General features: G+C 69.6%; 88 protein-coding genes, 1 tRNA gene and 1 pseudogene (2 of these 90 cut by a window edge). 49 read left to right on the plus strand and 41 right to left on the minus strand.

Annotated features, from left to right (window positions below; all coding sequences use genetic code 11):
- Together L3i22_RS42170 and L3i22_RS42175 are read right to left on the minus strand one after the other, a co-directional pair.
- Window positions 1-607 carry the 5' portion of a nitrate- and nitrite sensing domain-containing protein gene (locus L3i22_RS42170; protein ID WP_221323034.1) on the minus strand. Its footprint begins 1,934 nt before the window's first position, so the window shows 607 of its 2,541 coding nt (coding positions 1-607); its start codon is at window positions 605-607; its stop codon lies beyond the left edge, outside the window.
- Complete coding sequence (locus tag L3i22_RS42175; protein ID WP_221323035.1) at window positions 594-1,595, minus strand: hypothetical protein; 1,002 nt, start codon at window positions 1,593-1,595, stop codon at window positions 594-596. Before L3i22_RS42175 ends, L3i22_RS42170 begins: the two co-directional genes overlap by 14 nt.
- A gap of 482 nt (window positions 1,596-2,077) precedes the next feature.
- Between L3i22_RS42175 and L3i22_RS42180 the strand changes: the two genes are divergently transcribed.
- Window positions 2,078-4,090 (plus strand): hypothetical protein, encoded by a 2,013-nt coding sequence (locus L3i22_RS42180; RefSeq protein ID WP_221323036.1) that lies wholly within the window; start codon window positions 2,078-2,080, stop codon window positions 4,088-4,090.
- Window positions 4,087-4,692, plus strand: coding sequence for a hypothetical protein (locus L3i22_RS42185; RefSeq protein ID WP_221323037.1), 606 nt, complete (start codon window positions 4,087-4,089; stop codon window positions 4,690-4,692). The genes L3i22_RS42180 and L3i22_RS42185 overlap by 4 nt, the downstream gene beginning before the upstream one ends.
- Before the next feature lie 4 nt (window positions 4,693-4,696).
- On the opposite strand, the gene L3i22_RS42190 is transcribed toward L3i22_RS42185, so the two are convergent.
- Together L3i22_RS42190 and L3i22_RS42195 are read right to left on the minus strand one after the other, a co-directional pair.
- Complete coding sequence (locus L3i22_RS42190) at window positions 4,697-5,503, minus strand: hypothetical protein (protein WP_221323038.1); 807 nt, start codon at window positions 5,501-5,503, stop codon at window positions 4,697-4,699.
- Window positions 5,504-5,647: 144 nt separating this feature from the next.
- A complete protein-coding gene (locus L3i22_RS42195) occupies window positions 5,648-6,691 on the minus strand; it encodes a helix-turn-helix transcriptional regulator (protein ID WP_221323039.1) in 1,044 nt (347 codons plus the stop codon).
- A 191-nt stretch (window positions 6,692-6,882) separates the two neighbouring features.
- On the opposite strand from L3i22_RS42195, the gene L3i22_RS42200 reads away from it, so the two are divergent.
- Entirely contained in the window at window positions 6,883-9,783 is a 2,901-nt protein-coding gene (locus L3i22_RS42200) for a M4 family metallopeptidase (RefSeq protein WP_221323040.1), read from the plus strand.
- A 37-nt stretch (window positions 9,784-9,820) separates the two neighbouring features.
- Here L3i22_RS42200 and L3i22_RS42205 read toward each other — a convergent pair whose 3' ends face one another.
- From L3i22_RS42205 to L3i22_RS42220, 4 genes are read right to left on the minus strand one after another with little or no spacing between them, the layout of a single operon-like run.
- Window positions 9,821-11,119: a TIGR02679 family protein gene (locus L3i22_RS42205; protein WP_221323041.1), complete on the minus strand. Its 1,299-nt coding sequence runs from the start codon at window positions 11,117-11,119 to the stop codon at window positions 9,821-9,823.
- The gene (locus L3i22_RS42210) at window positions 11,116-15,264 is read right to left on the minus strand and encodes a TIGR02680 family protein (RefSeq protein ID WP_221323042.1); all 4,149 of its coding nucleotides are present in this window, start codon (window positions 15,262-15,264) and stop codon (window positions 11,116-11,118) included. Before L3i22_RS42210 ends, L3i22_RS42205 begins: the two co-directional genes overlap by 4 nt.
- Window positions 15,261-16,436, minus strand: a complete 1,176-nt coding sequence (locus L3i22_RS42215; protein WP_221323043.1) for a TIGR02678 family protein — start codon at window positions 16,434-16,436, stop codon at window positions 15,261-15,263. The genes L3i22_RS42210 and L3i22_RS42215 overlap by 4 nt, the downstream gene beginning before the upstream one ends.
- Window positions 16,433-17,992 carry a DUF2397 domain-containing protein gene (locus tag L3i22_RS42220; RefSeq protein WP_221323044.1) on the minus strand — a complete coding sequence of 520 codons (1,560 nt, stop codon included), beginning with the start codon at window positions 17,990-17,992 and terminating at the stop codon, window positions 16,433-16,435. The genes L3i22_RS42215 and L3i22_RS42220 overlap by 4 nt, the downstream gene beginning before the upstream one ends.
- 212 nt (window positions 17,993-18,204) lie before the next feature.
- On the opposite strand from L3i22_RS42220, the gene L3i22_RS42225 reads away from it, so the two are divergent.
- From L3i22_RS42225 to L3i22_RS42255, 7 genes are all read left to right on the plus strand, one after another.
- Complete coding sequence (locus L3i22_RS42225) at window positions 18,205-19,839, plus strand: serine/threonine-protein kinase (protein WP_221323045.1); 1,635 nt, start codon at window positions 18,205-18,207, stop codon at window positions 19,837-19,839.
- Window positions 19,840-19,892: 53 nt separating this feature from the next.
- Window positions 19,893-20,705, plus strand: a complete 813-nt coding sequence (locus tag L3i22_RS42230; RefSeq protein WP_221323046.1) for a hypothetical protein — start codon at window positions 19,893-19,895, stop codon at window positions 20,703-20,705.
- 404 nt (window positions 20,706-21,109) lie between these two features.
- Window positions 21,110-23,218, plus strand: coding sequence for a tachylectin-related carbohydrate-binding protein (locus L3i22_RS42235; RefSeq protein WP_221323047.1), 2,109 nt, complete (start codon window positions 21,110-21,112; stop codon window positions 23,216-23,218).
- A gap of 99 nt (window positions 23,219-23,317) precedes the next feature.
- Window positions 23,318-23,851 (plus strand): hypothetical protein, encoded by a 534-nt coding sequence (locus tag L3i22_RS42240; RefSeq protein WP_255657576.1) that lies wholly within the window; start codon window positions 23,318-23,320, stop codon window positions 23,849-23,851.
- Between the two features lie 305 nt (window positions 23,852-24,156).
- Window positions 24,157-28,092 (plus strand): deaminase domain-containing protein, encoded by a 3,936-nt coding sequence (locus tag L3i22_RS42245; protein WP_221323048.1) that lies wholly within the window; start codon window positions 24,157-24,159, stop codon window positions 28,090-28,092.
- A 207-nt stretch (window positions 28,093-28,299) separates the two neighbouring features.
- Window positions 28,300-28,620, plus strand: a complete 321-nt coding sequence (locus L3i22_RS42250; RefSeq protein WP_221323049.1) for an ankyrin repeat domain-containing protein — start codon at window positions 28,300-28,302, stop codon at window positions 28,618-28,620.
- A 74-nt stretch (window positions 28,621-28,694) separates the two neighbouring features.
- Window positions 28,695-28,916, plus strand: a complete 222-nt coding sequence (locus L3i22_RS42255) for a hypothetical protein (RefSeq protein ID WP_221323050.1) — start codon at window positions 28,695-28,697, stop codon at window positions 28,914-28,916.
- Window positions 28,917-29,281: 365 nt separating this feature from the next.
- On the opposite strand, the gene L3i22_RS42260 is transcribed toward L3i22_RS42255, so the two are convergent.
- The 4 genes from L3i22_RS42260 to L3i22_RS42275 all read right to left on the minus strand — a co-directional run bounded on the left by L3i22_RS42260 (window position 29,282) and on the right by L3i22_RS42275 (window position 32,851).
- Window positions 29,282-30,469, minus strand: a complete 1,188-nt coding sequence (locus tag L3i22_RS42260; protein ID WP_221323051.1) for a cytochrome P450 — start codon at window positions 30,467-30,469, stop codon at window positions 29,282-29,284.
- An 8-nt stretch (window positions 30,470-30,477) separates the two neighbouring features.
- Entirely contained in the window at window positions 30,478-31,701 is a 1,224-nt protein-coding gene (locus L3i22_RS42265; protein ID WP_221323052.1) for an MAB_1171c family putative transporter, read from the minus strand.
- A 34-nt stretch (window positions 31,702-31,735) separates the two neighbouring features.
- Window positions 31,736-32,251: a hypothetical protein gene (locus tag L3i22_RS42270; RefSeq protein ID WP_221323053.1), complete on the minus strand. Its 516-nt coding sequence runs from the start codon at window positions 32,249-32,251 to the stop codon at window positions 31,736-31,738.
- A 105-nt stretch (window positions 32,252-32,356) separates the two neighbouring features.
- Window positions 32,357-32,851 (minus strand): helix-turn-helix domain-containing protein, encoded by a 495-nt coding sequence (locus tag L3i22_RS42275; RefSeq protein WP_221323054.1) that lies wholly within the window; start codon window positions 32,849-32,851, stop codon window positions 32,357-32,359.
- Between the two features lie 418 nt (window positions 32,852-33,269).
- On the opposite strand from L3i22_RS42275, the gene L3i22_RS42280 reads away from it, so the two are divergent.
- Window positions 33,270-33,620, plus strand: coding sequence for a winged helix-turn-helix transcriptional regulator (locus L3i22_RS42280; RefSeq protein ID WP_221323055.1), 351 nt, complete (start codon window positions 33,270-33,272; stop codon window positions 33,618-33,620).
- Window positions 33,621-33,801: 181 nt separating this feature from the next.
- On the opposite strand, the gene L3i22_RS42285 is transcribed toward L3i22_RS42280, so the two are convergent.
- Window positions 33,802-35,262, minus strand: a complete 1,461-nt coding sequence (locus tag L3i22_RS42285; RefSeq protein WP_221323056.1) for a DHA2 family efflux MFS transporter permease subunit — start codon at window positions 35,260-35,262, stop codon at window positions 33,802-33,804.
- 198 nt (window positions 35,263-35,460) lie between these two features.
- On the opposite strand from L3i22_RS42285, the gene L3i22_RS42290 reads away from it, so the two are divergent.
- The 17 genes from L3i22_RS42290 to L3i22_RS42370 all read left to right on the plus strand — a co-directional run bounded on the left by L3i22_RS42290 (window position 35,461) and on the right by L3i22_RS42370 (window position 52,443).
- Complete coding sequence (locus tag L3i22_RS42290) at window positions 35,461-36,057, plus strand: TetR/AcrR family transcriptional regulator (RefSeq protein WP_221323057.1); 597 nt, start codon at window positions 35,461-35,463, stop codon at window positions 36,055-36,057.
- 554 nt (window positions 36,058-36,611) lie between these two features.
- Window positions 36,612-37,973: a cytochrome P450 gene (locus L3i22_RS42295; RefSeq protein WP_221323058.1), complete on the plus strand. Its 1,362-nt coding sequence runs from the start codon at window positions 36,612-36,614 to the stop codon at window positions 37,971-37,973.
- A gap of 23 nt (window positions 37,974-37,996) precedes the next feature.
- Entirely contained in the window at window positions 37,997-39,751 is a 1,755-nt protein-coding gene (locus L3i22_RS42300) for a biotin carboxylase N-terminal domain-containing protein (RefSeq protein ID WP_221323059.1), read from the plus strand.
- Between the two features lie 74 nt (window positions 39,752-39,825).
- Window positions 39,826-40,470: a TcmI family type II polyketide cyclase gene (locus tag L3i22_RS54735; protein ID WP_370644291.1), complete on the plus strand. Its 645-nt coding sequence runs from the start codon at window positions 39,826-39,828 to the stop codon at window positions 40,468-40,470.
- Window positions 40,467-41,735, plus strand: a complete 1,269-nt coding sequence (locus tag L3i22_RS42310; RefSeq protein WP_221323061.1) for a beta-ketoacyl synthase — start codon at window positions 40,467-40,469, stop codon at window positions 41,733-41,735. Before L3i22_RS54735 ends, L3i22_RS42310 begins: the two co-directional genes overlap by 4 nt.
- On the plus strand, window positions 41,732-42,943 hold the full coding sequence (locus L3i22_RS42315) for a ketosynthase chain-length factor (RefSeq protein ID WP_221323062.1): 1,212 nt from the start codon (window positions 41,732-41,734) through the stop codon (window positions 42,941-42,943). The genes L3i22_RS42310 and L3i22_RS42315 overlap by 4 nt, the downstream gene beginning before the upstream one ends.
- A gap of 15 nt (window positions 42,944-42,958) precedes the next feature.
- The gene (locus tag L3i22_RS42320; protein WP_221323063.1) at window positions 42,959-43,222 is read left to right on the plus strand and encodes an acyl carrier protein; all 264 of its coding nucleotides are present in this window, start codon (window positions 42,959-42,961) and stop codon (window positions 43,220-43,222) included.
- A gap of 20 nt (window positions 43,223-43,242) precedes the next feature.
- Window positions 43,243-44,022: a 3-oxoacyl-ACP reductase FabG gene (gene fabG / locus L3i22_RS42325; protein ID WP_221323064.1), complete on the plus strand. Its 780-nt coding sequence runs from the start codon at window positions 43,243-43,245 to the stop codon at window positions 44,020-44,022.
- A gap of 26 nt (window positions 44,023-44,048) precedes the next feature.
- Window positions 44,049-44,993, plus strand: a complete 945-nt coding sequence (locus L3i22_RS42330) for an aromatase/cyclase (protein ID WP_221323065.1) — start codon at window positions 44,049-44,051, stop codon at window positions 44,991-44,993.
- Window positions 44,990-45,895: an alpha/beta hydrolase family protein gene (locus tag L3i22_RS42335; RefSeq protein WP_221323066.1), complete on the plus strand. Its 906-nt coding sequence runs from the start codon at window positions 44,990-44,992 to the stop codon at window positions 45,893-45,895. The genes L3i22_RS42330 and L3i22_RS42335 overlap by 4 nt, the downstream gene beginning before the upstream one ends.
- Window positions 45,892-47,478, plus strand: coding sequence for an acyl-CoA carboxylase subunit beta (locus L3i22_RS42340; protein ID WP_221323067.1), 1,587 nt, complete (start codon window positions 45,892-45,894; stop codon window positions 47,476-47,478). Before L3i22_RS42335 ends, L3i22_RS42340 begins: the two co-directional genes overlap by 4 nt.
- 32 nt (window positions 47,479-47,510) lie before the next feature.
- Entirely contained in the window at window positions 47,511-47,702 is a 192-nt protein-coding gene (locus L3i22_RS42345) for an acyl-CoA carboxylase epsilon subunit (protein ID WP_221323068.1), read from the plus strand.
- Window positions 47,699-48,082, plus strand: coding sequence for a lipocalin-like domain-containing protein (locus L3i22_RS42350; RefSeq protein ID WP_221323069.1), 384 nt, complete (start codon window positions 47,699-47,701; stop codon window positions 48,080-48,082). The genes L3i22_RS42345 and L3i22_RS42350 overlap by 4 nt, the downstream gene beginning before the upstream one ends.
- 29 nt (window positions 48,083-48,111) lie before the next feature.
- On the plus strand, window positions 48,112-48,699 hold the full coding sequence (locus tag L3i22_RS42355) for a biotin transporter BioY (protein WP_221323070.1): 588 nt from the start codon (window positions 48,112-48,114) through the stop codon (window positions 48,697-48,699).
- Window positions 48,700-48,805: 106 nt separating this feature from the next.
- Complete coding sequence (locus L3i22_RS42360; RefSeq protein ID WP_221323071.1) at window positions 48,806-49,549, plus strand: site-specific integrase; 744 nt, start codon at window positions 48,806-48,808, stop codon at window positions 49,547-49,549.
- A gap of 748 nt (window positions 49,550-50,297) precedes the next feature.
- Window positions 50,298-51,254 carry a hypothetical protein gene (locus L3i22_RS42365; protein WP_221323072.1) on the plus strand — a complete coding sequence of 319 codons (957 nt, stop codon included), beginning with the start codon at window positions 50,298-50,300 and terminating at the stop codon, window positions 51,252-51,254.
- A 190-nt stretch (window positions 51,255-51,444) separates the two neighbouring features.
- Window positions 51,445-52,443 (plus strand): hypothetical protein, encoded by a 999-nt coding sequence (locus L3i22_RS42370; protein WP_221323073.1) that lies wholly within the window; start codon window positions 51,445-51,447, stop codon window positions 52,441-52,443.
- A 248-nt stretch (window positions 52,444-52,691) separates the two neighbouring features.
- Here the strand turns inward: L3i22_RS42370 and L3i22_RS42375 are convergent, their stop codons facing one another.
- The 3 genes from L3i22_RS42375 to L3i22_RS42385 form a co-directional block, all read right to left on the minus strand.
- Window positions 52,692-56,384, minus strand: a complete 3,693-nt coding sequence (locus L3i22_RS42375) for a hypothetical protein (RefSeq protein ID WP_221323074.1) — start codon at window positions 56,382-56,384, stop codon at window positions 52,692-52,694.
- Between the two features lie 286 nt (window positions 56,385-56,670).
- Window positions 56,671-61,020 (minus strand): sacsin N-terminal ATP-binding-like domain-containing protein, encoded by a 4,350-nt coding sequence (locus L3i22_RS42380; RefSeq protein WP_221323075.1) that lies wholly within the window; start codon window positions 61,018-61,020, stop codon window positions 56,671-56,673.
- Window positions 61,021-62,246: 1,226 nt separating this feature from the next.
- Entirely contained in the window at window positions 62,247-63,521 is a 1,275-nt protein-coding gene (locus L3i22_RS42385; protein ID WP_221323076.1) for a restriction endonuclease, read from the minus strand.
- 9 nt (window positions 63,522-63,530) lie between these two features.
- Between L3i22_RS42385 and L3i22_RS42390 the strand changes: the two genes are divergently transcribed.
- Complete coding sequence (locus tag L3i22_RS42390; RefSeq protein ID WP_221323077.1) at window positions 63,531-65,849, plus strand: hypothetical protein; 2,319 nt, start codon at window positions 63,531-63,533, stop codon at window positions 65,847-65,849.
- A 65-nt stretch (window positions 65,850-65,914) separates the two neighbouring features.
- Here the strand turns inward: L3i22_RS42390 and L3i22_RS42395 are convergent, their stop codons facing one another.
- The 7 genes from L3i22_RS42395 to L3i22_RS42425 all read right to left on the minus strand — a co-directional run bounded on the left by L3i22_RS42395 (window position 65,915) and on the right by L3i22_RS42425 (window position 75,693).
- Window positions 65,915-67,099 carry a hypothetical protein gene (locus L3i22_RS42395; protein ID WP_221323078.1) on the minus strand — a complete coding sequence of 395 codons (1,185 nt, stop codon included), beginning with the start codon at window positions 67,097-67,099 and terminating at the stop codon, window positions 65,915-65,917.
- Between the two features lie 539 nt (window positions 67,100-67,638).
- Complete coding sequence (locus L3i22_RS42400) at window positions 67,639-68,022, minus strand: hypothetical protein (protein WP_221323079.1); 384 nt, start codon at window positions 68,020-68,022, stop codon at window positions 67,639-67,641.
- A gap of 236 nt (window positions 68,023-68,258) precedes the next feature.
- Window positions 68,259-69,593 carry a hypothetical protein gene (locus L3i22_RS42405; RefSeq protein WP_221323080.1) on the minus strand — a complete coding sequence of 445 codons (1,335 nt, stop codon included), beginning with the start codon at window positions 69,591-69,593 and terminating at the stop codon, window positions 68,259-68,261.
- An 841-nt stretch (window positions 69,594-70,434) separates the two neighbouring features.
- On the minus strand, window positions 70,435-70,746 hold the full coding sequence (locus L3i22_RS42410) for a hypothetical protein (protein ID WP_221323081.1): 312 nt from the start codon (window positions 70,744-70,746) through the stop codon (window positions 70,435-70,437).
- 89 nt (window positions 70,747-70,835) lie between these two features.
- Entirely contained in the window at window positions 70,836-72,035 is a 1,200-nt protein-coding gene (locus tag L3i22_RS42415) for a glycosyltransferase 87 family protein (protein WP_221323082.1), read from the minus strand.
- A gap of 32 nt (window positions 72,036-72,067) precedes the next feature.
- Window positions 72,068-75,343, minus strand: a complete 3,276-nt coding sequence (locus L3i22_RS42420) for a tetratricopeptide repeat protein (protein WP_221323083.1) — start codon at window positions 75,341-75,343, stop codon at window positions 72,068-72,070.
- A 32-nt stretch (window positions 75,344-75,375) separates the two neighbouring features.
- A complete protein-coding gene (locus L3i22_RS42425) occupies window positions 75,376-75,693 on the minus strand; it encodes a CU044_2847 family protein (RefSeq protein ID WP_221323084.1) in 318 nt (105 codons plus the stop codon).
- A gap of 389 nt (window positions 75,694-76,082) precedes the next feature.
- Between L3i22_RS42425 and L3i22_RS42430 the strand changes: the two genes are divergently transcribed.
- From L3i22_RS42430 to L3i22_RS42440, 3 genes and pseudogenes are all read left to right on the plus strand, one after another.
- Window positions 76,083-76,913 carry a SpvB/TcaC N-terminal domain-containing protein gene (locus tag L3i22_RS42430; RefSeq protein ID WP_221323085.1) on the plus strand — a complete coding sequence of 277 codons (831 nt, stop codon included), beginning with the start codon at window positions 76,083-76,085 and terminating at the stop codon, window positions 76,911-76,913.
- Window positions 76,914-76,980: 67 nt separating this feature from the next.
- On the plus strand, window positions 76,981-78,078 hold the full coding sequence (locus L3i22_RS42435; RefSeq protein ID WP_221323086.1) for an integrase core domain-containing protein: 1,098 nt from the start codon (window positions 76,981-76,983) through the stop codon (window positions 78,076-78,078).
- Between the two features lie 26 nt (window positions 78,079-78,104).
- Window positions 78,105-78,662, plus strand: a pseudogene (locus L3i22_RS42440) (tyrosine-type recombinase/integrase); the annotation flags it as partial.
- Window positions 78,663-78,809: 147 nt separating this feature from the next.
- Here the strand turns inward: L3i22_RS42440 and L3i22_RS42445 are convergent.
- From L3i22_RS42445 to cmk, 3 genes are all read right to left on the minus strand, one after another.
- Window positions 78,810-78,883 (minus strand) — tRNA-Pro (locus L3i22_RS42445).
- 51 nt (window positions 78,884-78,934) lie between these two features.
- On the minus strand, window positions 78,935-80,344 hold the full coding sequence (gene der, locus L3i22_RS42450) for a ribosome biogenesis GTPase Der (RefSeq protein WP_370644566.1): 1,410 nt from the start codon (window positions 80,342-80,344) through the stop codon (window positions 78,935-78,937).
- A gap of 23 nt (window positions 80,345-80,367) precedes the next feature.
- Window positions 80,368-81,048, minus strand: a complete 681-nt coding sequence (gene cmk / locus L3i22_RS42455) for a (d)CMP kinase (RefSeq protein WP_221323088.1) — start codon at window positions 81,046-81,048, stop codon at window positions 80,368-80,370.
- A 326-nt stretch (window positions 81,049-81,374) separates the two neighbouring features.
- Between cmk and L3i22_RS42460 the strand changes: the two genes are divergently transcribed.
- Entirely contained in the window at window positions 81,375-82,934 is a 1,560-nt protein-coding gene (locus L3i22_RS42460) for a hypothetical protein (protein ID WP_221323089.1), read from the plus strand.
- Here L3i22_RS42460 and L3i22_RS42465 read toward each other — a convergent pair.
- A complete protein-coding gene (locus tag L3i22_RS42465; protein WP_221323090.1) occupies window positions 82,878-83,414 on the minus strand; it encodes a GNAT family N-acetyltransferase in 537 nt (178 codons plus the stop codon). The two genes, L3i22_RS42460 and L3i22_RS42465, sit on opposite strands and share 57 nt — an antisense overlap.
- A 165-nt stretch (window positions 83,415-83,579) precedes the next feature.
- On the opposite strand from L3i22_RS42465, the gene L3i22_RS42470 reads away from it, so the two are divergent.
- Complete coding sequence (locus L3i22_RS42470) at window positions 83,580-83,897, plus strand: hypothetical protein (RefSeq protein ID WP_221323091.1); 318 nt, start codon at window positions 83,580-83,582, stop codon at window positions 83,895-83,897.
- Between the two features lie 22 nt (window positions 83,898-83,919).
- Here L3i22_RS42470 and L3i22_RS42475 read toward each other — a convergent pair whose 3' ends face one another.
- Entirely contained in the window at window positions 83,920-84,897 is a 978-nt protein-coding gene (locus L3i22_RS42475) for a glycosyl hydrolase (protein ID WP_221323092.1), read from the minus strand.
- 66 nt (window positions 84,898-84,963) lie between these two features.
- On the opposite strand from L3i22_RS42475, the gene L3i22_RS42480 reads away from it, so the two are divergent.
- Both L3i22_RS42480 and L3i22_RS42485 read left to right on the plus strand, forming a co-directional pair.
- Window positions 84,964-87,078, plus strand: coding sequence for a bifunctional polysaccharide deacetylase/glycosyltransferase family 2 protein (locus tag L3i22_RS42480; RefSeq protein ID WP_255657578.1), 2,115 nt, complete (start codon window positions 84,964-84,966; stop codon window positions 87,076-87,078).
- 54 nt (window positions 87,079-87,132) lie between these two features.
- Complete coding sequence (locus L3i22_RS42485; RefSeq protein ID WP_221323094.1) at window positions 87,133-88,026, plus strand: DMT family transporter; 894 nt, start codon at window positions 87,133-87,135, stop codon at window positions 88,024-88,026.
- 133 nt (window positions 88,027-88,159) lie between these two features.
- Here L3i22_RS42485 and L3i22_RS42490 read toward each other — a convergent pair whose 3' ends face one another.
- Window positions 88,160-88,816: a nucleotidyltransferase domain-containing protein gene (locus L3i22_RS42490; RefSeq protein WP_221323095.1), complete on the minus strand. Its 657-nt coding sequence runs from the start codon at window positions 88,814-88,816 to the stop codon at window positions 88,160-88,162.
- A 236-nt stretch (window positions 88,817-89,052) separates the two neighbouring features.
- On the opposite strand from L3i22_RS42490, the gene L3i22_RS42495 reads away from it, so the two are divergent.
- Together L3i22_RS42495 and L3i22_RS42500 are read left to right on the plus strand one after the other, a co-directional pair.
- The gene (locus L3i22_RS42495) at window positions 89,053-89,871 is read left to right on the plus strand and encodes a hypothetical protein (RefSeq protein ID WP_255657579.1); all 819 of its coding nucleotides are present in this window, start codon (window positions 89,053-89,055) and stop codon (window positions 89,869-89,871) included.
- A 95-nt stretch (window positions 89,872-89,966) separates the two neighbouring features.
- Window positions 89,967-90,392 (plus strand): RICIN domain-containing protein, encoded by a 426-nt coding sequence (locus L3i22_RS42500; RefSeq protein WP_221323097.1) that lies wholly within the window; start codon window positions 89,967-89,969, stop codon window positions 90,390-90,392.
- Between the two features lie 69 nt (window positions 90,393-90,461).
- On the opposite strand, the gene L3i22_RS42505 is transcribed toward L3i22_RS42500, so the two are convergent.
- Window positions 90,462-91,676: an MFS transporter gene (locus L3i22_RS42505; protein WP_221323098.1), complete on the minus strand. Its 1,215-nt coding sequence runs from the start codon at window positions 91,674-91,676 to the stop codon at window positions 90,462-90,464.
- A gap of 81 nt (window positions 91,677-91,757) precedes the next feature.
- On the opposite strand from L3i22_RS42505, the gene L3i22_RS42510 reads away from it, so the two are divergent.
- Window positions 91,758-92,651: a LysR family transcriptional regulator gene (locus tag L3i22_RS42510; RefSeq protein WP_221323099.1), complete on the plus strand. Its 894-nt coding sequence runs from the start codon at window positions 91,758-91,760 to the stop codon at window positions 92,649-92,651.
- 71 nt (window positions 92,652-92,722) lie between these two features.
- Window positions 92,723-93,952: a S9 family peptidase gene (locus tag L3i22_RS42515; protein WP_221323100.1), complete on the plus strand. Its 1,230-nt coding sequence runs from the start codon at window positions 92,723-92,725 to the stop codon at window positions 93,950-93,952.
- Between the two features lie 893 nt (window positions 93,953-94,845).
- On the opposite strand, the gene L3i22_RS42520 is transcribed toward L3i22_RS42515, so the two are convergent.
- From L3i22_RS42520 to L3i22_RS42530, 3 genes are all read right to left on the minus strand, one after another.
- Window positions 94,846-95,865 (minus strand): hypothetical protein, encoded by a 1,020-nt coding sequence (locus tag L3i22_RS42520; protein ID WP_221323101.1) that lies wholly within the window; start codon window positions 95,863-95,865, stop codon window positions 94,846-94,848.
- Window positions 95,866-95,964: 99 nt separating this feature from the next.
- Window positions 95,965-96,564, minus strand: coding sequence for a peptide chain release factor H (prfH, locus tag L3i22_RS42525; protein ID WP_221323102.1), 600 nt, complete (start codon window positions 96,562-96,564; stop codon window positions 95,965-95,967).
- Window positions 96,561-97,697, minus strand: a complete 1,137-nt coding sequence (locus tag L3i22_RS42530; RefSeq protein ID WP_221323103.1) for an RNA ligase RtcB family protein — start codon at window positions 97,695-97,697, stop codon at window positions 96,561-96,563. The genes prfH and L3i22_RS42530 overlap by 4 nt, the downstream gene beginning before the upstream one ends.
- A 109-nt stretch (window positions 97,698-97,806) precedes the next feature.
- Here L3i22_RS42530 and L3i22_RS42535 point away from each other — a divergent pair, with 109 nt between their 5' ends.
- The 5 genes from L3i22_RS42535 to L3i22_RS42555 all read left to right on the plus strand — a co-directional run bounded on the left by L3i22_RS42535 (window position 97,807) and on the right by L3i22_RS42555 (window position 104,333).
- Window positions 97,807-99,201, plus strand: coding sequence for an AMP-binding protein (locus L3i22_RS42535; protein WP_221323104.1), 1,395 nt, complete (start codon window positions 97,807-97,809; stop codon window positions 99,199-99,201).
- 10 nt (window positions 99,202-99,211) lie between these two features.
- The gene (locus L3i22_RS42540) at window positions 99,212-101,092 is read left to right on the plus strand and encodes a metallophosphoesterase family protein (protein WP_221323105.1); all 1,881 of its coding nucleotides are present in this window, start codon (window positions 99,212-99,214) and stop codon (window positions 101,090-101,092) included.
- A gap of 90 nt (window positions 101,093-101,182) precedes the next feature.
- Complete coding sequence (locus tag L3i22_RS42545) at window positions 101,183-101,824, plus strand: hypothetical protein (RefSeq protein ID WP_221323106.1); 642 nt, start codon at window positions 101,183-101,185, stop codon at window positions 101,822-101,824.
- Window positions 101,825-101,827: 3 nt separating this feature from the next.
- Window positions 101,828-103,474, plus strand: a complete 1,647-nt coding sequence (locus tag L3i22_RS42550; RefSeq protein WP_221323107.1) for a lipopolysaccharide assembly protein LapB — start codon at window positions 101,828-101,830, stop codon at window positions 103,472-103,474.
- Between the two features lie 64 nt (window positions 103,475-103,538).
- Window positions 103,539-104,333, plus strand: coding sequence for an alpha/beta fold hydrolase (locus tag L3i22_RS42555; RefSeq protein ID WP_221323108.1), 795 nt, complete (start codon window positions 103,539-103,541; stop codon window positions 104,331-104,333).
- Here the strand turns inward: L3i22_RS42555 and L3i22_RS42560 are convergent.
- Entirely contained in the window at window positions 104,327-105,220 is an 894-nt protein-coding gene (locus L3i22_RS42560) for an aminoglycoside phosphotransferase family protein (RefSeq protein WP_221323109.1), read from the minus strand. The two genes, L3i22_RS42555 and L3i22_RS42560, sit on opposite strands and share 7 nt — an antisense overlap.
- Window positions 105,221-105,423: 203 nt before the next feature.
- Here L3i22_RS42560 and L3i22_RS42565 point away from each other — a divergent pair, with 203 nt between their 5' ends.
- Entirely contained in the window at window positions 105,424-106,074 is a 651-nt protein-coding gene (locus L3i22_RS42565; protein ID WP_221323110.1) for a hypothetical protein, read from the plus strand.
- A 26-nt stretch (window positions 106,075-106,100) separates the two neighbouring features.
- Window positions 106,101-106,658, plus strand: coding sequence for a permease-like cell division protein FtsX (locus L3i22_RS42570; RefSeq protein WP_221323111.1), 558 nt, complete (start codon window positions 106,101-106,103; stop codon window positions 106,656-106,658).
- A gap of 42 nt (window positions 106,659-106,700) precedes the next feature.
- Here the strand turns inward: L3i22_RS42570 and L3i22_RS42575 are convergent, their stop codons facing one another.
- The 5 genes from L3i22_RS42575 to L3i22_RS42595 form a co-directional block, all read right to left on the minus strand.
- Window positions 106,701-107,468 (minus strand): pseudouridine synthase, encoded by a 768-nt coding sequence (locus L3i22_RS42575; protein ID WP_221323112.1) that lies wholly within the window; start codon window positions 107,466-107,468, stop codon window positions 106,701-106,703.
- On the minus strand, window positions 107,437-108,429 hold the full coding sequence (gene scpB / locus L3i22_RS42580) for an SMC-Scp complex subunit ScpB (protein ID WP_221323113.1): 993 nt from the start codon (window positions 108,427-108,429) through the stop codon (window positions 107,437-107,439). Before scpB ends, L3i22_RS42575 begins: the two co-directional genes overlap by 32 nt.
- Window positions 108,426-109,508, minus strand: coding sequence for a ScpA family protein (locus tag L3i22_RS42585; RefSeq protein ID WP_221323114.1), 1,083 nt, complete (start codon window positions 109,506-109,508; stop codon window positions 108,426-108,428). The genes scpB and L3i22_RS42585 overlap by 4 nt, the downstream gene beginning before the upstream one ends.
- Before the next feature lie 132 nt (window positions 109,509-109,640).
- The gene (locus L3i22_RS42590) at window positions 109,641-110,618 is read right to left on the minus strand and encodes an adhesin (protein WP_221323115.1); all 978 of its coding nucleotides are present in this window, start codon (window positions 110,616-110,618) and stop codon (window positions 109,641-109,643) included.
- Between the two features lie 32 nt (window positions 110,619-110,650).
- Window positions 110,651-111,838 (minus strand): hypothetical protein, encoded by a 1,188-nt coding sequence (locus L3i22_RS42595; protein ID WP_221323116.1) that lies wholly within the window; start codon window positions 111,836-111,838, stop codon window positions 110,651-110,653.
- A 120-nt stretch (window positions 111,839-111,958) separates the two neighbouring features.
- Between L3i22_RS42595 and L3i22_RS42600 the strand changes: the two genes are divergently transcribed.
- Window positions 111,959-112,981, plus strand: a complete 1,023-nt coding sequence (locus L3i22_RS42600) for a GlxA family transcriptional regulator (protein ID WP_221323117.1) — start codon at window positions 111,959-111,961, stop codon at window positions 112,979-112,981.
- A 26-nt stretch (window positions 112,982-113,007) separates the two neighbouring features.
- Window positions 113,008-113,709, plus strand: coding sequence for a DJ-1/PfpI family protein (locus L3i22_RS42605; protein WP_221323118.1), 702 nt, complete (start codon window positions 113,008-113,010; stop codon window positions 113,707-113,709).
- Window positions 113,710-113,856: 147 nt separating this feature from the next.
- Here the strand turns inward: L3i22_RS42605 and L3i22_RS42610 are convergent, their stop codons facing one another.
- Together L3i22_RS42610 and L3i22_RS42615 are read right to left on the minus strand one after the other, a co-directional pair.
- Complete coding sequence (locus tag L3i22_RS42610) at window positions 113,857-114,528, minus strand: hypothetical protein (RefSeq protein ID WP_221323119.1); 672 nt, start codon at window positions 114,526-114,528, stop codon at window positions 113,857-113,859.
- Between the two features lie 12 nt (window positions 114,529-114,540).
- Window positions 114,541-115,343, minus strand: the 3' portion of a protein-coding gene (locus L3i22_RS42615; RefSeq protein ID WP_221323120.1) for a ParA family protein. The gene runs 130 nt beyond the window's last position; the window shows 803 of its 933 coding nt (coding positions 131-933); its start codon lies off the right edge, out of view; its stop codon occupies window positions 114,541-114,543.

The raw sequence follows: 115,343 nt of genomic DNA on the forward strand, positions 1-115,343 counted from the left end.
CCTCGTGGTAGCGGACGAAGTGCCCGGCCACGTCCCCACCGGCCATCGCGGCCAGCAGCGCGGTGCTCTCGGTGTTCGACTCGTCCAGGCGCAACAGCGCGTCGAGCGCGATCAGCTGCCGGCCGGCCTCGGTGGCCGGGTCGGAGTTCCGCACCAGCTCGAACGACTCGATCATCGTATCGAGCAGTGGCGCGTACGCCTCGATCACCTGGTCCGCGGTCGCCTTCCGGGCCCGCACCCGGTCGCGCAGCTCGGTGAGCGAGCCCACCGCGGCGATCCGGTCCCGCACCGCGGCCGGCAGGGTGTCGCCGAGCTCGTACGGCACGTCCCGGACCCGGTCGGTGACCGCGGCGATCTGCAGCTCCACGTCGTCGCCGCTGACCACACCGAGCAGGTAGCCGACTTCGAGCAGCCGCTCGCGTTGCAGGTCGGCGAGCAGGTTGCCGACCCGCTCGGCGACGGTGGCGACCCGGTCGACCTCGCTCGCCCGGGCGGCGTCGCGCACCAGGCCGCGGACCACCGGGACGACCAGGCCGGCGACCGCCAGCAGCGGAATGATGACCAGCAGCGTGAGCTTGCCGCGGATCCGGAGCCTACCGAGAAACACGCTGCAACTCCCGGGGTGCGTACTCCGGCTCGGCGACGCGCTCGCCTGCCGGGGCAGGCCGGCGCCGGCGGGCCACCAGCGTCGCGCCGAGCGGGGCGAACGCCAGCAGGATCGTCACCACGAAGGCCGCCGCGGCCAGCAGCCGGCGATCGTCCAGCGACGAGATCCGGTCCTGCAGCCCGAGGTCGATCTGGCCGAGCAGCGCCGCGGACAGGTCCGCGGCGGCCGTCTGCGCCTCGTCACGGGCCTTGGCGACCTGCTCGGCGTCGACCTTGCCCTTGCCGGAGACGACCGGCGCCATCAGCGGCTGCAGGGTGTCGGTCGCCCGGTTGAACCGGTCCAGTTTGCTCAGCAGCGCGCCGCCGAGACCACCGCTGGCGCCGCCGCCCGCCTCCACCGCGAGGCGGACGTCGTCGGAGAGGTCCTGCGCGTTGCTGGCCAGGTCGGAGCCGGCCGAGGTGATGTCGACCAACCCACCGTTGCTGAGCAGCAGGTTCGTGTAGTGGGCGGCGGCCGCGACGCCCTCCGGGAGCTCCTGGGCGGCGCCGTCCTCCAGGTAGTAGAGGTCCGCGTCCGGGTCCCGGATCAGCTTGGAGTTGTTGCGCACCTTGTCCATCAGCGCCAGCAGCAGGTCGTGCACGGTGCTGTAGTCGGCGATCACGGTCGTCGCGCTCCCGCTCGCCGGCAGCGCCTGGATCTTGGTGCGCAGACCGTCCCACCGGTCCTGTGTGCCCAGCCGGTCGCGCAGCTGCCCGTCCACCGCGGCGACCGCCTCGACCGCCCGGGCGACCTGGTCGGTCTTCGGCTGGTCGCCGCCGACCGCGGCCGACTCGGCGCCGGCCAGCGCGATCTCCAGCGGGCCGAGGGCCTGGATGTACCGGACGCCGTCCCGCTCCAGCGAGGCGAAGTCGGACTCGTCGCCGGCCGACTGCCAGACCATGGCGAACAGCACGGTCACCGACAGGACCAGCGCGATCGGCAGCAGCACCCGCGCCACGACCCCGAAAGGCCGTCCGCGCTGACGTTGACGCGCACCAGCAGTCATCATCACTCGCTCTCCGGTGCGGCGGGAGACCGCGCGCCGTACCGCCCTCGAAAGTCGATCTGGGGAACACACAGGATGGTCGGACGAAACATACGACCAGAGAACAGCATTGAGTGACGTCGACTCGACCGATTGTCACCGCCAATCAGCCAGTAGTGAGAAGCATTCAGACGGTGGCGGGCCCGACCTCTTGTCAGGTGATCAACCGAGTCATATTCTCGCGCGCGAACTGGGCAAACGCCCGCACCGGCCAAGGTCCGGGATAGCGCGCCAAATCAGAAGTGGATCTTGGCAAAGATTACTTCTGTCCCATTCTTTGCTAATTGCTCATCGGATATCGCGGCAGGCTTCGCACAAAAGGGGCAGCCGGGTCCGGTGTCCGTGATTTGGCTGACGCGCCCGCCTCCGGGATGGACGGTAGGGGGATGTCTTTCCGGCTGGGTCGGGTTGTCGTCGCGATAGCGCTGCTCGCGACGCCGATGACGCCTGTCGCCGCGCAGGCACGCGACCCCCGCTTCACCGCGAGCCCGGACTCTGCCGCCGGCCTGCCGGGCACGGAGGTCGCCGTCACGTTCACCTACCAGCCGCCGGTCATCAACTATCGGGCGGCGGCCCCGGTCGCCGCCGTGACCAGCTGCGAGTTCTTCCTGGACGGCGATCCGAAGTCGACGGCCCGGTGCGGGGGCAAGGCCGGCGACGCGACCTGGACGATGGTCATGCCGAGATCCCTGACGGCCGGCAAGCACGAGGTCTCCTGGGCGGTCCGGCACACCCTTGAAAGGAACGCTCCCGACAAGGGTGTCTTCACCTTCGAGGCTCTCCGGCCGGCGTTCAGCACGGTCGTGGAGCCGGCAGCGGCCAACCCCGGCGAACCGGTCGACGTCAGATTCACCAGCGGAACGGCCGGCGTGTCCATCACCGGCTGCGACGTGCACGGCGTCGAGTGCGACAAGGACAGCCGCGGATGGTTCGCCCGGGTGCCCGCCCCGGACACCACCTCGGCCCTGCCCTGGAAGGTCGCCTACACCGGCGGCCCGGGAACCGACGACACCGCGCCGGGCCGGGTCGAGATCACGGTGGAACCGTGGCCCGCGCCGGAATTCCAGGTGGGGATCGCCGGCTCGGACCGGGTCGGACCGGGCACACCGGTGACGGTCAGGTTCGAGAGCCTGACCCCCGGCGTGACGGTCAAGACGTGCTCCGTGACCTATCGGGGCGAGCGCATCGACTGCACCGGCACCGACCTGGCGACGGTCACCGTTCCCGGCGACGCCGAGGCCGGACCGGCCACCTTGCCGTGGGAGCTGACCTTCGCGAGCTCCCGGCGGGGCGAGCAGGGCGACCACCGGCAGGGGTCGGTCGACTTCACCGTCGTGGTCGAGGATCCGCGCTTCTCGGTGACCGTCCAGCCCGCGTCGGCGCGGCCCGGCGACACGGTCACGCTGACGTTCACCTCGCTGGTCCAGGGAGTGGAGATCGCGGACTGCATCGCCTTCTTCCCGCACGCGGCCGGCGACACCTGCGGGCACCCGTCCCGGCGTCACGTCGTGCGCACCCGGGTGCCCGATCTGCCGTTCGGCGCGACGCTGCTGCGCTGGGGCGTGGAGTCCACCGGGCCGGGCGGCCGCAAGGGGGTGGACGACGACGTCATCCCGTACCTGATCCTGCCGCCGCTGCCGAAGACCGGGCCGACCACGACGCCGCCCACGAAGAAAACCACGCCGTCCACCGAGGCCACGACCCCGCCGACCATCGACAGCGCCGGTGCCGTGGACACGACCGACCGCACGACGAGCGCATCCGCGCAGGTGGCCCCGGCCTTCGAGGTGGTCGCCGAGCCGGCCGCCGCGACCGGCGGCCGGGAGGTGACCGTCTCGCACCGGCCCGCGGACACCGGCGTGGCCATCACCGGGTGCTGGGTCGGTTTCACCGAGAAGACCCTGACCACCTGTCAGCAGTCGGCGAACGGATGGACGGCACAGGTCGAGGTGCCGCCGGCGATGCCGGTCGGCCCGAGCCCGCTGCGCTGGACGATCGCCTACGCCCGGTCCGGCAGTCCCGGCGGCACCGCCCAGGGCCTCTCGTCGTTCCGGGTGCTGCCGCCCGACAAGGCGGATCACCACTGGTGGGACACCGCCTGGGGGCTGCTCTGGCGGACCGCGCTCGGCGCCGCCGTGCTGGCCGGCCTGATCGCCTTCCGCGCCGTCCGCAAGCCGGTCCTCGACCGGTTCCGGCCCCGCCCGGCGACCGGAACGTCCGGCGATCGCCGCCCGCGCGACGAGGCGCCGAGCGAAGAGGCGGTGTTCGTCGTCCCGGTGCCCGCCGTCGAGGAGATGTCCGTACGGGTCGATCGCCCGGACGCGCCACCGGCCCATGACATCCGGCTCGAGATCCGCCGTCCCCGCCTCACTCCCCACGTGCCGGAGGGCCTGCCATGACGACCGCCCCGATCAGCGCCGTCTTCTTCGACAACCCGGACGGCACGGCCCGCGCGCTGGCCGAGGCGCTCCGCTCGACCGACTCGGCCGGCGAGCTCCGCGACCGCCTGGGCCGCACCGCCGGCCTGACCACGGACGCCGTGGTCGACGAGATCGGCAGCGTCGCCGGCGAGCTCCTCGGGATGAGCGTCGGCACGATCTTCGAGCGGTCCTGGTCGAAATACGGGGCGCTGGTCCAGGCGGCCGAGGAGACCGCCGGCGACCCCGACGCGGTCCGGCTGATCGGGCTGGTCACGCACGAGGTCTCGGTCGGCTACGGGCCGCGGGTCGAGGTGTACCTGGGCCATACGCGGGTGGCGACCGTCAGCGTCCAGCTCGACCTGGGCCTGACCCTGCGCGGGGTCCTGGTCCACGTGCGCGACGGCTGCGTCACCGGCGTCCGGGCCGGCGACTGCGAGATCAAGGGCGCCCTGGCCATCGCCGGCCAGCCGGTGACCAGCGGGCAGAAGACCTTCGACCTGGCCCGCGACATCCCGTTCCCCGGCCCGATCCGCCTGGCCGGGGCCGGGCAGCGCCCACCGGCAACGGCAGAACCCGCCTAGTCCGTCACTCCGGGCTGCGCGGGCGATCGATGAACGCCTGAACCAGCCAGGCACCGACCAGCAGGAGGCCGAGCAGGGTCAGCGGCCGCCACAGGATGATCCACATGAACTCCCACGGCAGCGGAACCAGCCCGGTGCCGAAGGCTTCCACGACGTCCCCGACCACCGCGAGGGCGCCGGCCAGCGTGTTGGGCAGCAACATGACGAAGCCGACCGTCCCCAGCACGCCGAGACTGATCCGCACCCGGCGCGCCAGGATCCAGCCCAGCCAGGCGCCGGCAGCGCCGGACAACGCCGTGAGGAGCAGCGCCGTGATCGGCTCGGCACGTTCCACCCGGACGGTGGCCGGGCCCCAGTCGTCGTAGACCTGGACCCGCCATCCCCCGTGCGCCGCGGTCAATTCCGTGTCGCTCCAGTCCCCGACCCGCCAGCCGGCCGCCCGCAGCCGCTGCGCCACCGGCGCCATCGGGATGCCGACATTCTCGGCGAACGCCACCTCGACGTAGCCGGCGCCGTACTCGTCGGAACCGGCGACGATCGCCGAGCTGGGCTCGTCCTCGGCGTACTCGAAGCCGGAGATCTGATCGGCCCGGGTGACCTCGGCGACGGCCGCGCCCGGCGCCACCACCTCGACGAGCGACCGCATCTCGCCGGCCGTCGGCAGGTCATCCGCGAGCTGCCAGCCCAGCCATGCGCCGAGCATGGCCGCCAGCATCGCCGACGTGGCGGCGATCCACAGGCCTCGAGCCGTCCGGCCGGCCCCGCGGCGCACCGAGACGTCGCCTGGTTCCGTGCTCCCGGTCGTAGTCATCAATCCGAATGGTCCTCAATCGTCGTCCAGCCGAAGCCCTGGACCCGGCCCGGGACGCGGATTTCTCCAGCGTCGCCGCCGGGCCGTCACCGGACCGCCATGCTCGCATCCAAGATCATCTGCAGGCAAGACGAAAGCGCCTCGTCATCGAGACGGCAACGACTCCCGCTGCCGGACGCTGTCGGCCTGGTCGTTCAGCCACCCCTGCTTGGCCGCCAGCACGGCGATCTGGAAGCGGGTCCGGGCGCCGAGCACCGCCCCCGCATCGCTGATGTGCTGCTGAACGGTGCGACGGCTGATGTGCAGGATCCGGGCGATCGTCTCGTCCTTCATCCCGACCGCCATCATCCGCAGGATCTCCCGGGTCCGCAGGTCCCGTCCCGAGGCCGACAGCGCGCGATCCGCGTCCGACAGCTCGTGCCGTCTCGTCAGCGACACCGGCTCGGCCCGCTCCCACACGCTCTCGAACAGCGCCACGAGCGCCGTCACCAGCGCGGGCGAGTGCACGACCAGGGAACCCGACGACGGGCGGTCCGCCCAGATCGGCAGCAGGGCGGCCGCCCGGTCGAAGATCACCAGCTTCACCGGGATCTGCGAGGTCAGCCGCAGTTGTCCGCCCTGGCCCGTCCCGCGCCGAGCGGTCCTGACCGACACCGCGTCGGTGAAGCCGTCCGTCTCGTACACCGATCGCATCCGCACGCCGGGCGTCACCCCGACCGCCTCGGCGGACGCCGACCCGCCGGTCACATACGGCGGCTTCGCCAGATGCAGCACCTCGAAGGTGCTGCCGGTGAGCAGCTGGCGATAGCGCGCGGGCACCTCCTCCTCGCTCTTCAGCACCTCCACCAGGTCCGTGGCGCGCGGCCCGGACACCGCCTCGTGCGCTTCGGAGAGCCGCTCCACGAGGTCCTCGACGCGGGCCAGTTCGGCCCGGCGCCGGGCCAGCAGGGCGCCGAGCGACGGGCGCGGCGGCGCGGCCGCCCAGCGCGGCGCCGCACCGCCGATCCGCGTCGCCAGTGCCGAGTCCGCGAGGTTCCGCAGCGCTCGCTCCGCCTCCGCGGGTGACACCCCGGCCGCGGACGCCATCTCGTCGCGATCCGCCGATCGCACGGCCACCAGGTGCTCCAGCACGCGACCGGCCAACGGATCAAGACCAGTGGCCGACCACGGAATGTCCGATTCGTCCATACGCCCTTGCACCCTCCGACGCGAGCATGCGCCGGGTGCCCCGCGCTCCGATGAATCGGGGATTACGAATCTGTAAGAACTCTTCCGATGTGGACTGCGCACTTGTGCAAGTGCGCAGTGTCGTCCTTGTGGCCGGCGCCGACGCCGGGGTGAGCTGGGTGAACCGGTTCACCACTCGGCAGGAGCATCAATTGCCCAGACCCAAGGCGCTGTCCGCGATCGCCGTACTGGCGGCGGCTACCCTCCTCGGAACCACCGCCCAGGCCGCGAACGCGGCGCCCTCGCCATCGCCGGACGACGCCGTCCCGGTCACCGTGGCGCCCGCGACGGACACCCCGGCGCTCGTGGACGACGTCGCCGACCCGGTCGACGCCACGATCGCGCCCGACCAGGCCGCCAAGGCGCACCTCGCCGGCCACCGGGACCGCTACAAGATCAGCGATCCGGCCGGCACGCTCACCACCGAGAGCGTCGAGACCCAGGGCGAACGGGAGACGGTACGCCTGGACCAGAAGTACAAGGGCCTGCCCGTGTTCGGCGCCCAGTACGTGGTGCGCACCGAGAAGACGGCCGGCAAACGTACCGTGACCGGAACGTCGGGCAGCTACTTCACCAACCTGGACGTCGACACGACCGTCACCCCGATCCCCACCGCGCTCGCCGTCTCCCGGGCGGTCGAGGACGTCCGCAAAAGTTTGCACCCGGGCACGGCGGTCGTAGGCGGTCGGACACCCGGTGCCGCCACCTCCGACCTGACCGGCACCGACCAGGGACTCCTGATCATGCCGACCGGCACCGGCCTGCTCGCGCGGCGGGTGCTCGTCCAGGGCAAGGACGCCGTCACGGGTCAGCCTGTGCTGCGTGACGTGTACGTCGGCGCGACGAACGGCGTGCCGCTGCTGAGCGTCAGCCGGATCAAGTCCTTCGTCCCCGCCCAGCAGGCCACCGGCGGCACGCCGCAGGCCACGACGAAACCGCTCCCGGCGGGCAACGGGACGACGCAGGTCGCCGGCCAGGGCACCACCCTGCACGGCGCCACCGTGTCGCTCCCCCTCGTCCGCTCCGACACCGGCTCCTACCTGCTTAAAGATCAAACCCACAAGATCCAGGGCGGCGGTACGGTACCGATCACGACCTGGGACGCCCGGGGGCGGGACTACTACGAGCTGGGTGGCGGCCAGTGGCCGGAGGGCCTGGCCCCGTTCGCGTCGCCGTCGACCACGCTCGCCGCCGACCTGACCGAGGCCGGCGCGGTGGACGCCGCCTGGGACGCCGCGAAGGTGTTCGAGTGGTACCAGACGAAGCTCGGGCGCGACAGCCTGGACGACGCGGGCATGCCGATCGACTCGATCGTCGGGATCACGTACGGCGGCTACCCGTGGGTCAACGCGTACTGGGACGGCACCCGCATGGTGTACGGCAGCGGCGACGACGAGTACCTGCCGCTGGCCGCGGACCCGGACGTGGTGGGCCACGAGATGACGCACGGCGTGGTCGAGCACACCGCCAGCCTGGTCTACGCCGGCCAGCCGGGCGCGCTCAACGAGGCCATCGCCGACTACTTCGGCAACGCCATCGACGTCGACGCGTCCGGCACCTCGATGTCCGACCCGCAGGCGAGCCTGCTCGGCGGCGACCTCTGCCGCACGCTGGCGCCCGCCCAGTGCGCCCTGCGCGACCTCGACGACGGCGCCACCACGGCCGACTTCCAGCACCTCATCGACATTCCGTCGATGGACGACGGCGGCGTGCACCTCAACTCGACGATCGTGTCCGGCGCCCTCTGGGACCTGCGCCAGGCGCTCGGCAAGACGGTCGCCGACAAGGTCATCTATCGCGCTCTCACCGACTACCTGACGCCGATGTCCGACTTCGTCGACGCGCGCGACGCGGTGCTCGCCGCCGCCAAGTCGTTCCGTCTGAGCAAGGGCGACCTCAAGGTGGTCCAGACCGCGTTCGACTCGCGCGGGATCACCGCGAAGTGGGAGGCGAACCTCTACGGCAAGGGCACCCAGGTCCTGATCGACCGGCTCAACACCGGTATGTACGCCGACATGAAGGCCAGCACGGCCGGCGGCTGGTTCGCCGTGCCGCGATCGGACGCCAACCGCACCGAGCCGACCTCGATCTGGGTCGGCCGCACCAGCGGCAAGGGCACGCCGTACCGGATCTCCCCCGACGACGGGAGCATCAACGGCTTCCCGCACACCGACGGCAAACGCGTCGTGTGGTTGTCGATCGCCGTGGACCCCGAATCGCCGACCTGGGAGACCAACCGCATCCTGTCGGCGCCGCTGCGCGGCGGCCCGGTCAAGGAGCTCTACCGCTCCCCGGAACGCATCAACGGCCTCGGCTTCGACGGCGACCTCGTCGCCTGGAGCCAGTACGACGCGACCCAGGGATACCTCGACGTCGTGCGCTACCTGCAGGGCAGCTCGCCGACCGTGCACACCGTCGCGCATCCGGACTGGTTCGGCCCCGCGACGGCACCCAACGTCAAGAACGGAAAGATTTCCTACGTACGGTACGAGATCTACCAGCAGCCCGATGCCAACGGTCAATACTGGTCGCTGGGCGTCGAGGTCTACGACGTCGCGACCGCGCAGCGGACCTACGCCGGCGGCGACTACGGCGCCGAGCGGATGAGCTACCCCGACCTGTCGGCCACCGGCGTCGCCTGGATGACCGACCGCGACTACGGCACGATCATCGACGGCGAGTGGAGCCAGGGCGCGTACTACGACTCCGTACGCCTCTTCGACTTCGCCACGAGCACCAGCCACCTGCTGTTCGAGGAGAACTCCCCGCAGGCGATCCGCGCCGACACCGTCGCGCTGTCCGACACCACCCTCACCGTCACCGAGGAGGCCCCGGTGAAGGCCTGGATCGAGAGCGGCGGCTACCCCAGCAACGCGCTCAACCCGAAACTCAAGCAGTACACGTTCCAGGGCAGGTACCTCGGCCCGGCGTCCTGCAGCCCCGGCGCGCAGATGTACGCCAGCGCAGCCACCGGCCGCGAGGTGATCTACATGGACTCGTCGGCGTCCGGCTTCGGCCTGGCGTACGCGTCCGGGGCCAAGTCCTGCAAGTAACTGAAACAGCGGCGCGCTGAGACCCCCACCGGCGGTCTCAGCGCGCCACCGCGTCATCTGCCCAAAGGTCGGCCAGGAGATCGGCAAGCACGAACTCCTCGTGGACTGCCAGCCCGTGCTTCGACATCGCTGCCGCCAGAGGTGGATCCCACGGTGTCGGCGCCGGCCGGCCGGCGAGCGGTACCGCATGGCTGCCGTCGAGGCCGGCGACGGCCGCGAGGTAGTCGTTCGCGGCCATCCGCCAGGGCAGGGCGCCCTGCTGAAGTACCCGACCGGCAATCGCCACGCCGGGCCAGTCGAAGTCGCCGTGGTACCGGACCGGAATCCCGGCCGTGACCAGGTGTCGCAACAGCCGGGTGCCCGCACTCGCCGGGTTGCCGGAGAGGCACAGCAGCGGTGTTGCCGTGCTCGCTCGTACCGCAGCCTGCATGACCTGGGGGTTCTCGCAGACGGACACGACCTGCCCCGGCTCGGACCAGGACGCCGGAGCCGCGACGGCCAGTTCATGCAGGGTGAGGTGGGTGACCAGCCCCAGCTGGGCCCGTTCGCGAAGCATCCGGGACCACCCGTCATCGCCGAGCGGACGAAGTTGCCAGGTCAGCACCGTCCCGGACAGCATGTCGGTGTGGACGTTCAACACTCCCCACAGCTCGCGGCGGTCGGCCGCGGACTCCGGGACGGGACGGTCCACCGCGAATGCCGCCGCTCGAAGCAGCACCGACGAGGCCAGGGTGGTGTCGTCGAGGCCGTGGGCGGTGCCGGTGACCTGACTCGCGAGTGCGGCGAGTTCCCAGGCCCGGCCGGATGACGACGCCGGCACGAGCAGCAACGCGAGCCCGGCGACCGCCTGCTCCAGTGCCTGACCGGCCGCGTGCGCGCCGGCCCTGGTCAGGATTCCGGTTCGCCGCAGATCAGCGATCCACTTCGGGGCCCACGGCGCCCCGGCCAGGCCCGCGTCATACAGGGCGGCGTCCAGCCGCTGCCAGACCTCGGCCCATTCGATCTGGCTCTGGTCGCGCAGCGCGCGCCGGTCGATCACCGGCCGGCCCTGCAGGTCTTCGAGCACGCTGACGATTCCTCGTCCGGCCTTGGAAGTTCGCAGGACGGTGTCGAGGTCGGCAAGCTTGATCCGGGTCGCGCCCGCGGCGACCGGCCGGCCCAGCAGCCCGGACAGGTGATCGGCGGCAACGTCGTCGACCACCGCGGTGATCGTCCCGGTCGGTTGCCGGCCGTTGCGTTCGAGCCGGGCCCGCGCTGCCGTCCAGACCGGGTCGAGGCTCGCGATCGACAGGTACGCGCGCAGGCTCGGCGGCAGCCCCGTCGGGTTCCCGGTCATGCGGCCCGCAGGAAGTGCCGGGTGCGGCCGTCCCAGTGCACATGGGCGGTCGCCGCGGGGGTGCCTTCCTCGCGGCAGATCTCGTAGATGTCCAGGGCGGGCACCTGGGGAACACAGCCCCAGAGCGCGTGGCCGGTCATGGCGAAATCCACGTCGAGGCGGACCAGGAGACCGAGCAGTTCGGCGACCGTCGCGTCGTCGACCTTGGCGAACGCGTCGTCGAGCAGGATCAGACGCAAGGCGGTCGTGGTGTTCTCCAGGCCGGTCAGGTACGCGTCCACGGCGGCGAACAGGGTCACGTACGAAACGAACCTGGTCTCGCCCTGCGACAGCTTGGCCCGGCGGCTGATCCGCCGTTCACGACCCTCCTCCGGGCCGGTGATGATCACTTCAACGGTGTGCCAGGCCCGATAGTCCAGGGCGGAGCGCAGGTGGACGGCGTAGCCGGCGCTCGGTTCCTTGACCGCCTCGGCCGCGACCCGGGCGGTGAGCAGGTCGGTCAGTTCGTCGTCCTGGACCGCATCGCGGACCGCGGCGGCGGTACTGACCAGCGCCTTGATGCGGGCGATGTCGGCGCCGGTCTCGTCGGCCAGCTTCCAGGTCAGTCGTACCCCGATGCCGTGGCTGGTTCTGATCGACCGGAGGCTGGCGTTCATCGCCTTGATCAGCTTGTCGGCCTGGGCGAGCCGCCGCCGCAGCTCCTCGCCGACCTCGCCCAGGACGAACCGGTGGAAGACCGCGTGTTCGCGTTCGGTGAGTGCGGCCCGGCCCCGCTCGCACCGGCGGTCGATCTCGTCGGCCGCCTGGGCGAGCGGCCGGCGGCCCTCGGCGTCGACCAGCTCGAAGAGCTTGATGCCGGCGGCAACGGTCGCGGACACGTCGTAGCTGCCGGAGATCTCCCGTTCGAAGACCTGCTGAGCGCGCAGGAGGCTGTTCTCGTCGGTACGTCCGCGGCGCAGCGCGGCGAGCAGCACCCCGACCTGCCTCTCGACGGCCGCCGGGACCGGGTCGTCGAGCAGCTCGTCCGGCGCGGACGGGAAGGCCGTGGCGATGACCCCGGGCTGGTCGAACTGGTTCCGGACCGCGGTCACCCGGTCGCCGAGGTCGAGGCGGAGCCGCTCGGCGGTGCCCGCGGCGGTCTGGGCGTCGGATCTGGCCTTGCCCGCTGCCCAGTTGAGTCCGTCGATCGCCTTCCGGGTGTCCCGCAACCCGTCGACGACCTTGGCGAGAAGTCTCTCGGTGTCGGTGACCTGCCGATGGACCTCGGCAGCGGCGATGCCGACCGACTCCCGGAGGGTCCGGAGTCTGGTCAGGGCGTTCTGCCAGGTCTGGCACGCCCGCGCGGCCTCGCCTTCCGCGGTGTCGCGGCGACCGGCCACCTCGGCGATCCGGGCGGCTGTCTGCTCGTGGCGGGTGATCGCCTGCTCGACGACGCCGGCCTTCTCCACCGCCTCAGCGCAACCGCGCGCCGCGTCCTGCGCCCTCGACTGGAGCGCACGCAGGGATTCCTCGTCGGCGGGCAGGCCGAAATCGGAACACGCCCGGCGATGGTCACGGTCCTGAACGGCCCAGGCCCGGTTCAGGTCGTCGGCCAGCCTTCGCAGCTCTGCGGCCTGCGACCGCCACCGGCCCTCCTCGCGGAGCTTGTCCGTCGCAAGGGACCGCGCCTGGACAAGTTCGACGGAGGACGGAACCGCGCGACCCCAGTCGCGGATCCGGGCGCCGCTGGCGAGCAGTTCGTCGCGTTGCTGCCGGCGCCCGCGGCGAGCCTCGGCCAGCTCGGCCAGTTCGGCGTCGATGGCGGCCAGACGTACGGCGCGCGCGGCGGCCCGGGCGGCCGCACCGATGTGCCGGGCCACCGGGACGTGGTGCCGGCCGCGGAGGGCGCCGTTGGCCCAGCTGCCGTCGGCCCTGATCCACGTGGTGGCATCGTCGTCACCGAACCCGATCCGGTTCAGCACGCTCAGAACCGCTTCGGCGGGTAGCGGACTGGCCGGATCGACGGTGAGCACGGCACTCAACGGGGTACGCACGTGCGGGTCATGCGGCGTCACGAGGAGATGCCCGGCCGGCGCCGCGAGCCGGCCGGCGCCGTCGACTGTCGCGGTCAGCAGGCCGGAGGCGATGAGCGCGGCTTCGATACCGGCTCGGCTCTCGTCATCGATCGCGCCGGAAAAATCCACACACCGCCACATCGGTACGCCGTCGGACCCGGTCACCCAGGTGGGCTGCTCCGGTTCGGGATCGCGGGCGGAACGGAGCTCGGTTCGTTCGTTCTCCAGTCGGACGGCCACCTGCCGGGCGGCCCCGTCCTCGACGTCGAGGCGGCTCAGCGCGGCGGCCACGGCTGACGTGGCGACGGCGACGGTGTCGTCCGCGGCCCGATCCAACTCCCGCAGATCGAGGTCACCGCCGTCATCGCACAGCGCCGACCGGTCGGCGAGCAGGACACCGAGAATCGGATGAGCGGACCAGTCGACGGTCCCGAACAGTTCAGCGGTGGCCGGGTCGGCGATCCAGGCGCGCCAGCCGTCGGCCAGCGCGAACGCGGACCGGTCACGCTGTTCGACAGCCTGCCGGCTCGCCTCGGCGGCGTCGTCGGCCCGCTGCTCGGCGCTGGCCGCGTCGTCCGCGGCCCGGTCCACCTTCCGCCGGGCCGCGGACAGCGCCTGGGCGTCGGCAGCACGGTTCCCGGCCTGGCCCGCCCGGCTGCGCCCGGCCGCACCGGCCCGGGTCACCCGCTCGGTGAGGCCGGCCAGGTCGGCGGGGACCAGGGTCACGACGTCGGGCACCGGCTGTGTCAGGACCTCCGGCTCGCCGTCGCGATCGGTCCGGACCACTCGGCTGGAAGCGGATCCCGGGCGCCGATCGGCACGGATCTCGGCCGGCAACTGCGGATCGGTGAGCCCTACGGCGGCGAGTCGCTCCCGCACCCGCACCAGCGTCACGGAAAGGCCGGCGACCGTCTGCTCCACGTCGTCGGCCCGTACGTCGGCGTCAGTGACCTTGTCTTTCTCGGCACGCCGCAGGTCGTCCGCCGCGCGGAGAGCGGTGTCCGCCTCCCCCGCGCGGGACTCCACCACGGTGGTGAGTTGCCGCAGCTCCTGGCCACTGCGGTAGGCGTCGGAATCGCGCAGGCCGGCCAGGCGCACGCCCAGCGTCTCCTGCTCGCTCTCCAGCATCTCGAACTCGCTCTTCCGCGCGGACAGCTCCTGCTCCTTCCGCCCGGCCGCGTCGTCGAGCCCGGCTGCCTCCGCCGCGCCCGCCCTGGCCCGGACCGCGTCGGAGCGCAGGCCCTGAAGCGACGACGCGAGCACCCCGGTGACGTACTTGCGATAGGCGTCGAGGAACGTGCGGACCTGTTCGCGGGCGGCTTCCAGCCGCAACTGGTCGTCCCGGGTGCTGGTGAGACCGTCGAGCTGCTGGCCCGCGTCGGTCAGCGCGTCCTCGGAGAGCGGCGGGAGCGCGTCGGCGAGGATCGCCGGCAGCCGGCCCTCCTCGATGCGGTTCCCGACGTCGGGTGAGCGCAGGGTGTGCAGGAGTTTGGTCAGCCCGTCGAAGCGTTCCTTGCCGAGCTGACCGGTCAGTCCGAAAACCTCGGCCCGGACCCGTTCCCGATGTTTCTCCGGCACGTCGGTGATGCGTTCCTCGGTGACGAGGTCGGCGAGGTCACGCCGCGACAGCGCCTGCCGGTCGGCCCCCAGCAGCGGCAACTCCGAGCCGACCCGCAGTGGCGTACTGAAGTACCAGACCTTCGCTTCCTTGGTGCTGATCGTGAACCGCACCAGGGCACCCAGCGTCAGGTAGCGGGTCTCGGCGCCGTCGGGCCCGGGGTTCTGGCACAGTTCGAGCCACATGTATCCGAGCCGGTTGCCCTGATCGCCGGCGCCCGCGCTCATCAGGTCCTCCATCCGGACCGACGAGCCGGTGCCCATGTTGCGCCGATCCGCGTCGAGCAGGAACGGGAGCAGCATCTCCAGGGCGCGGGACTTGCCGGAGCCGTTGGTGCCGCGCAGGATCAACCGGCCACCGGAGATGTCGAAGGTGTTCTCGTAGTAGTGCCACACGTTGACGAAGCCCGCTCGCGAAAGGCGCCACCGGTGCGGGTTCTGCCGCAGTGGGGTCTGGTCGAACAGGTCGGTCACGGGATCTCCAGTTCGAGCTGGCCGGCCAGGCGGCGGGCCGCGCGGGTCGGCGGTGCGGTGCGGGGCCGCGGCCGGTAGCGGGCGGCCGCCGGATGCAGCACCAGTTCCGTCTCGGTGGTGCGGGCCAGACCGACCTCGCCGAGCAGGGCGACGACGTCGGCACGCAGGTTGGCCGGCTGTTCGTCACCCCAGATCCGGGCGTGCCTGGCGGTGAGCTCGGTCAGCACGACGTCGACCTGCTCCCAGGGGACGACGACGGGGCCGGCCGCCGCGGTCCACCGCTCGATCAACTCGCCCACCAGCAGCAGGGCCACCTGCTTCATCCGGCCGTTGCCCGGGAAGGCCACGTCCGTGACGTCACCGCCGAGGTCGTACGCGAGCGCGCCCTCGGAACGAACCTCGAGGGCGAGGCCGAAGTTCTCCGCCAGAACCCGGGTCAGTTCGCTGCGTTCTCTCGACAGCACGTCACGTTCGCCGTCGGTCAGGTCCTCACGGCGTACCAAAGGATTTTCGATCAGCTTGCGCCGCAGCGAACGGCGAGGCTGGTCAGCGAGGCCGGGGTCGGGCGCCAGCAGGTCGTCGGCGTGATCGAACCCGGACAACGACCGGGCGAGCACGTGCGGCAGGACCGCCCGGTGAATGGTCAGCAGCGCCTCGTCCCGGCGTTCACCCCAGCCGCCGGCGGTGCCGTCGGTCTCGGTCAGCACGCCCCAGGTGATCAGCTGCCCGATCGCGGTCACCAGGGCCCGCCGCTCCGGCAGGGTGTCCCCCACCGGTACGCCGATGGTGGCCGCGTCCGAACGGACCTGCTCGATCAGCGCCGAGATCAGGATCTGCTCGCCCGTCCCGGGCACGAGCAGCGCCGCGCACAGCAACGACAGCAGCGCGTAGGTGGCCGGGGTGAACGCGATGCTGTCCGGCCGGCGCGCGGGCCTCGGCGGGGCATCGGCGCTGACCGGCCCCTTGACCAGCCGCGCGAAGGTCGACTCGACGACGAGGTGATAGTCGAGCGTGGACTTGAACATCGAACGCAGCGCCGGCGCGTGCAGCCGTACCAGAGCAAGGTCTTCGCTGTGCGCCGCGGTCAGCATGGGATGCGCGAGCAGAGCCCGGGCCGCCGCACGGCGATCACGCGACGCCTGTGAATCGGTGCCGGTGGCCGACGGGATCACGCGGGCACCCGTTCGCCGGCCGGTCCGACGGCGTCCCGCAACGGCATGGCCGCGAGCAGCACGTCCTGGATGGTGACCGTTCCATCGTCACCCGTGATGATCGTCGCCGCTCCGCCGGCGGGTGTCGCCCGCAGCAGGAGATCCAGGTCGTGGTCCCGGTCCTCGGCGGCCGTGCCCGCGAGGGAAACCGCCGCGACCAGCCCGGACAACTTGTCCAGCAGCAGCTCGCGGGCGGCCCGGCTCAGGCGGCTGCGGTGCAGCGTGCCCGCCGCGATCAGCTCGGCCGCGGCGGCGCGCCTCGCTTCGCTGCGGCGGCGCGCTCGTTCCAGCAGGTGCTGGGCATCGGCGCCGGGATCCGGTACGCGGGCGTTGCGACCACGAGGCGTACGGTCCCCGCGCTCGCGCAGCGACACCGGCACGTCCACCGGGGTGCTGTCCCACCAGGACGTGTTCGGGCCGGCGGACGGATCCGCCTCCTCCGGGCCGATGAGCAGGTGACGTGCGGGATAGCTGCCGAACGCCGCGTCGTAGAGCCGATGCGCGGTGTCGCTGTCGGCGGCCCGGAACCACGAGGCCAGCTTCAGAAGATCGGCACGCCGCGACAGCCCGGTCCCGGAAGCCGTCAGCATCCTCCGCGCGTTGATGATGAGCTGACCGAGCGCCTGCCGGGCGGCCGCGCGCAGCTGATCCGGGCCCGAGGCGACCTCACCGGCGCCGTACCAGACCGCGAGCTGCTCCCACTCCACCCGGGTCCGACCCGGCAGCCGCTCCACCGCGACGAGCCCGTTCTCGAGCGCCGCCGCCGTCGGCAGGTTGTCCAGCACCGGGTCGATCAGTTCGAGCAGCAGAAGCAGCCGCCGCCGGATCTCCGGTGCGTTCCGGTTGACGTCCGCGCCGATGAGGTCGACGTAGTCGAGCAGCAGGTCCTTGAACTGGGCGTACTCCTCGCTGGCGAGGTCATAGCGGGTCAGCACGCCGGCGAGGTAGGCGTAGAAGTCGGTGACCGACTCGGTGAAGACCCGATGGTCGGTGAAAACGCTTGTCACGGCGCCGGCCAGGGCCTCGGAGTCGACGGGCCGGTGGACGTCGGCGGCCTGCCGCAGGATCTGGCCGAGGCTCTCGACGATCCGGGCCAGCAGCTCCCGGGCCACCTCCTGCACACCGTCGACCGCCCGGAGGATCTCCTCGGCCTCCCGGTGCAGTCGGCCGCCCAGCTTCGACACCTGAAAACGAGAGCGAGATCGGTGGTACGCGGCGACGGTCGGCACCCGGGTCTCCCGTACCGATCGCACCAGGTTGCCCCACGCCACGAGCTGTTTGCAGCGGTCCTCGGCCTGATCCGGATCCAGGGCGACGCCACGGTCCGCGAGCTGGGCGGCGACCTCGGCGGCCGAGAGATCGTTGAGCAGCGTGCCGCTGAACAGCCGCATGATCGCGATGTAGTCGTCCGCGGCATCGGCGGTCAGGTAGCTGAACAGCTTGCGGTGCGCCGACGTGTCCGGCGTGGCCTCGGCGAACCCCGCCGCGGGCGCGTCGTCGTCCGGCTGGCTTGTCATCGTCCTCCCCGTGGTGACACCGTGACTCCACGCTATCGGAGACTCCGCTGCCTCAGCGAGGACGGCCACGGCCCTTGACACGTCGCGGGCGGGGTCGCCCGACCGGTCGGCGGAAACAGCCGTTGCGCGGATCCTTTATGGTTTTTTCACGACCAGAATGGTCCGCGCGGCGGAGACAGACATCCGCCCCCATGGATGGTGGAGTGCCTCGAATGAGCGGCTGGCAGCTGTCCGGCTACACGCCTGTTCGTCCGCTCGGCGCCGGCGCGTCGGGCAGCGTCGTCCTCGCCACCCACGACGCGACCGGCACCCCGGTCGCGATCAAATATCTGATCCGCGATCTCGGCGACGACCCCTCGTTCCGGGCCGCTTTCCGGCGCGAGGCGCGGCTGCTCGGCGAGATCGACGATCCGTACGTGTCCCGGCTGTACGAGTACGTCGAGTCGGCCGACGGCGCGGCGATCGTGATGGAGCTGGTCAACGGGGTCTCGCTGCGGCACATGCTGCGCGAGCACGGCCCGACCACCCCCGAGGCGGCGCTCTGCGTGCTGAAGGGCTCCCTCGCCGGGCTGGCCGCGGCGCACACCCACGGCGTCGTGCACCGCGACTACAAGCCGGAGAACGTGCTGGTGACCGGGGACGGGCAGAGCAAGCTCGCCGACTTCGGCATCGCCGCGCCGGTCGGTCAGGGCGCCGACACCGTCGTCTCCGGCACACCCCGCTACATGGCCCCCGAGCAGTGGACGGGGGCGCCGGCCACGCCCGCCTGCGACATCTACGCCGCCACCGCCACCTTCTTCGAGTGCCTCACCGGCAAGCCGCCGTACGACGGGGCGAACATCTTCGCCCTGCACGACCAGCACGCCAACGCGCCCATCCCGACCGATCCGGCTCCGGCCCCGGTGCACGACCTGCTCCGGTACGGCATGGCCAAGCAGCCCACCGACCGGCCGCAGCACGCGCTCGCCTTCCTCGACATCCTGGAGCGGGTGGCCGGCACCGCGTACGGCCCGGGCTGGGAGGACCGCGGGCTGCGCGAGCTGGCGCGCCGGGCGGCCCTGCTCGCCCTGCTGTGGCCGTTCCCCGAGGGCAGCGGGGGCGCCACCAGCCTCGCCACCACCTCGCTCGGCGACACCACGCCGGGCCGTTCCGGCGGTTCGGGCGGCAGTCGCAAGAAGACCGTGCTGGCCGGCAGCGCCCTCGTCGCGGTCCTGCTGGCCGGCCTGGCGGGATACCACTACGCCGCCGCGGCCGAGACCCCGGTCCTCGCCGGTGGCCAGGCCAGTCCCGTCGCCGCCGATCCGGTGGTGGCCACAGCGCCCAGTGGGGTCCTCCCGGCCACCTCGCCGGCCGTGACCACCAGCCCGACGTCGCCGGCGGACCCGGGCAGCACGCCCAGTCCGTCCTCGTCCACCTCGCCCACGCCCACCAAGCCCACGCCCACCAAGTCCTCGCCGAGCCCGTCGACCAGCACCTCGCCGACACCCCCGCCGGACACCACCGCCCCCACCGTCGGGACGGTCAGCGCGCGCGGGACGGCCCTGGAGGCGGAGAACTGCCAGTACGGCACCCGCACCAGCACCATCTCGGTGACCGTCACCGACGATGTGAGCGGCCCGGGCGAGTTGAAGGTCAGCTTCAGCTACACCCTGGGCGGCACCACCTCGACCGTGGCGATGGACTCGGTCGGCCGGGGTGTCTTCCGGGGAACGCTCGGCCCGCTGCCGATGCCGAGGTCGGCCACCCGCGTCCCGGTCTCCGCGGTCGCCGTCGACGCGGCCGGCAACTCGGGCCGATCGGCGTCACCGGTGTACGTCACCCTCGACAACATCTGCACCCCCGGTTAGGAGCACGCCATGCTCACTGCACAGCGGCATGTGCCGGCGCGGGGACGGCAGGCATGACCCGGCCGGACGGACCCCCCGACGACAGGACGCAACCCGCCGACCCCTGGGCGACCATCAACCGCCCGATCCCCACGGTGTACCTGGGCAACCCGGACTCGACCGTCAGCCTCAGCGGATCGGACCGCACCGCCCGGTTGCCCACCCCGAACCCGGACTCGACCGTCAGCTTCAACGGCCCGGACCGCACCGCACCGAACCCGGACTCAACCGTCGTCTTCAACGGACCGGACCGCACCACCCCGACACCCGCGCCGGACCCGGGTCCGCAGGTCAGCCCGGTCGACGAAGCCCCGACCATGCGCGCCGCCGGCGAGTTGCGTTTCGGGCCGGGCGTGCCGGTCGCCCCGCAACCCACCCCAGCCTGGCCCGCCGCCACCCCGGCCGGGCGGCCGCGCCCGGTGTGGCGTCGACTGGTGTCGGTGCTCTCCAGCCTGCTGACCCTGGCGCTGGTCGTGGTGGTCGGCTTCTACCTCTGGCAGCGGCTCAGGCCCCTGGAGGTGGAGAGCGTCGCGGTGGCCGTACCCCAGCCCGCCGGAAACCGCTGCAACGTCACCGTCGATGTGGTCGCCACCGTCCACACCAACGGCAGAAGCGGCGTGCTCCGCTACCAGTGGTTCCGCTCGGACTCGGCGCCGGGCGCCGTACTCACCGAACAAATCGGCAGCGGCCAGCGAGCCGCCACCCTCACCCTCCGCTGGACCTTCAACGGCACCGGCAAAACCACCGAAACCGCCACGGTCAACATCATCGACCCGTCCCCCATCCAGGCCGGCACAAAGGTCACCTACAACTGCCGACAGGGCTGACCGCACCTTCGGCGCCTCGTGCAACCTGGATCTTCACGCCCCAGCCTGCCCCGACTGACCCGCAGTGCCCAGCTTCGCGGCACCGCGCAGTTGGGAATAGCCTCGGCTCGGCCGGCCTGACCCCGACACCTCAAACGTTCGTGGCCACGCCGCTATCGGATGCCCGCTCGGCACGACACGCCGAAACATCGACGTTGTGGGATATAGATCACCTGTAGATTCCCAAGTTGATCATCGGCTTATTAATCTCCTCACGCGCTACTCAGCGCATTTGCAGGAGATACCCAGGAGACAAGCAGATGATCAATGGGGACACTCCCCAGCCGAGCCGGTGGCAGCAGTCACGGGCGAAGCTCATAGCTGCCGGCGGAGTCGTAGCAGCTGTTTTCTGCATCGCACCGGCTGTGCCTGCCTTCGCCGTGGGCGGGGCTGAGGCCACCGGTACGACGTACGACTTCGTGGCGAAGGTGTCGGTCGGCTCTGGAGCCGGCGCACGGGGCTGCAGCGGCGCGCTGGTCGCACCGCAGTGGATCGTCACGGCAGCGGACTGTTTCGCCAGCGATGGCAAGGTCGCCGCGGGAGTCCCGGCGGTCGCCACGACCGCGACGGTGGGACGTGCTGACCTGACCGAGACCGATGGGCTCGTGGCGCCGGTGGTCTATCTGGTCCCGAACCTCGACCGTGGCGTGGTCCTGGCCAAGCTGGCGACGCCGGCGACCGGTATCACCCCTGTCGTGGTGGGCGCCTCCGCGCCGAGCACGGGTGATGAGCTGACCGTGGCCGGCTTCGGCCGGACCGCCACCGAGTGGGTGCCCAAGAAGCTGCACACCGGAACATTCGGGGTGACCGCCGCCGATGACACCGCGTTGACCATCGCGGGCAGCAGCGAGTCCTCGGTGATCTGCAAGGGCGACGCCGGCGGCCCGGCGCTGCGCTCGACCAGCTCCGGCCTGGAACTGGTGGCCCTGAACCAGCGGACGTGGCAGGGTGGCTGCCTCGGCGAGACGGAGACTCGCCGAGAGGCCGTCGAGATCCGGGTGGACAACCTGGCCGGTTGGATCAAGCAGACCACTGTCGCCGATGTGTCGATCTTCGGCACCCTCGCGGACGGTCACCTGACCTACTCGGCGATCGTATCCAGCTCGGGTGACCGCCTGACCACCGTGACCTCCACGGCGACTCTGGGATTCACGCCCAAGGCGCTCGCCACGCTCAACGCCAACACCCTGCTGGCCACCGACACCGCGGGCGTGCTGTACCGGGTCGACGTCACCGGGGTGAATCCGGCGCTGACGTTCAACGCCCCGGTCAAGGTGGGAACCGGCTGGACGCACGACTTGCTGGCCTACGACGGCGACGGGTCGCTGTTCGGCATCGCCGCGAACACGCTACGCCGCTACACCGTCACCAGCGCGAAGCCCGAGGCCTCGAACATCATCAACAACACGGTGATCGGTAGCGGCTTCGCGCTCAAGACCCTGACCGCGACCGGCCCGGACTGGATCCTCGGAACCACCGACGCCGGCGTGCTGCGGTCCTACTACATCGACCCGGTCGGCAAGTGGACCGGCTACTCGCTGGTCACCACCGGCTGGGCCGGCCCCACTCACCTGGTGTCGCCCGGCAACGGGATCTACTACGCCCGTAACGGCAGCGGCCGGCTCGACTGGTACACCGACGGGGCGCCGTTCGATGGCAAGGGCACCGACATCGCCAGCCACAGCAGTGACCCGGTCGACGCCAGCGGCTGGAACCAGACCCTGCTCTCCGCGGCCCCGCTGCGCGCCTTCCCGCAGAACGCCGCCGACGTGTCGGTCTTCGGTGTCGACGACACCAACCACCTCACCTACACCGCCACTGACGCCTTCGGCGCGCCGATCGCCGCCGTGACCTCAGCGGCAACGCTGCCGTTCGAGGCCAAGGCCATCGCCACCCTCAACTACGACACGGTGCTCGTCACCGCGACGACCGGGCGGCTGTTCCGGATCGATGTCACCACCACCCTGCCGGTCCTGACCTTCGCCGCTCCGGTGGACCTCGCCGGCGGCTGGACCCACGACATGCTGGCCTACGACGGCGCCGGTTCGCTGTTCGGCATCGCCTCCGGCACCCTGCGCCGGTACACGATCACCAGCACCAAGCCGGTCGCTGCCAACATCACCGCCAATACCTCGATCGGCACGGGCTTCACCCTCAAGGCGTTCACCACGACCGGTCGCGGCTGGATCCTGGGTAACACCAGCGATGGCCGGCTGGTCTCGTACAACATCGACGACGCCGGCAAGTGGACCGGCTACACCCTGGCCACCAGCGGCTGGGACATCTACACCCGCCTGGCCTCACCCGGCAATGGCATGTACTACGGCGTCACCGCGGAAGGCACCGTGGGCTACTTCCGCGACGCGGCCCCCTACGACGGCAAGGGCACCGACATCGAAGGCACCGCGTCGACCCCTGAGGCCCCGCGCAAGTGGAGCTCCAAGCTCGTCTCTGCTGTGCCATTCATCTCCTGACGGCTGCCCACGGCTACTGATCTCAGGCACCGCTTTGACGGGCCTCACCGGACTCTTTTGTAAAAGGACAGGGAAATGATTAGATCTCGGCGATCGAACATGCTCGCCGGCATGATGGCGGCGGCTGTTCTGGCGGTCCTCGGCGCGACGGCCATCGCCGCCAAGGCAGCGACGACGCCTGTTACTGCGGCCGCGGATGCCGATGTCCCGCCGTCGGCGGTGGAGGACTTCACCTACCCCGGTGCGGCGACGATCCTGGCCCAGAAGAACATCAAGCTCATCTCTGGCGACGGAAACATTCTACTGGTCGACTGCACGACCCCAGCCGACGGTGACATCGGCCTCCTCAAGGTCTGGACGACCGAGGAAAACATCGGGACCAGCGGCAAAGGCCTTGTCTGCTTCAAGGTCTACGCCACCACTGGGTTGCTGAACCTCGAAGTTCCCGGCGTTTTCGAGATCCGGGGCGACGGGCTCAAGGCCGGCACCGGCCATGACGTCGTCGCCAAGCTCGAGACCGATGACGGTGACAAGCTGTCCGTCGATGTCGACCCCGACGGCAGCACCCCGGTTGGCGTCGGCGTCGCCGGCGACCCGGCGACCGTGCTGCTGCAGCTGCAGGTCAACGGATAGCAAAGGTCGCGTTCGCCGCGAAGCTCATCGAACTACGAGCACGGGTGGGTCGCTTGCCGGGGCACGTCACGACGCAAGCGATCCATCCGTTCCCGCTGCGCATCGCCGTCACGGAATGGCAGATGTAACGAGACCCGGTCCGGCAGCGGCATGATCGAAATTTCGATCAAAGCGACCCAATCGGCTAGATCGACTTGCAGCCAATCGCTTTTTAGTCTACGTCCGGATGCTGCAAGTTGTTTCGATTACTTCATTCCCTCAGATAGCGTAACAGTGACCCGAGGAAAAGGTTAACAGTGTCACTCTTGTGGCAATTCATAGATCCCCGCGCCTCGCGCGGCAAGGGGAAGTCCAAATTTGATACCTCCATCTACGTGACGGCAAGAAAACCCAAATCCCTGCGCTACCGGCTAATCCCAGCCGTGGTTATGGGTGTCGTCGCCAGTCAGTTCGTCGTTCCTCAGACGGCCCAGGCAGAAGAATCCACTTCTCCCAGCCCCCGGCTCCAAGCAGCAATTGCCTGGCAATCAGGTGGCGACTCCGTGCGCGCGGCAGCCGCCGCCGCCCTCGTGGGCAGCGACGCTGATCTCGCTGAATTCCTCGACACCGGCTGGGCAGAAGGCACAGCTGCCGACCAGCGCGCAGCGGTGCTGGACATCCTGGGTTCCGGGGGCCCTGCCGTCCAGTCAGCTGCGCAGACAGCACTCGACTCCACCGACGCGAAGGCACTGACCACATTCCTGCAAACAGGATTCGCCGGCGCGCAGGACAAGGACACGCGGGTCCGCGCGAACCAGATGCTTGCGACGAGTGGCCCGCTGCTTCACGCTGCGGTCCAAAAGGCACTGGACCTAGAAGACGTCGATGCGCTCGGGGCATTCCTCGACACCGGCTGGCAGCATGCGTTTTACGCCGACCAGCGGATCCAAGTCCTTAAGATCATGCAGACGGGCGGGAAGGAGGTCCGCGCGGCCGCGCAGCGGGCCTTGGACTCCGAAAACGTCAACGTACTGACTGAGTTCATCGAATCGGGCTGGGCTGTTGCCACAGCTCGCGATGAGGAGACCTCGTCGCTGACCGACCTGGTCAATGCGACGGCCGATGCCGGCAAACGCGCCGCCGCCGCTACTCAGGAGGCGAAGGACCAAGCGGCCAAGGCCAAGACCGCCTCCGCGTCCGCCAAGAAGGCCGCTCAGACCGCGGCCAGTGAGGCTGACCAGGCGGGCGCAGATGCCCAGAGGGCCGCGCGGGCCGCACAGCAGGCCGCCCAGGCGGCGAAGAGCGCCGCCGCATCCGCCAAGATCGCGGTGAATGCAGCAGCCGCTGCAGAACGTGCTGCACACACGGCAGCATCAGCGGCCACCCGTGCGGCTGCGGCCGCAGCCGCCACCGCCCGAAAGGCAACCGACGCGCAGAAGGCAGCCGGCGACGCCGCAACTGACGCCACCAAGGCCGGCACCGCCCGGGACGCGGCTACAAAAGCGCGCGACATGGCCAAGGCTACCCAAAAAATCGCAGATGCCGCAGGGCAGGCCGGTGACGCTGCCGTCTCGGCCGGTGAAGCAGCTCTGGCGTCTGTCCAAGCGGCGGCGGACTCGGTGACTGCGGCTGCCAACGCACTGGCTGCATTGGAAAAGCTGAAGGCCACCGGCAAGGCTACGGCGGAGGCGATCAACGCCGCCAGGCGCGCCAAGGCGCAAGCAGAACGCGCCACGCAGGCCGCCAACGACGCCGCCGCCTACGCGAACAAGGCCGCGCAGGCTGCCTACCGGTCGAAGCAGGCCGCGGCAAGCGCCATCACCCATGCCCTCGCCGCAGCGACCGCGGCTGATGAAGCGGCGGACCACGCGGCCGATGCGAACACGGCAGCGACCCGGGCCACCACCGCCGCCAACGCCGCGACCGATGCCGCGAACGAAGCAGTCACGGCGGCCGAATCCGCCCAAGATGTCTACGACGCCGCACGCCTGGCCGACGAAGAGCGACTCGCGATCCTGATGGCCGAAGGCGAAGAGAACGCCCAGGATCAAAGCGCCGCGTACGACCAAGCACAGCACCAGATCGACTGGAGCGCCACCGAGGCTGACAAGCGCACAGCGGAAACGAACGCGCTGATCGCCGCGGTCAAGGACCCGCAGACGCCCTCAGCGACCGCCGTGACCGACGCCCGCAAAGTCGCGCTTAACCTCGCGCAATCCGACTCCGCGTGGACACGAACCACCGCGATCCAGGCTCTCAGCGCCGACGACGAGCAGGCACTCGACTTCGTCAACCGCGGCATCACCCTCGCCGCAGCCCAGGACGACCGAGCCACTCTGCAGGCGATGGCCGACTCCGGCAGCGAGGCGCTGGCAAAAGCCGCGAACTCCGCGCTGGACGGCTCCGACGCCGACGTCACCGTGTTCCTCAAAAATCCCACATACCCAGGCCTGACCGCTGAAGACCGCACTGCCGTCCTGAACATCCTGGCAGCCGCCAAGAATGACGGGAACGTCGTTACGGCGCAGAAGGCTCAAGCCGCGCTTGACTCGGAATCCCACGACACCATTCATGCATTCGTCACCAGCGGGCAGTTCGTGTCAGCAGCCGCCGATGACCGAGTTCGAGCGAACAACATCCTCGCTGACGCGACCAGCGGACCAGAACTGAAGGCTCAGGCCCAGATCGCCCTGGACTCACCTCCGACCATTCTCCGCAGCTTCCTGGCGACCAGCCAATACGCAGCACGCCAGAAGGACTACGAGACCGCGTCCCACAACGCGGAGGTGCTCACTCTGGTCAATCAGGCGAAATCAATAGCCTTCGATGCGGTCCGAGGTTCCCAGGAGGCGCAGCGCGCCGCCGCGCTGGCCCGCAAGGACGGCAACGCCGCCACCACATGGGCCAACGCGGCTGCGCAGTCCGCCAAGCAGGCAGCTACCTACGCCAATAACGCCATTGCCTCCGCGAACGACGCCGAGAAATCGGCTTCTCAAGCCCAGGTATCCGCCAAAACAGCGTCTGATGCTGCTACTGCGGCCCGTAAATCGTCCGCGGCAGCGTCCCGATCGGCGGTCTGGGCACAGACCTCCCTCAAAAACGCAAAGGAATCCGCCAAAAAGGCAGTCGAGGCAGCCCAGGCAGCCCATGATTCTGCTGTCGATGCCAAGAAGAGCGCAGATGAGGCCAAGCAGGCCTATACGGATGCCTACAACGAGGTCGTGAATAGAGAAAAGGCTCGAATCAAGAACGATCGAGCCATTGCTTTCGCGGTTTGCACAAATGAGAACTGGCCGCTCCCCCCGAACCCTGACTGCATTGCTCTGGAGAGCGGCGTCAGCCAGGAAATGTTCGAACAGGGTCTAGCGAACTCATCGTTCTGCGGGCGTGTCCATCCACAAGGAAGCGCGCTCTTCAACTCGTGCGTCGCGCACGCCTTCAGTCCCAACTTCAGCACGTTCGAAGCCCTGAACTTCGCTGATATGGAACTCTCGACGATGAAGCCGTTCGCCGAACTCGATTTGATGTTCGCGGGAGGGCTCTTCTGCGCAGAGATATGTACGGCACTGGGCCTGCTGGCCGCGCCCGACCTGCTGTTCGGCGCCGGCCTCTACGACATCCTGGGGGCATACGGGCTCAGCGAGGTAATCGGCGCGACTGTCGGGGCCGGCGGCGTAAACGCGCTCGAACAGAAGCTGATTGAACAGGAATTCGTGGAGGCCGGCCTCCAGAAGGGCTGGATCGAGGCCGGCTTCGAAGAAGCTGTAACCATACAAAAGGTCAAATTTGACCAGTTCCCCCTAAACATCAACCACCTGATGTCCTCGATCGGAAAAGACTGCGGCGAGACTCTCGGGCGGTGCGACGAGTTCCTTTTGAAGCTTCTGAAACAGCGCATGGAAGTCGTCTCAAAAAATAAAAACCTGGCTGGGGTCGAAACCAGGTTCGAAGGCGAGGAGCACAGCATCCTACTTGCCGACAGCGGCAAATTCGACCGCGAGGGATTCATTCCTAACGTAGGCATGCCCGAGAACCCCAAGATTCTTAATTGGACCCCCTTGCCTGGCAAGAACAATCGCGATAAGGATTCCGAATACAAGATTTTCAACTTCCTGGCCAACCAGTACAAGGGTCAAGACCTCCACGGTGATCTGATCGTATATAGCGAGCTGCCGATCTGCGTTTCCTGCGGCGGAGTCATCGACCAGTTCCATAAACTGTTCCCGCATGTAAATATTCATTACATTCCCAACTGGCTGTAGCGCATAATCTGGCCCGCCGAGATGGTTTCATCCGAATCTGCCTCGCCTCTGCTCCGGCGGATCGAACCCGCACAAATAGCCCTCGGCCGAGAGCGGCCAGTAGGGTCGCGGATATTCGACCGACGCGGCGGGTATCTTGATCGAGGCGGAATTGGCAAGCCGTCCGGCGGGCCATCCGCATCGCGCAATTGAAATATTGGAGAAGACATGGGCGACGCGTATCTCGCACACCACGCGGTAGAGATGGGCGACCTGGAAAGCCTGCGGGAGGAAATTGCAAACGGTGCTGACATCGAGGCCGTCCTCGGGAACATATCCCTACTCCAGCACGCTCTCGATGTAGAAATTTCAGGGATCCACGGAGGCCACGGCATGCACGTGGACCTAACGGCGCTAGTGCTAGCCGCCGGCGCCGACCCTTTCCGTAAGACTGGCTGGAACGAAATCAGCGCCGTCGAGATGGCAGAGGAAGGTGGCCACTGGCTCGCGGTCGCGCTCTTCCGCGCGTGGGGGCACCGCGATTCCTAACCTCATCGGAGGGCTTGGATGCTGCCGCTTTCCGCGCATCCAAGCCTGCGCGACGCCCGCCCGATCTTGGAGGTATGGCGCGCGTGGGGTATCTACGACTGCTGCGGCAGCGGCCGATCCTGGTGCTGTGGCGCTCAGCGTGCTCGGGACCGGCCCTGACCGCGCAACAGTCCGCGGACTGGCGGCGCAGCGTCCGCGGCACCCACCAGCAGTTGTGGGACGCCGTACTTCGCCAGATCCCGGCGACACCCGTTCGTGCGCTTGGCGCTCACCCCCGTACGGGTGACTCGGTGTAGCCGACGAGAACGATGCCCCCGGAGGCTGCCGTCCGCGGTCATCACATCGGTCGACCGCTCGGACGAGGTACACGGCGTAACGGAATCCGAGAAAGTCTCGAAGCATGTCATCTCGCGTCGAGTCCGTTGTCGAGCCGGGATCAATTCGCAGTCCGGGTCGCTTCAGGTGGCTTTGGTAATCACCGGCGGCCGAGGTCGCCCGAGCCCGGGCGGCCGATCCCATCGGCCGCTTCGTCGTCCTCCCACCGGGCCGCAAGGCACGTCGCCGTTGGTCTGGTGGCTGCGGTGATCCCGATCATCCGGCCCGTAGCCGGTTCGTCTGGTGCCGGCCGTCTGGGCGCAGCTGTGTCGCGGCCCAGTCCCGGCTACTGGCCCGATCGCGACGGCATCAGGACCACCGGCAGAGCGGTGAGCCCGCGGGCACGGAACGACGACCGCCATGCGAGGTCGCTGTCGGGGATGGCCAGGGCCATGGCCGGGTACCGCTCGGCGAACGCCCGGATCGTGCCGGTCAGCTGCAGGCGGGCCAGGGGCGCGCCCAGGCAGTGGTGGATGCCGTGGCCGAACGCGACGTGTGCGTTCGGGCTCCGGCCGAGGTCGGTGCGCGACGGCTGGTCGAAGGCGGCCGGATCCCGGTTGGCGCCGGCGATCAGGAGCATGACCGTGTCCCCAGCGCTGATCCTCTCGCCGCCGATGACCAGGTCGGTCGTGGCGAAGCGGCGGATGGACAGCGGGGTCGGCCCGCTCAGCCGCAGGATCTCCTCGATGGCGGCGGGGACCGCGTCCGGGTCGCGGCGCAGTTCGTCCCGGAGGCCCGGCTGCCGGAGCAGGGTCAGGATGCTGTTGCCGACGGCGTCGATCGTCGTCTCGTAGCCGGCCCAGAGGATCAGGAAGATCAGCGAGGTGAGCTCGTCCTCGGTGAGCCGGTCGTCGCCGTCTCGGGCGCCGATCAGCGCGCTGGTGAGCGTGTCGTCGGGACGGGCCCGGCGCTCCGCGATCAGCTCTCGGATGTAGTCGTCCAGCGCGGCGACGGCCTGCCGCGGCGTCCAGAGCTGGTGCGGGCCGGGGGCGAGGAGGGCATCCGTCCAGGACCGCATCTGATCAAGGCGGTCCGCGCCGAGGAACTCGCCGATCACGGCGAGCGGAAGCGGCGCGGCGAAGGCGCCGATCAGGTCGGTCACCTCGCCCGGGTCGACGGCGGCGAGCAGCCGGTCGACATGGCCCGCCACCACCGGCCGCAGGTGCTCCACGCGCCGAGCGGTGAAGGCCTGGTTGACGAGCCGCCGAAGCCGGGTGTGCTCCGGCGGGTCCAGGTTGAGCAGGTTCGCGTCGAGGGCCGGAGGCAGGGCGAACCCGCTGTACCCGGCGTTCGCGTAGGTCCGCTGCAGGGAGAGCCGAGGGTCCGCGAACGCGGCCCGGACATCGGCGTGCCGGGTCACGACCCAGACCGTGCCCCCGTCCGGGGTCCGCGCACGGTGGACCGGCGCTTCGTCACGCCACCGGTCGAAGGCGAGGTCGGCGGTGGCCCAGAAGTGTGGATCGTCGGTCAGCATGAGTCACCTCAGGAGGTAGGGACAGGATGTTTGGCACGGAACCGCGCGACGATGCCACCGACGATCGGAAGGCGCCGGGCGTGCGACACGGCGATGAGGAAACGCACCTCGGCGATCACGTCGGCGCCGCCGTGCAACTGCTCTGCGATACCGGGACCGGTCAATTCACCACGGGCGGCTTCCTCGAGGCCGTACTCGATCAGCGCCGCCTGCACGACGCCCTCCAGATCGTCGCCGTGATATCCGGCGGCCGCGGCATCGGCGCGGGCTGCCGTGGCCAGAACGGTGGCGTGGCGGGCCCGTCCTAGGGCGATCTGGGCGTCCCGGATTTCCGTCTTCATCCGGCCGAGCCACAGCCGCAGGTCCCGCGGCCGGCAAAGGAGCGGCGGGCCCGCCGGGACAATGTCGGTCAGACGCACGGCCGGGAACTGGTTGGTGAGTCGGCGCCACAGCGGATGCAGGGCGCGGAACTCGAAGTAGCGGTGGATCCATTCCGTCACCCGGGACAGCACGGGTCCCCAGGATGGCATGGTGAGGCCTGTCATTGTCAGCAGGGCGCACGCCACCGTCGACAGCCCAGCGGCGGTCTCCCATCGTGCGGGGTCGAGGCCTGCCTGCGGGGCGAGGACGTCGGCCAGCCGGGCCATCACGTAGACGACTCCGAACATAGAGCCTACGGCGGTCCAGTAAAGGCCACGGCGCAGCCAGAGGCGGCCGGCCGCGGGCCCGTAGGACACGCAGAGCCGGATCACGTCGATGCGCCCGATGAGGAAGGTCGTCAGGTAGATGACCATATAGATCCCCATGAGCGGGATGCTTGCGACATCCGCCATCCAGCCGCGGGTCTCCTCACGCCCGATGTCGGCCTGCAGGAACAGGGCGACCATGGCGGCGATCGCCACAACGGCGAGCACGAGCCGCCACCGTACCCGGCGGTGCGCCGTCTCCGGATCGAGCCAGTTGATCAGCACGAGCTGGATGCAGAAGGTGTAGACGACGACCAAACACTGTGACAGGACACCAGCCACGTTCGGGGCGCCGGCGAGGGCATCCACCCGTGCCCAGATCGCCGGGGTCGCCAGCCCGAAAGTCATGCTGAGCGCGAGGAAGGAACCGACGAATGCAAGGGATTTCACGTCGCGCCGACGTCTGATCACCATCGGAATCCGGCTGGCGGCGATGGCGATATTGAGTCCGGAACAGAATGGGTAGAGCACGTCCTGAAAGCTCATTCCGGCGGCTCCCAAAAATGATTGCTGCGGCGCACTACCACAGCCACGAAAGGTCGTGATCGATGCGTTGAAGGATTTCTGCGTCGTCGGCGGGTGCCGCGCGTTTCGGCTCGAGAGCCCATTCCGTCGCCGCGCACTCGATCATGGTCGCAAGAAGCTCGGCCTCACGCTCGGCGCCGGTGTCGAAGTTGGTTCGGGCCAGCATGCGCCCCACCAGCGCTGGGTCGAGGTCGGGGACCAGCAGACCAATATCGGCGCGATGAAGGGGAACGGCATTGTGCCCGGCGAGAATGTGACCCAGCTCGTGCAATTCGACATGGCGCTGGTGGTCGACGGAGGTACCTGCTGTGACGTATACCAGATCTTTTCCCGAGATCGATACCCAAAGCCCACACGGTCCGCCGGCCGGCGTATCCACCACGCGTACCTCGATCGGTCTCCCGGTGATCCTGCTGACCTCGGCGCGCAGGGTGGTCATGCTCAGCGGGACGGGTATGTCGATGGCCGATACAATCTCTTCGCATCGGCGTTTTATGTCATCCGGATCCATGCGCCTGCATCCCCTTTCTTCAGCGTTAAGTTCATCACCTCCGATAATCCATTCAAGGATTGCGGTCACAACTGTGGTCGCCGTTTCCCGGTTGCATCCATGTCGTTAAAAACCATCTCGGTCGGCGATCCCGGCTCGGCGCCGCTCACGCTCCACCTGCTCGGTGAGCCAGTGCAGCGCTTCGGGCCCCAGGGAGGCCGCCCGCAGCGCGAGAGCGGTCACTCCGGCCTTCTTCAGGACTGCGAGCAGGGCTAGCTGATCCTCAACCCGTTTGGCCTCGTCATCGTCGGCGATGAGGTACGTCGACGGCACCCCGAACACCTCGGCGATACCGTACAGAACATTGACAGTCGGGTTATTCCTCACTCCGGTCCGCAATTGCTGGATGTACTGCGGAGAGACCGGTAGGCCGCGGGTCGCCAGGTCCCTGGAAACCCGATCGTCGGTGAAGCCCGGCACCGTCTCGTACAGGTGCTTCAGGCGGCGCGATATGCGCAGTCCCCGCTCATTGCCCCCTACCAAGAAAACACTCCTCCCAGTTTGGATGCCACGAATGGGCTGGCGCCGGTTGGTGACGATCGACTGATCGACCGCAAGCATCGACTGAGTCTGCCGACTCCGTCAAGTCCGTCGATGCCATACCGCCATGCACGTGCATTTGCATGATCGCAGCCGTGTGGCGATAAACACTAGAATCCGATCCCGAGCAGGTGGTTGACATGCACGACCGTCACTCTATGCTAACGGTTGCATCTCTATGGGAGTTGATTAGTTTTCATAATTAACCAACTGACAGTTGTCCACCGGCGGCCGCTGCTCCGTGCGGCCAGAACGGGCAGCTGGATCGGCGCACGGGGAGGAACGACGGGGTGCGGAAGAGGACGAAAATTCGGATCAGGCCGGTCAACTCGACGGACGGCTCGGGCATGCGCCGGGCAGCAGCACAGGAAAACAACGAGAGCAATCACTGCAACGCGCCCCGCACAACAAAACAGAGGATCGGGGACGGTGGTGGCAAGTGACGCTTTCACAGGAAAAGCACAGGGACCTGATAAAAGAGATCTTTCAGCATCGCTGGTATGAACCGATCTTGCGAATCCTTAACGATGGCGAGGCGCGTTATCGGGAGATCCGGGCCGGTCTGATCACGCGGTATCCGGGTTCGCCGGGTGACGGTTACATCAGTCGCGAACTCGCCGGGCTCAGCCGGGCGGGGTTGGTGCACAAGCGTGAGACCGGCCCGAACCGATATCTGTACTCGCTGACCGACGACGGGCTCTGGGCGATCGGGGTCTTCGACGCGGCCTACCGTGCCCCGATGGGGAACGCCACCGCGGTGGCCACGGAGCAGGATGATCTGCTGGGATAGCCCCGGCGCCGGGCTGGGCAGTGCAAGGCCGTTTCCGGTCCGGTGCCATGACCGGCGGGTCGAGGGGGACGGCGCGACGAACGACCTCTCGGAATCCCTCGGGGGATGGGACACCTCGCGTCCGCCGCGCCGCCTCCGCCGACCCGGCGCCCAAGACTGCCGGCCACCGGTAGGTGTCCGGTCAGGCCCGCGGTGCCGACACGCCGCCGGCAGGCGAGCCGGCTTGCTTGCTGGCCGGAAGCAATGACGCCAGCAGGATCGGGAACACGGTGAAGCCGAGCGTCCACCAGAACGTCGTGCCGAACGCGTGGACCACCCCCTCCGACGTTCGCGCGGCGCCGGCCACCGCGCGCGCGAGCAGCACGGCAACGACCGTGGTGCCGAACGGCGAGCCGATCCGCTGAACGATGTTGAAGGCGGTCGTGCCGCGGGCGATCTCGGCCTTGGGCAGTCCCGCCACCGCCGAGGCGTTGATCGCCGAGTTGGCGGCCCCGGCCCCCATCCCGCGCACGAACAGCGCGGCGATCAGCAGCCAGGTCATCGTCCGGGCGGAGGGCAAAGCGAACGGCACGGTACCGAGGGCCATCAGGAGGAACCCCCAGCCGATCCGGGCCCGGGCGCTCACCCGCCGCAGCAGGCTCTTGCCGCCGATGATCAGCGCGGCCGCGCCGATCCCCTGCGGGACCAGGAACAGGCCGGTCTCCACGATCGACGCGCCGCGAACCTGCTGCAAGTAGAGCGGCAGTAGCAGCATCGCGCCGAACATGGTGAACCCGGACAGGATCGACAGGCCGCTAGTGACCGCGAACCCCCGGTCCGTGAACAGCCGCACGTCGATCAGCGCCTTCGCGCCGTCGCGCACGGACCAGCCGATGAATCCGAGCAGTAGCCCGAGGCCGCCGGCCATCGGCAGCCAGACGCCGGTGGACCGCAAACCGTGGTCGCCGCTGACATTGCTCAAGGCGTAGATCACCAGGGTGAGGGCCGGCGCCAGCAGGATCAGCCCGACGGCGTCCAGCGACCGGCGAGTCGCCGACGCCGATTTCGGCGGCAGCACGATCCGGGCCAGGATCAGGCCGGCCACGCAGAACGGAACGTTCACCAGGAACAGCCAGCGCCAGCTCGCCGCCTGCAGCAGTAGGCCACCGGCGACCGGGCCGAACACCGGGCCGATCTGCACCAGCAGCGAAAAGCTGCCCATCGCGGTCATCAACCGGCGTTGACCGGCGGCCTGGGTCAGCAGCGTCATCAGCGCCGGGATGATCAGCCCGGCGCCCAGACCCTGCAGAACTCGGAAACCGATGAGCGCGGGCAGGTTCCAGGCCAGCCCGCACAGCACCGACGCGACGAGGAAGACGGTGAGCGCGGTCATCCAGGTGGCACGCCCGCCGAGCCGGTCGAGCAACCAGCCGGACAGCGGCACGATCGCGGTCATCGCCAGCAGAAAACCCGTGATCACCCACTGCGTGTCGGTCAGACTCGTATGAAAGACGCCGGACAGCCGGTCCACACCGACGTTGACGATCGTGGAATCGAGGATGCTGGCGATCGCACCCACCCCGAGCGCCACGATCGTGACATTCAGCCGCCGATCGCTCACCTCACCCGGCGACGCCGACGGGACGGCAGTTTCAACAGCCAAGACTTCCTCCTGCGTACGACATGAGCCGCCCGGCCTGCCGGGCGGTTCTTTCGACGCGGGATTCCGTCTGACGACTGCGACCGACATCGGTCACTGCCCACCTCGACAGTGGAACATAGTCACTACCAAAGTGCAACGGATCCAATGAAAGAACGAGACTCAAATACGACCGACACGCCCGTCCTATACGCTCACGTCATGACGACTGTCGTGAGCCGGCGCGACCGCAAGAAGGCCGCCACCCGCCAGGCCCTGGCCGACGCCGCCCTTCGGCTGTTCACCGAGCGGGGATACGACAACGTCACCGTCAAGGAAGTGGCCGAGGCCGCCGACGTCGCGCTGAGCACCCTGTTCAAGCACTTCCCGGCCAAGGAGGCCCTGGTCTTCGAGGAGGATCAGGACGTCGAGGACGCGCTGATCCGCGCGGTGCTCGAGCGGGCGGACGACGAGTCGGTGCTGCACGCCCTGTGTGAGCACCTAGTGCTGACCAGGACAGGGCGGCACATCAGCGCACCGGATCTCGCCCTGGTGGAATCCACGCCGGCCCTGCGGGAGTACGCCCGGCGGATGTGGCTGCGCCACGAGCAGGCGCTGGCCGCCGCTCTCGCCGAAGCGACCGGACGCGCTCCGGACGATCTCGCGGTCACCAGCCTCGCTCGCCTCGCTTTGGACGCCCCTCAGCTCGTGCGTGGCAGCGGTGATCCGGCGGCCGCCATGCGTGGCCTCTTCCATCTGATCAGTGACGGCTGGGCGGCAGCTGTCACGCCCGGCGGTCAGCCAGGACAGCACCTCTGACCCTCGTAGCGACTTGCATTGCGGAGCGACTTCGATTACGGTGACGTTCCGATGGTGGCGGCATCCGGTTGCTCCTGACCCGACGCCCACATCGGCAGCACCAGAATTCCTCGGAGACCGACCCGGCTTCCCGTCGGCGAATGGCGCGCCTCCGACTCGCCCGGCATCGGGCAGGCATCGCATTCCGTATGCCCCCACACGGTTCAGCACGCCGTTTAGGCTTCCCCAGAAAATGCTGTGAAAATCCCAGCGCCGGAGCGACGGCAGCAATTATTCGCGCGCCTCAGCAGCGCAGCAGACACCCTCTGAGGCCCTCTTGCGGGCTGCAGTTTTCGCAGGTCAAAGCGCAACTTCGAGGATTACCTCGCGACGCGCCATCCGGTGCGCACAAATGATGCGCACCAAGTAGTGCGCATTCGTATCGGTGTAGCGCAATCAGCCGGTCTGGGATAGACAGGACCTCGCGACAAATTGCACGCGTCGCGGTTCATCTCGAATTAACACGCTCCCTACAACTTCCGTATTGACTCCCGCGGCGAACCCGCCGCAAACTGTTGGCCGATAGCGAATTGAGTCTCCCCGTCCGTGAGGCAATCCGCCCGCGACGGAAACCTTCGCCGATTACCGCGGCCACCGAAATCACGGCCGGCGGACGATTCTGCCTGCTTCCATTCCTGCGAGAAAGGGAGACGATGGATAGCATCTACGATTCCGACACCGAGGGAATGCTGCGCTATCCGCCCCGGCGAAAATGTCCCTTCGACGTGCCGGAGGCGTACGCCGGACGGCGGCGCGACGAGCCGGCCAGCAAGGTGGTCATGAGCGACGGCCGCCCGGTCTGGCTGCTGACCCGCTACGACGACGTACGGGCCGTCCTGGCCGATCCCCGGTTCGGCGCCGATCGCCTCGCCGACGGTTTCCCGGTGCTCGCTCCGGGCCAGACCGAAGGCCTACGGCAACAGCCGAAATTCATGATCAGCATGGACGGGGCGGAGCACTCGACCGCCAAGCGCCCGCTGATCCCGGAGTTCTCCGCACGCCGGGTGGCCGAGATGGCGCCGCAGATCCAGCAGATCGTGGACAACTCCCTGGACGCGGTGCTGGCCAAGCCGCAGCCCGCCGATCTCGTCGAGGAGTTCGCCCTGCAGGTGCCGACAATCCTGCTGGCCCAGCTCATCGGCGCCGATCACGGCGATCACGAGTTCTTCAAGGATCTGGTGTTCCGGATGATCTGGCGCAAGACCGACGGCCCGGAACGCGTCGAGATCTCCAAACGCCTGAAGACCTACTTCGAGAAGCTCATCGCCGACAAGGTGGCAGCCACCGGCGACGACGTGCTGAGCCGGTTGATCGCCCGGCAGCTCGACGAGACCGGCGAGGTGAACGTCGATGTCCTCAACAGCACCGCCCAGCTCCTGCTGATCGCCGGATACGAGTCGAGCGCCAGCATGATATCGCTCGGGATCTACACCCTGCTGACCAACCCCGGGCTGCGCGCCGAAATCGCGGCCGACCCGGAGAAAACGCCGTTTTTCGTCGACGAGATGCTGCGTTTCTACTCCATTCTTGACGTTGCGGCCGGCCGAGTGGCACTGGAGGACGTGGAGATCGCCGGCGTCACCATCCGGGCCGGCGAGGGCGTGATGGCCTCGACATTCGCCGCCAACCGGGACCCGAAGGTCTTCCCGGACCCGGACCTGATCGACATTCATCGGGCCTCCCGGCAGCACGTGGCATTCGGATACGGCCCCCATCAATGCATCGGAGCCAATCTCGCACGGCTGGAACTGCGGATCGTTTTCGACACCGTTTTGCGCCGGGTCCCGCAATTGCGGCTCGCGGTCGACGAGAACGACCTTCCCTTCAAATACGACGCACTCGCGTTCGGCCTGCACGAACTGCCGGTCGCCTGGTAATCGGAAATTGCGAGGAAAATGCCATGCGCAAGGTGATCATCGCCAATCGCGGCGAGATCGCGGTTCGCGTCGTGCGAGCGTGCCGTGATGCCGGGATAGCCAGCGTCGCTGTGTACGCCGAACCGGACTGGGACAGCCCGCACGTCCGGATGGCCGACGAGGCCTTCGCCCTGGGCGGAGACACCCCGGCCGCCAGCTATCTGGATCCGGCCCGGTTGCTGCGCGCCGCGGCAGAGTCCGGGGCCGACGCGGTCCATCCGGGCTACGGCTTCCTGTCGGAGAACGCCGGCTTCGCCCAAGCCGTCATCGACGCCGGGCTGAACTGGATCGGCCCACCGCCGCACGTCATCCGCGAACTGGGCGACAAGGTCGCGGCCCGCCGCATCGCCGCACGCGCAGGCGCACCCCTGGTGGCGGCCACGCAGGATCCGGTGCCGGACGCGGCCGCGGTCACGGACTTCTGCCGGGTCGCCGGACTGCCGGTCGCGATCAAGGCCGCGGCCGGCGGCGGAGGGCGTGGCCTACGCGTGGCACGCACCCTGCAGGAGATCCCGGAGCTCTACGAATCGGCCGTACGTGAGGCGGTCACCGCATTCGGCAACGGTGACTGCTTCGTCGAGCTGTACCTGGAGCGGGCCCGGCATGTGGAGACGCAATGCCTGGCCGACGCGTACGGAAACGTCGTCGTGATCTCCACCCGGGACTGCACGCTGCAACGCCGGCACCAGAAACTGGTCGAGGAGGCGCCCGCGCCGTTCCTCAGCGCCACCCAGACCGAACAGCTGTACGCCGCGTCCAAGGCCATCCTCGCCGAGGCCGGCTACATCGGCGCCGCCACGTGCGAATTCCTGATCGCGCCCGACGGCCGGATCAGCTTCCTGGAGGTCAACACCCGCATTCAGGTCGAGCATCCGGTCAGCGAGGAGGTCACCGGGATCGACCTGATCCGCGAGCAGTTCCGCATCGCCGACGGGCAGGCCTTGAGCGCCGGGGATCCGGTGACCCGTGGCCATTCGATCGAGTTCCGGATCAACAGCGAGGATCCCGGGCGCGGATTCCTACCGGCTCCCGGCCAGGTCACCGCCTTCGTGCCGCCTTCGGGTCCCGGCATCCGGCTCGACTCCGGAGTGGAGGCCGGAACCGTCATCGGGCCGGCCTGGGATTCGCTGCTGGCCAAACTCATCGTCACCGGCGCGGATCGCGAGCAGGCCCTGCAACGGGCCGCTAGGGCCCTGGCCGAGTTCAGGATCGAAGGACTCGCCACGACCCTGCCGTTCCACCGGGCGGTCGTGGCCGATCCGGACTTCACCGCGGAGCCGTTCCGCGTGCACACACGGTGGATCGAAACAGATTTCAACAACACCATTCACCCGTACGAAACGATCGCCACCGGCTCGGGCGGCCCGCCCGCCCACCTCCGCGATGTGATCGTCGCGGAGGTGGGCGGCCGCCGGGTCGAGGTCTCGCTGCCCGCCCAGCTGATCGCCGCGCCGGCCCGGCTGCCGGAGCAGCGGCCGCGGCGGGCGATGCTCCGGGACGGCCCGCGCAAGGCGGCCGTCTCCGCCGACGCCCTGATCTGCCCGATGCAGGGAACCGTCGTCAAGGTGCTGGCCGAGGACTCCCAGCAGGTCACCGAAGGCGAGATCGTCGCCGTCGTCGAGGCCATGAAGATGGAGCAGCCGATCCGCGCCCACAAGGCCGGAACCATCGCGGGCCTGCGCGTCACGGTCGGCCAGAGCATGGCGGGCGGAGGCACGCTCTGCGAGATCCACGGGTGAGGCGGGTCCACGACGGACCGCCCGGCACCCGTTCCCCGAGCCTCAGCAAAGACTCGAGAAAGCGAAGAACAGACATGGCAAGCACGCTGATCGTAGGAAAGATGGACCCACTCGCGGCCCCCGAGGTCGCGAAGATCCTCAGTGAGTTCGACGGCCGGGGCACGGCCGGCGGCCCGCGACGCCGGCAGGTCTACGGCTACTACGACGTCTACGTCGAGGTGCTCGACGACGACTCCCCGAGCACCTCGCAGGAGCCGCTGCGAGCGGCGCTCGCCGACTATGTCGAGGTCTACGACCCGGAAGTGGCCTCAACGCCGTTCCAGCCCACCGCGACCGGCTTCTACCACCGGCAGCTCGCCTCCCCACTCGATCTGACCGCGCTGCACAGCACGGTGATCGTCAACCGAATGGACCCGGCGGTCGTCCCGCGCGTCGCCGAGCTGTTCGGCGGGCTGGACGACACCGACTTCCCCCAGCAGATGGGCACCCGCCGGCGGCAGCTGTTCCGCTACGGCCGCGATCTCTACTTCCACGTCCAGGACTTCGATCACACGGACGGGAACCAGACGATCGACCAAGCCTGGAAGCAGGCCGACCCGCGATTCATCAAGATCTGCGCCGACCTGGACCCGCTCGTGCACAAGTACGACCCGGCCCGATGGCGCTCGACCGCCGATCAGATCGCCAAGCGGTTCTACCACTGGGAGGCTCCGGCATGAGCCGGCGAGTTGTCATCACCGGCGTCGACGTTCTCGCGCCGGGCGGCGTCGGCGTCAAGCAGTTCTGGGACCTGCTCGCCCAGGGCCGCACCGCCACCCGGGCGATCACGCTGTGCGACCCGAGCCAGTTCCGATCACGAGTGGCCGCCGAGATCGACTTCCGCCCCGAGGATCACGGACTGACCCCGCGGGAGATCGCCCGGATGGACCGGGCCGCTCAGTTCGCCGTGGTGACGGCCCACGGGGCGGTCGCGGACAGCGGCATGAGCTTCGCCGACATCGATCCGTATCGCGTCGGTGTCGCTCTCGGCACCGCCATCGGCGCCACGATGCGCCTCGACCAGGACTATCGCATCGTCAGCGACGCCGGAGCTCTCGACCTGGTCGACCACACGTACGCGCACCGGCACTTCTACAACTTCTTCGTCCCCAGCTCGTTCACCGCCGAGGTCGCCACCGCCATCGGCGCCCACGGACCCGGCACCGTCGTATCGTCGGGTTGCACGTCCGGCATCGACGCCGTCGGCTACGCGGCTGAGCTGATCCGCGACGGGTCGGCCGACATCATGATCACCGGCGCGTCCGACGCGCCGATATCACCGATCACGCTGGCCTGCTTCGACGCGATCAAGGCGACGACACCACGATGCGACGAGCCGCACCGGGCTTCGCGTCCCTTCGACCAGACCCGCAACGGCTTCGTCCTCGGCGAAGGCGCCGCGATGTTCGTCCTGGAGGAGCTGGACAGCGCCCGTCGCCGCGGCGCCCGGATCTACGCCGAGATCGCCGGATACGCCAACCGCTGCAACGCCTACCACATGACGGGACTACGGCCGGACGGCGCCGAGATGGCCGAGGCGATCCGGGCCGCGCTGGCCGAGGCCCGGATGAATGCCGAGGATATCGACTACATCAACGCCCACGGGTCCGGCACCAAACAGAACGACCGGCACGAGACGGCGGCCTTCAAGAAGAGCCTCGGCCGGCACGCCTATCGGACCCCGGTGAGCTCGATCAAGTCGATGGTCGGTCACTCGCTGGGCGCGATCGGTTCCATCGAAATCGCCGCCTCGGTGCTGGCCATGGCCAACAGCCTCATCCCGCCCACGGCGAATCTGCACAACCCCGACCCGGAGTGCGACTTGGACTACGTACCCCTCATCGCCCGTCCCCAGCAGACCGACACCGTCCTGACCGTGGGAAGCGGATTCGGCGGCTTCCAGAGCGCCATGGTCCTCTCCCGTCCGGAACGGGTGACCGCATGAGGACCGCGGTGGTGACCGGGCTCGGGGTGGCCGCGCCCAACGGCCTGGGAGCCCGCAACTTCTGGAACGCGACCCTCGCCGGCAAGAGCGGCATCGGACCGATCAGCCGCTTCGACACCTCCTCCTACCCCGCGACACTCGCCGGCGAGATCCGCGACTTCGACGAGGAGCAACTTCTGGCGGCCCGGTTGTTGCCGCAGACCGACCGCGTCACCCGGCTCTCCCTGGTGGCCGCCGACTGGGCGCTCGAGAACGCGGGGATCCGCCCCTGGGAGCGGGCCGAGTTCGGCATGGGCGTCATCACCGCCAGCTCGGCCGGCGGATTCGAGTTCGCCGAACGGGAGCTGCGCAATCTCTGGGCCAGGGGTGGCAGGTACGTGAGCGCCTACCAGTCCTTCGCCTGGTTCTACGCGGTCAACAGCGGCCAGATCTCGATCCGGCACGGCATGAAGGGTCCCAGCGGCGTGCTGGTCAGCGATCAGGCCGGTGGCCTCGACGCGGTCGCGCACGCCCGCCGCCAGATCCGCAAGGGCACCGACCTCGTGATCACCGGCGCCATCGACGCGTCGCTGTGCCCGTGGGGCTGGATCGGGCTGTACGGCACCGGGCGGGTCAGCACCGCCGTGGACCCCGACGCCGGCTATCTGCCGTTCGACGCTCGCGCGGCCGGTCACGTCCCCGGCGAGGGCGGCGCGCTGCTGGTCATGGAGTCCGCCGAGGCCGCCGAACTGCGCGGCGCCCGGATCTACGGAGAGGTCACCGGCTACGCGGCGACCTTCGAGGCCGCCGCGGACAGCGGCCGGGAGCCCGGCCTGCGCAAAGCCATCGAAGGCGCTCTGGCCGACGCCCGGCTGCGGCCGTCCGACATCGACGTGGTCTTCGCCGATGCGGCCGGGGTCCGGGCGCTCGACCGGGCCGAGGCACAGGCGATCACCGCCGTGTTCGGCGCACGACGCGTTCCGGTCACCGCGCCCAAGACCATGACCGGCAGGCTCACCTCGGGCGCCGCGCCGCTGGACCTCGCCGCCGCGTTCCTGGCGTTCGAGGACCAGGTCATCCCGCCCACCGTCAACGTCGAGCCGGACGACGAGCACGAGCTCGACCTGGTTACCGGCCAGCCTCGCGCGGCCTCACTGCGTACCGCCCTGGTGCTCGCTCGCGGCTACGGCGGCTTCAACTCGGCAATGGTCATCACCTCCCACTCCTGAACGGAAGGAAACATCATGAGCGACCGCGTCTTCGCCATCGACGACCTCAAGCGGATCCTCAGCGAGGGCTCCGGCACACCGGAAGGCGCTGACCTGGACGCCGACATCCTGGATGCCCAGCTCTCCGACCTCGGCTACGACTCGCTGGCGCTGCTGGAGACGGCGAGCCGCATCGAGCGCGAGTACACGATCGTCGTCGACGAGACCGTGCTGGACGCCACCCTCACTCCCCGCACGCTGCTCGAACTGGTCAATAGCCAGCTCAAGCAGCACATCTGAACGGAACAGGGGACAAACACATGACGCAGCAACGGGTAGCCGTCGTCACCGGCGGCACCAGCGGAATCGGCCTAGAGGTGGCTCGCCTGCTGGGCGCGAGCGGTCACCGGATCTACCTCGGCGCCCGCAACGACGAGAACGTCTCGGCGACCGTCAAGCAGCTGCGCGATCAGCGGATCGAGGCCGACGGCAGCGTCGTCGACGTGCGCTCCGACGCGTCCGCGCACGACTTCGTGCAGGCCGCGGTCGACCGGTGGGGACCGGTCGACATCCTGGTCAACAGCGCCGGCATCAGCGGCGGCGGGGTCACCGCGGACCTGCCCGACGAGGTCTGGCACAACGTCATCGACACCAACCTCAACGGCGTCTTCCGCCTCACCAGAGAGGTGCTCAACACCGGCGGCATGCGCGAGAAGAGCCGCGGCCGGATCGTCAACATCGCCTCCACCGCCGGCAAGCAGGGGGTAGTCCTCGGCGCCCCGTACTCGGCCTCGAAACACGGCGTCGTCGGCTTCACCAAGGCCCTGGGCAACGAACTGGCACCGACCGGGATCACGGTCAACGCGGTCTGCCCCGGATACGTCGAGACGCCGATGGCGCAGCAGGTCCGCCGCAACTACGCCCGGCTGTGGAACGCCAGCGAGGAGGCGGTGCTGGCCAAGTTCGAGGCGAAGATCCCGCTGGGCCGCTACTCCACCCCGCAGGAGGTGGCTGGGCTGGTCGGCTACCTGGTCACCGACGCGGCCGCCGCCATCACCGCGCAGGCGATCAACGTCTGCGGCGGGCTGGGCAACTTCTGATCCACCCGACTCGAGGAAGGCGAGAAATGCCGCTGTCCGAATACCGCACGACCGAACACGACATCGTCGTCGCGGCCCCCGCAACCAAGATCTACCAACTTCTTGCCGACATACGCAACTGGCCGCGGATCTTCCCGCCGACCATCCACGTCGAGCACTTCCCGGAAAGCGAACGGGACGAACGCATCCAGATCTGGGCCACCGCGCAGGACCAGGTCAAGAGCTGGATCTCACGGCGCCGGCTGGACCCGGACAGGCTGCGCATCCAGTTTCGCCAGGAGGTCAGCCAGACCCCGGTCGCCGAGATGGGCGGCTCCTGGATCATCGAGCCGCTGTCGGAGCGCAGCACGAAGGTCCGCCTGCTGCACGACTACCGGGCGGACAGCCCGGAGAACCTCAACTGGGTGGACGAGAGCGTCGACCGCAACTCGCGGACCGAGCTCGGCGCGCTCAAAGCCAACATCGAGGCGGACACCGGATCGGCGGACAAGACCCTGTCGTTCCAGGACACCGTACGCATCGACGGACCTGCGAGCGCGGCGTTCGCGTTCGTCAACGACGCCGACCGGTGGATCGAGCGTCTGCCACACGTGTCCGCGGTGCGCTTCGAACAGCAGCCGGCCGGGATCCAGGTCCTCGAGATGGACACCAGGTCACCGGACGGGTCGACGCACACCACCAAGTCGTACCGGGTGGCGTTCCCCTCGTACAGCATCGTCTACAAGCAGGTGACGCTGCCGGCTCTGCTGTCGCTGCACACCGGGCGCTGGAGCTTCACCGAGGTCGACGGCGTCGTCGAGGCGTCCTCCCAGCACACCATCGTGATCGACACGCAGCGGATCGGCGACGTTCTCGGCCCGGACGCCGACCTCGACGCCGCCCTGGAGTACGCGCGCAACGCGCTGAGCGCGAACAGCCAGGCCACGCTCGCCCTGGCCAAACGCCATGCGGAGACCGGGATCCGGGTATGAGCGGCGATCTGCGGCTCGCCCCCGCCGGCTTCGCGGGTTCGGTCCGCCCGGTCGTGCTGAACGCCGACGGGCAGCCGGTCTCCGGCCTGTTCATCCAACCGGAGACCGAGGTTCCCCGAAGCCTGGTGCTCGCCCTGCACGGGGCGGGCACCAGCGCGGCGTACTTCCACGGTCAGGCGCACGGCGGCCTCTCCTTCCTGGACCTGGCGGCGAGGTTCGGCCACAGCGTGCTGGCGATCGACCGGCCCGGCTACGGCCGGTCGTCCACCTGGTTGCCGCTCGGGCTCGCCGCCGGCGATCAGGCCGCGGTGATCACCTCGGTGCTCAGCGACGTGACGGCCCATTTCCCGATCGGCGCTGGCGTGTTCCTGCTCGCTCACTCCTTCGGCGGCAAGGTGGCCCTGCACCTGGCCGGGGACAAGGCGATCGACGAGTTGCTCGGCGCGGACATCTCCGGGTGCGGGCACCAGTACGCCGTCGCACCGGCGCGACCGGGCGCCGGCGGCGGGCAGTCGGCCAGGAACTGGGGCCCGTTGCGCCTGTACCCGTCCGGCACGTTCAGCGCGAACGCCAGGATGTTCTCGACGGCGCCGGCCCGGGAGGCCGCGGACGCGCTCCGCTGGCCCGAGCACTTCGCCGACCTCGCCGGCCGCATCGAGGTGCCGATCCGGTTGACCTTCGCCGAGCACGAGGCCTGGTGGCGCTGCGACGCCGCGGCCCTCGCCGACCTGCACACCCGGCTGTCCCGCGCGCCACGGGTCGTCATCGACCAGCAGCCCGCCGCCGGACACAACGTCAGTCTGGGCTGGGCAGCCCAGGCCTACCACCTGCGGGTGCTGGCCTTCCTCGAGGACTGCCTGCTCCGCCGAGAACACGAACCCGTGGGAGGACTGGTCACATGACGCTGCAGGAGATCTCTCTCGGCTCGCCGACGTCGGAAGGCCCCGACCGCATCGACGAGCTGGCGACTCTGAAACGCCTGATCGGCGAGGGCCCGGATCCGGCCGCGACCCAGCGCCAGCACGCCAAGGGGAAGCTGACCGCCCGCGAGCGGATCGACCTGTTGCTGGACGAGGGGTCCTTCAACGAGGTCGAGCCGTTTCGCCGGCACCGGGCCCAAGGTTTCGGGCTGGAGGCCAAGCGGCCCTACTCCGACGGCGTCATCGTCGGATGGGGCACCGTCTTCGGCCGTACCGTGTTCGTCTACGCCCACGACTTCCGGATCTTCGGCGGCGCGCTCGGCGAGGCACACGCGCAGAAGATCCACAAGATCATGGACATGGCGCTGGCCGCCGGCGCGCCGATCGTGTCCCTCAACGACGGCGCCGGCGCCCGCATCCAGGAAGGTGTGACCGCGCTCGCCGGCTACGGCGGTATCTTCCAGCGCAACGCCGCGGCGTCCGGGGTGATCCCGCAGATCAGCGTCATGCTCGGCCCCTGCGCGGGCGGGGCGGCCTACTCCCCCGCGCTCACCGACTTCGTCTTCATGGTCCGCGACACCTCCCAGATGTTCATCACCGGGCCGGACGTCGTGCGCGCCGTCACCGGAGAGACGGTCGACCACAACGGTCTCGGTGGCGCCGACGTGCACGCCGAGACGTCCGGGGTCGCTCACTTCGTCTACGACGACGAGCAGAGCTGCCTGTCCGAGGTCCGTTTCCTGCTGTCGCTGTTGCCGCAGAACAGCCGGGAGCTGCCCCTGGCCGCATCCGGAACGGACCCGGCCGACCGGCGCTGCGACCGGCTGCTCAGCATCGTTCCGCCCGACGGCGCGCAGCCCTACGACATGCGCGAGGTCCTCGCCGAGATCGTCGATGACGAGGAGTACCTGGAGGTCCACGAGAAGTGGGCGCCGAACGTCATCGTCGCGCTCGGCCGGCTGGACGGCCGGCTGACGGGTTTCGTCGCCAGCCAGCCCCAGCACCTGGCCGGGGTGCTCGACATCCACGCCAGCGAGAAGGCCGCCCGCTTCGTGCAGATGTGCGACGCGTTCAACATCCCGCTGGTCACGCTCCTGGACATCCCCGGCTTCCTGCCCGGGGTGGACCAAGAGCACGGTGGCATCATCCGGCACGGTGCGAAGCTCCTGTACGCCTACTGCACCGCCACCGTCCCGCGGGTCTCCCTGGTGCTGCGCAAGGCTTACGGCGGCGCGTACATCGTCCTGGACTCGCGCAGCGTCGGCGCGGACCTCGCCCTGGCCTGGCCCACCAACGAGATCGCGGTCATGGGGGCCGACGGCGCGGCCAGCGTCATCTTCCGCAAGCAGATCGCCGCGGCCGACGACCCGGAACTCGCCCGCAAACAGCTCGCACAGGACTACCGCGAACAGCTCATGCACCCCTACTACGCGGCGGAACGTGGCCTGATCGACGACGTCATCGATCCCGCCGACACCCGGACCGTCCTGATCGACGCGCTCCGGATGCTCGCCACCAAGCACGTCGACGCCCCGCACCGCAAGCACGGCAACCCTCCGCAGTAGCCACCAGCGCCTGCCGGACCGGAGGAACGACCATGGCCGATGACCGACCGCTGCTGCGCGTCGACGGGCCCCTGGACGACGAGGAGACGGCCGTCGTCGTCGCGGTGCTGCTCGCCGTCGCCCAGGCCCGCGCGCGGCGACTCGCCGCTGCCTCCCCCGAGGCGGCCCCCTGGCATCGCCGCCGTCAGGGCTGGCAGCCACCACGAAGAAGGGATCCTCGATGAATCCGGTCGGGACATGGCGTCTCGTCTCGTTCGATCAGGCTGACGCCGATGGCCGGACGCTGGCGGGCCCGCTCGGCGCCCAGCCTCGCGGCCTGCTCATCTACACCCCGGAGGGACACCTCTCAGTGAGCATGATGAGCACGACCGCGGGACAAACACCCCAGTTCATGGGCTACGCCGGCCGGTGGCGGATCGACGGCGCCCACCTGATCCACCAGATCCACGTCTCGTCCCGGCCTGACTGGATCGGCGCCGAACAGATCCGAGAACCCGAACTCGACGGCGAGCGCATGACGATCCGGACCACCCAGGTCGTCGACGGGCAGACCCGCACCCGGATCCTCTGCTGGGAACGCGCCTCCCCGCACCACTTCGCATGAATCCACGCCCCCGAGAGTGGGAGATCAGCATGTCCGTTTCCGCCGCCCTGCCACAGCCCCGGCCCCGGGTGCTGGCCGACGTAATCCCCGGCGCCATCGCCCGTGACCTCGCGCTGATCGCCGGCGGCGCCGGCTTCATCGGCGTACTCGCCCAGCTCGCCGTGCACATGCCCGGCACCCCGGTCCCCATCACCGGCCAGACGCTGGGAGTCCTGCTCGTCGGCACAGCCTACGGGGCGCGCAGGGCCGCGGCCGCCATCGCGTTGTACGCCGTCGCCGGCGTGCTGGGCGTGCCGTGGTTCGCCGGCCACAGCAGCGGCTACGTCAACGCGTCGTTCGGCTACGTCATCGGGTTTCTCGCCGCCGGCACAATGTGCGGCTTCCTGGCCGGACGCAAGGCCGACCGGTCGGTGCGCCGCTCGATCCCGGTCATGCTTGCCGGCCAGGCGCTCATCTACGGCGCCGGCATGGCCTGGCTCGCCGCGGTCGCGCACCTGACCGCAGGCCAGACGATCAGCCAGGGCCTACTCCCGTTCCTGCTCGGCGATGTGATCAAGGCGGCGCTGGCGGCCGGGCTGACGCCCATCGCGTGGGCGCTGGTCGATTGGCGTTACTGACGCCGCATCTCGAAAAAGGCCGAACGCGGCGACGGCTGCGATCGCGGACGAGCACGTCGCCCAGTTCATCTCGCGCGAGCTCGCCGCCGGCCGTGGTCCGGTCACGTTGCGCCGCTGCGTCACGGCCCTGTCGAGCGCGCTCAACGACGCCCGCCGCAACCACCGGCTGCCCCATAACGCCGCCCGATTCGCCAAGATCCCGCGCCTGCCGCGTCCTGAGCTCACCTGCTGGAGCACCAACCAGGCCAGCGCGTTCCTGCGGTACTGCCGCACCGTCGACGCCCCGATGGCGGAGCTGTTCGAGCTGATGATCTGCACCGGGATACGCAAGGGCGAGACCCTCGGCCTGCACTGGGCCGATGTGGATTTGGCGGCGCGGGCGCTGTTCGTGCGATGGACGCTGGTCAGCGTCGACAACAGCCGCAGCATGTTCAACGCGCCCAAGACCAAGGGCAGCCGAGCCTGGGTCGCAGTGTCCGACCGGGCCATCGCGGCACTGCAACGGCAACGCCGCCGGCAGCAACTGGCCACCCGCGGCTACGACGACCTCGACCTCGTGTTCGCCCGGCCCGACGGGCAACCCCTACGCCCGCAGTACGTGCTCGACCGCCTGCGCCGCCTCACCGCCGACGCCGAGCTGCCAGCCATCCGGGTGCACGATCTGCGGCACATCGCCGCCACCATCATGCTCAGCCATGGAGCGCCACTGGCAGTAGTCTCCAAGACGCTGCGGCACAAGAATGTGGCCACCACGATCGACCTCTACGGCCATCTCACCCGCGACGCCGCCGACGACGGCGTCAGCGCCACCTGCGCGGCCCTCGACGCGGCCGACGCTCTGGCAGCCTGAGCGCCATTGCAAGATTTGTGTTCGGCTGCGACAGCCACGCGACAACATGACCCCGAAATGATCTCAGGGGATATGCGGAATTCCGCATATCCCCTGGTCAGATTGGTCGGGCTGACAGGATTTGAACCTGCGACCCCTTGTGACCAACCGCGACGGTCCGAAGCTTCTCATCCGTTGCCGGAAATTGCTGTTGACCTGTACAAGGGCCGCCAGACGGCGATCAATACTTATCACTTGGTGTCACTAATCGGACGTAGTTTTCGAGGGATAAACGGGGGCGACCGCCGACCGGCCAACGGCGGGAATCTACCGGCTGCGGCCGATGCTTGTACGGCCACGGCGGGGCGCGTGCCTGCGCCGTCAGACAGCGACGATGCGCCGAATCGTGCTCGCGCCGGCCCGATGGTCCAGCTATAGAAGCTCGCCTTGGATGCTCTGCTGCCGCCATCAGGGAGTCTCCGAGCCAGGCGCCGGACCAGCTCCCGGGTCTCGTGGCTGATCGGTGGGCGACCGGCCTTGCCTGGTTAGCAGTGGAGGCGTCCGGGCCAGGGCAAGCAGAACAGCGTGCCCCGTCTGTCCAAGCAGACGCAGCAAAGTACCGTCACCCGGATGGTGTAGGACGATGACCCGGCCAGCACCGCGGTCTCACGGCTTGACCAGCACGGATGGCCTTTTCGGCACCCGCAGGACGCCCTGACACCGGGCCAGCAGCGGGCGGGCCGCCGGTTGCGGCTCTAGCATCGTGGTCATGGGTCTGCGCTCATGGGTGTCCACCGCGAAGGGCAAGGCCGTGGTGGTCGGTTCTGCGGTCGCGGGCTTGGTTGCCGGGGTGGTGGTGGCTGTCCCCGAGTGGAGGGACTCGGTCGTCGATTGGGTGACCGGAGCCGACTCGAAGCAGGCCGAGCCGGATCTTGGACTGCTCGCCGCGCCACCGTACAACGTCCCGCCGGACCGTCCCCTGACGTGTGCGGCGGGCGACGACCCGGCGGATTCATGGACGTACACGGCGACGTTCAGCGGTACCGAGGGATTGGTCGTGACGGACGTGCGGTTCGGCCCGCGGCTGGTCGCGCGCAGGATGAGCGTTCCGTATCTGATCCTCGGCGGAACCGTCGGGCATCTGTCGGCCACGCCAATCGCCTCGGATCCCGACCTGACGTCGGTGCTCGTCGGCGATGCCACCTGCAGCGCGGAGGCCGTTACGGCGACTTACCGGGTCAGCAGCCAGTCGCTGCGCCGGTCGTTCCTGGTCCGGCAGGTGTACCGGTTCGACGACTACCGTGCCGACGAACGCTGCGAGTCGAGCCTGACCGCCCAGTGCGTCCGGTTCTGGCCGTCCGTCTACTGGGCTCTGGAAGGTGCCGAGGCGAGAACCGCCGAGCTGGGCTTCGACGTCGTACAAAGGTTCGACTTCGACCCCGACCACGTCGGCACCGGCGCCGCTGACATGATCCACGACGTCGCCAGTATGAAAGGCAGCGTCCGGCACCTGGCCGAAGACGGCGCCCTGCGCTACGAGGACGCCTACCAGACGATCAAGGACGGCGGGACGAAGGAGTGGGAGAACTGGCACCAGACTGGCCGTACTTCGGTCGGGCTGCCCGGCCCTGCCGGTCAGCCTGCGGGGCTCGCCCTACGTCGGCGGCCACGCCGGCTGTTCGGAGTGCGTCCACGCTCACTGGTCCTGGTTCAGCCAACTCCCTGACCAGGCCCGCGTCGATAGCAAAGGGCGCCGCTGGAGTGACGGCCGGCCACAGATTCTCGACGGCTCCCGGCAGACCGCCTGCATCGGCTGGGTCGCGGCCTCCCGGCCCGGCACCCAGGCCGACTGGTGCGCCCGGGCCACCGCGTCGCCGGGCTGGCAGGGGGCGTCCCTGAACGGGGACCGTCCGGTGATGTACTGGCAGACCCAGTTCCGGGCTGCCACCGCTCCCTCGCCGGACAGCCCGCGCTGCACCGGCGCGGATGCCGAGGACGACGACGCGCGCTGCCGGGGTGTCGTCCTCGACGGCAAGCGGTATCCCGTCGGTGACGCCGCCTGGCCTGAGCTGCCCACCAAGAAGCACGGCGGGAACGGCTCGATGTTCATCGTTCCGGCCCGGAAACTGGCAACGGTCGCCGCTCCCGCCCGGCACGGCCAGGTGGCGATCAAGGAACTCCCGGGACGTCCCTACACGACCACCGGTGACCGCCTGCCCACCGGATGGCTGCAGCCGGTCGTGCTAACCCTTGACGACACCCACGAGCAGGGGCCGTACTACCTGCGCGTCCGGTCGACCGGCGCGGCGATCCTCAACAACGAGAGCGCCGCCGCGTCGGCCACACCGTGGGTCACCGTCTACAACGATCCCGTCCCCGGCGGGACGGACACGCCGATCACCCTCAGCCAACCCGCCCGCCCGGTCCTGACAGGCCCCGCCGGCCGTGCGCCGATGGTCGCATACGTGGTGTTCGACCGCGAGCCGCCGGCCGGGACCGTCTCGTACCAGCTGGACGCCGCTCCCGACGGCGTCGAGGACTATGCCGGCTCGACCGGCATCGGCGACACCGAACCGATATACCTAGCCGCCGCCGGCGCGGACCCGAAGCAGGCCGTGATGAGGCCGTCGGAGACGTGGCTGTCCTCGTCGTCCGAGTTTGCCTTGCAGAAGATGACCTGGTCACGGTGGGGGCCCGACCGCGCCGAGGGCACCGGCAACGCCTACGTCAACCTGTGCGACCCGACGTGCGCGGAGAGCACCGGACGAGTGACCTACCCGGTCGACGTGGTCCTGAGCGACCCCGAGACCCGATGCGGCAAGAAGTTCTTCACGACCTTCCGGATGGCGGCGAAAGGCGAACCACCACCCGGCGCGCCCGGAAACACCGACCTCGACATCGCCCCCTTCTGCTGACCGGGGCGGGCAGGCCCAGCACGGCAATGATCGGGCGAGTTTCTCGAAAGAAGGTCCGCTTCGTGGCAGGCTGCAGACCCCCGGGAGTGTGGTAGGCGCCCGACACCCAGACCCGAGGGGTCAGATCTGCTGCCGCATCTGCGGGTACCGAAAACCTCATCCGCGCTGGTCCAAGCCATCCCAACAGTCGGCGAAGGGCCTTCCCCTCGAACTTGAACACTTACGTCGGCGGCTCCAACGTCGCCTACCTAACCCCCCTCCTTCGAGGTCACCGGCTGACCAACGTCTGACGGAGAACCCGACCCGGAGACCGACACGCTCGGCCCAGGTTCGGCCGTATCCGTCGCGGTGGAGGCGCTGACCGAGGGCGGCGCGGGAGCGGGCGGGCTCGCCGGTTCGTCTTTGCCCTCACCACGCTGAACGAACCAGACGATTAGGACGCTGATCAGGGCGCTTCCCACAAAGAATGCCAGGGGACGTCCGTACCGGCTGAACGCGTTTATCGGCGGCGAGTCCGGAAGCCGGCTACTCTGAGTAATCCCAACGATCCCAATTACGCCGAACGCTGACGCAGTGATCCACGATGCCGCGACCTCGAAGCCGTCGCGTCCCCATAATCCCGCCGAGACGAGCGCGCACAGCACCAGGCCGCCGAAAATGCCCAGCGCATCCTTCCTTGTCAGTTGGAAGCCGGTTCGAGGTGGAGCCGTAGGTTCATCTTCTTCGATCGCCGCTGGAGGCTCCACCGCTGTGAGGATCTCGACGATCTCGCCAGGTTGGAGGGGATGCCAGTCGGTGCGGGCCAGGGCGGCCTTCGACAGCGCCGCGATGCGCTTGTACATAGGTTCATCCGGGAGTTCCGCCGCGATGCGTTCCAACGCCGCCACCGCCTCCGGTGTCCCACGCTCAGCGAGGCCGGGCAACATCCGGTCCCGGAAGATCCCCACGCTCTCCCGGTTATTCACCAGGTGGGCTCCCTGGACGTCGGGATCACCACCGCGGGGAAAGAGTTTGTCGGTGAGCATCCACAGCTCGACCGTCTGCCCCTCGTCCAGGGGCCGGGCGATCGCCTCGCCGTGGTCGGCGATGTTCCCGATGATCTGCCTAGCCAACTCGTCGTTTTCGACCATGAGATCGCGGACCACGGGCCATCCGGCGGGACCGCCGTGCCGAAGGACAGCAACCGCGAGACGGCGTTCGCGGTCCGGCCCGATCCTCGGCAACAGGTCGATCGCCGTCGCCGGGTCGAGGTTGACGAGCCGATCACAGGCCACCGCGATGGTCTCGTCATGGTGGACCGGATCGGTGATGATCCAGCGAAGCCAGGGCACATCCTTCTCGGTGAGCACCGGGGCCAGCCGCCGTAACGGGAACTGCGCGAAGTCCGAGTTTCTGCGCATGCTGCCGCCTGCCGCGTCAAGAAGTTCCCGCCGCGCTCGGTCGTAGATCCACTGAAGCGACAGCACCAGGGCGGGATCGTCACTAGACGGGGCGATGTCACCCATGATCATCTGGGCCAGTGATCGCCACCGAGAGTCCGGCAGAGTAGGCCGGCTGCTCTCCTCAGACAGTAGGACGAGAGCTTGAGCCGCGGAGTATGCCTGCCCGTCGCCGGAGGCAACCGCGAGATGGTCCAGGGCCGCGGCCAGCACGTCGCCGTGGTCGGTCAGAGCCCAGCCCGGTAGCGTCACGACTCGCAGGCTGCTCCTCGGATTGTCGTCAGGTGCACCCGGCGTGAATCGGGCCCAGTAGCAGAACGTGGGGAAGGCTTCGCCGGCCTCCAACCGCAGCGCCCGGGTCAGGTGCCCGCGCAGTTCGTCGTCGGAGAAAGACTCCGGTGTGTCGTCGGGCTCGTCGTCAGGTTCAGGAACCACGTCCGCAGCCGATCGTGGCACATCGTCCGGTACGAGGATGCCGGCCCGAACGAGACGAAACAGATCACGACGTTCGAGGCCTCTGTCACTGAGCGCATCGATCAGGGTTTGGCGAATTTTGTCCGGTAGAGCGGGAAGTCGGCTTCTCCGGCTCCGCGGCACTGGCCGGTGGTTGTCGAGCCGCATTACGAGCAGGTCTGCCACCGCCTCCCGGACCTGATCGTCGAGCAGATGACGAAGGCCAGCGACCAGGATGGCGTCGTGCAGATCCTCGGTGATGCCCCAGAGACCCCGGCTGTCGTCCACGGTCGGTTGCGTGGCAGCCGCCCAGACCAGCGAGTCGCGGACCTCCTCGGTGGTGAGTTCGTCGTTCGCGAACTTCTCCGGCAGGTCCTTGAGCAGGACCAGCCGGTAGGTGCCGAAGAAGTCGCGATTGTTCGGCTCCCGGAGAAGCCTCAGCACCGCCGGTACCCGAGTTCCAGCTTTCAGATGAGCACGCAGACCCACGCCGAGCAGCTGGTCGTCGGGATCGTCGAGGGCGAGAGCGGGATCCGCCAGTGTCAGCAGCGGACTGTCCGGGGCCGCCGGGACGAGGTCGAGAGCGGCTGACCCGGCTGCGGACCGGGTAGCGGCCATCCGCCGATCGTCGAGGGCCGTGGCGACCAGAACGTCGTTGAGCTCGACGCGCGAGGTGTGCCGGGCGATGTGAATCGCCAGGGCACAGGCGTCCTGCGTACTTGCCGGGTCGGTGAGAACCGTTCGCAGCCGCTGGACGAGACCGGGATGGCCGAGGGCGGCCACGTCGAGTTCGTGGATGCGGAGTAGTTCATAGGCCTGCGCAAGATCGATCAGCCGATCGACGAGGCCCTCGCGGTAGCCGGGCTCGGTGAGTTCCACGCCGCTGCGGATGAACGCTTCCGGGTCGGTGTCGAGCAGGCTGACGAACCGGTCCGGCGCCATGACGACCAGCCAGGCCGCGACCGCCTGGATCTGCGGCGCCAGCCGCCCGCCACGACCGTGCAGCATCCTCCGCAGCTGGTCCGCCGAGCGGCCGGTGCCCGCCAGGTGCTCGGCGGCCAGGAACTCCACGACGGTCTGGTGGGAGAAGGCGAGCCGGTCCTCCCCGGCGGTGTCGAACAGGGCGGTGTCCAGCACAGCGGCATAGCCTTCGACGCCGCAGTCCGCGACGGTGAGGCAATCTGCCCCGGCGACGTCGGAGAGGGTGAATAGGTGACGGCCGGAGAACAGGCTCAGCGTCGCCAAATGCCCCGCCGCGATCAGCAGGTTCTCGACATCGGCAGGACGGCGAGGGTCGTGCCGTCCGGCGGACTCGGACACCAGCCGGCGGCAGCTTCGCGCGAACAGGTCCCGCTGGTTCCCGGGCAGGGCCGGGCCGGAGTCGCCCGCGGCTCTGTACTCCTCCACCAGCAGGGAGAGCGTGTGTGGGCTGCTGGCAAGACCGGATATCCGTGACGCGCGCACCGCCGTCCGGAACGCATCGGCGTCCAATCCGGCTGCCCGGGCGTAGAGCAGCACGCCGGCGTCGGTCAGCGGCTGCAGCACGAGGACACCGATGCTGCGGTTGAAACGCCGGCGCAGGACATCCTCCACCGAGCGAAGCCAGGCCGCGCTACGGCAAACCAGGACCAGACGTGTGGTCTCGGGGAGGCGGGCGGCAACGTCGTCGATGAATTCGATCAGCTCGGCGACCCCGAGTGACGTCTCGTCGAGACTGTCCAGGGCGAGCAGCGCACCCGGAGTGTCCAGGTCGCGCAGCGCCTCGTCGATCTGGCTCAACAGCCGTTCGGGACCGCCCGCACCGCCCAGGGAGATCCGCTGAGCGTCGCCCTCCCAGCTGCCGGTGAGCACCCGGAGTTCAGAACTCTTGCCCGCGCCGGGCGGCGCCAGCAGGACGGTGCAGAGATTGCTCGTGACCCGCTGGGTGGGAATCAGTCCGGCCTGGTCGGCGAGCCCGAGTTCCAGCAGCATCGCGTTCTCGGCCGCGGTCGTATTGTCGTCACGCGCACGCCAATAACGCTGCCAGGACACCTCGGGAAGACCAGCCACCGGAGAATCGTACGAGGCGGTCCAGTGTGACTCCACGGCCGTACCGGCTGGTTGAATGGGGTGATGGGGGCATGGAACGCGTCGGCGGTCAGCCCTCGACCGCCCAGATCCAGTCCTTGGTGCTGCCGGCCGAGGTTAAGCATCGTCTGGCAGCCGTCGCGGTCGGTGCCGAACCGGCCTTGCGCGAGGATCTTCTCGCGGTCGTTGATGATCTCGATGGTCGCAGATCAGATCTCCATGAACCGACTCTCCGCAACGCGAGACGGCGCTGCATCTGGGGTAGATTTCATGGCCCGGGCAGTCCAGCCGGACCAGAACCGCGCAACGAATCGGCGGCGTCTGCACCGGTGGGCCGAGGCCGGCCTGGCTGCACAAACTCCACGAACTGACTCTGGGCGCCTACGACCGCGCCCGGACCATCTCCTTGAACGGGTCGGGTGCGGTCATGAGCCGGTCCGGCGGTGACGGCGAGGGTCATCTGGGCTTTGCTCAGCAGCAGCCTGCCGTTGCCGTCGTTGATCCGGCCGAGCGGGTCGGCGATCCGGGTGATCAGCGGTGTGGCCGTGTCGGTCCGGGTGACCCGGTAGACGATGTAGCGGTCGCGGTGGGCGGCCGCTTGAAGCAGTTCGGCGCCTGAGATGTAGAAGGGCTCGCCGGGATCGTCCGCCCGGGTTGACTTGACCTCGATGAAGATGGTCCGGCCGTCGTCGTCGACGCTGCGGAGGTCGTAGGGCGACAGTTCGTTGATCCGCGACTCCCACACGACGAGGTCGGGGTCTCGTCCGGCGGCGCGGAGCCGTTCACGCTCCACGTGGTAGGCGATCCCCTCACCGCGGTTGCCGACCCGGCGGTTCTCGGCGTCGGTCTGCACAGATGGGGCCGCGCCACCGTAGCCGCCGTGACGTGCGGTGACGGGCTTCTCCGCGAGCGCGCCGGGGGTCCCCTCGACGAGGCGCACCTGGCCGTAGTCGACCGGCGGGATCGGATCAGCGGCCGGGGCAGGCTCGGCAGAGGCGGAATAAGAGGTGGAGACGGGGGCGGGTGCGGAGGAGGCGGCGCCCGTGGCCAAGGCGGCGGCGGATTCGGGGCTGGGAGAGGAAGATGCATCGGCAGCGGCGGGCGGAGAGGAACCGGGAGCCGGGGTGGGAGAGGAACCGGGTGCGGACCAGCCGCCAGTCGGTGTCACGAGGTTGTCGAGGATGTGGCCGATCTCCTCTTCCGCGGGGAGGCCAAGCAACTCATGGGCCTCGTCGATGTCTTCCGGGCGGATCTGCCGGTCGGCCATCATGCTTTTAAGGTCGGCTTTCCGTGCGGTGAAGACCATGGTGACGGCGTCGGCGAGGCTCGGCGCGTCGAGGTGCTGGGCGAGTTGACGGCCGAACGGGAACCAGTGCGGTTCCCTCGTCTCGCGGTCGAGTTCGAGATAGACGGTGCCGACGCGGTGGGGCCGGGCGTCGTGCCGTTCAAATCTGGTGGCGATGTAGCAGACGGCGTCGTCGCGTTCGATGGCGTGGCCTTCGTACTCGTAGCGGAGTATCAGGTCGTCGCAGAGGACCAGCCGCAGGCGGCTCAGGGTGTTGCGTGCCATGGTCTCGGCTCGCGCATTCTCCGCCCGCACCAACGCCAGCAGGTAGGGCTTGGCCTGCTCGATCCGTTCGGTGACGGCTCGTTGCACAGGCTCGGTCAGATGATCGACGAAGGGTTCCGGAACAGTGGTCACCACATCGTCGAGGCGGACCAGCGACAGGTATCGGACGAGCCGCCCGAGACCGGTGTCGGCGTGCAGCATCGGCTCATGCCGCTCCCACGTCTCTTTCAGCAGCGGTTCGTCGGCGAACAGCGGCTGCGCGGCGAACATGAGCCGCCCATCGTGCCGTGCGAGTACCCGTACCGACGCTGGGTCGGCGTGCGGGGTTTCGTCGATCAGGACATCGTCGAGGGTCCGTTGCACCCACCGGGCGGCCAACTCGACGTCCCGGGTGACCCGGCCGAGGTCGTCCGCCTCCTCGGCCAGGCCGCTGAGAAGGGCCAGCAGGTCGTCGGCGCGGGGCCGGCCGGCGTCAGTGACGTGCAGGGCGCTCGCCACGGCGACCCCGCCCTTCATCTGACGCATCTCGTGGTGGATCCGCGGGATCCGTTCCCGGATGCGTCTTGGCAGGTCATGCTGGTCGATCCAGCCGTCCTGAGGTCGCACGAGCTCGGACGTGGAGCCACGGGCGACGGGCACCCAGGGCTGGGATCGGAGGGTGTAGGCGAACAAGGAGTCGCATTGCCTGTCGCGTTCTCCGGCGTGCTGGGACTGGGTGCAGTGGAACACCGCGGTCATGGCGGGTTCGTAGACGTCACCCCATCGGCTGGCGAGCTGCCGCCAGAGCGCGAGCAGCCGTAGCGGTTCCTGGCTGGCGGCCAGATCCTCGTGACGGTCGAGCCGGTAGGAGTACCGCAGCTGCTGCGAGTACGCGTGGCTCTGCGGGCAGCGCTCGGCTTTCTCGACCTCCGGCTGCACGCGCCACCGGTGGAACATCGCCCCGCGATGCGGATGGCGGTGGCTGTCCACCGGATAAGAGCCGTGCGCCTCGTCGAGGCGAGGATGGTCGCGGACACCGAGCATCTCGTAAAACTCCCGGTCGGCGTGCCGCTGGTCGGAGTCGCCCGGTGCCTCGGCGGCGAGGAACTCGGCCTCCCCGAACGGCCCGTAGATTGCCTCCAGATCCTCCGAGCCCGTCCAGTCCGCTCCGAAATACATCGTGGCACCGGCCCGCAGTTCCACCCGGTCACCGGCGGCCGTCCGGGCCGGCAGCAGGACCGTTCCCAGCGCCGGCACCAGACTTTCACTGCCCGTCCGCCGCACCTCGTGATACGCCCATAGCCCGGCCATCGCCTGCTCTCGCCGTTCCGGATCGGCCGACGGGTCGGCGAGGATCCGCAGCAGAAACGAACTGATCAGTTCCCGCCATTCGAAGGGCCGCACCCCAAGCTCTTTGAGCAGCGCCTCGACCCCCTCGACCCCCGGCACCTCGGCGATCGGCACCGGCAGGTCAACCGACACCAGCGAGTCACCTCGCGTCCGGGGGAAGAACACCGGTTCGTGCGCCGGCGCGACGACCTCACCGTGAACCGTGAGCACGCACGGCAACTCCCGCAGGTACCCGACGAACTGCCGCCCGGACGCCTGGTCCCGCCAGTCTGCAAGGAACCCGTAGTAACGGGCGGCGGTCTCCGGCGACGGCGGGCGCAGCAGGGTCATGAACTCCTTGACGGTCATCGCCTCGACCCGGGCGCTGCCGGTCAGGAACGACCGGACCGGACCGGCCGTCTCCAGGTCGGGCCGCAGGGCCCGGCTCCCGTCGAGGCCGGCAATCTGATGCGCGACGGCCGCGTCGGGAATGCTCTCCGGGAGCAGCCCAACCTCAACCGGCCGGGCCAGAGACCCGTCCGCGACCGGCAGGAAGGCGGTGCCCGCCAGAACCTCGCGCCAGCCGTCCCGCAGTTCCTCGCCTGCGCCGGGAGTAGGCGCGGAATCGGCGGGAACGACCGCGGTCACGGCGTCGTAGCCGGTCACCAGGGCGGTGCCGAGTTGCCCGGCCGACTCGGCGACCCGCGCGGTGAGCCACCGGTTGTACGGCACCGCCTCGGGTGTCGCGGCGAGCTGCCGCCGGTCCATCCCGAGCACCCATTCGGCGTGGACCATCACGTGCAGGCCAGGTTCCTCCTCGGTGGGGAAGTAGACGTGCATCGGGAACAGTTCGTCGGTACGCGGGCGACCGTCGGCGCCCAGTGGCACGGCGAGGGACCAGCGCACCACCTCGATTTCGGCCCACGCCTCTCCGAGCGGGGCCAGCAGTTCCCGCGGTGGCGCGGCCTCGTGCCGGTGGACAAGCCATTCCTCGTCGCCCAGTGACACCCGGCCGCCAGCGCTGCGGGTGACGTGAGCGGAGAAGTCGGCGCCGGCGCCGTGCAGGTCGAGCCGGTCGATGCCGGGCAGGAACAGCAGCAGCCGGGGCCGCAGGTGGGTAACCAGGTGGCTCGCGACGGTATCCCGGCCGACGCCCTCGCGCAGCGGCAGCCGGATGACGGTGCGGAACCCGTCGCCGAGCAGTTCGTCGATCACCGGGGCGTCGGGTCCGAGGTCGGCCGGGTCGACCGGGAACGGGAACGCGTAGACGGGCAGCCGCTGCCCGGCTGGCAGTGGACCGGCAAGCCGGGCGATCTCGCGGCGCAGCCAGGCGCCGTCGAACTGGAACCGGGTGGTGGTCGAGACGACCTGTGGCCGGTCGGTGATCTCGCCGACCGACTTGAAGCCGAGCCCCTTGTGACCGACCGCCGTACCAGGTCCTTTCGAGGAGCGGCCGAGCGAGCAGATCGCCTCGACCTGCACGTCCTGGAAGCCGAGGCCATCGTCGGCGACGATCAGGGCCGTGTCGGTCAGCACGAAGCTGGCGCGGCCGGCGGTCGCCGCGTCGTTGGCGTTCTGGAGCAGTTCGAAGGGATAGCGGCCGGAGTACTGCTGGCGGATCAGCTCCTGCGCACCGCCTCGCTCGTCGAGGCTCTTGAACAGGCTGCGGTGCAGGCTTTCCTTCACCTGGGCCGTGATCGCCGCGAACTCTTCCGCACGCAGCCTCGCCGCTTGATCCATCCCCGTACCCCTTCCGACGGTCCGGAAGAAATGTAGTTCAGAGCCACTGGCAGTAGGCCAGAGCCGGCTGCACTGATGCAGCAAGCCAGCCCGGGAGTCGATCTGGGGCCGGACGTGACGGTCTGGGCGCCTGGGCAGCCGCCGTGGTATTCACGGTCGGGCTACGCAGGCACAGACCGGCTGCTGATCGTTGCCGAGGTGCGACTGACCTCGACGATCGAGCGGGGCGGATACTACCTACGCCGGTGCCGGGATCCCGGCTTTCTGACTCCTCGAACTGGACAGCGTCGTGCGCCGGCACACCTTGGGCGTGGCCAGCTACGGGCTTGCCTCAGTCGTCACGCGAAGAGGTCACCTGACGGGTGAGCTCTCGGGTCATAGCACTCCCACGACCGAGTAGCGGTCAGCCGGAACCCGAACGCTCGACAGACCCCTCGATGGAACACTCCGGAAGCGAGGGAGAGGTCATGGGAGCAAACGCAGTAAAGAGGTCACGCTGTTCGGCGCTGCTGAGCTGCACAAACCTGCTCTTCGACGCTGTTGGGCGCTGTTCGTGGAGCGCTCCTGTGTGAACGTAGTCCGATCAAGCCGCTGACCAGGCAAAACGCAAATCAGGCCTGGTCAGACGCCGCTACCCAACGTTCTTGAACGCTATTCGACGCCGTTCGGCGCTGCCAGTGACCACCCCGTCTGCTCCCCGCCGATCACCCGGTTTGGGGAGCAGCGCCGCGCGACCCCCGCCAGAAACGCCGATTTCATCGCCACGGCGCTCCCCGCACCCAACAAGAACAGCCGGTGAACAGCACAAACACGCTCGCCGGGAGAACCTCCGCTGCTCCCCCCACCCAGCGGCACCTTGGCCCAGGTCCGAGGGCCGGCCAAACCCGGGAGGCCTGCTCCCCGCCAAACCTCGGCAAGACGCCCGGCGGAGCAAGCACGGGAGCACAGACCGGCCCGCCGACAGTCCAAAGAGGGGCCTTCGAGCTCGCTCAGGAGGCCAGCCGTACGAAGAAGATCTGTGAACAGATCGGGCCGAGCTGACCAGCTGTGACGGGGGCGGAAGCATTCCTAGCCGCGACCGGTACATATACACCGAACCGCGCAAGACCGGTGACAATGCGGGCCCGGCGGGTGCTCGCCGGCTGGTGACGCCAGCGGCGGTCATGAGGCGAGGCAGACCTCCTGTCGGCCGCTGGCTCGGCAGCGGAGCGAGTCACCGGTGGTACTCAGGCAGCGGCTTCCTCCTCCGCCAAGGGGTACGGGTCGGCCACGTCGTCGTCCAGCGGGTACCAGTCGTCCGCCGGGCCCCGGTACGCCCGGCCGCCGGGCCAGGACGGGGCACGCCAGCCCGGCCACAACTCCTCGATGCCGCGACGCCACCAGTGCCACCGCCACCGGTACCACCCGTACCTCAGGGGAACGAGGCAGAAGGCGGCCATTCCCACGACCATCGCCACCGCCGCGTACGACGGGTATAGCGTCTGTAACGCCTGGGAGCCGGTCAGCGCCGCGATGCTGATCACCTGTAGGACGCCCACGGCCAGGTAGGGGAACCGTGGCGGGTCGACCGGTTGCGGTTGCGGCTCCGGTTCCGGCGTGGCCTCCGGCGGGCGTAACGCGACGAGCGCTTCAGGAACGATCCGGCGTTCGGTCCAAGCGATGAAGTCCTCACGTGTCACCAGCACGATCGCCTGCTGCCCGCCGTCGTAGCTGTGCTCGGCGAACTCCCGGGCCGCATCGGTGACGTCCGCGGTGGTGATGAACGCAAGCGTCGTTGCCCGATAGTGCAGCGCCCCACCGCGGAACTCGCGCAGATCCCTCGGCCGGAACCGGTGCCTGCGGTCGTACCGTTTGCACTGCACCGCCAGCCTCACGTCCCCATCGGTGGCGACGATGTCCACCCCGTGGTCGCCCCTTCCAGGGGTCGCGGTGCCGGCGCCTACGACCTCGACCGTTGGCCACCCAGCCCGGCGCAGCAGCTCCGCAACATACTGCTCGAATTGCTCGCCGCTGTACCGGTCGACCAGGCTGATATGCCGCGTCGGCTCAGGAGCTCTGCGGATCGTGGTACCGACTGGTGGCCGCACCACTGGCGGCGGCCCGGGCGGCATCTGGCGGCGTCTGAATCGCGCCCATGCCAGCCGCCGAGCTTCGGCGCGCCGCCGGGCTGGAGTGTCGGCAAGGTATCGCAGCGAGTCGTTGATCTGGTCCAAATGGAACCTAAGTTGTCGCACTTCGTGACGCAGCTGTTCGCTGTCGTGGCTCAGCCGTCCGCCGAGGAGTTCCACGGTGGTTCCGGCGCGTTCGACGGTGCGCACCAGCGGGCCGTATGTGTCGAAGGCGTTGGCCAGCTCCATGCGTTGGAAATATGACGCGAGGCTGGCGTACGCCAGCGCGTACCCGGGATGCGGCTGTGCCGGTGCACCCGGATCAATCCCCGGCGGGGGGAGGTGGTGGCGCGCGGCGGCGGCGTACCGGGCCGCCAGCTCTTCAGGGTCCATGCTCACACGGTGATTCTGCGGTTGGGGTCTGACAAGAAGCCCGGCCACGGTTCACACCGTCGCCTTGAAACGGCCACGCCTGAAATTCGTCAGAGGGTGCCGGTAGCGTCGTCGGACGTGATCACGCAGTATTTCCCCGAGGCGGCGGCGCATCTCAGAACCGCCGGACTCGCCAAGGAACGGCTCTCCGATCTTTGGAGCGGCCTACTGAGCGACGGTCTGTTCGATACCGGCATTACCACCTTTCCGGACGGGACAGGTGTGATCGTCGCCTACGCGGACTGGCCGGCGAGCGCGCGCGAACAGCTCACTGCCGCCTTCAAGGAATGCGTCGACGAGCTGTGGGCGTGCCTAGACGCTCTGGTCACGGAGTCGGTGGCGATGTTCAGCATCCGGAACCGGCTGAACGATCCCGACGCCCCGCGCTTCTTCCCCATCGGTGATTCAGCGGAGAGCTTCGCGGCCTTGCTGGAACAGTCTTGCCTCGATGGCGTCTTGGCTTCCCAGTTCGCGCTGATTCGTGACTGCCAGCCGTATCAACACGAGCCGTCTGATGCGCGGCTGGAGAAACTTCGCACCGGTCTGCGATACCTCGTCGACTGGTCCAACGGGCTCGATGCTGGAGCGCTGTTAGCCGCTTGGGCCACCGCTGTTGACCCGGAGATCCGCACCGAACCTGCGGCGACATCAGTCCGCGTGCAGCCGCAGCCGCCGGGCGAACTGGCGGATGAAAGGGTGGTCGCGCAGTACACGGTCGAAGGTTGGTCGCCCGACATCACTGTGTCCGGGAGAGCCGGAAACTACATCGACTTCGCGTTTCCCGACGGTTTCGTACCCGCCGGACCGGACGACACCCTCGACGAACGGCTGCGCCACGCCATGCTCGTCGTCGGTATGTTCGGCGTCGCCTTCGCCAAGTTCGTCGAGCAGACGCCGGGTACCAGGCGCCTGCCGCGAACCGACGACGGAGACCCGGCAGGGGCCTGGATCGACGCACGCCGCTCAGCACGACGCTGGACCCAGTCGGAGCTGGACGAGGTGGCCGCGTCGGAACTCGGCTTGGGAGTGATCCGCGACGAGAATATCCTTACGCTGATCGTCTCCACCCCGGACGGCACCTTCCAACGCGTCGTGCCGGACGCCAGCCCGCTTCCACAGCGGGTCGCCCGGGGGACCGCAGCGGAGAATGCGATCCAAGATGCCGCCGCAACATGGGGTCTACCCGACTTCGTCCTGCGTCCGCAGCAAGAGCGCAAGGGCTCCGGCCTTCGGGAGGTCGGCGACGGACTGCTCGTCGTGGGGGAACGCGGCGTGGTAGTCCAGGCCAAGTGCCGTGACACCGAGCCGAAGGGTCCGGCTCGTGAGTCCGCCTGGCTGGACAAGAAGATCGCTGAAGCGGCCCGACAGGCCGACGGCACTGTACGACAGTTGTGCAGCCAACCCAGCAGGATGATCAACGGCCGTGGGCGCACGGTCGCCGTTGACGGCAACACAATCAGCTGGGCAGCCGTCGTGGTAATCGAACATCCCGAGCCGCCGACCGACCACCGGATACCCAAGATTGAGAGTCGGATCCCAGCGGTGGTTCTACTGCGCCGCGATTGGGAGTTCTTGTTCAACCAGCTTCGCTCGGCCCGCGCCGTCGTTGACTACCTGCACCGTGTGGGCGGCTCCACCGAGGTCCTGGGCACCGAGCCACATCGGTACTACGAGCTCGCGGCGGCCGACCGCGACGCCGCGAGCGAACCCATCGAATCGGTCTGGCCTGCGGACGCGGGTGAACGCAGGTCGGTTCCGCTGCTGCCGGCTGCACCCGCGGGTAGCGACGATGACGAAGCCCACGCGATGGTCCGGATCATGTGTGAGGACATCGCCACCAGTTTGCTCACCGAACAGTCGGAGCAGGACCTTCTCTACGTCCTGGCCGCGATCGACCGACTGCCGGTCGGATACCGTACCGATCTTGGACGACTCCTACTCGATAGTCTGCGAACAGTCCGCGATACCCCACCGGACGAGATCGCGTGGCGGTTCCGAACATTCCGTACCACCGTTCCCGGTGAGATACAGCTCGGCTTCGGCGTCTGCTCGCAGTTCTCGGAGGTCACTCGCGAGGCGTTCAGATCATGGTTCCTGCTCCGACACCACGAACGCGGAGCAATTGAACCGCTGACGAACCTGACGTCCGTCGGCGTGATGCTGACCCCGAACCGCACCGGGCACCGCGACTGGGACACGACGATGATGGCCATCACCGGCGACCCCGAGCTTGATCCGGAGGAGCTCGCCGGCAGTCAAAGACTTTGGAACAGACCCACCGGAACATAGCCTCGCCGAGAAAATCCGGTCAAGCCGACAGCACGCTCGTGCCCTGGCGAGTCAGACCTCCAGGTTCAGGTTGTTCCTTTATCGCGCATAATCGCTCGGATTATCTGGAAGATGGCACGAAATCCGGAGAAATCCACATGCGCGAAGGCGCCCTGGGCATGCAGGACGTACCCGGCGAAGTGGGCCTTGGAGATCGCGACCCGATTGCCGTCGACATCGACGACCTGGCTCGCCAGCTTGGTGACAAGCTTTCGGTCCCGAGGAACGGTCGCCGGCTGCGGCCGGACGACCAGCAAGGGCGCTCCCGACGACTGCGGAACTTCGTACACCTCGTCCTCGAAATACATGCGCTTGCCGTGGCTGGTGGTTGTGGCCAGGTCAGCGTCGCTGTATAGCAGCTCGATCGGCAACTTCTGGTCGGGCTCTCGATGTGCTGGCACGGGCAGGACGAACGAGTAGACGTTGTTGCCCCAAGACTGGAAACCGTTCAGTGGGCCGAGACGTTCGAGCTGACGCAGCCGGGCCGGGTTGTCGCGGTCGAAGACAGCGATGACCTTGTTCTTGTTGGGTGGGCCGAAGCGCGCCAATTGCTCGCATACGGTATATAAGGTTGCGTCACCGAACTTGTCTCCGGGATCGAAAAAACCGAGCGGAAGGTCAGCGGCCAGCCGCCGGTGCGCCGCCTGGATGTGCTGCACGTCGGTCTTACCCTCGGCTAAGATGTGCGGCTTCTCGTCCTCAAGCAGTTGGGCTTGGATGTTTTTGACGATGCGGGCACTGTGGAGGGCGTTTACGAGTGGCCCCAATTGTTGCCAGACTTCATCAGCGCGGGTGATCTCACGAGTGAAATTGAAGTACAGGCCAAATTTCCATCCGGACTGGATCACGCAGATGACACGATCACCGGAGCTGATTTCTACACCCGGAACCTGGTAGCTACTGATGTCTCGAACGTCTTCGACTCCAACCGGCTCCCCCGCTGCGATGTCTCGCGTTGCCGTGCCGGTGACCATCGGTTGGTACTCCGTGTAGACGTCCGCGGAACTGTCAGGGTGCAGCACTACGATGAAGTTGTAGCCGCCGCCGTGGAGTCCCGCCGGCGTCAAGAATCCTTGCTCTATCTGGTTGATGTAGAGGTAGAAGCGGGGATTGTCGGCTGTCATGCATGCCAGATTGACAATGGCAACATGCTCACCGTATTCGGCGCCGTGAACAGCAAAGCCCGCGAGGTCGCCCGCCTGGATCGTCACCTTTCGCATGCTTGCCCCGCATGTCCCAGATATCGCAATATCACCCAACCATAACGCTCGATGCAGCGGTCAACCTCATCGTGCAACGAAGCAAGGAGCGTTCAGCTCGCTCGCCGTGGGCGTCTCGCCGCGGGCGCTCGCTCGGACGGCCGAGATCCACGCGGTGCAGAGCACGAGCACCAGCACGGCGGCATGCCATGCCTGCCGTACCCGCCGCTCATCCCACACGCCCGGTCCCCTCCTCCGACCGCCCGAGCCTATCGCGCCGAGCCACACCCCCGGCGGTGTCGCTTACCTGCTTGTTCGTGCGGTCCGCCAGGAGTAGGCAGGCTACGTGGTGGTCGGCTCCGACGGGGCTTTCATCGCCGTCCTCATTCTCTGTGGACTGGTCTTCATCCCCACGACCGTTCTGTCCGTGCTCTTCCTGTCCGCCGGGCTGAGCATCCTGCGGGCCAAGGGTTACCGGCGCGCGGCGGCTTGGTGGGCGGTGGTCGCCGTGGCCGTCCCGCCGGCCCTCTGCTTCGCCGTAGTGCTCGAGGTCATCGCGGATCGGCCTTCTCCACCGACCGATGTGGCACCCCGCTCTGGATGGTGAAATCCGCGCGCGGGGCACGACCAACGTCGACGTCAACCAGCCGCTCTACACCGCCCTGACCCGGGTCGGCGGCGGCGATCCGCTGCGGCTGACGGTCGGGCCGGACGAACCGGCCGTCACCACACTGGATGGACACGTCGTCGAGAAACGCGTTCCGCTGCCCGAGCGCTGGCTGCGCGGTCTCGCCGAGGCCGGATTCCTCGCCGCCGGGTTCGACCTGCGCGCGGAGGTTCCCGGCGGGCAGGCCGCACAGCTGCTGCACCGGCTGCCCGCCAACCGCGGCGACGATCGCGGGCTGGTCCCGGCCGGGCGGCTCGGTGCGCGCCACCACCGCCGCGTCGCCGGGCGCCGTGTGCCTGGCGGGTGCGCACCGGCTCGGCCTCTTCCGGCCGCTGCTGCCGTTCACCCGCACCCTGCGGCTATACGGACCGCCCGTGGCCGCGGGCAGCGGGCCGGTCGCGAGCGGATTCGCTGGCCATCCGCGTCCAGCTTGCCCGTTTGCTCTAGCGCAGGTGCCCGGAGGCGTTAAATGGCGTTTTGAGGGGGATTCAATCGAGGTGCGGGTTAGATCCAAGTTTTTGCTTCTCGGGCGAAACAGGGCCAGGGCTGGATTCCCATTCGCAGGTCGCCGTTGAGTATCGCGGCGACCTGTTGGCTCCAGGTCCGCAGGTCGATCAACTCCAGCATCAGGCACCTGATCGCAGAGAAGTTAAGCGTGCACGACAACCTCCGGTTGCCGATACGTCTTGACACATCTAGCAGCGGCGCATCGACGTTCTCGGTACCGTCCAGCCGCTGAAGCCATTGAGCTTCGACCCCAGCCTTGGACAGCGCGTCGATGATCGTGTGCGGGTTCATGCACACGACGAAGAACATGCCGTCTGCAATGAGGCTTGCCGCGGCCCCGGCGCTGACCGGGTAGATCGCCCACGGCGGGCCTGCCCGGTGGTTACCGGCATTGTCGATGCTCGGCAAGGTCAGCGTGTGTCCCGGATCGTCGGCGCCGATACGGCCACGAACGCGGGCGAGTTCAGTGTCGAGCCGGGCCGAGAACCGCTCCGGGGTAAAGTGGTCGGCCGCTGTGTACTGGCTGACTGCCACGACCGCTCGACCGGACGAGACCCGACCGCCGACGATCCCCGTGCGGGCGTGGGCTAGGTCGAGTAGCTCTCGTAACCCGCCCAGGTCGGTTCGGTAGTCGATGCCAGTGCGTACAGGGAAGTGGCCGCTGGGTAGTGCACCGGTTTGATCGGCGAGCACGTGGGATGTAGCGGCAAGCAACTCGTCCTGGGCGGAAAGCCGGTATCGCTCGTTGGACTTGATCTCACGGAGTTCGGCGTAGCCGTCGTGGCCGAACATAGTCAGGTCTCCGACGCGAATGACGTTGGTCAGATCGTGGTGCAAAACGAACTGGCGGCGGTCGGCCCAGGCCGTCTCGATGGCCTCTAGTTCTTTTTCTAGACCGGCTTTGCCGTACATCATGCCGGGCGCCTCCGCTCGGGAGAGCGCGACAATGATGGCGCGGTCGTAGTGGAACACCTTCCAGGCGAGAGCGTCCGCGACGGTCTTGAGCTGGCGCCAGATCCGCTCGTACACGTCGCCCTCGAACGCCCAGGACGCTTCCGCGGTGCGGTCACGGTCGGTGCCGAGTTCGGGAGCGTCGGAGCTGATCGACTTGTGCCTGCGTAGTCGTTTCATCTGCTGGCTGATCGCGCTGCGGCGCCGCTCCACCTCAAGGACGCGGTCACGCAACTGCCTTTGGAAGGCGTACAGGTCCTCCGGAGTGCGGCAGGCGCGCAGGTCCTGGATAAGGGCGACCATGGCGTTGAGGGTTTGCTGGTGTGCGGGGTGGGTTAGAACGTCGTCGCTGTCCGCACGGTCCATCAATCTGGCGCGCACGGGTCCTCCTGTTGCTGACGGTTCACCGATAGGCATCATCAGGTGCTTGCGTCCTGCCGGGCAAGCGAGTTCACCCGCGAGCCAGCGACCGCTGGCCACTTGCGACGGATGTGATGGCCGAGAACCTGACGGCTCCTGCCACCGAGTGGAGGTCAGCCGGCGCCTGAACGCTCGACAGAGCACTCGACCCATGAGGAAGAGGTCATGGGAGCAGACGTAGTAAAGAGGTCACGCGGTTCGACGCTGTTGAGCTGCATAGACGTGCTCTTCGACGCTGTTGGGCGCCGTTCGATGGAGCACTCCTGTGTGAAAGTGGTTCACACAAGCCGCCGACCAGTACAAATGCAAGTATCTGCGGATGAAAGGACGCTGCTGGGCGCTGTTCGACACCGTTCACAGCCGCCCGCCGCTGTTGGTGACAACCCCATCTGCTCCCCGGCCGATTACTGGTTTGGGGAGCAACACCGGACGGATCCCGCCGCGCAACCCGAATTCACCGTCACAGCGCTCCCCGCCACCACCAGTGATAGCTGCTGAGCAGGTAAAACGCGCTCCTCAGCGAAGGTGCAGTGCTCCCCGCCTTGCAGGCCTCGAGTCACCATCGCGATGCTTGTTACGCCGGCCGCGTGCCCTCGAGATGGCGCTGCCTCGGGAGCACGACGCCGCCCACGAAGAACGAAATGGCCGCTTTACGCCAACGGTGCTCCCTGGCCGGTCAGGCGCCAACCACCGCTACTCGTCGCCCCCTCCCGCATCCAGCCTTGACCATGATCGCGTGCACGGATTTGCTTGATGAGCGGACATCAAGACGATGCCGGGCATTACCCGCCGGGTCATCGGGCTAATTCGCGAACGGGGCGGCAAGTACCCGGCTCTGTTCGACGCTGTCCTCGCCGACGCCGGGATCACGGTCGCGCTCAGCGGCATCCACATGCCTCGCATGAACGCTGACATGGAACGTTGGGTGCGGACCTGCCACGAGCTGCTCGGCCGTACCTTGATCTCGAACCAGCGGCACCTGCTGCACGCGCTGCGCGAGTTCGAAATCTGCAACGAACATCGGCCACATCAAGGCACCGCCAACGCCCGAACACTCGCACCGCTGCCAGAACTGACCAAGGTTCCGGACCTGCTTGCCCGCCTGACCATCCACCGACCCGACCGCCTCGGCATTCCTCTACGAGTACCAACACGCCGCCTGAGCTGCCCGGACGGCAATATCGTCAGGCACAGCGTTGTCGGTCAAGCATTCCCGTCTTTCCCGGCTCGCCGCGTCCCTAGAACCGCAGCCGCCACCACCACCAGCGTGCACAGGAGGTACAGATTCCCCAGCAGCGTCCCGGGAATCCCCCGGCTTAGTTCCCGGCCGTGGCCGATCGGCATCGCTAGCAGCCCCGCACCGCTGAACACTACGACCACGCCGGCGAACGTCAACGCCGACCCCCAGTGGTCACGCCCGTCCCACGGGTGGCCCGCAAGCCGGCCGAGCAGGACCAGACACACGGGCGCCACCCAGACCCAATGGTGCGGCCAGGAGATCGGGCTGATCACCAGGCCGATCATGGCAGTCGACAGGATCGCCTCCAGCGGCCGGCCGGCGCTTTCGAACCGCCGGGCCAGCAGGATCGCCACGCCGAGGGAGAGTGCGACGAGCGCCAAACTGATGACGAAGGTGTACGGCCACGCCGCGGTGAGCCGATTGAGCACCGCGTTCAGCGACTGGTTCGCGGCATACGATGTACCCCACCGTTCCGCACACATGATCGCCGAGGTCCAGTACTCCGCGGAATCCGCCGGCAGCGCCGCTGCACCAAACGCCTGCAGAAAAGCGAAGGCGGTCAGCAAGCGCACGGCGTCCGCGTGACGCCCGGTCACCACCAGGTGCACGACGAAGATGAGTGGAGTCAACTTGATCGCGGCGGCCACGCCAGTTAGCAGCCCGCAGAACCGGGATCCGCGCAGATTTAGCACGTCGACGACGACGAACGCCATGATGACAAGGTTCACCTGGCCGAAGGCAATGGTCTCCCAGACCGGCTGAAGCGCCAGGGCGAACAGCACCGAGCCGCAGACGATCCGTTTCCGGCCAGTCCACGCCGGGCGGACATGACCGATCGTCGCGCGCACCACGACGCCCAGCGCCAGCGTCGACAGTGTTCCCATCAGCCCCCACGCGAGCTGTGGAGGAATCGCCGCCAGCGGCAGGAACCCGATGGAGGCAACCGGGGGATACGTGAACGGCAGCGGCGTCGCATCAAACGAGCCGTACAGCGGATGTCCGCGGGCAACCGCCTCCGCACCGGCCCGGTAGACGGCGCTGTCGATGCCCAACGGTTGCCGCTCGATCCACCGGGCCACCGCGATGCCGACGACGACGCAGACGGAAACGACCGACACAACCGGCGGACGGAGGAGACCACGACCGTGCACCGGCTTGGTCACGAGAGCGGACGACACCCCAGTCCGTCGCCCGCTCATTCGGTGCCAGCGCCGGTCAGGTGCCGGATGGCGGTCCGCACCCGGCCGACGTCAGGAGCGTCGATGCGCTCGTAGAGCACGAGTGCCTCTCGCCACCGCAGTGTCGCCTCGTCGATAAGGTCACTCGCCTGGGCGACCTGGCCGAGTCCCCACAATGCCGTCGCGCGCCCAAGGTCATCGCCGATCTGGAGGTAGATGTCGCGGGCGCGTTCGAAACCATGCCGCGCGCCGGTGAGATCCCCGGAAACTCGATCGAGGTGGGCGATGCCCCGCATCGTGTCGGCGATGCCCCGCGGATCCCCCAGGGTGGTGTAGAGCGCCCAAGCGGCTCGGTAGTGCGTATCGGCGTCAGCGCCACGGCCGCAGGCGAACTCGGTGTCGGCAAGCCCCAGACGCGCATGGGCCTCGCCGAGCTGATTACCCAGCCGCAGGTACATGGCCAGTGCCGAGGAATAGTGCTGCTGGGCCGCGGGGAAGTCGCCCCGCATCCTCGCGACGTTGCCCATCCCGTGTGACGTGTTCGCCATCCCGAGCTGGTTGCCGATCTCGCGGTAAGCGTCGTATGCCGCCGCGTAATTTGCTGCCGCCGCCGCATGATCACCCTGAAGGTTGGCGAGATCGGCCAAGCCGCGCAAGGCACCCGCCACGCCGTCGCCGTGGCCTGTCGCCGCGTACATCTGCCGGGCCGACCGGTAGCGATCCCGGGCATCCCGGTAGCGCCCCGTCAGGCGGTCGATGTCTGCTAGGCATCGCACCGCGTCCGCGGCCCCGAGCCGATCACCGATCCGCGTCGCCTCCTGGTAGGCCCGTTGGTACAGGTCGCGGCCTTGGACGTACCGCCCGGAACGCCGCGTATGGCCGCCGGCGATGAGACACATCTCGACCGCGTCGGCGCCCGTCGCCACCGAGGCGAACGCTGCGATGTTTTCGCGCTCGGCGGCGAACCAGCGGCGGCCCTCCTTCGATGCGGAAAGCGTCACCCCATACCGCGCGGCCGCCGCCAACTCGTCCTCGCCCAGGGCGAGGCCGTTCACCTGGTCCAGCGCGACGAGGCAGGTCCGGTAGAACCGAGCCAGCCGACTCTCCGCCGCGGACAGGTCCGCCGCAGAAAACGCCTCAGCGGCACGCTCGCGGGCGAACAGGCGAAGCAAATCGTGCAGGTGGTAGCGCGATTCGGGACCGACGTCCGGATCAGCTTCGAGGAGGTGCTGGTCGGCCAGTTCGTGCAGCAGCCGACGGGCGGCACGCAGCGGTACGCCAGCCACGACCGCCATCGGGGCCGCACTCACCGACGGGCCGGGATGCCAGCCCAATAGGTCGAACATCCTCGCGCGATCGGGCGGCAGCCGCCGCACGGAGACCGCGAAGGCGGCCCGTACACCGAGGTCCTCGGGACTCAACTCGGAGAGCCGCTCCGTCGCGTCGGCGAGGTCCTGCGCGATCTCGTGCACCATGGCGGTGGGATCGTTGCGTAGCCTGCCGAACATGATCATGGCGGCGAGGGGGACGCCAGCGCAGGCCGCCACGATGGTGGCGAGGTCCTCTGTGGCTATCGCGCGATCGCCGATCGCCTCCCGGAAGAACGCGGTCATCTCGTCCTCCGGCAGGAGACCGAGTTCGAACGGAACCGCGGCCGGAACGGCGACGAGCCGCCGCCGGCTGGTAATCAGGACGACACAACCCGCAGCCGCCGGCAGCAGCGGGATCACCTGCTCGGCGTCCAGGGCGTTGTCCAGTACGAGAATCGACCGGCGCCGTGCCATCACCGACCGCCAGCGGGCCATGCGGGCCGCCTGCTCGGCCGGGATCGTCTCCGTCGGCTCACCGATGTCGCGGAGCAGCTGCTCGAGGGCCGCCTCCACGCGGATGGGTTCGACACCAGGGGTGTTGCCTTGCAGATCGAGAAAGAGCAGATGGTTGGGGTACCGGTCGGCGTGCGCCCGCGCCACCTCGATGGCGAAGGCCGTCTTGCCGATCCCCGCCATACCGTGGATAACATGCACGGAACCGACCGGGCCGGACGGGTCATGACGCAGCACACGCGCGGCCATCGCCGCGAGTGCGTCCGCTCGGCCGACAAGCGGTTGTGCCTGGGCAGGCAGGCCGCCGGACCTCTCGTGGGCCTGGGCTGGGCCGGTGCCGCGCTCGCCGGGGTCCGACACTTCGAGGTGCATGTGGGCCGCTGCCAGCAGATCAGCGTGACCCGCGACCGATGCCGGCTCCTCCGAACGCCACAACCACTGTGCCGTGGTGCCGACCGCGCCGCCCGCCACTGCATCGCTCGTCATCCGGGCGATGATCCGGCGGAAGATCGCCTGCGACAGCTGCCCGGCTTCGACGCCCGCCCGACCGAATCCCGGAGGGTCGAGTTCGGTGATCCACCGTTGCAACGCGGAGCGCATGTCCTCCGCGGTGGCGATGGGGCGAAGGTCATGGCGGGTGAAGCCGTCCACCATTGCTCTGTGCAACTGCCTGGCGACGTCGCCGTCGAACCCGGCGGCCACCTCCGCGACCGCCTCGTCGAGTGCGGCGACGATGACCCCGCGGAAATGGGCCTCGTATTCGGGGTCGAGGCGCCAGGGCAACGCTCCGCCGGAGGCACGCCCGATCACCTCGGACATGATCGCGGAGAGGAGCAGGTCGACGAGATCTATCGCGACCGCCAAGAGCTGCTCAACGTCGACGCCGAGACCGGAGAGCAGCGGCAGCAGATCCTCTAGGCGAGCCACCCACACCGTGTGTTGCATCCATTGGTTCGCGCTGTTGTATCGGGACGAGAGAATCCCCGCGACCCGGTCGTTCGTCCGCAACCTGACCGGCGCGCCGCTCATACCGGGCAGGACCATCGGCGCGGTCGCCTGACCCAGGCGTACGTCGTCGCCGCGCAGCACCACTCCTTCCCACGTCCCGGGTGAATGGACGTAGCGGTATTCATACCGGTCGTGGAGCTGCGGTACGCCGGTGATCAGAATCGGGGTCTCCGGACGAAGATCCTCGGACCTGACCAAGCCGGCGACCGATGCCGGCAGCGGATCTTGCCGGCGGAGGACCGCCACATCATGGAGGCGATCCAGGGCTTGCACCAACGCTGGGGACGGGCTGCCACCGGCCAGCGGGTCTACGGACACCTCGGCGCCGACGAAAGCCGCCTGCAGGGTCTCCAGCACATGGTGTGCGGTCACCAACAACGCGGGTACGACCTGGAAGCATGTCCCCCGCGGCTGCCCGCCTGCATCGAGCAGCCGGCCCAGAAAGCCACTCGGCTCCGACATCGATCCACCTTTCCCACCATGGCGGAGGGAACTCACCCCGCGATCTCGTAGGTCAGCGATATCGCGAGCGTGGCACCGGCCTTGCCCTTGGTCACCAGGACGGTGCCCTCCAGCGACACGCTCAGGCCGAACTCCACCTTTACCTCCTTCGGGTGCTTCCCGGCCTCGATCAGGCGGCCGATCGTGCCGCCAACCGATTCCGCTATCCCCATGACGGCCGCCTCGGCACGCTCGTACGCGTCCGTCACGCGCGACGTCGCCGACGTCGGCTCTGAGCCGACCACAGTGACCGGTGTGGCCTGCACCATCAGCTCCACACCCGCGAACGTCACCGGCACCAGAGTTGCCACAACATCACTAATGGTCAATACGTTGACACACCATGTCACGCAGTCGCATCGCCGAAACGGGCCGACAACCGCGGCTCCCGCACGCGGTGGACCTTTGGCACCCCGGCGGGCCTTGCCGCAACGCACGGCTCAACCACACATGGGACGGTGCTATGGACCTCGACGTCAGCCAGGACGGCGGCTATCTCGTCACCACCTGCGATGACGGCACCGCGGGGATTAGGGCGTGGTGTGACCACACTTGATGCGGCTTCCACACTACGTCGGCCGCTACGGAAGCTCAGAACCAATGCGAAGCACCGGCAGCCGTCAAAACGGGCAGCATTCGACTCACGCGTTGCTTACCGTGCGAGACAATGATGTGCCAACGCCCTTTGCGAGAAGTGCCGATGACGGCTCAGGATTCTGCGAGCAGCCGTGCGACGACCTCAGCAGCCAGGGAAAGCATGCCCGGCTCGATGGCGCCGCCCGCTGTCTCGCTGCCTAAGGGCGGCGGGGCGATCCGGGGAATCGGCGAGAAGTTCGGCGCCAATCCCGTCACCGGCACCGGTTCGATCGCTGTCCCCGTTGGGCTCAGTGCGGGCCGCTCCGGTTTCGGCCCCACCTTGTCCCTCGAGTACGACTCGGGCTCCGGCAACGGGATCTTCGGCCTGGGCTGGGGTCTGTCGCTGCAGTCGATCACGCGCCGTACCGACCGCGGCGTGCCGCGGTACGCGGAGGATGAACCCGACACGTTCATTCTCTCAGGCGCCGAAGACCTCGTAGAGGTGCGCGTCCCCGACGCGGACGGCTGGCGCCGGGATCCCACGCCCCGGCGGGAAGGCACGGCCTCCTATCTCGTCCGGCGATACCGTCCGCGGATCGAAGGACAGTTCGCTCGGATCGAGCAATGGACGAACGTGGCGACCGGGGAATCGCATTGGCGGTCGATCACCCGCGACGACGTCACCTCGGTCTACGGCCGGGACGGGCGCAGCAGGATCGCCGACCCGAAAGATCCACGCCGCATCTTCAGCTGGCTGATCTGCGAGAGCTTCGACGATCGCGGCAACGCGATCAGCTACGAGTACAAACCGGAGGACAGCGCCGGCGTGGATCTGGCGGCTCCGCACGAGGCCCGCCGAACGGATGCGAGCCGGGGCAGCAACCGTGCGGGTGCCGAAAACCTCGTCCACCCTGGTCACGCCCATCTCGATCGCCAACGCGCGGGCCTGAACTGAAGGGTCGGTTTCGGCGACCGGACCTCGGTGATGCTCGACGCGCACTGTTCCGCGAGGATGATTGGTTGTGTTGCTGCGACTGGCATATCTCGGTGTGACCAACGCCCTCGCTCTGCTGCGGCTGTTGCCGATGAGCGACCGCGACAGGGACGCCGAAATCCTGGTCTTGCGGCACCAGATCATGGTCCTGGAACGGCACCTCGGCGGCGACCGGGTCCGGTTCCACTCGGCGGATCGGGCGTGGCTGGCCGCTTTGCTGCATCCGCTACCCCGACCGGTGCTGCACCAGCTGCGGCTGCTGGTACACCCGGACACGGTGTTGCGCTGGCACCGTGATCTGATCGCCCGACGGCACGCCGCACGTTCCCGGCCCCGCCGGGCCGGTCGGCCACGAACGATCCGGTCGATCCGTGCGCTGGTGCTGCGTCTGGCCCGTGAGAACAGCGGCTGGGGTTACCGGCGCATCCACGGCGAACTGCTCGTCCTCGGGGTCAAGGTCGCCGCGTCCACCGTGTGGGAGATCCTCCACGACGCCGGCGTCGACCCGGCACCCGAGCGCACGAGCAGCACCTGGGCGACGTTTCTGAGTTCCCAAGCCCAGAGCCTGATCGCCGCGGACTTTTTCGAGACCGTGACGCTGACCGGCGCCCGTCTGTACGTCCTCGCGGTGATCGAACACGCCACCCGCAGGGTCCGGATCCTCGGTGCCACCGCGCATCCGCACGCCGCGTGGGTCACGCAGGCGGCCCGGAACCTGGTCATGGACCTCGAGGACGCCGGCTGCCGAGTGAGGTACCTGATCCGCGATCGAGACGGCAAATACCCAGCTCTGTTCGACGCGATCTTGGCCGACGCAGGTATCGAGGTCGTGCTCACCGGGGTAAGGATGCCTCGCATGAACTCGATCATGGAGCGGTGGATCCAGTCCGTCCGGCACGAACTGCTCGACCGGATTTTGATCTGGAATCAGGCGCATCTGCTGCACGCTCTGCGCGAGTACGAACGCCACCACAATCAGCACCGGCCACACCGGGGTATCGTGAACGCCCGGCCTCTGCGAGCACTACCCGACCCGATGACCGAGCGAGCCGACCTCGCGAGTCTGCGCGTCCACCGACATGATCGACTCGGCGGGCTCCTCCACGAATACGAACATGCTGCGTGACCAGCACGGATGACATTATCGGCACTCGCAACGTCGTCACGTTCGCCGGCTGCACCGCGGCCCGCATCGGCGAGGTGTCCGGCGTCCGCGCTGGTGACATCGATCGGAGGACGTGGACGTGGACCGTGCGGAGGCAAACCACACCCGGCCCGGGTGGCTTGATCGACAAGGGAACCAAGGGCAAACGCGCCCGCAAGGTCCCGATCATCGAAGAGGTCCGGCCGATGGTCATCGAGCGGCTGGACTCCGCGTCCAGTCCGGACACGCGGCTGTTCACCGGCCCGCGGGGCGGACGGATCAGCACCGCGGTGCTGCGGGACGCCACTCACTGGGACGAGGTGGTTACCGCGATGGGGTACGAGCACCTGCGCCGGCACGACCTGCGGCACACCGCCCTGACGTGGCTGGCCGGTGCCGGCGTCAAGGTGCACGTGCTGCGCGTGATCGCCGGGCACGGGTCGCTCAGCACCACACAGCGGTACCTGCACCCGGATCAGCGCTCGATCGATGAGGCGGGCGACGCACTCAGCGCCCACCTCAAGGCCCCGCGGTCCCCGGCCAGTCCCCGCCTCCGGGTCGTCTGATCAGGAGTCAATTGACCCCAAGATTGCCCCCGTGGTCCCCAAACGGTCCCCGAAAGCACCCAAGCTAGTAGGAATTTGAGGATCAAGCGAAACACAAAGAAGGCCGTTTACCAGGCATAATGCCAGGGTAAACGGCCTTCTTGATCGTCGGGCTGACAGGATTTGAACCTGCGACCCCTTGACCCCCAGTCAAGTGCGCTACCAAGCTGCGCTACAGCCCGATCCCGCCCCGAACCCCAGCCCGGCGCGACATCTCCTAGAGCTTACCAACCTCACCCATGCGCTTTCCCACGGCCCCCCGGCCCGGTCTTCTTACGCGGCTTCACCGACACCTCGATCGGCGTCCCCTCGAAGCCGAACTCCTCGCGGAGCTTGCGTTCGATGAAGCGCAGATACCCGGCGTCGAACGGCCCGGTGGTGAACAGCACGAACCGGGGCGGGGAGATGCCCGCCTGGGTGGCGAACAGGACGCGCGGGGCGCGGCCGCCGCGGACCGGGTGCGGGGTGGCCTGGGTCAGGGCGGTCAGCCACTGGTTCAGGGCGCCGGTCGGGATGCGCTGTTCCCAGCCGACCAGCGCGCGGCGGATGGCCGGCGCCAGCTTGTCGACGGCGCGGCCGGTCTTGGCCGAGATGTTGACCCGGACGGCCCAGGTCACCCGTTTGAGGTCGCGGTCGATCTCCTTGTCCAGGTAGAACCGGCGGTCCTCGTCGACCAGGTCCCACTTGTTGAACGCGATGACCAGGGCGCGGCCGGCTTCGATCACCTGGGTGATCACGCGCTGGTCCTGCTCGCTGATCACGTCGCCGGAGTCGAGCAGGACGACGGCGACCTCGGCCGCCTCGACCGCGCCGGCGGTACGCAGGGACGCGTAGTACTCCGTACCGGACGCCTGGTTGACTCTTTTTCGCAGGCCGGCCGTGTCGACGAGCTGCCAGATCTCGCCGTCCATCTCGACCAGGCTGTCGACCGGGTCGACGGTGGTGCCGGCGACCGAGTCGACGACCGCGCGTTCTTCCTTGGCCATGCGGTTGAGCAGGCTGGACTTGCCGACGTTGGGGCGGCCGACGAGGGCGATCCGGCGGGGGCCGCGGGGGGCGCCCTCGATGATCGGCGGGGTCGGCGGGAGCGCGGCGAGGATGTCGTCGAGCAGGTCGCCGGAGCCGCGGCCGTGCAGGGCGGAGATCGGGTGCGGTTCGCCGAGGCCGAGCGACCACAGCGACACCGCCTCGAGCTCGAGGTTCTGGTTGTCGGCCTTGTTCGCGACCAGGATCACCGGCTTGTGGCTGCGGCGCAGCATCCGCACGGCGGCCTCGTCGACATCCGTGGGGCCGACGGTGACGTCGACCACGAAGATCACCACGTCGGCGGTCTGGACGGCGATCTCGGCCTGGGCGGCGATGGCGGCTGCCCGGTCCTTGGCGTCCGGTTCCCAGCCGCCGGTGTCGACGACGGTGAATCGCCGGCCGGTCCATTGCGCGTCGTAGGGCACGCGGTCCCGAGTCACGCCGGGAACGTCCTCGACGACCGCCTGGCGGCGGCCGATGATGCGGTTGACCAGCGTCGACTTGCCGACGTTGGGGCGGCCGACGACTGCTACGACCGGCACCGGGCCGGTGAAGGAGTCGTCGTCCGGGGACGGGGAGTCCGACGAGAGATCGAACCCGCCCTCGAAATCGTTGATGTCGAGGCCGGCGGGAAATTCAGTCACTTACTTACCTTGCTGCTCAGCAGAGTCAATAGGTGCTGCACGACCTCGTCGATACCCATTCCGGTGGTGTCCACCTCGAGGGCGTCGGAGGCCTGGCGCAGCGGGTCGGTGGCGCGGCTGGAGTCCAGCTTGTCGCGGCGGGCCAGATCCGCCTGGGTGGCCGCCACGTCGGTGGCGTCCTCGGCGCTGCGCCGGGCGGCGCGCGCGGCGGCCGACGCGGTGAGGTAGACCTTGAGGTCGGCGTCCGGCGCGACGACCGAGGCGATGTCGCGGCCCTCGACGACGATCCGCGGCTGTCCCGCGATGATCGCCTGCTGCAGGGCGACGAGGTGTTTCCGCACGGCCGGCACCGCGGAGACGGCGGACACCGCGGCGGTGACCTCCGGGCCACGGATCGGCTCGTCGACGTTCGTCCCGTTCGCGGCGAAGTGCGGCGCGGTCGGGTCGGTGCCGATCGAGAGCTCGGTCTCCAGCGCGATCTTGGCGATCGCCTCCGGGTCGGCCAGGTCCGCGCCGGCTTGCAGGACTGCCCAGGTCACCGCGCGGTACATCGCGCCGGTGTCCAGGTAGACGCCGTCGACCGCGGTGGCCAAACGCCGGGATACGGTGGATTTGCCTGATCCGGACGGACCGTCGACCGCGACGACACACCGCTCAGGCCGTACCTCTAGAGCCACCGTTCCTCCTGACGTCCCCGCGGCAACAACCCTCCCATTGTGCCCGCCGCCGCGTCTCTCGACGAACCTGGGGCACGAACCCCGAGCGCCTGCGGCGCACAAACCCGCGAATTGCTTGCGGTGGGCTCCGGTCCTGGTCAATTGCGATGTACGGCCGGTGAGCGCCCGATCCCGACGGCACCGGGCCACGGATCAACGGGCCGAAGAGCGGGTCCACACCCACCCTACCCGACTCACGAGCCGTGCGTCGATCGGGTGAACACCCCCCTTGACCTGCTCAAACTTCCGCCTAGGCTGGCATTTACATCGATTCCTCAGGAGTGTGGATGCCCGCGGGTAAGGCCCGGCCACGACCCCAGCCGGAACAGCGCCGATGGCCGGAGTTTCCGCAGCCGGAGGCGCTTCTGGAGGGTCTCGCCGTCAATCCCGCGCTCCCCGACGGGCTGCTCCTGCGGCTGATCCGGGACCACGGCGGGCCGGCCGCGACCGGTCTGGCCGAGCGCCGGTCCCTGCCGGCCGCCGCGGTGACCGCGATGGCCGGGCATCCCGAGCCGTGGGTGCGGGCCGCGCTGGGCGCGAACGACGCGGTCCCGGCGGAGGTCCGCCTGCGGCTGCTCGACGACCCCGATCCGGCGGTCCGGCGGCTGATGGAGGACGTCCCCGGCCTGGCGCTACCGGACCGGGTGCTGCGCCGGGTTCCGGAGCGGTTCGCCCGCCTGCTCGCCGCCGGCCGGATCACCGAGGACGAGCTGGTCGGCGAGCTGGCCGAGCGGATGTCCGCCGAGCCGCGGCTGCGGCCGATCGTCGCCGGCCATCCGGATCCCCGGCTCCGGATGGCCTGCTGCCTGCTGGTGACGCGCCTGGAACCGGAGCTGCGGGAGGCCCTGCGGCACGACGAGTCGGCCGCGATCCGGGACCGGATGGCCCACGAGCTGGCCGAGCTGACCCGCCCGCAGACGCTGGCCGACCTGAACGGCAGCCGCGGGTACCGGCGCGCCGCGATCCTGCGCGGGCCGCTCTCCGACGAGCTGCTGGCCTGGGTGCTGGCCGAGGGCGACGAGTACGACCTGACCGATCTCGCCTTCAACCCACATCTGCCGCCGGAGGCGGTGCAGGCCCTGGTCACGCACCGCGAGCCGGCCGCCCGCCGCCGGGCCGCCCGTCGCGACGACCTGACACCGGAGCAGGCGCTGTCGCTCGGCGCGGATCCGGACGTCGAGGTGCGCACCGAGATCTCGGTGCATCCGGTGCTCTCCGAGGAGCAGCGGGCGGCGATCGACGCCGACCCGGACGCCCGCTACCCCAACGCGGACTATCCGGAGCCGGGTCCGGAACGGCTGGCCGCCTGGGCGACGTCGGTCAGCCCGCATCTGCGCCGCCGCGCCGCCCAGGATCCGCGTCTCCCCGCCGACCTGGTCAAACAACTGGCCGACGATCCGGATCACGAGGTCCGGCTGGAGTTGGGGCATCGGCATCCGGACGCGCCGCCCGAGACGCTGCTCTACGCCTATCTGCACCTGGACCGGCACGCCCGCTGCTGCCGGCCGGGGATGCCGGACCGGCCGGGCTTTCCGGCGGCCGGCCTGGCCCGGTTCGCCGGCGACCCGCGGCCGCACGCGCGCCTGCTCGCCGCCCGTGATCCGGCCGCCGGGCCGGACATCCTGGAGCGCCTGCTCGGTGATCCGGACGAGTCGGTGCGCTGGGCCGCCGCACGGTCGCCGCATCTTCCCGTACGCCTAATTGTGTTTTTGCTCGACGATTTTGAATTGCGCGGCTCGGCGGCGGCTAATCCCGCTCTGCCGGTTGCGGAAATGGCTCGGCGGATTGCGTCACCAGACGTCGCCGTCACGCCAGTCGCAGATCATCGGCGCGGTCTGGTCGAGTAGCCGGCCCGGGACCTGGCGGATCAGCGTGCTGCCGTCGTCGGCCGGGGTGCCGGTGACGCCGGCCGGGGCGAGCACCGCGGTGCCGCCGAGCCAGGGCTGCCAGCCGCGCGCCAGGTAGAGGTCGCGGGCGACGCTCGACGCGGACAGCGCGCCGAGGGCGTAACCGTGGTCGATGATCCGCTCCGCCTCGGTCATCACCGCGGAGGCGAAACCGCGCCGGCGATGGGCCCGATGAACGGCGACCGCTTCGACATATCCGCAGCGCAGTGATCGGTTCCGATGCAGGAATTGCCGTTGGACGACCGCGCCGTGGGCGATCAGGGTGGCGTCCACGCTGATCAGAATGTGCAGACCGCCGAGCGCGTGATCCCAGTCGTGATCGTCGAAACGCCCGTCGAACGCGTCGTCCAGCATGGTGCGGATCCGGGTGCGATCACTCTCGGTCAGGTCGGCGGTGTTCACCGTACGGAGAACGGTCATGCCGCATGATCGCAGAATCCCGTGCGGAATGCGGTAATCGCCACGGATACGCACGGTCACAATTTCGCACAGAACGCGCTGGGGGCGACCACAGTCCCCGCCCAGATTGCATTCCTAGGTTGCTGCCTGGAAGAAATCGCACCGTTCTCGGGAAGGACCAGCGCGATGATCTATGCCTCGACCAGGCAGAACGAATCCGGCGGCAGGAAGGTGTTCGTCGATTCCAGCGGGCGGCGGGGGCGCATTCTCGCGTTGTTCGGCGGGGTGGCCGCATTGGGGGCGCTGACCTACATCGGCGTGGTGATCGCCAGTGTCGTCCAGGCGCCGAGCGCCGAGCTGACCACGAAAGCGACGGTGTCCGCCACGGCATCGGCAACAGCGACGGCACCCACCGCGTCCACGGCCGCGAGCACCGTATCGAAATCGGCCGCGCCCGTCTTCCGAGATCCGGGCCCGATGGGCCCTCCCGGTGGCCCTCGGTGACGGGTGGCCACCGGTGAATCGGCTATCCGGTGAACAGCGTGGTGAACGCGTATTCGTCCTGCGAGATCCCACTGCACGTCCCGCTCAGCGTCCCGGCGGCGCACGCCCCGTTGTCCCGATCCACCGACCAGAACCGCAGAAATCCGAGCCCGTTCTCCCGCGCGTAAGCCACCAGGGTCCGCGCGTCGGCAATCGTCGTGACCGCCCCGGTGTCATTGACCCCGATCATCGGCGTGAGCCCGATCATCGCGGCGATCTCCGGCCCGCTCCGGTCGTTCCAGATCCCGGCCAGATCGTCCCGGACCGCCTCACTCGCGTTCACCATCGCCGTTCCCCAGTCGCCGCTCGCGTCGAAATTCATCACCATCGCGTTGACCGTGACGTCGAGTCCGGCTTTCGCGGCGGCCCGCAGCAGCGTGCCGCTTTCCGCGGTCAGCCCGTCCCCTTCGACCGGAACCGTGAACGTGATCGCGGATTCGCGCGACTTCTGCAGACTGCTCAGCGCGCTGATCACGGTCGGGACGTCGACGTCCTGTTCGAGGTCCACGTCCAGATGATTGCTGTCGACCAGATCGAGGGCTTTCCCGTACGCCGTGGCCAGCTCATCCGCGTCGCAGGCGCGCTCCAGATACGTACCGGAAGCCCCGCCCGTCGAAATGACCGCCCGGCCGCCGTTCGCCTCGATCCGCGCGATCGCCGCCCGAATGCCGCTGTCGGTAAGCGCTTTCGTCCCGCCCCAGCTCGGCACGCAGTCCCCGGACTCATCGGCGAGCAGAAAGGCGAGCGTGAAGTCGGTCAGCCCGGTCGCCGCATGAATCGCGCCGATGTCGGCCGTGCCGCCGACGACGTCCAGATAGGGCGCGACGGCGAGTTGCGCCGATGCCGACGCCGACGGCTCCGGGCTCGGCGTGACGACGACCGGCTCGGCGGAATCGCACGCGCCGGCGAGCAGCACCACGACGGCTGAGAGACAGATCAGGCAACGACGGATCGGATCCATCGCCGGATGGTGACACCGATTCCTTTGACCGACCTATGGACTTGCCTCCACACCGGAAGGACGAACGTGCCGAAGGAACCGCGAAGAATCCGGGTGCCCAAGCCGCGCTGGATCGTCTTCGCCGTGCTGATCAGCCTGTTCGCCAGCATTCTGCTGGTGAATGGCCTGGTGCAGGGCGAATTCACCCAGGACGGGGCGACCGCCTCCACCTCGGAGACCGATCAGGTCCCCAGTGCGGCGCTCAACGGCGGCCCGATCATCCAGACCGACGGCACCACCACCACGACGGTTTCCGTCCCGGACAAACAGATCGTGCTGACCTTCGACGACGGCCCGGATCCCGAGTACACCCCGGAGATCCTGCGGGTCCTGGCGAAGTACGACGTGCCGGCCACCTTCTTCATGATCGGCTCGCAGATCGCCGAGTATCCGGACGTGGTCCGGGAGGTCGCCGAGTCCGGGAACGAGATCGGTATCCACACGTTCACGCATCCGGAATTGTCGAGCAAGGGCGAGTGGCGCCGTACCGTCGAAATGGAGGAGACGCAGCTGGCTCTCGCCGGGGCCGCCGGGGTGACCAGCGTGATCTTCCGTCCGCCGTATTCGTCGACGGTCGCCGCCCTGGACAACAACAACTGGGCCGTCATGCGGGACATGGGCGAGCGCGGCTACCTGACCGTGGTGAACAACCTGGACAGCCGCGACTGGGAGGCGGACGTCACGGTCGACGACATCGTCGACGCGGTGACCCCCGACGACGACTCCGGCGCGATCCTGCTCTTCCACGACGGCGGCGGCGACCGCTCGCTGACCGCCGAGTCCCTGGCAAAGGTGATTCCCGCGCTGCAGGCGGCCGGGTACACGTTCACCACCGTCGCCGCCACGTCCGGCATGACGACGGTCAACCCGGTCGCCACCACCGACGAGCGGGTGCTCGGCCTCGGCCTGGTCGGCGCGGTGCGGATCGCCACCGACGTGTCCGTCTGGTTCTCCGCGTTGTTGCTGGTCTTCGGCGTGCTGACGATCGTGCGCCTGCTGATCATGCTGGTCCTGGGGCGGCGGCACGCCCGGCGCGGCCGGGACGGGCACGTGTGGGGTCCGGCGTATACGAAACCGGTCACGGTGGTCGTGCCGGCCTACAACGAGAAGGAGTGCATCGCCGACACCGTCCGATCGCTGGCGGCCAGCACCCACCCGATCCGGATCATCGTGGTCGACGACGGGTCGACCGACGGGACCGCGGAGATCGCCGAGTCGCTCGGGTACCGCAACGTCACGGTGATCTGGCAGCCCAACAGCGGAAAGCCGGCCGCGCTGAACACCGGCATCGCGGCCGCCGACACCGAGGTCGTGGTGATGATGGACGGTGACACGGTGTTCGAGCCGGACACCGTGCGCAACCTGGTCCAGCCGTTCGCCGACCCGCGGATCGGCGCGGTCGCCGGCAACGCGAAGATCGCGAACCGGACCGGCATGATCGCGCTCTGGCAGCACATCGAGTACGTCGTCGGGTTCAGCATCGACCGCCGCGCGCACGACGTGATGGGCTGCATGGCGACCGTCCCCGGGGCCATCGGCGCGTTCCGCACGGACGCGTTGCGGCAGGTCAACGGGCTCAGCGACGACACCCTGGCGGAGGACACCGACCTGACCATCGCGATCGTGCGGGCCGGGTGGCGGGTGGTCTACGAGGAGCAGGCGCGGGCCTGGACCGAGGCGCCGCGCACCGTCTCGCAGTTGTGGCGGCAGCGGTACCGCTGGAGCTACGGCACGATGCAGGCGATGTGGAAGCACCGGCGGGCGCTCGTCGAGAAGGGCAGTTTCGGACGCCGCGGGCTGCTGAACCTCGCGCTGTTCCAGACGCTGATGCCGCTGCTGTCGCCGCTGATCGACGTGTTCCTGGTCTACGGCCTGCTGTTCCTGAACCCGGTGGAGACCGTGATCGCCTGGCTGACCATGCTGGCCACCCAGGTGTTCAGCACGATCTACGCCTTCCGGCTGGACAAGGAGTCGCTGCGGCCGATCTGGCGGGTGCCGATCCAGCAGTTCGTCTACCGCCAGTTGATGTACCTGGTGTTGATCCAGTCGACGCTGGCGGCCCTCGGCGGCATCCGTCTCGGCTGGCAGAAGCTGCAGCGGGCGGGTGGGCTGAGCGCCCTGCTCGGCGCGAAGGTGCCGTAGTCCCGGCGGCATCGTGCGGTGACCACCGAACCGTCGCCCCTCTACGGTGAGCCCATGTCCGTCTCCGCTGTCCCCGCTGACCGCGTCCGCCCACCCGTCACCGTCCTCGCCGCCGTCGGGATCACCGTCGTCGCCTGGGCGTCGGCGTTCGTCGCGATCCGCGCCGTGCACGCGCACTTCTCGGCCGGCTCGCTCGCCCTCGGCCGCCTCGCCACCGGCGCGATCGCCCTGACCATCGCGGTGCTCGCGACCCGCACGTGGGTGCGGCCGACCGGCGGCGAGTGGGCGCGGGTGGTCGGCGTCGGGGTCGTCTGGTTCGGCCTCTACAACGTCACGCTGAACGCCGCCGAGCAACGTCTGGACGCCGGCACGTCCGCGATGCTGGTCAACGTCGGACCGATTCTGATCGCGGTTCTCGCCGGCTTCTTCCTCGGCGAGGGCTTCCCCCGCAGCCTCCTGATCGGCGCCGGGATCGCGTTCGGCGGCGTGCTGCTGATCGGCTTCGCCGGGCGGGGCGGCGAGCCGGCCGATCCGCTCGGGGTGGCGCTCTGCCTGATCTCCGCCGCGGCCTGGGCGATCGGCGTCACCCTGCAGAAGCCGACGCTGCGCCGGCTGCCCGCGCTGCAGGTCACGCAGATGGCCTGCGTCGTCGGCATGATCGTGACGCTGCCGTTCACCGGCGGGCTGATCGACGATCTGAGTTCGGCGCCGGCCGGCTCGATCGCCGGGGTGGTCTATCTCGGGCTGGTGCCGACCGCGCTGGCGTTCGGCACCTGGGCCTACGCGCTCGCCAACATGAACGCCGGCCGGCTGGGCGTCACCACCTACCTGGTGCCGCCGCTGACGATCCTGCTCGCCTGGCCGATCCTGTCCGAAACTCCCCATCCGCTGGCCATCGCCGGCGGCGCCGTCGCCCTGCTCGGCGTCGCGCTCGCCCGCCGCAGATGACACCACGCGGTGGTCCATGCCGGCATCCCGGCGCCGGCTTCAACCACAATTGCGACGGTACGACGTTGGCACCGCCCGCCCGCACCATCCGCGACCGTCGACGAAGAGCCGGGTGAAAGCGCCCGGCGCATCTCTACGCACGGTAACCGTCGAAGAGTGGACCGCCGGCTGCCTCCAGCACCTCCGTGGCCAGCTCGGCCGGATCCTCACGAGCGGCCAGCCAGCGGTCGGCGAAGTCCCGGTCGTGCTCACGCAGGTCGCGCAGGAGCCACTTGCCGCCGCTGACCCAGCGCCCGGCGAACGACAGCATCGCCTCGGCGGTGCCGGTCCACAGGCTCGCCGCGATCACCGTGCGTTCACCCGGGTCGATCGCGTGGTGGAGGTCGTCCAGGCCGTCGGTGAGCCCGTAGCGCAGCCAGTCGTGCTCCTCGCGGGAGAGCGGGCCCGGCCCGTCCGCGAGGATCCGGGCACACCACTGTGGCAGGTCGCCGGGGTCACCGAGCAGGACCACACCGTCGGCGAGCATGCGGTGCGTGCTCGGCTTGCGCCGGGCCCGCTCGCTCTCCAGGAAGCCGGTGAGCTTCGCGCGGGTGTGCACGAAGAACTCCACCGGCCAGCCCTCGTGGTGCAGGCTCTCCCGATGACCGGGATCGGTCTCGTCGAGGACGACGATGTCCAGGTCGGAGCCCGCGGTGCGGTGCGGGCCGACGACGCTGCCGGTGAGCATCGCCCAGTCGGCGGCGGGGAAACGGTCCTGCACGAGTCGACGGGCGACGTCCACCGGGTCCATGACCGCGATCATGCCGTACCGAACGAATTCGGTCTTCGGGAAAAGCGGGCCGCCCGTTCGCTCGATTCGGGCAAATTTTTCAAGGTTTTTCGAGGAGTGCTCTGACCTGCGGATTCGACCCCGGATCCGGGCGCTCCGGAGGGGGTCGCGGCGGAGGGGCGTTGAACCGGCCGGGCCGCGGGCCCCGTATGGCCCCCCAACCGGTGAACATCGACGTCCAACGACGAGGAGTGATCATGAGGTCGCGCACGTACCGACGGAACCCGGGTAATCGGCGAAAGACGATCGGCGCGGTAGTGGTCGCGGGAGTGCTGGTGGTCTCCGGCGTCGCCGGGGTTCAGTTCGCGAACGCGAGCACCCAGCCCAAGGCAGCCGATCTGCTGAGCGTCGACGGTCAGCAGTTCGACGTGTCCAAGTGTCAGGCTGTGCAGGTCAACGCGGGTGCCGTGGTCTGTGACGGCGAGGCGCTGCAGCCGGTCCAGGCGCAGGACGCGGGTCAGGCCGCGGTGGCTTCGGCGCAGGCGCTCGAGGCGGCGTGCGACCAGTTCGCGCTGGACGCCGCGGCGGCCGCCGGCGAGCAGGCCGGTGCGGCCGCGGAGCAGAGCGCGGCGGAGAACAAGGCCGACAACAAGAAGCTGACCAAGAAGTACCTCAAGTCGCTGAAGAAGGCCTCGAAGGCGGCCGAGGCAGCCGGCGCCGCGGACGAGCAGAACGCGGACGACCAGGGCGCGGCCGGTGCCGCCGGTGCGGACGACCAGGGTGCGGCCGGGGATCAGGGCGCGGCTGGCGACCAGGGTGCGGCCGGCGACCAGGGTGCGGCGGCGAACGACGCGGCGGCGACCGCGGTGACGTCGGCGCAGGCCAGCCTGCTGCAGGCGTGCCTGGCACTGGCCGACGCGAAGGCCGTCGTGGCGGCCGGCGCCGGTGCGGCGGGCGCGGGCGCCGACGACCAGGGTGCGGCCGGTGACCAGGGCGCGGCCGGTGCGGACGAGCAGGGTGCGGCGGACGACGCGGGTGCGGCGAGCTCGGCTCCGGCCACGGCCGCCAAGAAGTGACCTGCTGACAGCGCGAACTCGGAGGGGCGGGCGGCCTGCCCGCCCCTCGGTGTTTTCCTGCGGAAGCCCGGAGCGCATTCGTAGGATGATTGCTTATGCGGCGAATCACCCGTTTTCTGACCGCTCTGACGACGGGCATGCTGGCGTCCGCGCCCGTTGCGGCCCCGCCGCCGCTGCACCAGGGCTGGATTCAGACCAAGGCGGACAGCGGTCGCTGCCTGACCGGCGGGCCGATCGGAACGGTGCTGAGCACTCACCGGTGCGGCAATGACACGCCCGGCCAGGACTGGTTCCAGGCCAGCAGCGGAAAGCTCTACAACGGCGAGAACTGCATTCGAGCCGAGGGTACGGTCGTCCGGGTCGCCGAGTGCAACGGGGCCGATCCGGCGCAGGAGTGGTGGCTGACCGAGGCGATCCGCAACGGACAGTACGGGCCGTGCCTCACCGAGGAGCGCTCCGGCAAGGTCCGGCTCCGTACCTGTACGTGGCGGATCGAGCAGAAATGGATCGCCGATTCCTGATCGGCGATCCATTCGCACCGCAGGCTCAAGCTTTCCGCACTGCGGGCTCAAGCTTTTTGCTCTGCTGGCTCAAGCGGGCCGGCGGGCGGTCATCGCGGCGACCGTGCCGAGCAGGGCCAGCATCAGGGCGACGAAGCCGGTCATCGCGGCCAGCGGCGTGAAGGCCTGCGTCGCGAGTCCGAGACCGATCACCGGGACGGTGAGTCCGAGGTACGCGATCAGGAACAGGCCGGCCAGCGCCTCGCCGCGACGCGACGGGGCGGCCAGGACGGCGACCGTGCCGACCGCGGTCTTGAACAGGGTGCCCGCGCCGATCCCGGCGATCATGCCGCCGAGGACGAAGACCGGCAGGCTGGCCAGGTACATGCCGGTCAGCAGGACCAGGACGCCGGCGCCCTGGGCGGTCAGGCCGAGCGTGAGCTTCGCGGTCGCGGAGAGCCGGCCGGTCAGGGCCTGCGCGGCGGCCGCGGCGCCGAAGACGGCGAAGACCAGGCCGCCGGCCAGGACCCGCGACGAGTGGTGCAGGGTGCCGGCCACGAAACCGGGCGCGACCGAGGTGAACAGGCCGAAGACGGCGAACGCGGCGAAACCGGCGGCGAGGTAGCCCGCGACGGTGCGGTCCGCGCTGATCCGCTGCGGGCGGTAGGCCGGCTTGACCAGCCGCTCCCGCACGGTCTCCGGGGTCAGGGCGACGGCGGCGACGGCGACCAGGAGAAGAACGGCGAAGACAATGTACGGCGTACGCAAAGGGCCCTCGACGTACGTCGAAATCAGCCCGGCCAGAAGCGACCCGGCGCCGAGGCCGCCGGTGTTGACCGCCGTGGAGACCACCTCGAAGCGCTGCTTGGACGCCTCGGGCCGGTGCACCGCGTGCAGTTCGTGCAGGTAGGCGGTCGCGGTCGCGGTGATCATGCCGACGCCGAGACCGGTCAGGAAGCGAGCGCCGAGCAGCACCGGCAGCGACGTGCCGGTGAGGAACAGCACCGCGGCGACCAGCTCCAGCCCCAGCGCGGGGATCAGGATCTTCTTGCGGCCGACCCAGTCCGACACGTGGCCGGCGAGCAGCAGGCTGATCACCACGCCGACGGCGTAGACGGCGAACACGACGGTGACGGTGAACGTGGAGAAGCCGTCCCGGGCCACGTAGAGCGGGTAGAGCGGGGTCGGGACGGTGGAGAACGCCATCGCGATCAGGAACGCGGCGGCGATCATCCAGAACCCGGCGCCGTGCCGGGTCTTCACAGACGCATCGGTGAGACGCGGAGCAGGAGCCAGAACAGTCATGCCCACAGCATCCGCACCAGCAAGCATCACGTCCAACACAAGTTTTTGAAGACTACGATCAGTATCAGTGATACTTGCTGGATGGAGCTGCGTCAGCTGGAGTACTTCATCGCGGTCGCCGAGGAGCAGCACTTCTCCCGGGCCGCCGTCCGCCTGCACGTGGTCCAGTCCGCGGTCTCCGCGGCGATCAAGTCGCTGGAACGCGAGCTCGGCGCCCAGCTGCTGGACCGCAACGCCAAGCGGGTGCTGCTCACCGATGCCGGCGCCGCCCTGCTGCCCCGGGCGCGGATCGCGCTGGACGCGGCGCGCGACGCCCGGGACGCGGTCGACGAGGTGCGCGGCGGCCTGCGCGGAACGTTACGTCTCGGCGTGCTCACCTCGATCCGCATGCTGGACCTGCCCGCGCTGCTCGGTGAGTACCATCGCCGCCACCCGGACGTGCTGCTACAGACCAGCGCCGCGCCGTCCGGCTCGGCCGGCCTGGTCGAGCGGCTCACCGAGCACCGCCTCGACCTGGCGTTCGTGTCGCTGCCCGGCCCACCGCCGGCCGGCATCCGGCTGATCGACCTGGCATGCGCGCGGCTCGATCTGGTGGTCCCGGCCGAGCATCCGCTGGCCGGGCGGGCCAGCGTGCCGATCACCGAGCTGGCCGGGATGGACTTCGTCGACTCGCCGATCGGCTTCGGCAACCGGGCGGTGTCCGACCGGGCGTTCGCGGCGGCCGGGGTCCGGCGCCGGGTGACGATCGAGATCAGCGACATCGGCACCGGGGTGGGCTACGCCGAGCACGGGCTGGGGATCGCGCTGCTCCCCCGCTTCCTGCTGCGCGACGCGACCACGGTGGCGACGCTGGAGGTGACCGGCGCCGATCTGAGCTGGCCGCTGTCGCTGGCGATCCCGGCGGACCGTACGCCGGGCGCGGCCACCAAGGCGCTGATCGCCCTGGTCCGGGCGGTCTTCCGCAATCCGGAGTAGTCCTGGCACCACCCCGGAAGCTAACGCCAGCAGGATCGTGGCGGGCCTGCCGGGTGAATAGCGTCGTTCTCATGCGGACACTTCGACGATTCATCGCGGCAGTGCTGCTCACTGCCGTCGCGGGGGCGGCCATGGGCGCGCCCGCCGCGGCATCCACATCGGTGGTCACCCGGGGCTCGCTGGTCGCGGTCAACCCGATCACGACCTACGAGTCCCGGGCCCAGGTCCAGGGATTGCTCACGGCAGGCGGCTTCGATGCCGCCGATGCGAGGTACGGCGTGAGCCTCCACCAACTCATCTATCGCACCGTCGACACCCGCGGGCAGGTCACCACCGCCAGCGGACTGGTCGCGTTGCCGGTCAACGACGCCCGGCACCTGCGCACCGTGTCGTTCGCGCACGGCACCTCGGTGTATCGGGGGGACGCCCCGTCGGTCGCCGACGACCTGTTCCTCACCGGGCCGGCCATCACGTTCGCCTCCGCCGGGTTCGCCGCGGTGGCGCCCGACTATCTGGGGCTCGGCGCCGGCACCGGGCCGCACCCGTGGATGGACGTGCCGACCGAGACCAGCGCCTCGCTGGATCTGCTCCGGGCCGCGAAGACCTTCGCCGCGCGGCAGGGGATCGGGCTGGATCGGGAGGTCTACGCCTCCGGGTTCTCGCAGGGGGCGTCGGCGGCGCTGGGGCTGTCCGAGGCGCTGCAGGGCGGGGCCGATCCGTGGTTCCGGGTGGCGGCGGTCGCCCCGATCAGCGGGGCGTATGCGTTGCGCAAGGCGGAGATCCCGGCCGTCTTCACCCCCGAGGTGCAGCCCCGGCTGGCGGCGGCGTACATGGCCTATCTGCTGACGTCGTACGACCGGGTGCACGACATCTACCGGGATCCGGCGGAGGTCTTCAAGCCCGACTACGTCGCGATCGGGGATCTGCTCGACGCCAGCCACCCCGGGCCGGAGGTGCTCGAAGGGGTGCCGGCCACGGTCGACGACCTGCTCACCGACGCCGGGCGGGACCTGCTGCGCCGGCCGAACGCACGGTTCGCGGCGGCGCTGCGGGAAGCGGACAGCGTCTGCGAGTGGGCGCCGCGGGTCCCGGTGCGGCTCTACTTCAGCCCCGGCGACGAGCAGGCGGTGAACGCGAACACGGTGGCCTGCCGGTCGTCGTTCGCGGCTCGCGGGGTGCGGGTTCCGGCGGTGGACGTCGGGGTGGACACGTCCTACAGCGGCATGGTGCACGAGGGGTCGGAGCTGCTGGCGGTTCCGCAGATCGCCCGCTGGTTCAGCACGATGGCCGGCTCGCACTAGCGCCCGGCCCGGACAGGCGGCCGCCAGCCACCCGGTTGGCGTCCGCCTCAGCCGTCATCCCACCAGCCGCCACCCCTGCCCGTCGCCCGTCCCCACCAGCCCCCTCCTCACGGCGCCCTCCTGAACGGCGCCCACCCACGCTGCCCCGTCCCGAACAGCGCAGCTCCCAAGCAGTGCCCTCCCGAGCGGGACTCTCCCGAGCGGCGCCCCCAATCCGCACCCACCCGAGCAGCGCCCACCGAGCAGCGCGTTCCCGAGCAGCGCGTTCCCGAGCGACGCCATCCCGAGCGGCGCCCTTTTGGCCGATCGCGGGACGGGAATGGGTGAGGCGATGGCGGGTGGCTCTAAAGGATTAGCCGGGTTGGTGGGTTCTTGGGGTGACGAATGGTCCGCCCACGCTGTCGGGGCGCAAGCTGGGATCTTTTCCTCTAGCCGGGCAAATCGGGTGGACATAGCTTGGAGGGCGAAAGCAGAAATCACGCACAGTTGAGGAAGCCATGCATCGCCGTCACCCGTCCCACCCGGCTGCTGTCCGTCGCCGGTCGGCGCTCGTCCTCCTGCTCACCTCGGCCGCCCTGTTCGGCGGCGTGCAGCACTTCGTCGCCGCGCCGTCGCATTGCCCGGCCCACCAGGCCTGCAGATAGCGCCGAGCGCGACTTCCCCGCGCGCAGCCGACACTGCCGGGACGGGGCGCGGGGCACCGCACGGCCGAGCATGGCGCGGACATGAAGCCCGAGGCACGGCACGAGGCCCGGGCACGGCAGGCGCGAGACACGAGGTGCAACTCGGGACGGCGCGGGCGCGAGACGCGGGCGCGAGACGCGGGCGCGAGACGCGGGCGCGAGACGCGGGCGCGAGACGCGGGCGCGAGACGCGGGCGCGAGACGCGGGGGTTAGAGGTAGGAAGTGGCGGTTTGGGCGAAGCCGTAGGGGGTGGTGGTCAGGTTGGTGTAGAGGTCGGTGGGGACCGTCAGCTGGATGCTTGTCGACTGGGTGGCGGTGACCAGGCCGAACAAGCCCAGCAGGGTGGGGTGCTGTTGAGGGAGGCCGTCGGCGTACCCCAGGAGGTTCTCGTCGGTGGTGGTCGCCGCGGCCTCGACCAGGTCGTGCAGGAAGGCGGCCAGGGTGACCGGGTTGTCCTGGGGGTCGGCCAGCAGGTCGACGTAGGCGCGGGCCAGGTCCTCGTCGGCGGCCAGGAGGGCGCCGGCCGGGATGGCGGTCTGTTCCAGGACGAAGCCCGGGTCGAGTCTGGTCATGGCGTCGTCGCCGAGGACCACCGTGGTGGCCTCGTGGGCGGACGCCAGGCAGGCGGCCCGGACCGGGCGGGGCAGGGTGCGGACGGCCAGCTGGTCGGCGAGGGCCGCGCGGAGTTCCCGGACGACCGCGGCGTTGTCCTGGTCGGGGTGGGCCTGGGCGAGGATCTCCCGGATCGGGGCGGATCGGAGCGAGTCGTCCTGCGGCACCTCGGCGCGGCGGATGTGGACGTGGTCGACCTGGGTGAGCTCGCAGTCGTTGTCGACGGGCGGTGACGTGGACTTGCGGGCGTGCACCGTGTAGGGCGGGAACATCACGCCGAGGCCGTAGCTGCGGGCCTGGGCCCCGGCGTTCAGCACCACCGTGTGATATTCCGGCCGGACCGAGCCGGCGCTGGAGAAGCGGAGCTGGTAGCCGCGCAGCGGGCGGCTCTCCACGTCGAGGCCCTGCTCCTCCAGCTCGTCCTGCCGGAGCAGCCGCAGCAGGCCGAAGATCCGCAGGTCGTCCGCCACCGGGGTGGCGGACGGCGAGCGTTCCTGCTGGTGCGGGATCCGGGAGGCGGTCTCCGGGCTGCGGGCCGCGGCCGAGGACGGGTGGAAGATCAGCATCTCGATGGAGGACGGGGACGACCTCTCCTCCGGGCGCGGGACCTCGCGCATCTGACACCCCCAAGGCTCCTGAACGAACTCATCGAGCCTGACAGATCAGGAGCGGCGCGGACAGGGCCAGTCGGCGCGAGTTTGATCCACCGGGCGAGATCATGGGCGCTCCACCCGGGTCGGATCACCCCGGATCAGGTCGTCGTGGAGGCGCCAGCGGGCGGTGACCGACTCCTGACCGGCGGCGGTGTCGGACTCCGCCAGGCGCCGGCGGATCAGGTCCAGGGCGAGCCGGCGGTTGAGGCTGAGCTGGCGTTCGGTGTCGACGACCACCTCCATGCCGGTCGGGCGGTGGGTGGCCCGGACCGCGGTGCTGGCCTTGTTGCGGTGCTGGCCACCTGGGCCGCCGGTGCGGACGGCGACCACGTCCACGTCGGATTCCGCGAACGTGGTCCGCGGGGTGCCGACCTCGCACGGCTGGGCGGTGATGTACCAGTTCTTGCGGCCGGGTCCGGTCCGGTACGGACTGGGCGCCTGCCAGCACAACGTCCCGGTCCAGGACGAAGCGAACCCGGGGTCCGAGATCCGCAGCAGCACCGAACGATAGGTGCCGGGCCGCTCCCCTGTGACGGAGGAGACGCGCTCGACGGTCACGGAATGCCCGCGGGCGTCAGCTTCCAGCCGCCGCAGCAGCTGGGCCAGTGCCCACGAGCACTCCTGCGGCCCCCGCCCGGCCGACATCAGCAGATGCACGCTCACCGTCGCCCCTTCCCACGAGCAGCAGGAGCCAGATCGGCGGTCTTGTAGGTGACCAGCGGGATCGTGCTTACCACCGAGGTGGCCAGCCCGTGCGACACCAGGTCCCCGATCACCTGCTCGATGCGCTTGTAGGCGGTCGGCGCCTCCTCGAACAGCAGCTGACGATCCCCGCAGACCACGAGCGAGCCCACCGCCGTACGCCGAAGCTCCTCAATGGTGTGTTTGGCCTTTCCTCGCCGCAGCGCGTCGGCCCGGGACATCTTGCGTCCCGCGCCGTGCGCCACGGACCAGCCGGCCTCCGCGCCGGCGTGCCCGGCCACCAGGAACGACGGCGTGCCGCGGGTCCCGGCGACCAGCACGTCCCGGCCGTCGCCGTTGGCCGCGCCCTTGCGATGCAGGTAGAGCCCGTCGCGCAGCTCCACCGAGTTGTGGCACTCGTCGACGATCGGCTCGGTCACCGCCGCGCCGAGGGCGGTGGCGACCCGGGCCGCCATGATCCGCCGGTTGAGCGAGCCCCAGCGCACCGCGTCGTCGTGCGCGGCGAGGTAGGCGGCCGGGTCCTCGGCCGGGCCGGCGCCGTGCACCTCGGTGTGCGCCCGCAGGATCCGCTCGCCGAGCCCGCGCGAGCCGCTGTGCACGATCAGCACCAGGTCGCCGGCGGCGAGTCCGAGCCGGTCAGCGTGATCGGCGTCGAAAACAGTGCCGACTCGGGCCAGTTCGACGAAGTGATTGCCACGGCCGACGGTGCCGAGGCTCTCGGTGTATCCCCCGGGAACCTCGGCCACGTCGAAAAAAGCGTGGTCCGGCACGTCCAGGTCGGGGAAGCGCGCGGCGAGCTTCTCCGGCACCGGGCGCTTGAGCTTGATCGGGAAGACCGCGATGCCGCAGCCGATGTCCGATCCGACCAGGAACGGGTAGAGCACGGACGAGGTCATGGCCGCGCCGATCGGCGCGCCCTTGCCGGGGTGCAGGTCGGGCATGCCGGCGACGTGCCGCATGCCGGGCAGCGCGGCGACCTGGTGACACTGGTCGATCGCGCTGGATTCGATCCAACTGGACGGGGCAGCGAAAATGGACACGCTGGAAGACAAGACTGATGCTCCACAGGAGAACGGCAGCGCGACGGAAGGCATGCCGGAGGAGAGAACGGGACCCGGGGTGGAGGCATCAGTAATTCATGCGGCCCAGCCTTCCGGACCGCCGAATCCGGGGCAACCGATTTTCGCCTGGCATGATCCACACATGCCTCTGCTCGCCGCACTGCTGCAGAACGCCGATGTCGCCGACTTCGTGGTCACGCCGGATCGGCAGGTCACCCGCCACGAACTGCTCGGCTGGGCCGCCGGGCTGGCGGCGGAGATAGCCGGGCGGCGGATCGTCGCGGTGCACGCGGCGCCCGGCCTGCCGACGATCGTCGCGGTGACCGCCGCGCTGCTCGCCGGGGTGCCGATCGTGCCGATCCCGCCGGACGCGGGCGAGCTGGAACGGGCGCACATCCTGCGGGACTCCGGCGCGGAGCTGATCCTCTCCGACGATCCGGCGGCGGGCGGGGCCACCGCCGTACCCCTGAAGAAGATCTCCGGCGGGAAAGCCGGCAGCGTGCCGCCGGAGCCGGACCCGAGCGGACCCGGTCTTGTTCTGTACACGAGCGGCACGACCGGCGCGCCGAAGGGCGTCGTGCTGTCCCGCGCCGCGATCGCCGCGGATCTCGACGCGCTCGCGAGCGCCTGGCTGTGGACCCCGGACGACACGCTCGTGCACGGCCTCCCCCTCTACCACGTGCACGGACTCGTGCTCGGCGTCCTCGGACCGCTCCGCCTCGGCTCCAGGATCAGACACACCACAAAACCAACCCCTGAGGCGTACGCCGCCAACCCCGGCTCGATGTACTTCGGCGTCCCCACGGTCTGGTCGCGGATCGCCGCCGCCCCCGCCGCAGCGGCGGCGCTCAAGCCGGCCCGGCTGCTGGTCTCCGGCAGCGCACCGCTGCCGGTCCCGGTCTTCGACGCGATCGAGCGGCTGACCGGCCAGGCCCCGGTCGAGCGCTACGGGATGACCGAAACCCTGATCACGGTCAGCGCCCGCGCCGACGGCGAGCGCCGCGCCGGCCACGTCGGGCGGCCGCTCGACAACATCCACACCCGGCTGGTCGACGAGATCGGCAACCCGGTGCCGGACGACGGGGTGAGCATCGGCAACCTGCAGGTGTGCGGGCCGACGCTGCTCGACGGCTACCTGCGCGACGGCGGCGTGCGGCCGGCCGAGCTGATCCACGGCTGGTACCCGACCGGCGACGTGGCCACGATCGGCCCGGACGGCTGGCACCGGATCGTCGGCCGCGCCTCCACCGACCTGATCAAGAGCGGCGGCTACCGGATCGGCGCCGGTGAGGTCGAGGACGCGTTGCTGCTGCATCCGGCGGTGCGCGAGGCGGCCGTGGTCGGCACCCCGCACATGGATCTGGGTGAACAGGTGACCGCGTTCGTGGTGGCCGACCCGGTGACGCCGGAGGAGCTGATCGCGTTCGTCGCCGAGCGCCTGGCCGCCCACAAACGCCCACGAACGGTGCACCTGGTCGCCAGTTTGCCGCGCAACGCGATGGGAAAGGTCCAGAAAAAGCAGCTCATGAGCGATTAGCGTCCGGTATGTGACGTTCACGGTCGACGAGTTCAGCGAGTGGAACCAGCAGCTTCTCTCCCGTCAGGCGGTGACCCGGCGGTCCCTGCTGTTGACCGCGATGGCCGGCCTGGGCAGCCAGTTCGCGCTGGCCAGGCGGGCTTTCGCGGCGGGTGGCGGCACGGCCGGGAGCGCGGGCGTGGTGGTCTCCGGGCGGCACCTGTCGTTCGTGCCGGGGGCCGGTGACATACCCCTGGACGCGATGGCGGTGACCGCGCAGCTGTCCAGCAGCACCGGCGCGCTGCCGGCCAAGCTGCGCGCGTTCGTCGACGTCGGCGACCGGCCCGGTGTCTACGGCACCCGGGTCGAGGCCGGGATCAAGCATCTGACCGGCCAGTACGCGATCCCCGGCGGCCCGGTCGGCAGCCAGTTCTACGCCAAGGCCCGGATCACCGGACTGAAGCCGGACACCGTCTACCACTACCGGGTGCGGCTCTCCGACGGCACGGTCAGCGGCGACGCGCACTTCACCACCGCGCCGGAGTCGGCCAAGCCGTTCACCTTCACCGCGTTCGCCGACGTCGGCACGGACACCGCGCCGAAGGATCCGGCGTTCGCCTGGAAGACCGCGCCCACCCCGTGGCCGAAGGGTGTCTTCGACAACCGGGCGTACGGCGTCCTCGACCCGGTCGGCGGGCCGAAGGGCACCGACAAGCACCCCGCACTGAGCATGACCCGCCTGATGACCACCCAACGGCCGGCGTTCACGCTGCTCGCCGGGGACATCTGCTACGCCAACCCGTCCGGGACCGGGCTGCCGGCCGACGACACCACGGCGCTCACCGGCAAGGCCCCGGCCGGGCGAAACCTGTTCAACCCGTACGTCTGGGATGTGTTCCTGAATCAGATCGAACCGCAGGCGGCCTACACGCCGTGGATGTTCGCGACCGGCAACCACGACATGGAACCGGTCTACGGCAACACGTCCTACCTGGGCGGCAGCCCGACGCACGGCTACGGCGGGCACGTGCGGCGGCTGGACTTCCCGGCGAACGGGCCGAAGGGCTGCCCGTCGGTCTACCGGTTCGCGTACGGCAACGTGGGCCTGATCTCGCTGGACGCCAACGAGCTGTCCTGGGAGTTGCAGTCGAACTTCGGCTACTCCGGCGGCGCGCAGGTCGCCTGGCTGAAGGAGACGCTGAAGCGGTGGCGGACGGCCGGGTCCGGAGTGGACTTCATCGTGGTCTTCTTCCACCACTGCCTGTTCTCCACCGCGCACAACCACGCCTCGGACGGCGGGCTGCGCGCCGCGGTCGAGCCGCTGTTCACCAAGTACCAGGTGGACCTGGCCGTGCAGGGGCACAACCACCTGTTCGAGCGCACCGACCCGATCCGGCACGGCAAGCGCACCAGGGCGGCGCCGGACGGGTCCACGGTGAACCCGGCCACCGACGGGACGATCTACGTCTGCGTCGGGTCGGGCGGGCGGCCGCGGTACCCGTTCCGCCCGGCGCCGGGTGCCGAGGCGCCGGCGCCGGCCGGGGTGACGCCGAAGGGCGAGCAACTGCTCCCCGAGGGGCAGCGGTACCGCGGCCACAAACCCAGCGGGAAGGAGAACACCACCTCGACCGTGGCGAACGGCTACTTCTGGGCGAAGGAGAAGAACAAGCCGAAGAAGGGCAAAGGCGCGCCGACCGGACTGCGGGTGCCGGAGTCGGTGGACTGGTCGCAGGTCCGCTACGACGGATACGCCTTCATTGCCGTCGATGTCGTTCCACCCACCAGGGCGGGTGACAGCACCACGCTCACCGTGCGTACGCTCGCGGACGCCCTGCCCGGCACCGGAAAACCATATAGCGAGATCGATCGCATCACGCTCAAGCGGACATCTGGACTGCTCATCGCGGGGTAACCGACCGTCCACAGAAGACGGACAAGATCGCGTTCCGTTGCTATCGTGAATCCCCTTACCGACGGTCGTCGCCTGCTGACGGGGGGTGCGATGCGGAAAAGCGGAACACGCCCGGCCCTGCTCACCGGGACAGCCCTGACCCTGGTCGCGCTCGGCGCGGCCGCGATGCTGATCTGGACTCCCGGCGCCGCGTTCGCCTCGACCGGCGGCGTGCTCGGCGCCGCCCTGGTCGGCTGGCTGACCCAGGACCGGCCGCGCCGCCGCCCGGCCCCGGCCGGCCCGGTCGGCTACGCCGTGCGGATCACCGACCTGGACTACGTGGCCCTCACCGACGGGGACCGGACCGTCGACGTGCCGGCCGCCGGGCACACCGTGCAGGTCGTGGTCACCGGGCTGTCGGCGGTCCCGGTGCTGCTCACCGGGCTGCGCGCCGAGGTCCTGGAGCGCGGCGACGGCCGGGGCGACCTGTCCCGGCACGCGGCGGCGGTGCCGGTGCGCCGCTTCGAGGTGCGGCTCGACGAGCAGCCGCCCCGGGTGCTGACGGCCGGTTTTCCGTACCGGCTGGCCCACCACCGGACGGAGGTGTTCGACATGGCGGTGCACACCGACAGCGGCGACGTGCGGTGGCGGCTCTGGCTCGACTGGTCGGCCGGCGGGCAGACCGGGGCGCTGCGGATCGACCTGGCCGGGCAACCGTTCCGGACCGCCGCCCGGCACGGCATCCCAGGCTGACCGGTGGCCGGCCGCCGGGACACCGCGCTCCTCAGCTTCGGCCTGCCCGCGCTCGCCGGCGCCGCGCCACTGGTCGCGGGCGGGATCACCGCCTGGCCGGCCTGGCTGGGCGTGCTGCTGGTGGCCGGGTTCTCCGGGACCGTGGCGCTGCGCGGCGACGCGGATCCGGGGCAGCCGGTGATCGCGCCGGACGGGCAGGCGCTCTACGTCATGCAGCGTCCGCTGCGGACGGTCGCCGCCCGGGGCGTCCCGGCGGACGCCGGATACGCGGTGCGGGTCACGACGCGGACGCACGCCGCGGTCGTCCTCGCGCCGGGCGGCGCGACCGGCCCCGAGGGTCACTGGATCCCGAGCACCGGCCACAACCTCGCGCTCACCGTCTCCGCGCCGCCGGAAAACCCGGTCACGGTACGCACATTGACCGCCTCCGTGCGCTCCACCGGCCCGTTCCCGGGCTCGGCCGGGCTCAGCCTGATCTCCCGGCGGATGCCCGACCTGGTCCTCAGCCCGGACCTGCTGGAGTCCCTGCAGCGCTCGGTCGCCGCGTACCGGCCGCTGGCCGTGCCGGACGCCGCGATCCTGCTCGACGACCGGCCACCGGCGGTGTCCCCGCTCGGCACCGCCGAGCGACCACCCCTGCTCGTCCCGGCCGGCCAGGCCCGCACCCTGGTCCTCGCCCCGGTCACCGAGCACCCCGGCTGGCTGCGCTGGCGGCTCACCGCGGAGATCGAGGACGGCGGCCGCGTCGACGTCGTGCACTGGGACCTGGACGTCACCGCGGCCGGCGGGATGACCCGGGTCCTGCCGGGCGGCGCGACCGCCCGGCTGCCGGTCTGGGAGCAGTTCCCGGACCACTGGGACCCGGCCAACGGCCGGCCCGGCACCGAGCCCGCCCTCGGCACGTTCGACGTGGCCGCGCACCCCGCCGCCGACGGGACCGGCCTGCTCACCCGGCCACCCCGGCCGCGGCCCGACCCGGAGCCGGTGGTCGCCGCCGAGCTGCGCCGGCGCGCCGAGCAGGAGCACCGGGCCGGGCACGAGCACGTGGCGGCGGGGCTGTGGCGGGAGGCGGCCGATGCCGGGAGCGGGCCGGCGGCGTACGCGCTCGGGGTGGTCCTGCGGCACGCCGGCGACCTGGACCAGGCGGCCGGCTGGCTGCGCACCGCCGCCGGCCGGCGGGTCTTCCCGGCCTTCAACGACCTGGGCACGGTCGAGCTGGCCCGCGGGCACGCCGAGGAGGCCGAGGCGTGGTTCCGCCGGGCGATGGACGAGGGCGACTGGGCCGCGGTGGTCAACCTGGCCACCGTCGCCGAGCAGCGCGGCCGCGCCGACGAGGCCGAGCAGCTGCTGCGCCCGGCCTGGCGGATGCACGCGACCCGGGCCGCCGACGCGCTGATCCGGCTGCTGGCCGGGCAGGGCCGGCTCGACGAGGCGGAGGAACTATTGGTCCGGGACGCCGAGGCGGCGCCGGTGGACGGGCCGATCCCGTCCGAGCCGCGCTACGTGCGGTTGTTCCGGCTCGCCGAGTTCCTGCACAACGTGCGCCGCGACCCGCGGGCGGCCGGGGTGCTGCGAGCCGCGCTCGCCGACCCGGACATCCCGCCGGAGGCCGCCGCCCGCGCCCGGCTCGCCCTGACCCGGATGTCGTGAGGCGTATGCCACCTCGCCGATATTGGACCTTCCGCATCGGTGTCCGGATTTCTACTGTGTTGCCATGACACGCACGGCAGCCGTCAACGGCATCTCGGTCAGCTACGACGACTACGGCGACGGCCCCGCCTTCGTGCTGGTGCACGGCCACCCGTTCAACCGTTCGATGTGGTGGCCGCAGTTCTCCGCGCTGGCCGCCGAGGGCTACCGGGTGATCGCCGCCGACCTGCGCGGCTACGGCGAGAGCACGGTCGTCCCGGGGCTCACCCCGCTGGAGACCTTCGCCCGGGACACGTTCGCGCTGATCGACCACCTGGAGCTCGACGAGGTGGTGCTGGGCGGCCTGTCGATGGGCGGCCAGATCGTGATGGAGTGCTACCGGCTCTTCGCCGACCGGATCGTCGGGCTGGTGCTGGCCGACACGTTCGCCCAGGGCGAGACCCCGGAGGGGCACGCCCACCGCAACCGGGTCGCCGACGAGCTGCTCGCCGCCGGGATGACCGGGTACGCCACCGAGAACCTGCCGAAGATGATGGCCGCCTACAACGTCCCGGCGATGCCCCGGGTCGCCGAGCACGTCCACCACATGATGGTCACCACGTCCCCGGCGGGCGCCGCGGCGGCCCTGCGCGGCCGCGCCGAACGGCCCGACTACCGCAAGCTGCTCACCACGATCACCGTGCCGACCCTGGTCGTGGTCGGCCGCGACGACGAGTTCACCCCGGTCGCCGACGCCGAGCTGATGCACCACCTGATCCCGGAGTCGATGCTGAGCGTCATCGACGGCGCCGGCCACCTGCCCAACCTGGAGCAGCCGGCCGCCTTCAACGCCGCTCTGCACACGTTCCTCGATCAGTAGCGGGTCAGCAGGGCTTCGGCGATCGCGCGGTCGGGGTGGGCGGACCAGCTCGTGACGCCCTCCTCGGCCGCCCACACCAGGTTCTGCAGCACCCGGGCCAGGGTCCAGCGGGCCGCGCGCTGCCGGTCCAGACCCAGCACCTCGGTCATCAGGTCGAAGCAGGGCAGCGGATCGATCTCCGGCCAGCGGTTGTGCAGCGCCGGCAGCAGCTCGAACCCGGGATCCCCGGCCAGCGGCTTCGGATCGATCGCGACCCAGCCGCCGCCGTCCGGATCGGCCAGCACGTTCTCGTAGTGCAGATCCCAGTGCAGCAGCCGGTCACCGGGCTCGGGCAGCACCTCGCGCAGCGCCGCGACACACGTGCGGGCCAGGTCGCGGTCGGCCGGGTCGGGCAGGCCGGGGATCGCGCGCGGGGCGCGCTCCAGAAGACCGGACGCGGCGTCCGACAGGCGGCGCAGGCCCGGCGGCGCGGCGACGGCATGCAGCCGGGACAAAACCTCGCTGAGCGTACGGAGTGCCACCCGCACGTCCGGGACCGAACCGAGCGACCGCCCCGCGTCCAGCCGCTCCAGCAGCATCGACCCCGTCCCCGGGTCGTGCTCCAGCAGCCGGACCGCCCCGCGCCCGGCCCAGGCCCGCAGCGCGACCGGCTCCCCCACGGTCTCGTCGTCGACGGGCTGCAGCTTCAGCACCGCCCCGGTCCCGTCGGCCCGCCGCACCGGCACGACAAGCGCCACCGCCCCGTGCCCGGCCGGCCCGTCCACGCGCAGCCCCCACTGCTCCAGGCACCGCTCGGCCAGCGCCGGCAGCCCGGCCACCCACTCGGCCGTCGCCGCCCCGAAGTACCTCTGGTGAGAGGCCCGCAGCCCCTCCGGGATCACCAGCACCCCGCCAACCTACCGAGTAGATTCGCGCGCGTGGATCGCATCACCTTCGCCGAGCGGTTCGCGGCGGCCGCCGCCCGCGCCCGTGCGCTGGCCGGTTCAGCCTCTATCTGCGCGCCGAGTGCCAGGACGCCGACGATCTGGCCCAGCTCGTCCGGAACGCCGACCGGGTCTGGTCGCTCGACCTGCACACCCCGCTGGACGAGGTGCCCGCCCTGCCGAACGCCGAGATCCTCGAGCATCCGGCCTCGACCTGGGCGGACTACCGCCGCTTTCCCCGGCTGCGGCACCTGCGGCTGCACCTGAGCGGGGCCGGCGACTTCCGGCTGGGCGGCCCGCCGCTCACCGAGCTGCGCAGCCTGAAGATCACCGGGTTGCCCGGCCGGCCGTGGGGTCAGGCCGCGCTGCCGCCGAACGCCGAGGAGCTCGATCTCCACGGCGCCGGGGAGCTGTGGCTGGCGGACACGTGGCCGGCCGGGCTCCGGCGGCTGACCCTGTGGGGCGACGTGGTCGCCGGGCCCGCGCGCCTGCCCGCCCGCCTCGACTCGCTGGCCCTGCACGGCGGCGACCACAGCGCACTGCTGGCCGGGGTACGGGAGCTGGGCTCACTGACGATGCGCGGAACCCCGGTCACCGACGAGGTGCTGCCGGCGCTCGGCCGTTTCGCGCTGACCCATCTCGACGTGGTCGGCACCCGGATCACGCCGGCGGCCCTGGCCCGGTTCCGGGCGGCGCACCCCGCCGTCGGCGTCCTGCCCCGGGTGCCGGGGACGACGCCGGAGTTCACCGACCCGGCTTACGCGGAGGCGGCGATAGAGCTGCGGGAAAAACGCCGGGCGGAAGATACCCACGAGTAGCCACGGACCGGTAATGTTCCGCGATCGTGAGTGACAATTCCCCGGAGACGCCTGAGCCCGCCGAAACGCAGCCCGAGCCGGTCGAGAAGCCGGTCTCCTCGCGGTTCGCGGTGGAGAAGCCCGCGCCGAAGCCGAAGTCGCGGCGGCTGTCGCTGGTGGTGGCCGTCGTGGTCGCGCTGCTGGTCGGGGCCGGTGTCGCGGCCGGTGGGCTCTACCAGTCCGGCTGGCGGCGGATCCCCGAGGAGAAATACACCATGGTGGTGATCCTCAAGGACGGCACCACCCAGCCGCAGAAGGACGCGATCCAGAAGGTGCTGGAGACGCTGCCCGGCCACAGCGCGGTCCGCCTGGTCGGCAAGGCCGACGCGTTCGCCGAGGCGAAGGTCGCGTACGCGTCGAATCCGGAGGCGCTGGCCGGCCTCAAGGAGGAGAACATGCCGGAGTCGTTCCGGCTGACCGTCGTTGAGCGCAGCTTCGACTGCACGCCGCTCAAGCCGCTCGGCGGGAACCCGGTGATCTCGAAGATGTCGGTGGTCAAGCCCTACGGCAGCGCGAGCGACCCGGGCGCCGACATCCTCTGCTGACGACGACCGGCGGGCCCGGGGTGGGCCCGCCGACCAGGCACGTCAGACCTCGACCTCGTCGCCGACCGCCTTGAACAGGGCCGCGACCTCGGCGTTGGCCAGGTGCCGGAAACCGCCGGGGCGCAGGTCGCCGAGGCGGATCGGGCCCACCGACGTACGGATCAGGCGGGTCACCGGGTGGCCGACCTCGTCCATCATCCGCCGGACGATGTGCTTGCGGCCCTCGTGCAGGGTGATCTCCACCTGCGCGGTCTTGCCGATCGCGTCGACCAGGCGGAACGAGTCCACCTTCGCCGGGCCGTCGTCGAGCATGACGCCGCTCTGCAGGGCGCGGCCGACCGTGCGGGGCAGCGGCCCGACCACCTCGGCCAGGTACGTCTTGCTGACCCCGAACGACGGGTGCATCAGCTTGTGCGCGAGCGTGCCGTCGTTGGTGAGCAGCAGCAGCCCCTCCGAGTCGGCGTCGAGCCGGCCCACGTGGAACAGCCGCTGCTCGAAGTTGACCTGCAGGAAGTCGGCGAGCTCGGAGCGGCCCTTCTCGTCGTCGAGGCTGGAGACGACGCCGCGCGGCTTGTTCAGCGCGACGTAGACCAGCTTGGTGTTGGTGATCACCCGCGCCCCGTCGACGTAGATCTCCGCGGTGGCCGGGTCGACCTTGTCGCCGAGCTTGGCGACCCGGCCGTTGACCGTGACGCGCCGCTTGAAGATCAGGTCTTCACAGGCGCGCCGGGATCCAACACCGGCCGAGGCCAGGACTTTCTGAAGGCGTTCGGCGGTGTCAGCCTGAGGCATCGAGCACTTCTTCCACATCGTCGGGCAGGAATGGAGCGAGGGGCGGCAACTGATCGACCGAGTTCAGGCCGAGCTTCTCCAGGAACAGAGCGGTGGTCCGGTACAGATATGCCCCGGTTTCCGGCTCGGTGCCGACTTCTTCGATCAGGCCACGAGTGACCAGCGTACGCATGACACCGTCACAGTTCACACCGCGGATGGCCGAGATACGCGACCTGGTTACCGGCTGCTTGTAGGCGACCACGGCGAGTGTCTCCAGGGCAGCCTGGGTGAGCCGGGTGGACTGTCCGTCGAGAACGAACCGTTCGACGTACGTCGCGTACTCCGGCCGGGTGTACAACCGCCAGCCGCCGGCCGCCCGGCGCAGGTCGAAGCCGTGCCCGGCGGCGGTGTAGCGCGCCGAGATGTCGTCCAGCGCCCGGGCGACGCGCTCGACCGGCTGCTCCAGGACCTCGGCGAGCTTCAGCTCGTTGGTCGGCTCGTCGACCACGAGCAGGATCGCTTCCAGGGCGGCGGCCAACTCAGGACCATCCAGAACCTTCTCTTCGGTACGGCCGTCGTCCTCGCCACCGCGTGGGCCCGTGGCCTGGGCCGGGATCTCGGCCGCGACCGGCGTGATCTCGGCGACAGGCTCACTCGCCAGCCGCGCGGCGGTGTCGTGGAAGCCGGCCAGGTAGCCGGTGACCTCGGCCTCGGGACGCGCGGGCTCGTCCACCGGCGCGGGCTCGTCGGGCGCGTCCTCGGCGGGCGCTTCCTCGGCGGCCTCCTCGATCGAGTCGGGCAGCGGCACCTCCGGCTCCGGCTCGTCGTCCGCCGGCAACTCCTGCGGGGCGTCGACAGCCTCCGGCACGGTCTCCTCGGCCGCCGTCTCCTCGGCCTCCTCCTGGAAGTCGCGGTCCAGTTCGTCGCGGTTGCGCTCCCACGGCGGCACCCACGCGCCCATCTGCGCGGCCAGGGAATCCTGACGCTCGTCGCTCACTGCTGCTTCTCCTCCAGGGCCGCCTCGTCGCCCTCGTCAAGATCGTCATCCAGTACGGCCGAGTCAAGCTCGCCCGCAGGCGTTTCGTCCGAACCGGTACCGATATCGGGGTCGTCGTCGGATCCGGTGCCCTCCGGACGGTCCGACCTACCGGTGATCTTCTCCGGGTCGCCCTCGTAGTCGTCGACGGACAGCTCGGCCTCCTGGTCACCGCCGATCCAGCGAACGGTCAGCTCGTCCAGCGACACCGGCTGCTCGAAGTCGATCAGGTCCTGCCGGTACAGCTCGAGCAGCGCGAGGAACCGGGCCACCACCTCGAGCAGGCTGTCACAGTCGGCCACCAGCAGGCTGAACGTGGCCACCCCGATCCGCCGCAGCCGGTCCCGCAGCATCTCCGCGTGCTCGCGGACGCTGACCCGCACCTGGTGGATGTGCGCGATCGAGACCTGCGGCGGGCCGGGTTTCGGGGTGAACTGCTTGAGCGCCAGCTTGAACAGCCGGGCCGGGCCGATGCCGAGCACCAGCTCGGGCAGCGCCTCCGCGTACTGCGCCTCCAGGGTGACCATTCGCGGCCAGCGACGCGCGCCGATCCCCTCCAGCTCGGAGAGGTGCGCGGCGGCCTCCTTGTACGCCTTGTACTGCAACAGCCGGGCGAAGAGCAGGTCCCGCGCCTCCAGCAGCGCCAGGTCCTCCTCGTCCTCCACCTCGGCCGACGGCAGCAGCCGGGCCGCCTTCAGGTCCAGCAACGTGGCCGCGACCAGCAGGAACTCGCTGGTCTCGTCGAGGTCCCAGTCGTCGCCCATGGCCCGGATGTACGAGATGAACTCGTCGGTCACCACGTGCAGCGCGACCTCGGTGACGTCCAGCTTGTGCTTGCCGATCAGCTGCAGCAGCAGGTCGAACGGGCCCTCGAAGTTGTGCAGCTTGACCGTGAACTTTCCGGAATCCGCCTCCGCCACGGCGACCGCCGCCGCATCATCGGAGGCGGCGGACAGCGTGTCGGGCGCCGGATCGGGCGGCAGCTCGTCGGCAGACACCGGCTGGGCAGGCTCTTCAAGCACGTGCCGACCGTAGACCATGGCTGTGTCAACGCGCTCCGGGCTCACGCCCTACCAACGTCACAAGTGACGCACGGAAACGCTGTTCCGGCAGATGAACGGGGTAAAGCAGGCGGGCCGCCGCGCAGGTCGCGCGACGGCCCGGAGCGGTTCTCAACTGATCGGCGGGTCGGCGCCCTCGGACGGCGCCGGATGCGGCCGCGGCTTGTGCACCTCGACCGGAGCCGGCGTCGGCGTCGGCGCCGCGTAAGGATCAGGACCCGGCGCCGGCGGCGCCACATAAACGGGCGGGGCAGACGCCGGGGCCGCGGCGGGATGCGGCGGGTAGGCCGATTCGGCCCGGGCGCGCAGGTCCCGCACCGGCACCTCGGCGCCGAACGCCGGCCCGGGCGCCACCATCACCCCCTGCGCCGCCACCTCAGCCCCCTCCCGGACCGCGGCGTGCACGGCCTCCCGCAGTGCCCGGGCCCGCTCGGCCCGCAGCATCCGCTCGACCGGCCCGGTGCGCCCGGACATCCCGCCGACCAGGTCCCGCAGGAAGCGCCCGAGCAGCGCCGCCCCGCGCCGGCTCCGGGACATGGTCCAGCCCAGGTAGAGGCTGCTGCCGTACGGAAAGAGGGAAATGAAGATCTGGCAGTGGTGATCCGTGATCACCAAGCGGTTGTTGAGCACCTCCGGGGGCAGCAGGTCACTGCGCACCCGGACCGCGTCGGCCGCCACCGGGATCCCCCGCCGGCGCAGCGTCGCGTAGATCGCCGCGTACGCCGAGTCCGCGCTCTGCCACCGCTCCTCGATCAGCGTCCGCCACTCGCCGAGCGGCTCGTCGACCCGGGCCGAGAGCAGCACCAGCCAGAAGACGATGAAGCTGAGCAGCGACCCGATCGCGAGCACCTCGTCCCCGGGCGTGCTGTCGCCGAACGCGTTCGGCTCGGACACCGCGAAGACGAACAGCGCCAGGAACGCGAACGCCGCCCAGATGATCAGCGCCGGGACGGCCGCCGACAGCCAGAGCCGGAGCAGGGTTCCGGCCGGAACCGAGTCGTCCGGCCCGGTCTCTGCCCGGGTGTGCCGCAGGCCCTGCATCCGGTACGCGACATCGCCGTTGCCGGGGCCGAGAGCGGACATGGTCATGAGTCCTCACTTCCCAATCGATTCGGGGCGGGTCAGATCAGGGACACCTGAATCCCGGTCGGCGTCGCCTGCGCGGTGCCGTTGAGCCGGAACGCGGTGTCGCCGCTCTGCGCCTTCTTCGCCCCGCTGAAGTCGGTGTAGGTGGCGCTCCAATGCACCTTCCCGGTGCCGTCGTCGACCAGCTGCACCGCGGCGCCGCCGAACCACATGATGCTGTCGGTCCGGACGTCGACCTGCGGATACGTGGCGACCGACCAGGTCACGGCGACGTTCGTGCCGGGCACGCCGAGGCCGAACGGACACCCGCCCGGCTGCGCCAGCGGGCTCCGGGCGCACGTGTCCAGGGCGGTCCGCACCTGCCCCCGGATGTTCTCCCTGGCGCCGCCGGCCAGCTCCGGCACACCGAACCGCAGCGGCGCCACGTAGTCGACGACGCCGTTGGCCTGCGCGACCGCGGTCGCCCGGCTCTCCGCCAGCAGGGTGTTGCCGGCCGCGACCGCCTCGTAGGAGCCGGGGAACGCCACGGTGACCCGCTCGGCGGTGCCCAGGCCGATCCCGTTCACGGTGACCGCGCGCCCGCGCTGGCCGTCGACGCCGAGCACCACGAACGGCAGCCGCAGCCGCCACTCGCCGCTCTCCTCGACCGCCACCAGCTCCTGCGCGACGGTCTGGCCGCCGGCCCGGTAGACCACCCGGACCGAGCGGGCCGCGGTGCCGAACTGGCCGCCGGCCGCCATGTCGTCACCCACCTCGACGTCCCGCGGGCGGACCCGGTCGGCGTCCAGGGCCGCGTCGCTGAGCAGCGGATACTGCCCGGTGTCGAGCTGGCTGCCGGAGGCGACCCAGCGCAGCGCGGCCGGGGCGTCACCGTCGGCGAGCGCGTCGAAATACCGCTCGGCGGCCCCGCGCGGGCTGTCCCCCGGCCGCGCGGCCACCATCGTCACCAGGCCGCCCACCGTCAGCAGAACACCGACAAGACCAAAAACCAGAAGACCTTTGCGCCGTACGGCGGAAGCCCCCGCCCCGAGGCCCGGAACCGCCCCCGGATCCGGCGGCCCGGACGCGACCTCCACCAGCGGCGCGGACGCTGGCTCCGTCGGCGGCACAGACGTGGCCGGCACCGGCGGGCCGGCGGTGACCACCGGCGCGGCGCAGTAGCCGCACCACCGCTGGTCGCCCGGCACGTCTCCCCCACAGCGGAAGCAGAGCGTCTTCTCCATATCCGCATCTCCCGGGACGATCACCGTAAGTCACCGGAACGCTACCCGAATCCCCCGTTACCGGTCAGCCGGTTCGACATCGGTCAGCCGTGCGAGCAGCCGCTTCCTAGACTGGCCGGCATGACCGAGCGGGTGTTCGTCGTCGTCGCCTACGACGGGGCGGAGCTGCTCGACATCGCCTGCGTCACGTCGGCGCTGGACATCGCGAACCGGATCGGCGCCGACCCGCCGTACCGGACCGTCCTGGCCACGCTCGGGCGGCGGCCGATCGCCTGCGACTCCGGGCTGCGGCTGGAGGCCGGCGCCGAGCTCGAACGGGTCAACGAGCGGCTGGACACGCTGCTGGTCACCGGCGGGAACGGGCACGAGCGGGCGGCGGCCAGCCGGCACCTGATCGGGCACGTGCGGCGGCTAGCCCCGCTGGCCCGCCGGGTCGCGTCGGTCTGCACCGGCTCGACCGTGCTGGCCGAGGCCGGGCTGCTCGACGGGCGCCGCGCCACCACCCACTGGAGATACGCGGCCACGCTGGCCGGCCGCTACCCCGAGGTGCTCGTCGACGCGGAGCCGGTGTGGATCCGGGACGGTCACGTGACCACCTCCGGGGGCGTGACCAGCGCGCTCGACCTGGCGCTCGCGTTCATCGAGGAGGACAACGGGCCGGCGGTCTCCCGCGGGGTGGCCCTGGGCACGGTCGCCTACCTGCAGCGGCCCGGCGGGCAGGCGCAGATCAGCATGTTCCTGGCCCGGCGCGGGGCCGACGACTTCGTGGTGCGCCGGGCCACCGACCACATCGCCGGGCACCTCACCGACGACCTGACCACGGGTGCGCTGGCCCACCGGTTCGGGGTCAGCGAGCGGCACCTGGCCCGGCTGTTCCATACGTATGTGCAGCTCACGCCCGCTCAGTACGTGCGCCGGGCGCGCACCGAGGCGGCCGCGCACCTGCTCACCGCGACCCCGCTGCCGCTGTCCGCGGTCGCCCGGCGCTGCGGTTTCGGCTCGACGGAGTCGCTGCGGCAGGCCTTCCAGGACCGCTACGACATGCCCCCGTCGCGGTACCGGTCCGCGCGCGGCGCCGATCCCAGGGATCCGGCACGGCTGCCCACGATTCCGGACCCGTCGGCGGCCGGGAGCGGCGGCTGAGCGCCGGCCCGGCCAGCATCGGCGGTATGCAGATCGCCATCGTGCTCTATCCCGGCATGACCGCCCTGGACGCCATCGGCCCGTACGAGATCCTGCGCTTCCTGCCGGACGCCGAGCTCCGCTTCGTCGGCGCGGAGCCGGGACCGCTGATGACCGACAGCAACGTGCTGGTCCTCGGCGTCACCCACAGCTTCGACGAGACGCCGAGCCCGGATCTGGTGCTGGTCCCCGGCTCCGGGCCGAACACCGCCACCGCGATGGCCGACCGGCAGCTGATCGCCTGGCTGCAGCGGGTGCACCCGACCACCACCTGGACCACCTCGGTCTGCTCCGGCGCGCTGATCCTGGCCGCGGCCGGCCTGCTCGACGGCAAGCCGGCGACCACGCACTGGCTGGCACAGGGCGCGCTCAAGGCGTTCGGCGCCGAGGCCCGCCGCGACGAGCGGATCGTCCGGGCCGGCCGGATCGTCACGGCCGCCGGTGTCTCCGCCGGGCTGGACCTGGCGCTGTGGCTGACCGGCGAGATCGCCGGGCGCGACCACGCCGAGACCATCCAGCTCTACATCGAGTACGACCCGCGGCCGCCGTTCGACGCCGGCCACCCCACGAAGGCCCGTAGGGAGATCTTCGACCGCGCCGACAAGCTGGGCCGCGCCATCTCGATGTCCCCCGGCGAGTTCAAGGCCGTCGCCACGGTCGCCTGGCGCCGACTCCTCCAAAAGCAGTGATCTTGGAACCGCAACCACCCGCGGACGTCGCCCTTTCGGCCTGAGCGTTCAGGGCGCGCCAGCGCCCTGCTCAGGTCGGAAGGGTCCCCGCGGGAGCGACGATCAGTTATTGGCCGCAGCGTAGGCAAAAAAGATCTTGAAGTTGGGTTATCCCCAGATGCGGAGGAAGAAGTTGCCCAGGATATCCAGGATCAGCAGAATGCCCGGATAGCCGGTGGGGAACAGGCTGAAGACCAGCAGGAGCACGACGCCGATGTTCTTGTCCTCGAACCAGAGGCGCATCCACTGCATGCCCGGGCCGGGCTTGCGCAGCGCGTTGTACATGATCCCGAAGCCGTCCAGCGGCGGGATCGGCACCAGCGCGAGCAGGCCGAACGCCAGCAGGCCGACGCCGAACGGCAGCAGGATCTCGGCGATCACCGAGCCGCTGACGCCGTGCAGCACCATGCCGACGGTCAGGTACTGGAAGACGCTCGCGTCCGGCGTCGACAGCGCGAACGCCGCGACCAGCAGTTCGCCGGCGAGGATGCAGGCGACCGGGCCGGCGGCGAAGACCGCGGCGGCCCGGCCCCGGCCGCGCCAGCGCTGGACGTCGTCGACGGTGAGGGTCTTGCCCCAGCCCATCCCGCCGAGCGCGGCGCCGACCGCCCCGAACGGGTCGATGTCGTGGCGCAGGCTGGGCGCGAGGGGCTCGTTGCGTTCGGCCAGGCCGACGACGCGCGCGGTGAAACGGATGGCGACCGCGCGCAGCATCACACCGGACAGGAAGGAGACGACCAGCGCGACGAACGCGACCGGCGTCCCGAGCGCGAACAGCACCGGGGTGGCGACCTAACCTCGTTCTGCCTTGGCGGCGATGACCTCACGTGCGAGCTGACGGTAGTTCCGGGCGCCCGAGGACGCCGGGTCCAGCGTAGTGATCGGCGCGCCCGCGACGGTCGACTCCGGGAACTTCACCGTCTTCGTGATGACCGTCTGGTACACCTTGTCGCCGAACGCCTCGACGACCCGCTGCAGCACCTGGCGGCAGTGCGTGGTGCGGGAGTCGTACATCGTCGCCAGGATGCCCTCGAGCTCCAGGTCGAAGTTCAGCCGCTCGCGGACCTTGTCGATCGTGTCGAGCAGCAGGGCCACGCCGCGCAGCGAGAAGAACTCGCACTCCAGCGGGATCAGCACGGCGTTCGCGATGGTCAGCGCGTTGATCGCCAGCAGGCCCAGGGAGGGCTGGCAGTCGATCAGGATGAAGTCGTACTCCTTGCGGACCGAGCGCAGCGCGCGGGCCAGCGCCATCTCCCGCGCCACCTCGTTGACCAGCTGGATCTCGGCCGCGGAGAGGTCGATGTTGGCCGGCAGCAGGTGCAGGCCGTCGATGTCGGTCTTGATGATGACGTCCTCGGTGGAGACGTCGTCCTGCATCAGCAGGTTGTAGACGCTCAGGTCGAGGTTGTGCGGGTTCACGCCGAGGCCGACCGAGCAGGCGCCCTGCGGGTCGAAGTCGACGAGGAGCACCTTCCGCCCGTACTCCGCCAGGGCCGCGCCGAGGTTGATCGTGGTGGTCGTCTTGCCGACGCCACCCTTCTGGTTCGCGAGCGCGATGATCCGCGCCGGGCCGTGCCGATCGGTCGGCATGGGCT

It is taken from the genome of Actinoplanes sp. L3-i22, assembly GCF_019704555.1.
In the GTDB taxonomy this organism is placed as follows: Bacteria; Actinomycetota; Actinomycetes; order Mycobacteriales; family Micromonosporaceae; genus Actinoplanes.

Excerpts from the sequence above, each read along its gene's own strand:
- L3i22_RS42380 (WP_221323075.1), bottom strand. The coding sequence starts at position 61,020 with ATGGATCAAGCGGCGAGGCTGCGTGCGGAAGAGTTCGCGGCGATCACG.
- fabG (WP_221323064.1), top strand. The coding sequence starts at position 43,243 with ATGACGCAGCAACGGGTAGCCGTCGTCACCGGCGGCACCAGCGGAATC.
- L3i22_RS42510 (WP_221323099.1), top strand. The coding sequence starts at position 91,758 with ATGGAGCTGCGTCAGCTGGAGTACTTCATCGCGGTCGCCGAGGAGCAG.
- L3i22_RS42430 (WP_221323085.1), top strand. The coding sequence starts at position 76,083 with ATGACGGCTCAGGATTCTGCGAGCAGCCGTGCGACGACCTCAGCAGCC.
- L3i22_RS42500 (WP_221323097.1), top strand. The coding sequence starts at position 89,967 with ATGCGGCGAATCACCCGTTTTCTGACCGCTCTGACGACGGGCATGCTG.
- L3i22_RS42350 (WP_221323069.1), top strand. The coding sequence starts at position 47,699 with ATGAATCCGGTCGGGACATGGCGTCTCGTCTCGTTCGATCAGGCTGAC.
- L3i22_RS42555 (WP_221323108.1), top strand. The coding sequence starts at position 103,539 with ATGACACGCACGGCAGCCGTCAACGGCATCTCGGTCAGCTACGACGAC.
- L3i22_RS42330 (WP_221323065.1), top strand. The coding sequence starts at position 44,049 with ATGCCGCTGTCCGAATACCGCACGACCGAACACGACATCGTCGTCGCG.
- L3i22_RS42340 (WP_221323067.1), top strand. The coding sequence starts at position 45,892 with ATGACGCTGCAGGAGATCTCTCTCGGCTCGCCGACGTCGGAAGGCCCC.
- L3i22_RS42345 (WP_221323068.1), top strand. The coding sequence starts at position 47,511 with ATGGCCGATGACCGACCGCTGCTGCGCGTCGACGGGCCCCTGGACGAC.
- L3i22_RS42220 (WP_221323044.1), bottom strand. The coding sequence starts at position 17,992 with ATGACAAGCCAGCCGGACGACGACGCGCCCGCGGCGGGGTTCGCCGAG.
- L3i22_RS42185 (WP_221323037.1), top strand. The coding sequence starts at position 4,087 with ATGACGACCGCCCCGATCAGCGCCGTCTTCTTCGACAACCCGGACGGC.
- L3i22_RS42270 (WP_221323053.1), bottom strand. The coding sequence starts at position 32,251 with ATGGATCCGGATGACATAAAACGCCGATGCGAAGAGATTGTATCGGCC.
- L3i22_RS42225 (WP_221323045.1), top strand. The coding sequence starts at position 18,205 with ATGAGCGGCTGGCAGCTGTCCGGCTACACGCCTGTTCGTCCGCTCGGC.
- L3i22_RS42530 (WP_221323103.1), bottom strand. The coding sequence starts at position 97,697 with ATGCCTTCCGTCGCGCTGCCGTTCTCCTGTGGAGCATCAGTCTTGTCT.
- L3i22_RS42545 (WP_221323106.1), top strand. The coding sequence starts at position 101,183 with ATGCGGAAAAGCGGAACACGCCCGGCCCTGCTCACCGGGACAGCCCTG.
- L3i22_RS54735 (WP_370644291.1), top strand. The coding sequence starts at position 39,826 with ATGGCAAGCACGCTGATCGTAGGAAAGATGGACCCACTCGCGGCCCCC.
- L3i22_RS42595 (WP_221323116.1), bottom strand. The coding sequence starts at position 111,838 with ATGGAGAAGACGCTCTGCTTCCGCTGTGGGGGAGACGTGCCGGGCGAC.
- L3i22_RS42290 (WP_221323057.1), top strand. The coding sequence starts at position 35,461 with ATGACGACTGTCGTGAGCCGGCGCGACCGCAAGAAGGCCGCCACCCGC.
- L3i22_RS42485 (WP_221323094.1), top strand. The coding sequence starts at position 87,133 with ATGTCCGTCTCCGCTGTCCCCGCTGACCGCGTCCGCCCACCCGTCACC.
- L3i22_RS42260 (WP_221323051.1), bottom strand. The coding sequence starts at position 30,469 with ATGCTGACCGACGATCCACACTTCTGGGCCACCGCCGACCTCGCCTTC.
- L3i22_RS42320 (WP_221323063.1), top strand. The coding sequence starts at position 42,959 with ATGAGCGACCGCGTCTTCGCCATCGACGACCTCAAGCGGATCCTCAGC.
- L3i22_RS42590 (WP_221323115.1), bottom strand. The coding sequence starts at position 110,618 with ATGACCATGTCCGCTCTCGGCCCCGGCAACGGCGATGTCGCGTACCGG.
- L3i22_RS42275 (WP_221323054.1), bottom strand. The coding sequence starts at position 32,851 with ATGCTTGCGGTCGATCAGTCGATCGTCACCAACCGGCGCCAGCCCATT.
- L3i22_RS42230 (WP_221323046.1), top strand. The coding sequence starts at position 19,893 with ATGACCCGGCCGGACGGACCCCCCGACGACAGGACGCAACCCGCCGAC.
- L3i22_RS42420 (WP_221323083.1), bottom strand. The coding sequence starts at position 75,343 with ATGTCGGAGCCGAGTGGCTTTCTGGGCCGGCTGCTCGATGCAGGCGGG.
- L3i22_RS42385 (WP_221323076.1), bottom strand. The coding sequence starts at position 63,521 with ATGGACCCTGAAGAGCTGGCGGCCCGGTACGCCGCCGCCGCGCGCCAC.
- L3i22_RS42460 (WP_221323089.1), top strand. The coding sequence starts at position 81,375 with ATGCCCGCGGGTAAGGCCCGGCCACGACCCCAGCCGGAACAGCGCCGA.
- L3i22_RS42250 (WP_221323049.1), top strand. The coding sequence starts at position 28,300 with ATGGGCGACGCGTATCTCGCACACCACGCGGTAGAGATGGGCGACCTG.
- L3i22_RS42265 (WP_221323052.1), bottom strand. The coding sequence starts at position 31,701 with ATGAGCTTTCAGGACGTGCTCTACCCATTCTGTTCCGGACTCAATATC.
- L3i22_RS42205 (WP_221323041.1), bottom strand. The coding sequence starts at position 11,119 with ATGACCGGGAACCCGACGGGGCTGCCGCCGAGCCTGCGCGCGTACCTG.
- L3i22_RS42180 (WP_221323036.1), top strand. The coding sequence starts at position 2,078 with ATGTCTTTCCGGCTGGGTCGGGTTGTCGTCGCGATAGCGCTGCTCGCG.
- L3i22_RS42300 (WP_221323059.1), top strand. The coding sequence starts at position 37,997 with ATGCGCAAGGTGATCATCGCCAATCGCGGCGAGATCGCGGTTCGCGTC.
- L3i22_RS42465 (WP_221323090.1), bottom strand. The coding sequence starts at position 83,414 with ATGACCGTTCTCCGTACGGTGAACACCGCCGACCTGACCGAGAGTGAT.
- L3i22_RS42495 (WP_255657579.1), top strand. The coding sequence starts at position 89,053 with ATGAGGTCGCGCACGTACCGACGGAACCCGGGTAATCGGCGAAAGACG.
- L3i22_RS42195 (WP_221323039.1), bottom strand. The coding sequence starts at position 6,691 with ATGGACGAATCGGACATTCCGTGGTCGGCCACTGGTCTTGATCCGTTG.
- L3i22_RS42600 (WP_221323117.1), top strand. The coding sequence starts at position 111,959 with ATGACCGAGCGGGTGTTCGTCGTCGTCGCCTACGACGGGGCGGAGCTG.
- L3i22_RS42535 (WP_221323104.1), top strand. The coding sequence starts at position 97,807 with ATGCCTCTGCTCGCCGCACTGCTGCAGAACGCCGATGTCGCCGACTTC.
- L3i22_RS42240 (WP_255657576.1), top strand. The coding sequence starts at position 23,318 with ATGCTCGCCGGCATGATGGCGGCGGCTGTTCTGGCGGTCCTCGGCGCG.
- L3i22_RS42315 (WP_221323062.1), top strand. The coding sequence starts at position 41,732 with ATGAGGACCGCGGTGGTGACCGGGCTCGGGGTGGCCGCGCCCAACGGC.
- L3i22_RS42355 (WP_221323070.1), top strand. The coding sequence starts at position 48,112 with ATGTCCGTTTCCGCCGCCCTGCCACAGCCCCGGCCCCGGGTGCTGGCC.
- L3i22_RS42370 (WP_221323073.1), top strand. The coding sequence starts at position 51,445 with ATGTACTGGCAGACCCAGTTCCGGGCTGCCACCGCTCCCTCGCCGGAC.
- L3i22_RS42490 (WP_221323095.1), bottom strand. The coding sequence starts at position 88,816 with ATGGACCCGGTGGACGTCGCCCGTCGACTCGTGCAGGACCGTTTCCCC.
- L3i22_RS42470 (WP_221323091.1), top strand. The coding sequence starts at position 83,580 with ATGATCTATGCCTCGACCAGGCAGAACGAATCCGGCGGCAGGAAGGTG.
- L3i22_RS42520 (WP_221323101.1), bottom strand. The coding sequence starts at position 95,865 with ATGCGCGAGGTCCCGCGCCCGGAGGAGAGGTCGTCCCCGTCCTCCATC.
- L3i22_RS42475 (WP_221323092.1), bottom strand. The coding sequence starts at position 84,897 with ATGGATCCGATCCGTCGTTGCCTGATCTGTCTCTCAGCCGTCGTGGTG.
- L3i22_RS42310 (WP_221323061.1), top strand. The coding sequence starts at position 40,467 with ATGAGCCGGCGAGTTGTCATCACCGGCGTCGACGTTCTCGCGCCGGGC.
- L3i22_RS42365 (WP_221323072.1), top strand. The coding sequence starts at position 50,298 with ATGGGTCTGCGCTCATGGGTGTCCACCGCGAAGGGCAAGGCCGTGGTG.
- L3i22_RS42335 (WP_221323066.1), top strand. The coding sequence starts at position 44,990 with ATGAGCGGCGATCTGCGGCTCGCCCCCGCCGGCTTCGCGGGTTCGGTC.
- L3i22_RS42190 (WP_221323038.1), bottom strand. The coding sequence starts at position 5,503 with ATGACTACGACCGGGAGCACGGAACCAGGCGACGTCTCGGTGCGCCGC.
- L3i22_RS42585 (WP_221323114.1), bottom strand. The coding sequence starts at position 109,508 with ATGGTCTACGGTCGGCACGTGCTTGAAGAGCCTGCCCAGCCGGTGTCT.
- L3i22_RS42255 (WP_221323050.1), top strand. The coding sequence starts at position 28,695 with ATGGCGCGCGTGGGGTATCTACGACTGCTGCGGCAGCGGCCGATCCTG.
- L3i22_RS42575 (WP_221323112.1), bottom strand. The coding sequence starts at position 107,468 with ATGTGGAAGAAGTGCTCGATGCCTCAGGCTGACACCGCCGAACGCCTT.
- L3i22_RS42515 (WP_221323100.1), top strand. The coding sequence starts at position 92,723 with ATGCGGACACTTCGACGATTCATCGCGGCAGTGCTGCTCACTGCCGTC.
- L3i22_RS42605 (WP_221323118.1), top strand. The coding sequence starts at position 113,008 with ATGCAGATCGCCATCGTGCTCTATCCCGGCATGACCGCCCTGGACGCC.
- L3i22_RS42505 (WP_221323098.1), bottom strand. The coding sequence starts at position 91,676 with ATGACTGTTCTGGCTCCTGCTCCGCGTCTCACCGATGCGTCTGTGAAG.